We start from the raw sequence: 112,733 nt of genomic DNA on the forward strand, positions 1-112,733 counted from the left end.
TCACGCGAAGCGCCCAGGTGATCACCAGATGTGACATCCGGACCGGAAATCGCTGCTCGGAGGGGGTGTTGCACTATCAAGTGTTGGCCACTACAAGCAAATTGGTGAGGGGACGCGTAAGGGTGATAAAGGAACCGCCCGTCGCCCGGTCGGGGGGTCCGCTGTACCGAAGTGGACACGTGCGCGCTTTCACGAGCGGTCACGGGCCGATGATGTGACCTGCGTCACCTCACAGGAACCTCAAAAGAAGAGGGCTTGGCCATCGGCGTCAAGAGGTGGTAAGCGTCGGGCAATTCGGACGTTTCAATGAAAACCCGTGATCAAGGCCCGGATGACCCATGCCCGATTTGCCCGTTACGGCGTCAATAAGGTGGCCACAGAAGCGGATTCACACGTTCCGAACGTAACTGTGGCGCAACCCACGTTTCTTGAAGGGAACCGTGAAGCCCTGATAGCGGTTGTACCCATGTCCCACACCGCTCACATACCCAGCCACCGGAAGCCCCGCCGCAGCGCCTCGAAGCTCGCGCTCCGCGCCGGAGTTGCCGGTGGCGTCCTCGGCACCATCGCGGTGGCCGGTGCTGCCGGGCCGGCGAATGCCGAGCCGGTGACCGAGACCATCGAGATGCCCACCCTCGGCTCCCTCGCCGACACCGCCGGCCTCGCCAGCGCCGTCGCCGCCTCCGCCGAGGCCTCCCAGCAGGAGGCCCTCGACCAGAGCCTCCAGTCCCAGGAGAACGCGGCGCTGCAGAAGGCCGCCAAGGAGGCCAAGACGGCCCGCGCCGAGGCCGACCGCAAGGCCGCGGCCGAGCGCGCCGAGAAGGCCCGCCTCAAGGCCGAGCAGGAGCGCAAGGAAGCCGCGGAGCGCGCCTCCCGCGACTCCGCCCGCACCCAGCTCTCCAGCACGAGCGCGTCGGACGACGGCGGCTCCAGCGCCTCGGAGAACGACAGCCAGACGCAGGCCCCCTCCGGCTCCGCCGCCGCGATCGTGGCCTTCGCCCGCGCCCAGATCGGCGACGCCTACGTGTCCGGCGGCACCGGCCCCAACTCCTGGGACTGCTCCGGCCTCGTGCAGGCCGCCTACCGCGAGGCCGGCATCGACCTGCCCCGCATCTCGTACGAGCAGTCGAGCATGGGCACCTCCGTCTCGCTGAGCAACCTCCAGCCGGGCGACATCCTCTTCTGGGGCAGCCGCAGCGGCTCGTACCACGTCGCCATCTACGTCGGCGGCGGCAAGTACGTCGGCGCGCAGAACCCCTCCAGCGGCGTCGTCGAGCACACCATGGACTGGGACACGCCCTCGGGCGCCGTGCGGATCCTCTGATCCCACCCCTCACGATGAAGGGCCGTCACTCCTCGGGGGAGTGACGGCCCTTCGTTCGTCCTGATCGGTTCCGCTATTTCCGGAAAGCGTCGATGATCCGGGCGTAACTGTCCCCGCCGTGCCCCGCCGCCACCGCCTCGCGCATCAGCTCCAGGTGCAGCCGCGGCAGCCGGCCGTCGATCCCCCGCTCCTCCCCCGCGTGCAGCAGGTGCCCGATCGACGCGACCTGGACGTCGATGGTGGCGTCGTCACCCGGGTACTCCCCCGCGTCGATCTGGTCCGCGTACGTCGTGAGGAACCAGGACACCGTGCGCAGCCAGCGCACCGACACCGCCGTGAACTCCTTGGCGGGCACCCCGTCCGCGCCCGCGAGGGCCGTCGCGTGCAGCCAGCCGCCGAACACCGACCACATCAGGCCGAGCAGCCCGGCGTCGTAGAGCGAGGCGAGGCCCGCGTCCGCGCCGAGGTCGACCGGGTCGCCGAGGACCTCCAGGGTCGACCGGTGCTCGGCCAGGAGCCCCGGACCGCCCGCGTAGAGGATCATGTTGGCCGGATCGCCGACCCCGGGCGGCGTGGTCATGATGCCGCCGTCGAGGTAGCCGGCTCCGTGCCCGGCGGCCCACTCGGCCTCCGCGCGGGCCTGCTCGGGCGAGCCGGAGGTGAGGTTGACCAGGACCCGGCCGCGCAGCGCGTCGGCGACGGGGTCGAGGAGGGCGCGGACGGCCGGATAGTCGAGGACGCAGACCACGACGAGCTCGCTCGCCTCGACGGCCGCGGCGACGGTGGCCGCGGCGACCGCTCCCCGGGCGACGAGCGGGGCGGCCTTGCCGGGGGTCCGGTTGAAGACGGTGGTGGGATGGCCGGCGTCGAGGAAGGCGCCCGCGAGGGCGGCGCCCATCTGCCCGAGGCCGATGACGGTCACTGGGATGCGCTTCGTGCTCATGGCTCCACGCTCGCAGCGCGCAAACCCCTCCGACAGGGGCGTAACCGCCGCTCGGCGCACGGTTCCTGCCACGGTGTCAGTCCGTCGGCGTACCGTCGAGGACATGAGCGCTGGAGTGGTCGCCGTCGTCCTCGTCCCCGACGAGCACGGAGGTCTTTCGCCGTGGGACCTGTACGAGCTGTCCACCGTCTCCATGGTGTTCGGGGTGCCCTCCACCGACCTGGCCGACCCCTGGTACGAGCTGAGGGTCTGCGGCCCGGCCGCCCCCGCCGCGCACGGCTTCGACGGGATCGCCGGCGCGGACACGGTCATCGTGCCCTCCGTCCCGGACGCGGTGGCCGAGGGCCGCCAGGAGATGCCCGCCGAGCTGGTCGCGGCGCTCCGGAAGGCCGCCGCCGCGGGGGCGCGCATGGTCTCCATGTGCACCGGCGCGTTCGCGCTCGCCGCGGCCGGCGCACTCGACGGCCACCGGGCCGTCGTCCACCGGAACTACGCCCCCGCGCTCGCCGCCCGGCACCCCCGGGTCACCGTCGACGCCTCGGTGCTCTACACCGACGAGGGCCGGGTGCTGACCGGCGCGGGCGCCGCCGCCGGCCTCGACCTCTGCCTCCATCTCGTGCGGAAGGACCTCGGCGCCGCGGTGGCGGGGGAGCTGGCCCGCCGGCTCGTCGTCCCCGCGCACCGCCCCGGCAGCCAGCCCCAGTTCCTGGAGGCTCCGGTGCCGCCGACCGACGGGGACAGCCTGGGCCCGGTGCTCCACTGGGCGCTCGAACACCTCCACGAGCCGCTGTCGGTGGACGAGCTGGCCCGCCGGGCCCTGATGAGCCCGCGCACCTTCCACCGCCGGGTCCGGGAGGCCCACGGCACCACCCCGCTGCAGTGGCTGCTCCGGCAGCGGGTGGCCCGCGCCCAGACCCTCCTGGAGTCGACGGACCTGCCCGTGGAACAGATCGGCGGCCGCACCGGACTCGGTACGGCCGCCAATCTGCGCCGGCACTTCACCCGCGAGGTCGGGGTGACCCCGACCGACTACCGCAGGGCGTTCAGGCCTTCGGGGCCACCTTCGAGAGGCCGTTGATGATGCGGTCCATCGCGTCGCCGCCCGTGGGGTCGGTGAGGTTCGCCAGCATCTTCAGGGTGAACTTCATCAGCAGCGGGTGGCTCAGTCCGCGCTGGGTCGCGATCTTCATGATCTTCGGGTTGCCGATGAGCTTCACGAACGCGCGGCCCAGCGTGTAGTAGCCGCCGTAGGTGTCCTTGAGGACCTGCGGGTAGTTCCGCAGCGCCAGCTCGCGCTGGGCGGGGGTCGCCCGCGCGTGCGCCTGGACGATGACGTCGGCCGCGATCTGCCCCGACTCCATCGCGTAGGCGATGCCCTCGCCGTTGAACGGGTTGACCAGGCCGCCCGCGTCACCGACGAGCAGCAGGCCCTTGGTGTAGTGCGGCTGGCGGTTGAAGGCCATCGGCAGGGCCGCGCCGCGGATCGGCTGCGTCATGTTCTCCGGGGTGTAGCCCCAGTCCTCCGGCATGGACGCGCACCAGGCCTTGAGGACCTCGCGCCAGTCCAGCTCCTTGAACGCGGACGAGGAGTCGAGGATGCCGAGGCCGACGTTCGACGTGCCGTCGCCCATGGGGAAGATCCAGCCGTACCCGGGCAGCAGCCGGTCCTGCGGGCCGCGCCGGTCCCACAGCTCCAGCCAGGACTCCAGGTAGTCGTCGTCGTGGCGGGGGCTCTGGAAGTACGTGCGGACCGCGACGCCCATCGGACGGTCCTCGCGCCGGTGCAGACCCATGGCCACGGAGAGCCGGGTGGAGTTGCCGTCGGCGGCGACGACGAGCGGGGCGTGGAAGGTGACCTCGCGCTTCTCCTCGCCCAGCTTCGCGTGGACACCGGTGATCCGGCCCGTGCGGTCGTCGATGACCGGCGCGCCGACGTTGCAGCGCTCGTACAGCCGGGCGCCGGCCTTCTGCGCCTGGCGGGCCAGCTGCTCGTCGAAGTCGTCGCGCTTGCGGACGAGTCCGTAGTCCGGGTACGAGGCGAGCTCCGGCCAGTCGAGCTCCAGGCGCACGCCGCCGCCGATGATCCGCAGGCCCCTGTTCCGCAGCCAGCCGGCCTCTTCGGAGATGTCGATGCCCATGGAGACCAGCTGCTTGGTGGCGCGCGGGGTGAGGCCGTCGCCGCAGACCTTCTCGCGCGGGAACGAGGTCTTCTCCAGGAGCAGGACGTCGAGCCCCGCCTTGGCCAGGTAGTACGCGGTGGTGGAGCCGGCCGGGCCTGCCCCGACGACGATCACATCTGCGGTGTGCTCGGAGAGGGGCTGCTCGGTCACGGCGGATCTCCCGGAGGGGTCGAGGGAAGGACGGGGGGAAGTCTATGAGCGGGGCGCTCAGGCCTTGAAGCCGCGGTGCAGGGCGACGACGCCGCCCGTCAGGTTCCGGTGGGCCACCCTCGACCAGCCGGCCTTCTGGAGCAGGCCGGCCAGGGTCTCCTGGTCGGGCCAGGACTGGATGGACTCCGCGAGGTACACGTACGCGTCGGGGTTGGAGGACACGGCACGGGCCACCGGCGGCAGCGCGCGCATCAGGTACTCCTCGTACACCGTGCGGAACGGCGCCCAGGTGGGGTGCGAGAACTCGCAGATGACGACCCGGCCGCCGGGCTTCGTCACCCGGTACAGCTCGCGCAGCGCCTGCTCGGTGTCCTGGATGTTCCGCAGCCCGAAGGAGATCGTGACCGCGTCGAACACGTCGTCGCGGAACGGCAGCTTCGTGCCGTCGCCCGCCGTGAACGGCATCCACGGGTGCCGCTTCTTGCCGACCTGGAGCATCCCGAGCGAGAAGTCGCACGGCACGACGTACGCGCCCGCCCGCACGAACGGCTGCGAGGAGGTCGCCGTGCCGGCGGCGAGGTCGAGGATCCTCTGCGCGGGGCGGGCGTCGACCGCCTTCGCGACCTCCTTGCGCCACCGGCGGTCCTGGCCCAGGGACAGGACGTCGTTCGTGAGGTCGTAGTTCTCCGCCACGTCGTCGAACATCGTGGCGACTTCGTGCGGCTGCTTGTCCAGGTGTGCGCGGGTCACGGGCGTTCGGCCTCGCAGGATCGGGAGTGACGGGCGGGCGGGTTCATTGTCTCAGCGTGGGTGCCGGAAACCGCTCAGCGGGCCCGGTGGACGAGGCGACCGCCGAGGACGGTGGCGACACAGGTCGACGCCCCGAGCCGGACGAGCGCCGCCCGGTCCGGCACGTCGAAGACGGCGAAGCGGGCGGGACCGCCCGGCACCAGGGCGGGCAGCAGCACCAGCGGCACCGGGGAGAGGGACGGCGGGCCGGGGAGCCGCTCCGGGCGGCGGCCGACGGCGAGCCCGGCCCGGCGCACCGCGTCCACGGCCGCCCGGCCGCGCAGTTCACCGGCGACGGCGACCGTGCCGTGCGCGAGGAGCCGCTGCACACCGCGGCGCGCGGAGGCGCCGCGGCGGGCCGGGTCGGCCGCGAAGATCTCCCGCGCCCGCTCCCCCGTGATCGGCTCCGTGCCGAACTCCCCGGCCTCGCGCGGATCCGGGTGGTAGGTCGCTTCGAGCAGCTCGGGGCCGTAGGGGTTGAGCAGTCCCGGCGTGAGGATGCCGGGCCACCGCCGCACCCGTGCCTCGGGCCGGGCCGCGGCCAGGTGCTCGTACGGGCCGACGGCCGCGATGAGCGCGCCGTCGACCAGGACGGCGCTCTCGGGCGTCGCCTCGGCGACGTGGAGGGTCAGCACGCGCGTGTCAGCGGGCGTCGAGGAGCTTCAGCTCGGGGTGCGCCGTGCCGCCCTCGATCGCGGTGGACGAGATGTGCGAGGCGACGCGCTCGTCGACCGGGTCGTCCGCCGGGTCGTCGTGGACCACGATGTGCTCGTAGGTCGTGGTGCGCTGGGCCGGGACGCGGTCCGCCGTGCGGATCATGTCGATCATCTCGCGCAGGTTCGAACGGTGCTTCGCGCCGGCCGAGGAGACGACGTTCTCCTCCAGCATGATCGAGCCGAGGTCGTCCGCGCCGTAGTGCAGGGTCAGCTGGCCGATCTCCTTGCCCGTGGTGAGCCACGAGCCCTGGATGTGGGCGACGTTGTCGAGGAAGAGCCGGGCGATGGAGATCATCCGCAGGTACTCGAAGAGCGTGGCCTGCGTGCGGCCCTTGAGGTGGTTGTTCTCGGGCTGGTACGTGTACGGGATGAAGGCCCGGAAGCCGCCCGTCCGGTCCTGCACGTCACGGATCATCCGCAGGTGCTCGATCCGCTCGGCGTTCGTCTCGCCGGTGCCCATCAGCATGGTGGAGGTCGACTCGACGCCCAGCCCGTGGGCGATCTCCATGATCTCCAGCCAGCGCTCGCCGCTCTCCTTGAGCGGGGCGATCGCCTTGCGCGGCCGCTCGGGCAGCAGCTCGGCTCCGGCGCCCGCGAAGGAGTCGAGGCCGGCGGCGTGGATGCGGGTGATCGCCTCTTCGACGGAGACCCCGGAGATGCGGGCCATGTGCTCGACCTCGGAGGCGCCGAGGGAGTGGATGACCAGCTGCGGGAAGTCCTTCTTGATGGCGGCGAAGTGCTGCTCGTAGTACTCGACGCCGAAGTCCGGGTGGTGGCCGCCCTGGAACATGATCTGGGTGCCGCCGAGCTCGACGGTCTCCGCGCAGCGGCGCAGGATGTCGTCGAGGTCCCGGGTCCAGCCCTTCTTCGTGTCCTTCGGAGCGGCGTAGAACGCGCAGAACTTGCACGCCGTCACGCAGACGTTCGTGTAGTTGATGTTCCGCTCGATGATGTACGTCGCGATGTGCTCGGTCCCCGCGTACCGGCGGCGGCGCACCGCGTCGGCGGCGGCGCCCAGCGCGTGCAGGGGTGCCGAGCGGTAGAGGTCGAGCGCCTCCTCGGGGGTGATCCGGCCACCCGCGGCGGCGCGGTCGAGAACAGACTGGAGTTCGGCCTTCTCGGTCACCGGGTGCGTCCCTTTCGGAGGGGTTCTGATCGACCGAACCAGCCTACGCCAGGGGTTCTCGCGGCTGCCGCAGGGTGCCGGATGGCGCCTGGGCGCGTACGGGGAGGGTGTGCGGCGGGCGGGCGGCGGGCGGGGGTCCGGCGAATAGCCGGTGAATTCCGGGTGTGCCGGGGGGCGCGGCGCATTCGGCGGGCCCGGCGGGGGCGCGCCTCCGCATTCAGCGGCCCGGCGGGGGCGCGCCTCCGCATTCCCCGGGGCGGGGTGTGCGCCCGCATTCCCGGCGGCCGCGGGGTGTGCGCCCGCATTCCCCGGGGACGCCGGAAAGGCCCGCCCTGCGCTCGGGGGGCCCACCGGTATTTCTTTCCCGCCCCTTTCCCCGCGGCTCCGCCGCTTATCGCGCCCGGGCGGGCAGGAGTTCCACCGCGACGTCCGCCGGGAACCCGGTCGTGGGGCCGGTGCGGCGCGCGAACTCCCGTACGCCCGCGAGCTGCTCGGGGCCGAAACGGAAGTCGAGCGTGCGGAAGTAGCGCTCCAGGAGTTCGGCGTCGAAGGTCTCCCAGCGGGCGGCCTGCTCGGCGACCTTGGCGACCTCTTCGAGGGACAGGTCGCGGGAGGCCAGGAACGCCTGGTGCACCTCGCGGACGGTCTCCGGTTCGCGCGCCAGGTAGTCCTTGCGGGCCGCCCACACGGCGAAGACGAACGGCAGCCCCGTCCACTCCTTCCACATCAGCCCCAGGTCGTGGACCTGGAGGCCGAGCCGGGGCGCGTCGTGCAGGGAGGCCCGGAGGGCGGCGTCGCCGATGAGGACGGCGGCGTCCGCCTCCTGCATCATCAGGCCGAGGTCCGGCGGGCAGGTGTAGTAGTCGGGCCGGACCCCGTACTGCTCGGCCAGGAGCAGCTGGGCGAGGCGCACCGAGGTGCGGGAGGTGGAGCCGAGGGCCACCCGCGCGCGGTCGAGCTCGTCCAGGGGCCGCTGGGAGACGATCACGCAGGACATGACGGGGCCGTCGCAGCCGACGGCGATGTCGGGGAGCGCGACCAGGTCGTCGGCGTTGCGGAGGTACTCGACGAGGGTGATCGGACCGATGTCGAGGTCGCCCCGGACGAGCCGCTCGCTGAGCTTCTCCGGGGTGTCCTTGGTGAGCTCCAGATCGAGGAGCGTCCCGGTCCTGGCGAGGCCCCAGTAGAGGGGGAGGCAGTTCAGGAACTGGATGTGTCCGACGCGGGGCCGGCTGCGCTGGTCGTCGGTTGCTTTGTCCACATCGCGAGGCTAGACCCGTCTCGCAGTGTGGGCATCGGCGGGGCACGCGCGTCAGCACACGGAACGGAATCAAACATGCGGGTGACGTGATCTTTCCCTCTACCGCCCCGAGCGTCCTGCGTGCTACGCTCAACGCAAGTTGCAGTTTGGTTTCCCTTGCAGTACAGAGCCTGCGGAGCATGTGACCCGCAGGCTTTTGTAGTTTTCAGACTTGTTTGCAGGTTCTGGAGCAGGGCGACCCTTTGGCCCATAGGAGGGCTCATGGCTACCGGAACCGTGAAGTGGTTCAACGCTGAAAAGGGCTTCGGCTTCATCGCCCAGGACGGCGGCGGCCCGGATGTCTTCGTCCACTACTCCGCGATCAACGCGAACGGCTTCCGCTCGCTCGAGGAGAACCAGGTCGTGACCTTCGACGTCACGCAGGGCCCGAAGGGCCCGCAGGCGGAGAACGTCTCCCCGGCCTAAGTTGCCCGGGTCGGCGGATATCGCATGACTTGCTAGAGCAGTACCCAAGGAGCCCCGCTCCGTGCCCCCGGGCACGAGCGGGGCTCCTGCCTTTGTCCCCGGCCCATTGGTCCCCGGCCCTCCGTCCACGGCCCTTCGTCCGTAGCCTGGACGCATGACCGAACGCAAACCGCCCGGTGTCAGCTTCGAGTCGTTCGTCGACAAGCAGATCCGCGAGGCGACGGAACGCGGTGAGTTCCGCGCCCTGCCCGGCTTCGGGAAGCCGCTGCCCGACGACTCGGCCCCGTACGACGCGCTGTGGTGGATCAAGGGGAAGATGCACAGCGAGGGCGCGTCCGTGCTGCCGCCCTCCCTCGCCCTGCGCAAGGAGGCCGAGGACACGGAGGCGGCGATCGGCGAGGCCGTCTCGGAGAGCCAGGTCCGCCGCCTCCTCGGGGAGATCAACACCAAGATCGCCGAGGCCCTCGCCCGTCCGCCCGCCGGTCCCCCGCTGAACTTGCGGCCCTTCGACGTGGAGGCGACGGTGGAGCGGTGGAAGGCGGAGAGGAACCTGTCGTGAACAGTGCCGGTCTGCTGGTCGACGCGTTCGGCCGGATCCGTGAGGTCGTCCACGAGGCCGTGGAGGGCCTCACCGACGAGCAGCTCGCCGCCCGCGTCGATCCCGACGCCAATTCGGTCGCCTGGCTCATCTGGCACCTCACCCGCGTCCAGGACGACCACCTCGCGGACGCCTTCGACACGGACCAGCTGTGGACCTCGGACGGCTGGGCGGACCGCTTCGGGCTGCCCTTCCCGAAGCGCGCCACCGGCTACGGGCAGACCCGTGCGCAGGTCGACGCCGTCCGCGCCCCCGCCGAGCTGCTGCTCGGCTACCACGACGCCGTGCACGCCCGCACCGAGGACCTCGTCCGCGCGCTCACCAACGCCGACCTGGACCGGGTCGTCGACACCGCGTGGGACCCTCCGGTCACCCTCGGCGTCCGGCTCGTGTCGGTGATCGCGGACGACCTCCAGCACGCCGGACAGGCGGCGTACGTCCGGGGCCTGGTGGAGCGCCGGGGCTGAGCGGCCCGAAGATCCCCCGCAGCGGTACAACCCTCGGATTCGATCAAGAGTCTGCATCGAGTACGGCTCTTCACGCGCCGTGCCCGATTCACTGGGGGTTTCCTTGCAGCACCGTATGTCCGGGCGCCGCCTCGCCGCCGCGCTGCTCACCCTGTCCACGGCCGCCGCCGTGACGGGAACGCTCGTCACCGTCCCGGCCGTCGCGGCCACCTCCGGCGCGACCGCCGAGGGCCGGTGCGCCCCGGCCGCCGCGGGCCTGCTGCCCGTCGGGGCCGAGATCGTCTCCACCGGCGCCTTCGGCTTCGTCACCACGTGCACGGACGAGAACGGCACCACGGCACTGGAGTGGCACAAGACCGACGGCACGGTGTCGCCGCTGTCCGGCCCGCACGCCTACGACGCCTACGCCGACAGCATCCTCATGGGCGACGGCAGCCGCTTCACCGCGTACGACCCCGCGAAGGTCACCTACGTCAACCACGACATCAGCGTGGTCGGCCCCGACGCCCAGCTCGTCGGCGCGGCCGGCGCGGTCCTGTACGTGAGCGTGACGAACGCGGCCGGCGACGGCCGGGACCTCTACCAGCTGGAGAACAACGGCGGCATCGTCCGCAAGACGAAGCTGACGAACACCTACCGGGGCGAGCGGGAGACCGCCCACAAGGTCGTCTCGGCGGGCAAGGACGCCGACGGTCGCCCCGTCGTCCTCATCCTCGTCAAGGGCCTGCGCGACCGGCTGAACGACAAGGTGCCGTACGCCTTCCAGGCCGTGGTGCCCGTCGTCACCGGGTCGGCCATCCTCCAGGAGTGGACGGGCGGCACCGGCGACTGGAACCCGGCGGCGACCGGCGCGCTCGCGGGGAAGTACACGGCGTGGATCGAGGGCACGGCCGGCGGTACCGGCCACCTCCGGGTGCGCGCCTCCGGCGGCGTCGACAAGGACATCGCGCTGACCGACGTCCCCGGGCAGCCGGTCCTCGCCGGGATCGTCGGCGACACCGCCCTGTACGCGGCGCAGCGCGACCCGGGCGCGGGCCCGGACGTCCTGACCCCGCTGTACGCGCGGAACATCGCCACGGGCGGAGCCCCGTACAAGGTCCTGGAGAACTACTCCTCCGTCGCGCACGCCCCCGACGGCAGCCTGCTGGTGCGCGGTGCGAGCAGCGCGGCCGACGGCCTCTTCAGGGTCACGCCGGACGGCGCCGGCACGCCGTCCTTCTCGCTCGTCGCGGACACCGGCAAGGTCGTCGCCCTCCAGGTGACCCGCTCGTCGGTGCCGGCCACGGTGAGCCTGGAGAAGCCCGGGGCGACCGTCCCGATGTCCTTCGACCTGTCCCGCCCGGACGCGAAGGCGACCCTGGTCCTCACCCACAGGGCGACCGGCAGGCATGCCGTCGCGACCCTGCCGCGGCCGGAGTCCGGCAACCGCTTCTCCTTCGCCTGGAACGGGATCACGGCGCCGATCAGCGCCCCGAACGGCGCCTACACCTGGCGGCTCACCGCCACCTCGCTCGACGGAGCGCAGACCGTGACCGCCTCGGGCGGCTTCACCGTGACCCGTCTGAACAACCCGCACGACTACAACGACAACGGCTCGACCGACGTCCTCACGCGGGACGCCTCGGGCACGCTGTGGCGGGACGACCTGTTCGACGGGCGCTTCTACGACAAGTACCAGACCGCCCTCCGGACGAAGGTCGGCACGGGCTGGAACGCGTACAAGCAGGTCGAGGCCGTCGGCAGCGTCGGCGGCGCCGCGCACGGCGACGTCGTCGCGGTCGACGGCTCCGGCGTGACCTGGCTCTACCTGGGCAAGGGCGACGGCACCTTCGCGACGCGCCTGAAGGTCGGCACGGGCTGGCAGATCTACAACAAGATCGCCGGAGGCTCGGACCTCGACGGCGACGGCCGCCCCGACCTGGTGGCCACGGACACCGCCGGCTACCTGTGGTTCTACAAGGGCACCGGCAACTACGCGAAGCCGTTCGGGCCCCGGCTCCGGGTCAGCTCCGGCTGGAACGCGTACAACCAGATCACCGCCGTCGGCAACATCGCGAACTCGCCGGTCACCGACCTCGGCGCCGGTGACCTGGTCGCCCGCGACAAGGACGGCGTGCTCTGGCTCTACCGGGGCACCGGCGGCGCCGGCTTCGAGAGCCGCATCAGGATCGGCACCGGATGGAACGCCTTCAGCCAGCTCGTCGGCGCGGGTGACGTCACCGGCGACGGCCGTCCGGACCTGATCGCGTACGGGGCGGGCGGCACCCACGTCTACGGCTCGACGGGCTCCTCCACGGCCCCGTTAGTCCGTCAGCCGACGCAGCTCTTCGTGGGCGAGGGGACCCGGTACAACGCGGTCGTCTGATCGCCCGTACAACCATTCGGCCCCTTGGGGAGTCCTGCGGGCGTGGCGGGAATTCGCCACGCCCGCACTCTGGGGAGGAACACCCTTTTGACCCCCATACGCACCCCCCGCGTCCGGCTCGGAGCGGCCGTGGCGGCCGTCCTGGCCGTCACCGCGGGCGGTCTGACGACGGCCGTCCCCGCCACGGCCGTCACCCCTTCCGCGGTCACCGCCGCCGCCTCGGCCGTGGTGCCGTACCCGAAGGGCGACGCGGACCTCGTCAGCGCCGGGACGACCGGCTTCCTGACCTGGAACTGGACCGACCAGGGCGCCCGCGCCGTCTGGACGCGCTACTCCGACGGCGGCACGAAGGAGCCCTGGTCCCTCGCCGACGCGTGGATCACCGCCTCGCGCGCCTCCGACGTGATCGCCAGGGTCACATCCAACGGCTCGATCACGCTCCGGGACATGGCGACCGACGAGGACGTCCTGTCCGTCCCCGGCACGGGCGCCACGTTCGTCGGCGCCGTCGGCCGGACCGCGTTCGTCGAGGGATCCGGCGGCGTGCACCTCCTCGCCCGGGGCGGGGACGGCCAGGTCGCCGACCGCACCGTCACCGGCCTTCCGGCGTCCCTGACGAAGCCGTCGGTCAGGGCCGCGACACCGGACACCGCCCTCCTCACGTACGTCACCGCCGGAGTACGGCACTGGGCGACCGTGGACCTCGCCACCGCGAAGGCCGTGGACACCGGCACCATCGCCGGCGACCCCGACCAGAAGGCCCCGGTCGCGCTGTCCGGCAAGCACGTCGCCTGGCTGGAGCCCGCGAGCGGCGGCTTCCGGACCGCGGTCGTCACCGAGCGTGGCCCCGGCACCGGCACGCAGCGGATCTCCCTGCCGGGCGCGGTCGACTCGCTCGGCCTGGTCGGCAGCTGGCTGACGTACGGGCAGAAGGGCGGGTACGACGAGCGCAACCCGTCCCCCGACTACGCCGTCACCGCGCGCTACCTGGGCAACGGCATGACCCGGAAGCTCATGGACGACGCGGAGTCCTCGGCCGTCGCGCCCGACGGGTCCCTGCTCGTCCAGGGCGGCACCGTCGCCCACGGCGAGGGCCTGTACCGCATCGCCCTCGGGGCGAACGGCGAACCGGCCGCGACCCAGGTCGCCTCCTCCGGCCTGTCCACCAAGGTCACGCTGCTCAGCCACGCCATCCCCCCGGTCGTCGACCTCGACAAGACCGGCGGCCGGCTCGGCATGGTCTGGCAGCTCAGCCGGTCCGAGGTCGAGATGACCGTCAGGATCCGCAACACCCGCACGGGCGAGACCCTCACGGACGGCGTCTACCCGCTCAACGGCGACTACGACCCGCACCGGGCGGCGTACACCTGGAACGGCCAGCTCAGCTGGAACAGCACCCCCGACATGTGGACCGGGGCGCCCGCCGGCCCGTACACCTGGGAGATCACGGCCAAGCCCCTGAACGGCATCGGGCCGGCGCTGAAGTCCTCCGGCGCGTTCACCGTGACCCGGAAGCCCGGCGCGCACGACTACGACGCCGACGGCTCGCCCGACATCCTCGTCCGGGACACCGCGGGCCGCCTGTGGATCGACGACACGTTCCCCCAGCCCGAGGCCGGCTACGTCAACCAGAACCCCGGGCTCCTCGTCGGCACCGGCTGGGGCGCCTACGACCGGATCGAGGCCGCCGGGAACCTCGCGGGCTCGGCCGTGAGCGACGTCGTGGCCCGGGACAAGGCCGGCGTGCTCTGGCTCTACCAGGGCACCGGCAACGCCAAGGCCCCGCTGGCGACCCGCGTCCGCGTCGGCTCCGGCTGGGGCGCGTACACCCGGCTCACCGGCGGCAGCGACCTCACCGGCGACGGACGGTCCGACCTGGTCGCCACCGACAAGACCGGCGCCCTGTACCTCTACAAGGGCACGGGCTCGGCCACCGCCCCCTTCGCCGCCCGGAAGCGGATCGGCACCGGCTGGGGCGCCTACAACCAGCTGACCGCCACCGGCAACATCGCCGGAGGCACCGCGGGGGACCTCGTCGCCCGCGACACCGCCGGCGTCCTCTGGCTGTACCTCGGCAAGGGCGACGGCACCTTCGCCCCCCGCGTCCGGATCGGCGACGGCTGGCAGGCCTACGACCGCCTCCTCGGCGTCGGCGACATGAACCGCGACGGCCGCCCCGACCTGTACGCCTCCGGCAAGGGCGGCGGCGGCGTGGCGTTCGTCTACAAGGGCACGGGCTCCTGGAGCAAGCCGTTCGCCGCGCGCGACCAGGTCTCCTGGGCCTTCGACATCCCGGACATGAAGTACGACCTGCTCTCCTGACGATCTTCCCCCCGTGGCCGCTACAACCTTCGGCCGGGGTGACGGGTCTCACCGGGCGTGGCGCCTTCTCGGCGCCACGCCCGGACTTTTTGGGGGGAACTCACACGTGAAGCACCACCGTTCGACTTCGACCCGTCACCTCGCCGCGGCCGTCACCGCCGTCCTCGCCGTCACCGCGGGCACGCTGGCCGCGGGACCCGCCGCCCTCGCGGCCCCGGCGGCCGCGCCCACGGCGATCACCGCGCCGAACGCGGCGGCGGCGACGGTCCCGTACCCGGGTGACGCGAAGATCGCGGGCGCCGGGACCACCGGCTTCCTGACCCGCTCCACGGACAGCGCGCAGAAGCTGCTGTGGACCCGGTACGCGGACGGCAGCTCGACCGAGGTGACCTACGCCCAGGGCGGCGGCCTCGACGTCACCGGCACCGACGTCCTCGTCGTCGGCGACTCCCGCTACCCGGCCCAGTTCCGGACGTTCACGCTCCGGGACATGGGCCGCCCGGAGAACGGATCCGTCCACTTCGACCTCGGCTCCGTCTTCCCGGGGGCCGTCGCCACGTACGTGAAGGCCGTCAGCCCCCACTCGGCCCTCGTCCAGGTCACCAAGCCCAGCGCCCGCAAGGAGCTGCACCTCGTCGTCTCCGAGGCCGGCCGCGTCTCGGAGCGCGCGATCACCGGACTCCCCTCCGACACGCTCGACTTCTTCACCTCGGCGCCCGTCCGCGACGACGAGGTGCTCGTCGGCTACGCCAAGGACGGCCTGTCCGCGCCCACCGGCGGCACGTCCACCGCCGACGCCCCCGCCGGCGGCCGTGCCGTCGTCGACCTGCTGTCGGGCGCGGTCAAGGAGACGTACGACTCCGCCCAGTCGGGCTACCTCAGCAGCCCGCTGCACCTCTCCGCGACGCACGTCGGCTGGGAGGAGACCAACGCGGCCGGCGAGCGCGTCCTCGTCACCCACGACCGCGCCACGAAGGCCCAGCAGACCCTCACCCTCGGCCACCCCGAGGAGACCCTCACCGGCGTGGTCGGCGACTGGGCGGTCTACGGCCAGCCGACCGCGCTCACCGACGGCTGGAAGGCGCCCCTGGGCCCCCTGCGGGCGGTGTCCCGCACGGCGGTCGGCGAGCCGGTCGAACTCCTCGCGTACGCCTCCTCCGTGCAGCCCGCCGCCGACGGCACCCTGCTCGCGCGCGGCGGCACCGTGGACAAGGGCGAGGGCCTCTACCGGATCGCCGCCGGTGCCGACGGCACCCCCACGGCCGAGCTGGTCGCCACGACGGGCCAGCCGACGGCGCTCACCTACCTCGGGGACGAGGTGCCGGACATCGTCGACTTCCCCGACCACGAGTGGACCGGTCTGAAGTGGCGGATGAGCCGGGTCAACGCCGACGTCTTCGTGAAGCTGACGGAGCAGAAGACCGGCCGGACCTTCACCCGCATGCTGAAGCTGAGCCGTGAGTCCGGGTACGTCTACGACTCCACCACCTTCCGGCTCCTCTGGAACGGCGTCCTGGAGGACTTCGACGGCACCCAGCCCGGCAAGCCCGCGCCCAACGGCACCTACGGCTGGTCGATCCGCGCCACCCCGCAGAACGGGGTCGGACCGGTCGTCGAGCGCACCGGCGTCTTCCAGCTCGCCCGCTCCCCGAAGGTCCACGACTACAGCGACAACGGCACCCCGGACCTCCTCGCCCGGAACGCCGCCGGCGAGCTGTTCCGCGCCGACACCCTGAAGGGCCGTGCCTCCGGCGGGCCCGTCAAGGTCGGCCCCGGCTGGAACACGTACGCCCAGATCGAGTCCGTGGGCAACGTGGCGGGCAGCGGCAACCCCGACGTCCTCGCCCTCGACAAGACCGGGAAGCTCTTCCTGTACCTGGGCACGGGCAGCGAGACGTACGCGCTCACCGCCCGCAAGGAGATCGGTACGAACTGGGGTGTCTACGACAAGCTGGCCGGCGGCTCCGACCTGGACGGCGACGGCCGCGCGGACCTGGTCGCCACCGACAAGACCGGCGGCCTGTGGTTCTACAAGGGCACGGGCCACCCCACCTCGCCCTTCGCGGCCCGCAAGAAGATCGGCACCGGCTGGGGCATCTACAACCAGCTCACCGCCACCGGCAACATCGCCGGAGCAGCCGCCGGAGACCTCGTCGCCCGCGACAAGGACGGCGTCCTCTGGCTCTACCTCGGCAAGGGCGACGGCACCTTCGCGCCCCGCATCAAGGTCGGCGGCGGCTGGAACCAGTACACCCAGCTCGTCGCCGTCGGCGACGCGACGATGGACGGCCGCAACGACCTGTACGCGTACGGCCCGAACAACACCTCGTACCTCTACGAGGGCAACGACAGCTGGCACTTCCCCTTCCACATGCGCAAGGCCACCGACCTCCTCAACGGCGGCACGGCCTACACCAACGTCTCCTGACGCCCGGGCGACGAAGAAGTGGCCGGACGGTGTGCAACCGTTCGGCCCCCTCGCAAGTCTCATCGAACGGTATGCACGCATGTGCGTGCCGTTCGATGCTTTGAGGAGAAAAACGTGACTTCACGCACGGCACGGCGCCGGCTCTCCACCGCGATCACCGCGGTCCTCGCCGTCACGGCGGGCACCGCCCTCGCCGCCGCCCCCTCGGCGACCGCGGCCCCGGCGCTCGCCCCGGCCGCCGTCGCGGCCCCCGGGGACACGGCGAAGGCGCAGGACGTGGCCGAGCTGCCGGTCCGTACGGAGATCACGAGCGCGGGGCCGGGCGGCTACCTCACCTCCACCGAGCAGTACGACGACGGCACCTACTCCTACGACTACTACTGGCACCGTCCGGACGGCACCTCCACGCTCGTGGTGGCGGCCTGGGGCCGCGGGCCCGCGCTGCCGAACGCCGCCGTGTCCGACATCGTGCCGGTCCCCGACGACTACGACTACCGCGTGATCCGGCTCCGCGACATGTCCGCCCCGGCCGGAACCGCGCCCGTCGTCTTCGACCTGGCCAAGCTGAACAAGCCGGACGCCACGTACCGGTACGTCGGCACGATCGGCTCGACGCTGCTCGTCCAGGTGACGAAGACCGCCGGCAAGGAACTCCACCTCCTCACCAAGTCCGGCGACACGATCACGGACCGCCCCGTCACCGGCCTGCCCGCCTCGATCGACCGCGTCGAGGACGTGCGCGGCACCGCCGACGCCGCGTTCCTCGCCTACCGGACGACCGCGGCCGCCGGGGACAAGACCGGCGTCGTCACCGTCGACCTGGCCACGGCCGCCGCCGGCACCGCCCGGCCCACGAGCATCCCCGGCTGGAACCACCCCTTCGCGATCGACGGCACGCACCTGGCCTGGTGGCAGGACGGCACCACCCTCGTCACCGCCGACCGCGCCGGCGGCGCCCCGAAACCGGTCACCCTCCCCCGGGCCGAGCGCCCGGCCGTCGGCCTCGTCGGCGGCTGGGTCCTCCACGGCACCGCGACCGAGGTCGGCGGCGGAACCGCCGGCGACCCGCAGCTGCCGCTGACCGCACGCCCGCTGGCCGGAGGCGACCCGGTGAAGGTCCTCGACCGCATGTCGAGCCTCACCGCGGGACCGGACGGCAGCCTGCTCGTGCGCGGCGGCACCGTCGAGCACGGCGAGGGCGTCTACCGCGTCACCGTCGGCGCCGACGGCACGCCGGCCGCCGAACTCGTCGCCTCCACCGGCGAGGACACCGCCCTCACCCTGAAGAAGACGAACGTCGGCCCCGTCGTGGACCTCGATCCGCAGAACAACCGGATCACCATGAGCTGGGACCTGTCGCACCCCGGCTACGCGTACGAAGTGCGCCTGGTGCACAAGAAGACCGGCCGGCTCTACCGCTACTCCATGACCATGGACTACGCCCCGAGCTTCTCCTTCCTCTGGCGCGGCAACTTCGCCGTCGGCGACAACGACCCCGGCAAGTCCGCCTTCAACGGCGACTACCGCTGGGAGCTCGACGCCAAGCCGACGAACGGCATCGGCCCGGACCTCCACACGACCGGTGACTTCACCGTCGTCCGCAGCCCGAAGGTCCACGACTTCGGCGACAACGGCTCCCCGGACCTCCTCGTCACCACCACGGACGGCAACCTCTACCAGCTCGACACGGCGTACGACGTGTGGAAGCGCAAGGTCGTCCCGGTCGACTACCCGAACTACGTCAGCGCCGGCTGGAAGGGCTACCAGCTGACCGAGTCCGTCGGGAACGTCGGGGGCACGAGCGCGCCCGACGTCGTCGGCCGCGACGCGAGCGGCGGCCTGTGGCTGCACCCGGGCACGGGCGACGAGCGGAGCCCGCTCGGCCCCCGGGTGAAGATCGGTACGGGCTGGGGCGTCTACGACAAGCTGGCCGGCGGCTCCGACCTGGACGGCGACGGCCGCGCGGACCTGGTCGCCACCGACACGGCGGGCGCGCTCTGGTTCTACAAGGGCACGGGCAACGCGACCTCGCCCTTCGCACCCCGCAAGAAGATCGGCACCGGCTGGGGCATCTACAACCAGCTCACGGCCACCGGCAACATCGCCGGAGCAGCCGCCGGAGACCTCGTCGCCCGCGACAAGGACGGCGTCCTCTGGCTGTACCTCGGCAAGGGCGACGGCACCTTCGCGCCCCGCGTGAAGATCGGCGGCGGCTGGAACCAGTACACCCAGATCGCCGCCGTCGGCGACGCGACGATGGACGGCCGCAACGACCTGTACGTCTTCGGCCCCGACAACACCTCGTACGTCTACGCGGGCACCGGCAGCTGGAGCGCCCCGTTCGCGACGCGCGTCCCCACCGACGCGCTGACGAACACGAGCCTGCGCTTCACCAACGTCCTGTGACCCGCCCGAAGGGAACCATGCGCCCCGCCCCCTCCCGCCTCCGGCGGACCACCACCGCCGTCGCCCTCGTCCTCGCCGTCACGGCGGGGACGGCGGCGACGGCCCCGGCGGCCTGGGCGACGCCCGCCGCGACCGCCGCCGCGACCCAGGCCTCCGACCCGTACCGGCTGTCGGCCGACACGGGCGTCCGCCAGATCGGGTCGTCCGGCTACCTGACGGCACACCAGACCTTCGACTCGGAAGCCAACGCGCACTACGACTACGTCTGGCACCGGTACGCGGACGGATCGGAGACGCCGCTGGGCGAGCAGCACGCCGTCAACTCGATCCCGTCGGACGTCGTCCCGCTCGGGACGTCGGGCACCGGGATCCAGTTGAAGGACATGTCCGCGCCCCCCGGCACACCCGCGGTGGTCATCGACCTCGGCGCCCTCGGCCCCGGCCACGTCTACGCCGCGACGATCGGCTCGACCCTCCTCGTCGACCGCTACGACACCGACCGGACGGTCACGCCCTTCCTCGTCTCCAAGACCGGCGGCTCGCTGTCCAAGCGGGCGGTCACCGGACTGCCCGCCGGACTGACCGACCTCTCCCTGAAGCAGGCGCTCCCGGACGGGAAGACGATCCTCCTCGGCTACGAGTCCCCGGCGGGCAAGGGCCTGGCCGTGGTCGACATGGCCACCGCCGCCGTCAAGGAGACGTACACCCCGGGGGCGAGCACCCGCTCCTTCGGCACCCCCGTCGCCCTCAGCGACCGGTACGTCGCCTGGTTCGAGAGCAACGAGGACATGGTCCTGGTCGTCACCGACCGGGAGACCGGAACCGCCCAGCGGTTCGCGTACCCCAACGAGTGGACCGACGTCGCCCTCGTCGGCGACTGGGTCGTCACCGGGACCGCCCAGGACCTCGACTCCGTGCACACGCGCGAGACCCCGCTCACGGCCCGCCCGCTCAAGGGCGGCGAACCGGTGAAGCTCCTCGACCGGATGGTCCGCGCCTACGGCAGCCACGAGCTGCTCCACGGCCCCGACGGCACGCTGTACGCGCACGGCGGGGTCTCGGGAGGCAGGGTGGGCCTGCACCGGGTCACGCTCGGCGCGGACGGCGCACCCGCCGTCGAACTGGCCTACAGCACGGGCGTGCCGACCGACGTCGCCCTGACGTGGCTGCCCGACCCCGACGTCCGGCTGGACGCGCTGGAGGGAGGCGCCCGGCTGTCCTGGAGGCTCTCGCGCGGGGGCCTCACGTACGACGTCACGCTCACCCACAAGGAGACCGGCCGGCAGAAGACCTTCCACGGCACGGACGGCAACGCGAACCTCTCCGTCTACTGGGACGGCCGCTGGGACGCCACCGCGACCGAGCCGGCGGCCCTGGCGCGGCCCGGCACGTACACCTGGGAACTCAAGGCCCACCCCGAGGACGGCGTCGGCCCCGACCTGCGCGAGACCGGGACCTACGAGGTGACGCGCGTCCACCGGGCGCACGACTACAACTGGAACGGCACGCCCGACGTGTTCGCCCGGGACGCGTCCGGCAAGCTGTGGCGCGCGGACAGCGGCACCACCTACGACCTGGGGTACCGCTTCACCGCGCAGGGAGCCCCCGCGTACGTGGGCTGGGGCTGGGACACGTACGACAGGATCGAGTCCGTCGGCGACGTCGGCGGGACGAACGTCGCGGACCTCGTCACGCGCGACAAGAGCGGCGGCCTCTGGCTCCACCAGGGCACCGGCCTCGCGGAGAAGCCGTTCGCCGACCGGGTGAAGATCGGCACCGGCTGGGGCATCTACCAGCAGCTCGCCGGCGGCTCCGACCTCGACGGCGACGGCCGCCCCGACCTCGTCGCCACCGACAAGGCCGGCGGGCTCTGGTCCTACCGGGGCACGGGCGGCACCGCGCCCGCGTACACGTCCCCCCCGAGGAAGATCGGCACCGGCTGGAACATCTACAACCAGCTCACCGCCACCGGCAACATCGCCGGAGGCCCCGCCGGAGACCTCCTCGCCCGCGACAAGGCCGGAGTCCTCTGGCTCTACCTCGGCCTGGGCAACGGCACCTTCGGCCCCCGCATCAAGGTCGGCAGCGGCTGGAACGCCTACACCGACCTCGTCGCCCTCGGCGACGGCGACCGGGACGGCCACAACGACGTGTACGCGTACGGACCCAACGGCGCCTCGTACTTCTACCGGGGGACGACCCGGTGGCAGGCTCCGTTCGACACGCGCCGGGCGACCTCGCTCCTCCGCACGGGAACGACGTACAACCAGGTCTCCTGAACCGGTAGTTCCGGCCGTACAACCATTCGGGCCCTCCGGGAGTCAGGTACGGGCACGGTGGATGATCCACCGTGCCCGTACCTCCGAGGAGGAGCACGTCTTGAGCCCCGCCCGCACCACCCGGCTGCGTCTCACCGCGGCCGTCGCCGCCGTCCTCGCCGCCACCACGGCCGGACTGACCGCCCCGGCGTCGGCGGCCCCCGCGGCCGCGCCCGTCGCCGCCACCGCCGGACAGCAGGGCGTCCCGACCGTGCCGGTGGGCACGAACGTCGTCTCCAGCGGACCCACGGGCTTCCTGACGTCCCGTCCGGACGGCAACACCCGCGTCTACACCTGGACCCGGCACGCGGACGGCACCCGGACCACGCTGCCCGGACAGCGGTACGGGGCGAGCATCGGCACGGACGTGATCGTCCGGATCGAGGGCACCACCCACACGTACATCGACATGTCCACGGGCACCGAGCTGGTCTCCTTCGACACCGCCACGCTCGGCGGCGGCGGCTACAGCGCGGCCCGCTACATGGGCAGCACGCTCGTCGCCTCGAAGGAGGTGAACGGCGTCCGCGCGTACCACCTGTTCTCCAAGGAGCAGGGGCTCGTCGTCGACCGCGAGGTGACGGGCATACCGGCCGGCGCCCACGCCCTGAGGGCCGACAGCAGCGGCCCGGACACCCTCGTCGTGCACCACAGCACCCTCACCAACGGGGTGTACGACGACGGCGTCTCCCTCGTGGACGTCGCCACGGGCAAGGCCTTCGAGACGTACGGCGCACGGGACACGGACACGCGGACCGTCTCCGCCCTGTCGGCCACCCACCTGGCGTGGATCGAGTGGCCCGGCGGCAAGCCGAGCCTGGCAGTGGCCCGCCGGGACAGCAAGGCGATCACGCGCACCCCGCTCGGCGAGGGCACCGACCTGTCCGTCAAGTTCGTCGGCGACTGGGTCGTCCACGCCCAGCTCGGCGGCGGGGCCGCCTCCACCCCCAACCCGCTGTACGCCCTCACGGCCCGCTCCCTCAACGACCCGCAGCGCACGGTCAAGCTCCTGGACCACGCCGTGAACGTCACCCCGACCACCGACGGGGGTCTCCTCGCGCGCGGCGGCACGATCGAACACGGAGAGGGCGTCTACCGCGTCTCCCGGGGCGAGGACGGCACTCCGGCCGCCACGCTGATCGCGAGCACGGGCGAGACCACCGTCCTCGGGGTCAAGGACCACGAAGCCGCCCCCCTCCCCACCGCCGTCGACTTCGCGCGCGGCGACGACGCCCGGCTGTTCTGGGAGTTCGACAAGGCCGCGGACTACGACGTGACCATGACCCACAACGCGTCCGGGCGCCGCTGGACCGACCACCACGTCCACATGGACCGGCCCGGCCTCTCCGGGGCAGAGTGGACCGGCATGCTCGACGACAGGACCTCCGCCCCCGTCGGCGACTACACGTGGAAGCTGACCGCCGTCCCCGCCAACGGCATCGGCCCGGGGGTCGAGCGCACCGGCACCCTCAAGGTCACCGCCAAGCCCGCCCCGCACGACTTCACGAACAGCGGCACCCCCGACCTGCTCGTCAAGGACAGCGCGGGACGGATCATCGACTACGACGCCCGCCAGACCCTCTACGAGACCGGGCACTGGGGCATCCCCGCGCAGCGCACCACGGTCGTCCTCGGCACGGGCTGGCAGATCTACGACCGCGTCGCGGCCCCCGGCAACCTGGACGCCTCCCCGCACGCCGACGTGATCGCCCGGGACCGGAGCGGCGCCCTGTGGTTCTACTCCGGCACCGGGAACGCGCTCGCCCCGCGCAAGAAGATCGGCACCGGCTGGGGGGTCTACACCCAGCTGACCGGCCCCGGCGACCTGACCGGCGACGGCCGGGCCGACCTCGTCGCCACCGACACGACCGGCGCCCTCTGGCTCTACTCCGGCACCGGCAACGCCAACGCCCCCTTCACGGCCCGGAAGAAGATCGGCACCGGCTGGGGCGTCTACAACCGGATCGCCGGCACCGGCAACTTCGCCGGCGGCGCCGCCGGGGACCTCGTCGCCCGCGACAAGGACGGCGTCCTCTGGCTCTACCTCGGCAAGGGCGACGGCACCTTCGCGCCGCGCATCAAGGTCGGGCGCGGCTGGGACCGCTACTCCGACCTCGTCGGCGTGGGCGACGTCAACCGCGACGGCCGCCCCGACCTCGTCGTCCAGGGCATCGCGGGCGGCACGAACGAGACCCTCGCCTTCTACGAGGGCACGGGCGACTGGCGGGCACCCGTGTCGTCCCGCAGGGGCGTCTACAACCCGGAGGACCTCGGCACGGGTGCCGTGACCCTGTTCTGACCGTTCGACCCCCAGGAAGGCAGCACCTTGCTCCACCCACGTAGGCCCCGGTTCGCACTCGCCGCGGTCGTCACCGTCGTCCTCGCCGTGACGGCGGGGACGGCGGTGGCGGCGCCGGCTGACAGCCGCCCGGTGAGTGCCGCCGCGGCCGCGCAGGACACCGTCGCGCCGTTCCCGGTCGACGGCTACGTGTACAGCTCCGGCCCGACGGGCTTCCTGAGCGCCCAGAGCGGGACCGCGCTCACCTGGCGGTGGACGCGGTACGCGGACGGCGCCACGACCGTGCTCCCCGAGAGCTCGTACGGCAGCGCCCAGCAGACGGACATCGTGACGCACTCCGACGGCGACGGCGTCTTCACGCTGTACGACATGGGCACCGGCGCCGACCCGCTGGAGATCGACATCAACCCCCTCGGCGGCGGCTACGCCATCGCGGGGTTCGCGGGCACGCGCATCGTGGCGAAGAAGGCCAACGCGAGCGGCGGCACCGACCTCCACGTCATCGGCAAGCCGCAGGGCGTCCTGGTCGACGACACGGTGACCGGCCTCCCGGCCGACGCCACCGTCACCTCCGTCTTCGTGAACTCGCCCGACAGCGCCCTGGTCCAGTACTCCGTCACCGTGGACGGGACGAAGCGGAGCCACGTGGCGGTGCTGGACGTCGCCGCCCACGCGGTCGCCGGGACGTACGAGCGGGCGGCGGGGACCACCGGCGGCGCCACCCTGTCGGCCACCCATGTCGCCTGGGTCGAGAAGGGTGCCGACTCCACCTCCCCGGTGAGCGTCGCCGTGGCCCGGCGGGACACCGGCGAGGTCGTCCGTCACGACCTCGGCGTCACGGACCCGGTCGTCGTCCAACTGGTGGGCGACTGGGTGACGTACCGGACGTACAGGAGCACCACCCCCGGCCCTCCGAACCCCCGGTTCGCGCTGTACGCCCGCTCCCTGGCGACCGGTGAGACGGTCAGGCTCCTGGACCACACGATCAACGCCATCGCCGGACCCGACGGAACGCAGATCGCGCGGGGCGGGACGGTCGAGCACGGCGAGGGCCTCTACCGGATAGCCCCCGGCGCCGACGGCGGCCGGCCGGCCGTCACCCTCGTGGCGAGCACCGGCGAGCCCACCGCCGTGGAGTTCCTGGGCCACGCCGTCCCCGGGACGATCGACCTCGACCGGGAGACCGCCCCGGTCCAGCTGAACTGGACGCTGAGCAGGTGGGCGCAGAGGGTCCGCGTCGAGCTGGTGCACACCGCGACGAAGAAGACGTGGAAGCCCAACGTGTACTCGTACGGCGGGGGCGTCTACGGCTTCCCGTGGAACGGCATGTACGCCCAGCACTGGCTCAGCGCCTCCACCCCGTACCGCGACGCGGTCCCCGCCCCCAACGGCGACTACACCTGGCGCATCACCGCCGAATCCCCGAACGGCATCGGCCCGGCCCTGGAGCGGACCGGCGCCTTCACGGTCGTCCGCAAGGCCGTGCCGCACGACTTCAACGACAACGGCAGCCCGGACCTGCTCGCACGCTATTCCTCCGGGCAGCTGGTGCTCTTCAACACGCCCCAGCCCCTCGGGGCGTGGAGCGTCGGCGCCTCCGAGCCCCTGGGCACCGGCTGGAACACGTACGACCGGCTCCTCTCCCCCGGAGACGTCGGCGGCACGCCGGACTCCGACGTGATCGGCCGCGACCGGACCGGCGCGCTCTGGCTCCACCAGGGCACAGGACGCGGCCTCGCCTCCCGTACGAAGATCGGCGTCGGCTGGCAGATCTACGACAAGGTCGCCGCCGGCAGCGACCTCACCGGCGACGGCCGACCCGACCTCGTCGCCACCGACACGACCGGCGCCCTCTGGCTCTACAAGGGCACGGGCGACACCACCGCCCCCTACGCCCCCCGCGTCAGGACCGGAACCGGCTGGGGCGCCTACAACCAGCTCACCGCCACCGGCAACCTCGCCGGAGGCCCCGCAGGAGACCTCGTCGCCCGCGACAAGGACGGCATCCTCTGGCTCTACCTCGGCAAGGGCGACGGCACCTTCGCACCGCGCATCCGCGTCGGCGGGGGCTGGTTCGCGTACGACAACGCGATCGGCATCGGAGACGTGGACCGCGACGGGCGCAACGACCTGATGGCCACCACCACCGGGGCCGGCGAGCCGTACTTCTACAAGGGCACCGGCGACTGGCGCGTCCCCTTCCAGGGCCGCACGCCCGCCTACTCCCACGCCAACCTCCCCGACACGGTGTTCTGACCGGACCGCGTCGGGACGGTCGCCCAGACCGTCTTGCCGACCGACCTGTCCTCCACGCCCCACGCCGTGGCGAGGGCGGCGACGAGCAGCAGCCCGTAGCCGCCCTCGTCCGGCTCCCGGGCCGGCACCGGCCGCCGCTCCCCCCGCGCGTCGGACAGCTCGACCCGCACGTGGTCGCCGCCCCGCCCCATCCGCACCTCGAAGTCCCGCCCCGGCACCCAGCCGTGCCGGACCGCGTTGGTGGCCAGCTCGGCCACGACCAGCTCGACCGCGTCGGCGGCGGGGCCGCTCAGCCCCCACTCATGGAGCTTCTGCACAGCGAGTAACCGCGCCAGGCGCGCGCCCCGGCGCGTCGCCGAGAGCCGGAGCGCGAACTCACCGGTTGGAGTGGCAGTTTCCGATTTCATGCCCCCGAGCCTGACCCCCCGGCCGTACGCTGACCAGCAGCGACGCCACGACGCTGGGTAACTGTACGGGTACGCCAAGAGGGCGGTACGGATGTCGGGGAACGAGGAGGAGCGGCCGGAACGGCCCTCCGAAGTGGACGGCACGGCGCACCTGTTCCGTGCGCTCGGGAAGATCATCAAGGTGCTGCGCAGGAACGCGGGCCTGAGCCAGGCGGAACTGGCCGCCGTCGCCCATTGCAGCGAGGACCTGATCTCCTCGATCGAGCGCGGCGTACGAGTCCCCCAGCCGGACCTGCTGATCCAGCTCGACCCGGTGCTGGGGGCGGGCGGGGTACTGCTCGCGGCAACGGACGACGCGAGGGAGGCGCTGTCGCGGGCGCGGGTGCGGCATCCGGATTGGTTCCGGAGCTTCGCGGACGCGGAGGCGAAGGCGGTGGCGCTGCACTATTACGAGGTGCAGGCCGTGCCGGGCATCCTGCAGACCGAGGCGTATGCGCGGTACCTCTTCGAGAACCGGCGACCGATGCTGGACGAGGCGACGATCGAGAAGCGGGTGGCCGACCGGATCTCCCGACAGGCGATCCTCGACAAGTGGCCTGCGCCGACGATCAGCTTCGTCTTGGAGGCAGCCGTGCTTCTGCGCCCGTTCGGTGGAACGGAGGTCCATCGAGAACAGCTCCGTCGCGTCCTCGACGTGGCCCGGCGACGGACCGTCGACCTCCAGATCATGCCTCAGGACGGATCGGAACACCCCTACCTGGGTGGCGCGTTCACGCTGCTCACTCCGCCGGGACGGCGGGAGGTTGCGTACACCGAGATCTACGGGCACGCCCGGCTGATCACCGCACCGGAACAGGCACGCACCTACGCCGAGCGCTATGGGATCATCCGGGCGCGGGCACTCTCGCCGCAGGAATCCCTGGCCTGGATCGAAAAACTGCTGGGAGAACGATGAAAACCACAGAACTGTCCTGGTTCAAGAGCAGCTACAGCGACTCCGAGGGCGGCAACTGCATCGAAGTCGCCTACGACTGGCGCAAGTCCAGCTACAGCAGCGGCGAAGGCGGCAACTGCGTCGAGGTCGCCGCCCACCCCACCCTCATCCACATCCGCGACTCCAAGAACCCCCACGGCCCCCAGCTCGCCGTCGCCCCGACGGCCTGGGCCGCGTTCGTGGACGTAGCATCCCGGGCGTGACCTCCATGAAGTTCGTTCTCTTCGACGTCGACGGCACCCTCATGGACGCCGTCGAGAACCAGCGGCGCGTCTGGCACGAGTGGGCCGCGCGCCACGGGCTCGACGGGGACGAGGTGTACGCGACGGCGCTGCGGACGCGGCCCGTCGAGACCTTCGCGGCCGTCGTGCCCGACGCCGACCCGGACGCGTGCCTCGCCCTCCTGCACTCCCTGGAGGACGAGGACGTCCGTACGGGCTCGTACGCGGCCTTCGACGGGGCCGCCGCGCTGCTCCACGCCCTCCCCGCCGACCGGTGGGCGCTCGTCACGTCGAACTACGAGCACCGGGTGCGGGGGCGGTTCGAGCGGACCGGGCTGCCGCTGCCGGGGCTCGTCGTCGACGCGGCCTCGGTCGCCGAGGGGAAGCCGAGCCCCGTCCCGTACCTCACCGCCGCCGAGAAGCTGGGCGCGGACCCGGCGGAGTGCCTGGTGATCGAGGACGCCCCGTCCGGCGTGCGGTCGGGGCTCGACGCCGGGATGACGGTCTGGACGGTCAACACCCCGGCCCCGCACCCGGACGCCCACCGCCACTTCCCGACCCTCGCGGAGGCGGCGCCGCACGTCCTGGGCGCCCTCGCCTGAGTCCGTACAACCTCCTGCCTTCCTGGTGGGTCTCCCTCTGTGGGGTGCCGAGCCCGGCACCCCACACCGACCGGAGGGAACACCCGTGCCTCAGATACGGATCGGACTGGCCGCCGCGGTCACCACCGTCCTCGCCCTCACCGCCGGCGCGGTCGCCGTCGTGCCCGCGAGTGCCGCCGGACCGTCCGTGTCCACGGGAACCACGGCCGCCGGCCAGGAGCAGGCCGCACTGGCGTACCCCCAGAAGAGCGACCTCGTCAGCGCCGGGGCGACCGGCTTCCTCACCCAGGGCGAGAAGCTCCTGTGGACCCGCTTCTCCGACGGCTCCACCGTCGAGCTGCCGGGGAAGCCGGTGGGCGACAGCCGGTCCGACATCGTCGGCGTGCTGACCGGGCACAACACCGTGCGGCTGTACGACATGGCCGCCGGCGGCGAGCCCGTCACCCTCGACCTGTCCGACCGCCCCGGCACGTACGTCCCCGCGGCGATCAGCGGCTCCACGGTCGCCTTCGTGGTGAACGGCGAGGTCCGCCTGGTCTCCAAGGAGGGGGACACGCTCACGGAGCGGAAGGTGGGCCGGGACGCCTACGTCAACGCGCGCGTCGCCCACATGCGGTCCGGCGAGCTCGTCGTCAGCCACCTGGCGCCGGCCGGCAACCAGAGTTTCCCCACGATCGACGTCGTGGACACCGCCACGGGCCTCGTCACCGCCTCGTTCGGCACCGGCCCCGTCAGCCTGGCGCATGTCACCGCCTCCGGCTCCACCCTGGCCTGGTGGGACGGGCACTGGCAGGTGCACGACCGGGCCACGGGCACGACCAGGGAGACCGCCGTGCCGGGTGGCGGAGCGGCGCGCGTCGACGTGCTCGGGAACTGGCTGCTCAGCGCGCGGGACCACGGTCTCACGCGGGGAGACTTCACCGACGGGATCCCGCTGATCGCCCGCGCCCTGAACGGCAGCGGCACCACCGTGCGGCTCCTCGACCACCTGGAGTCCTCGGCGGTCGCTCCCGACGGCACCGTCCTGGTCCGCGGCGGTACGCAGGAGCACGGGGAGGGGCTCTACCGCATCGCCGTCGGCGAGAGCGGTGTCCCCACGGCCACGTTCCTCGCGGGCAGCGGCGAGACGACCGAACTCGGAGACCCGGTCTTCCAGGGCCCCACCTCGATCACCCTCAACGGCCGGCACACCTCCCCGAAGTTCAGCTGGCTGCTGAACCGGACCAACATCCGGGTCGACATCACCCTGCGCCACACCGCCACGGGCAAGATGACGCGGCAGCAGGTCTCCGGTCGCGCGAGCTTCTTCTGGGACGGCCTGCTCTACCGGTCCGCCGCCCCCACCGGCGACTACACCTGGGAGGCGACGATCTCCTCCCTCAACGGGATCGGCGCGCCGGTGCGCTCGTCCGGCGCCTTCACCCTCAAGCACCAGCCCGAGCCCCACGACTACACGTCGAACGGCTCGGCGGACGTCATCGCCCGGGACACGTCCGGCCGCCTGTGGATCGAGGACTCGTACTACTTCGGCAAGGTCTACTCCGGCGGACGGACCCTGGTGGGCCCCGGCTGGCAGGTCTACGACCGGATCGAGGCCACGGGGAACGCCGGCGGCTCCGTCGCGCCCGACCTCGTCGCCCGGGACCGCAGCGGGGTGCTCTGGTTCTACCAGGGCGACGGCAAGGCCGGTTTCGCGCCCCGCGTGAAGGTCGGCGGCGGGTGGAACGCGTACGACAAGATCGCGGCGGGCAGCGACCTGAACAACGACGCCAAGCCCGACCTCCTCGCCACGGACAAGTCCGGTGGGCTCTGGCTGTACCCCGGCACCGGGAACGTCAACGCCCCCTTCGGGGAGCCGAAGAAGATCGGCAGCAGCTGGGGCGGCTACAACCTGATCACCGCCGTCGGGAACCTCCTCGGCGACCCCGCCGGCGACCTGGTCGCGCGTGACAAGGACGGCGTCCTCTGGCTGTACCTCGGCAAGGGCGACGGCACGTTCGCCCCGCGCGTGAAGGTCGGTCCTCACTGGGGCGGCTACGCCGACCTCGTTCCCGTCGTCAACGCGGACGGCTGGAACTACTCCCGCGAGGTGCTGGGGGTCGGCCGCGACGGTACCTTCGCGCACCTCGGCGGCAACGTCTGGACCCGGCCGTTCAGCGGGCGTCAGCACACGACGCTGTTCGCGGACGGCATCGCCGGGTACGACGCCTTCGCCTGATCCCTACGGCGGCGGGTGCCCGCCCGTCTCCACGGCGGGCGGGCCGCTTGCTGTCTCCACGGCGGGCAACGGGGCCAGGACCGGAAACGGACGCGGGCACCGGTGCCAGGACCGGAATACGGCTGCGGGCCGGGCGGTTGGACCGGGGCATGCGACGTGAACCCGCGCCGACCGGCGGCCTACACCCCCTGCTGGCCGGGCGGTACAGCCCCTCCCGGTTCGACCCGACGGCGGTCGTCGACGACGACGCGCTGCGCCTGCTGCTCGAAGCGGCGCGGTGGGCGCCCTCGGCAGGGAACTCCCAGCCCTGGGGCTTCTTCACGGGCCGCCCGGGCGAGCCGGAGCACGCGCGGGTGGTCCCGCACCTCGCGCCCAGCTCGGCACGGTGGGCGACGAACGCCGGGCTGCTCGTCGTCACGCTGACGCGCCGCCACGTGGACGACACGGAGCTGCAGTACTCCGAGTTCGCGGACTACGACCTGGGTCAGGCCATCGCCCACATGACCCTCCAGGCGGAGGCGCTGGGTCTGGCGTCCCACCAGTTCCGGGCCTTCGACCTGGAGGGTCTCACCAAGGAACTGAACCCGAATCCGGGGTGGGCGATCGTGTCCATGATCGCGCTGGGGAAGGCGGCCGAAGAGGCGCGGGCCGGGCGGGACCGGCGCACCGTCGAGGAGCTCGTGTCCGACCCATGGGCCCTGTGACGCGGGCTGGTCTCCGTAACGCGTGGTGAGAGGACGGGTCCTCGGCGCGGGCCTGCTTCGCGGGCTTCTGGTGGGACCGCCCTCTTTCCGAGAGTCGCACCTTCCGGCGCCGCGTCAAGGGCGCTCCTGCGTCGCGTCGGCTGCGCCGATTCCGCTTCGCTCCACCCTTGACCCGGCACCTCCAGGCGCGAAAGACCTCTTGGAGGGCGGTCCGGGGGCGGGGTCCCCGCCGAGCCCCGGGCAGTGTCCGGGGCCGGTGCCGCGACAGACGGCCGGTGGGTGGGGGCTGGGTTCATGGCGGGGCTCGGTGGGGCCGTTTCCCTGGGTTGGGGGTGCGCGGTCGTTGAATGGGGCGGCTGGGCAGGGCTTGGCGGGTGACCGCCGTCTGTTGGTCGAGACTCAGGCCCCGCTGGTCCCTGTGAGTGGGTGGGGTGGGGTGGGGTGGGGTGGGGTGGGGTGGGTTTCTCGCGGTAACTCGGCCCGCGTGGGCGATATGACCCTTATGTAGGTCAATCCATGGGCTATTACCGGGAGTAGGGCGGAGAAACCCTCACCCTCCCCCCGAGCGGGAACAGGAACAACCCACCACCGACCCCGGGGAACAACCACCACCGACCCCGGGGAGCAACCCACCACCGCCCCGGGGAACAACCCACCACCGACCCCGGGAAGCAACCCGCAAGGCTGCTCCCCCATCCCCACCCACTCACAGGGACCAGCGGGGCCTGAGTCTCCACCCCCCGACGGGGGTCACCCGCCAAGCATCGCCGGGCCGCCCCATTCAACGTCCGCGCACCCCCAACCCAGGGAAACGGCCCCACCCCCCCCGCCATGAACCCAGCCCCCACCCACCGGCCAGGCGGCCGCGCTCCGGCCCCGGACACTGCCCGAAGCCCCGCGTGGCCCCGCCCCCGGCCGCCCTCCGAGTGCGAAAAGGCGGCCTCCGGCGCCGGGTCAAGGGTGGAGCGCAGCGGAATCGGCGCAGCCGACGCGACGCAGGAGCGCCCTTGACGCGGCGCCGGAGGCCGCCACACTCGGAACGAGGGCGGCCACACCAGAAGCCCGCGGAGCCGGGCCACCCCGACGGGCCATGGAAACCCGCACCCTCCACCGCCGCCGCCCCCACCACCCTCACCACACCATCCGCCCCATCCGCTCCATCCGCCCCAACCACAGCTCCGCAACAACCACTTGACCTCCATTCAGATCGCAAACCCCCTCGGCTACTGTGTCGCCCATGCAGGGGGAACCGGAGGACCACTCCACTTCGGACAGTTTGCGCGGCAGTGGGGCGATGCCGCTCGAAACGGGCGACCCGCGGCAGATCGGGGCGTTCAGGCTCCTCGGTGTGCTCGGGTCAGGCGGCATGGGCCGGGTCTATCTCGGCGCCGTGCCAGGGAAGTTCGCGGCGGTGAAGCGGGTCCTGCCCGTGCTCGCCGAGGACCCCGACTTCCTCAGCCACTTCGGGCACGAGCTCGACAATCTGGCCCGGCTGCCCGCCGGCGCCAACACCAAGCTCCTCGCGAGCGACCGCACGGCGAAGCCGCCGTGGTTCGCGACCGAGTTCATCCCGGGCATCACCCTCAACGACGCCATCCGGCTCAACGCAGGCCCCCTGTCCGGCGACGCCCTGTGGCGACTGCTCCGGGAGGCCGCGGCCGGGCTGCGGGTCGTGCACGGCGCCGACATGGTGCACCGCGACCTCAAGCCGTCCAACGTGATGCTGACCGGCGGCGGTCTCTCGCTCATCGACTTCGGCGTGGCCCGCGCCGCCGACCAGAGCCGGCTGACCAAGACCGGCATGGTCATCGGCACCCCCGCCTACATGGCGCCCGAGCAGGCCGTCGCCGACCGGCAGCTGACGGGTGCCGCCGATGTGTTCGGGCTGGGCAGTCTGCTGCTGTACGCGGCGAACGGGCGGCCTCCGTTCGGGGACGGCTCCGGGCCCGACCTCCTCTACCGCGTCGTCCACGGCGAGCCCGACTTCGGGCGGCTCACGGAGGGCGACCCCGAGCTCGCGGAGCTCGTACGGAAGTGTCTCGCGAAGGATCCGGCGGACCGTCCGACGGCCGAGGAGCTCGTCACCCTCACCGAGGAGCGGGCCGCCGGAGCCGTCTGGCCGGAGGCCGTCGCCGCGCGGATCGCCGAGCGGGCGCTCTTCGCCGCCGGGGCTCCGACCGCCGGGCAGCTGGAGGAGCTGGAGCGGGCCGATCCGACCCGGGACGTGGCGACGGCCTCGCTGACCCCGCAGGCCTCCGCGTCCTCGAAGGAGCCCGCGACCGCCTCCCCCGATCCGCTGGCGGTGACCGGTCAGGGCGTGCAGGGCGCCCCGCGGTGGCGGCGGAACAAGCTCGTCATGTTCGCGGTGCCCGTCGTCGTGGCGACCGGCACCACCCTGACCGTCGCCCTCGGCCCGTACGAGATCGGCCGCCTGGGCGCGGCCCCCGAGGCCTCGCCGTCGGCGGTGGCCTCGCAGCCCGCCTCCGTACCGTCGTCGACGGGGACGGGGACGCCGTCGGCGAAGCCCTCGGTCAAGCCGCCCGTCAAGCCGTCGGGGAAGCCGTCTCCGGGCGCTCCCCCTCCGGCCGGCACGGTTGGTGGCGGCGACGCGGGCGGCACCGGCACCCTGCCGGGCGGTTCCGCCGCGGGTGGTGGCGGCGGTTCGGGCACGGCCTCGGGTGGCGGGAGCACGACGTCCGGCGGGGGGAGCACGACGTCCGGCGGCGGGAGCGCGGCGTCCGGCGGCTCGGGTTCGGGCTCCGGGTCGGGGTCCTCCGGCGGCACCACGACCCGTCCGGCTCCGGAGCCGACGACGAAGGCGCCCGCTCCGCCGCCGCCCACCGGCGGCTCGACGCCCTCGGGGACGTACTCCCTGAAGAACTCGTCCGACGGCACGTGCATGGGCGAGTACAACGCGGGCTATGGCGTCTTCGTCAACACCTACGACTGCGGTTCGGCGCAGGGCGGCAGGCCCGTCTGGTACGGCTGGACGTACAAGGCCGGCGCGAACGGCACCTTCCGGCTGGTCAACCGGCAGAGCGGCCACTGTCTCGATCCGAACGGGACGGTCGGCGGCACCGCGGCCGCCTGCGACGGCTCCAGCGACCAGTCGTGGCGCGTCCAGGCTTCGACCGCCAACGGGCGGACCCTCATGAACGTGGGCACCGGCCAGTGCATCATGGCCGGGCCCCCGTTCATGATGATGGCCGCCTGCGACCCGGGCGACCTCCGTCAGCTCTGGCGGAACGTCTCGCCCGTCTGAGCGGCGCCGAAGACGGGGACGGTCACGTCCCCTTCCGTGCGGAAGGCGACCTCCAGCTCCATCCCGATGCGGAGGTCGCCCTCCGCCACGTCCACGACCTCCGTCATCATGCGCGGCCCCTCGGCGAGGTCGACGACGGCCGCCACGTACGGGACGCGGTCGCCGAACGGCGGGAGGTCGTTCCGGTGGACGACGGACCAGGTGTAGAGGGTGGCGCGGCCGCTCGCCCGCTCCCAGCGGCCGTCCTCGCTCCAGCAGTACGGGCAGAACTCGCGCGGGTAGTGGTGCGCGCGGTCGCAGGCGGCGCAGTGGCGGAGCAGCAGGTGCCCCTCGGCGGCGGCGTCCCAGTAGGGGCGGGTGAAGGCGTCGATGTCCGGCGCGGCTGTCATCAGAAGAGTCCGATCGCGGAGTCGAGGGACCAGGTCTGCCAGGACATGGCGAGGAGGGCGACGAGGGAGATGAGCGCCATCATCGCGTTCTGCCCCTGCTCGGCCCAGTCGTGGATCATCAGGACGAGGTAGAGGAGGTTGAGGAGGAGGCCGCCGACGAGGGCGACGGGGGTGAGGAAGCCGCTGATCAGGCCGAGACCGAGGGCGAGTTCGGCGTAGACGACGACGTACGCCATCAGCTTGGGGCGCGGGGCGACGACGGTGTCGAAGCCGTTCTTCACGACGGGCCATCGGTGTCTGCCTGCGACGTCGGCGGCCCAGGCGATGCCGGTGCCGCGTTCGAACCAGCCCTTCTTGTCCTTGTGGCGCCAGCTCTCCAGCCACCACAGGCCGAGGCCGATGCGGAGGACGGCGAGCCATTCGGCGCCGGTGAGCCAGACGGTCTGCATGCGGGCCCTCGCGATCTCGTCGAGGTGGATCTGACGGTACGTCAGTTCAGCGCAGGAGGCCCTGCGGCGCAAGGGGTCGGCCCGGTCCGCCGGGTGCGAGGGGGCGGTCCGCGTGACCGATTCGCAACCGAAATCCCCGCTCGCCCGAGACCCACTGCGTGTACACGTCATTACGCTCAGCATTCATGGTCACCACGCCTCCTGCACCTCCCGTCCACCCCGTGTACGTCATCGGCGGCGGACCCGGCGGACTCGCCGTCGCCGCCGCCCTGCGCACACGGGGTGTCCGGGCCGTCGTCCTGGAGAAGTCCGACGCCGTCGGCGCCTCCTGGCGCGCGCACTACGACCGGCTGCGGCTGCACACCACCCGGCGGCTCTCCGCCCTCCCCGGGCTCAGGATCCCCCGCTCCTTCGGCCGCTGGGTCGCCCGCGCCGACGTCGTCCGCTATCTGGAGACGTACGCGGAGCGGCACGAACTGGAGATCGTCACCGGGGTCGAGGTCCACCGGATCGAGCGGGACGGCACCGACTGGATCCTGCACGCCACCGGCGGGCGCCGGCTCACCGGGCGCGCGGTGGTGGTCGCCACCGGGTACAACCACACCCCGCACCTGCCCGAGTGGCCCGGGCGCGACTCGTACGAGGGCGAGTTCCGCCACGCGCGCGCGTACCGCGCCCCGGGGCCGTACGAGGGCAAGGACGTGCTCGTCGTCGGCATCGGCAACACCGGCGCCGAGATAGCCGCCGACCTCGCCGGCGGCGGCGCGGCCCGGGTGCGGCTCGCGGTGCGGACCGTCCCGCACATCGTGCGCCGCACGACGCTCGGCTGGCCCGCCCAGCGCTCCGGGATCCTGGTGCGGCGGCTGCCGGTGGCGCTGGTCGACGGGCTGGGCGCGCTGCTCGCCCGGTTCGCCGCGCCGGACCTGACGGCCCACGGGCTCCCCCGGCCCGACAAGGGGCTCGCCACCCGGCAGCGGGAGGGCGCGATCCCCGTGCAGGACGTCGGCCTGGTCGACGCCGTGCGCGCCGGGAAGGTCGAGATCGTCGCGGCGGTGGAGGGTTTCGAGGACGGGGAGGTGGTCCTCGCGGACGGCAGCCGGATCGCGCCGGACGCGGTGATCGCGGCGACCGGCTACCGGCGGGCCCTTGAGCCGCTGCTCGGGCACCTGGGCGTGCTCGACGGGCGCGGGCTGCCGGTGGCGCACGGGGCACGGAGCCCGCGCGAGGCGCCGGGGCTGTACTTCACGGGGTTCACGAACCCGATCAGCGGCATGTTCCGCGAACTGGCGCTGGACGCGGAGCGCATCGCGCGCCGGATCGCACGGAGCACGCCGAAGTCCTCCCGCCGAGACGGATCCGGGCGGTGATCGCGGCGGTCCCGGGCCGGTGATCGCGGCGGTCCCGGGCCGCCGATCGAGACGGGCCCAGGCCGCTTGAGGCAGGCCCGGGCCGGCGATCGAGACGGACCCAGGCCGGCGCTTGAGACGGACCCGGGCCGCCGATCGAGGCGGACCCGGGCCGGCGCTTGAGACGGACCCGGGCCGCCGATCGAGGCGGACCCGGGCCGGCGCTTGAGACGGACCCGGGCCGCCGATCGAGACGGACCCGGGCCGGCGATCGAGGCGGGCTCGGCCCGATCGCCGGGGGGCCGTCGCGCGACTCCTCGGCGCACACCCATTCCTGACTGGGCGTCAGTTCTGTAATCTGACTGATCGTCAGGTGTATGCGAATGGGTGAAGGGCGGGCGACACACACATGCTTGGATCGACACACGGCACCTTCACCACCGATCTCCGCGCCCGCGTGGTCGCCTGCGGAGAGACCCCCAGGGACGCCGTGCACGGCGTCACCGCCGTCGCCGGCGACCTGGACGTCAGCGGGCGGCCGCTGCACCTGCCCGTCCCCGACCTCGACCGGTTCTTCCGGCCCGAGTCCGTCGCGGTGATCGGCGCCTCCGACGCCGAGGGCCGGCCCAACACCGGCATCACCCGGCAGCTGCTCGCCTGGGCCGGGCGCGTCGGCGCCCGGCTCGTGCCCGTCCACCCGACCCGTACCAGCGTCTTCGGCATCGACTGCGTGCCGGGCGTCGGCGCGCTCACCGAACCGGTCGACCTCGCCGTCCTCCTCGTCGCCGACCCGCTGCCCGTGATCGAGGAGCTGGCCGAGACCAAGGTGAAGTTCGCCGTCGCCTTCGCCTCCGGCTTCGCCGAGACCGGGGAGGCCGGCGCCGCCGCGCAGGAACGTCTCGCCGCCGCCGTCCGCCGCTCCGGGCTCCGCCTCCTCGGCCCCAACACCAACCTCAACGCCTTCGAACGCTTCCGCGACGACCTCGAAGGCCCCGCCGTCGCCCTCATCACCCAGTCCGGCCACCAGGGGCGGCCCGTCTTCACCCTCCAGGAGCTCGGCGTCCGCCTCTCCCACTGGGCGCCCACCGGCAACGAGGCCGATCTGGAGACCGCCGACTTCCTCTCGTACTTCGCCGGGCGCCCCGAGGTCGGGGCCATCGCCTGCTACGTCGAGGGGCTCAAGGACGGCCGGTCCTTCCTCCTCGCCGCCGACCGGGCCGCCCGCCAGGGCGTCCCCGTGGTCGCCGTGAAGGTCGGCCGCACCGAGACCGGCGCCCGGACCGCCGCCTCCCACACCGGCAAGCTCACCGGCGCCGACCGGGTCGTCGACGCGGCCATGCGGCAGTACGGCGTCATCCGGGTCGACGGGCTCGACCAGCTCCAGGACACCTCGGCCCTCCTCGCCCGCGCACGCCGGCCGCAGGCGGACGGGGTCGTCGTCTACTCCATCTCCGGCGGCACGGGCGCCCACTTCGCCGACCTCGCCACGGCGGCGGGCCTCTCCCTGCCGGAGCTCCCGCAGGCCAGGCAGGACGAGCTCCACCAGTGGATCCCGGAGTACCTGAACGTCGCCAACCCCGTCGACAACGGCGGTCACCCGGTGGGCGACTGGCGCGGCCGGAAGATCATCGACGCGATCCTCGCGGACCCGTCGGTCGGCGTGCTGATCTGTCCCATCACCGGGCCCTTCCCGCCGATGAGCGACAAGCTCGCCCAGGACCTGGTCGACGCGGCCGAGGCGACGGACAAGCTGGTGTGCGTGGTGTGGGGTTCACCGGTCGGGACCGAGGACGCCTACCGCACGACCCTCCTCGGCTCCTCCCGCGTCGCCACCTTCCGCACCTTCTCCAACTGCATCGGGGCCGTGAAGGCCTATCTCGACCACCACCGCTTCACCGCCGGCTACCGCTCCCCCTTCGACGAGGCCCCGCGCACCCCCTCCCCTTCCCTCCGCAAGGCCCAGGCCCTCCTGCGGCCCGGCCGGCGGCTCAGCGAGCACGCGGCGAAACAGCTGCTGCGGGCGTACGGGATACGGGTGCCGCGCGAGCAGCTCGTCACCAGCGCGGCGGCGGCGGTCCGGGCCGCCGGGCTCGTCGGCTACCCCGTCGTGATGAAGGCCTCGGGCGCGCAGCTCGCCCACAAGACGGAACTGGGCCTGGTGAAGGTCGGGCTGACCTCCGCCAGCCAGGTCAGGGACGCCTACCGGGAGCTCACCGACATCGCCCGCTTCGAGGAGATCGACCTCGACGGCATCCTCGTCTGCCAGATGGTCGGACGCGGGGTCGAGATGGTGGTGGGCGTGACCCACGACGAACTCTTCGGCCCCACGGTCACGGTGGGCCTCGGCGGGGTCCTGGTGGAGGTCCTGAACGACACCGCCGTCCGCGTCCCGCCCTTCGGGGAGCGCGAGGCCCGGTCGATGCTCGAAGAGCTGCGCGGCCGGGCCCTGCTCGACGGCGTGCGGGGCGCCCCGCCCGCCGACGTCGACGCGCTCGTCGAGGTGGTGCTCCGGGTCCAGCGGATGGCGCTCGAACTCGACGGCGACCTCGCCGAACTGGACATCAACCCGCTGATGGTGCTGCCGCGCGGGCAGGGGGCGGTGGCCCTGGACGCGCTCGCGGTCTGCCGATAGGAGCCTGCCGATGACTGACGTCCTCCACACGGTCGAGAACGGCGTCTCGTGGATCACCCTCAACCGCCCCGAGGCGATGAACGCGGTCACCTGGGACCAGCGGGAGCGGATCATGGCCCTGCTCGCGGAGGCGTCCGCCGACCCCGAGGTCCGCTGCGTGGTGGTGACGGCCACCGGGCGCGGCTTCTGCGCGGGCGCGGACCTGCGGGGCGCGCCCGCCGCCGGCGAGCGGGTGGCGGGGGACGTCGCCCGGATGATCCGCGCGGGCGCGCAGCGCTTCGTCTCCGCCGTACTGGACTGCGAGAAGCCGGTGATCGCGGCGGTGAACGGGACGGCGGCCGGGATCGGGGCGCACCTCGCGTTCGCGTGCGACCTGGTGCTCGCGGCGGACTCGGCGCGTTTCATCGAGGTGTTCGTACGGCGGGGGCTGGTCCCCGACGGCGGCGGCGCGTACCTGCTGCCCCGGCTGATCGGTCCGCAGCGGGCGAAGGAGCTGATGTTCTTCGGGGACGCGGTGGGGGCGGCGGAGGCGAAGGAGATGGGCCTCGTGAACCGGGTCGTCCCGGCGGACGAGCTGGCGAAGACGGCCCGCGACTGGGCGGAACGCCTCGCACAGGGTCCGACGCGGGCCCTGGTCCTGACGAAGCAGCTGGTGAACGCGTCGCTGGACGTGGACCGCTCGACCGCCTTCGCGGCGGAGGCGACGGCCCAGGAGATCAACATGACGACGAGGGACGCGCAGGAGGGCGTGGCGAGCTTCGTGGAGCGGCGGGAGGCGCGGTACGAGGGGCGTTAGCCGAGGCCGTTCCGGTGGCCGTCGCTCCCGAGGGCTTCCTATCTGACGCATCGTCAGTTTCAATGGACGGTGTGATGGGACACGCGGAGATGGCGGCCACCGCCGTCCGACACCTGAGAGCGGCCGGGGCACCGACGGCCGTCGAACCACTCCCCCGGCCGGTCCTGCGGGCCGTCCGGGACGACGAGCGGGCGCCCGTCGACCCCGGTGAGTTCCGCCGGGTCCTCGGGCACTTCGCCAGCGGCGTCACGATCGTGACGGCCCTCGACGCGGACGGACCGGCCGGCTTCGCCTGCCAGTCCTTCGCCTCCCTCTCCCTCGACCCGCCCCTGGTCGCCTTCATGGTCGCCCGGACCTCGACCACCTGGCCCCGGATCGCGGCGGCCGGGAGCTTCTGCGTCAACGTGCTCGGCGGCGACCAGGGCCCGCTGTGCCGGGCGTTCGCGGTCAGCGGCGCGGACAAGTTCGCGGGCGTCGCGTGGACGCCGGCGCCGGTCACGGGCTCGCCCCGACTGGCCGGGGTGCCCGCGTGGATCGACTGCGCGATCGCCGCGGTCCACACGGGGGGCGACCACCTGATCGTGGTGGGGCGGGTGGAGGGCCTGGACGCGGAGCCGGAGAGCGAGCCGCTGCTCTTCCACCGCGGCCGCTTCGGCGGCTTCGCGCCGTAGCGCCGAGGCGGGACCGGGCCCCACGCGGCGGCGTCAGTGGCCCGTCAGGGTCAGGGTCGCGGCGCCCGTCAGGAACGCCGTCAGGACCGCCGCCGTCCCCCACAGCAGCAGCGAGACGAAGTGGCCCCGCCGCGCGCGTCTCGCGAGGAGCACCGCCACCGCCAGTGCCGTGCCGCCCACCAGCCACCCCCACCCGCCGGCGAGCGGCGCGAGGAGGCCGCCCGCGAGGACCGCCAGGAGCAGCTGCCACCAGACGGGACGGCCAGCGGACCGGCGTCCCAGGTCCTCGCCGAGCAGCACCACGGGCACGACGAGCACGGCGGAGACCGCGAGCGCCACGAGCACCAGGGCCACCACCAGGAACGGCAGCGCCAGCACGTACGTCGCCGGCCCGGCGGTGTCCTCCCCGGGGTCCGGCTCCTGGCTCAGACCGATCGTCATCAGCGCCGCCAGGGCCACCCCGGCCTCCAGGCACAGCGCCAGCGTCGAGACCCGCAGCATCCGGGCGATGCCCCGCCCGTCGTCAGGACCGCTCATCGGCGATCACCCCCCGGGGGCCATCATGCTCCCGCCGGGGACGGCAGCTCCGCCCGGGGGCGGGTGATGACCAGGGACATCAGGGCCGCCGCCGCGCACAGCGCGCCCGCCGCGTACCAGACCACGTCGTACGTGCCGAAGACGTCCCGCGCCACCCCGCCCGCGAAGGCGACCGCCGCCGCGCCGACCTGGTGGGAGGCGAGGACCCAGCCGAAGACGATCGCCGAGTCCTCGCCGTAGTGCTCGCGGCACAGCGCGATCGTCGGCGGCACGGTGGCGACCCAGTCGAGGCCGTAGAAGACGATGAAGAAGAGCATCGGGGGATGGACCGAGGGCGCGAGCAGCAGGGGGAGGAACAGGAGCGAGATCCCGCGCAGGGCGTAGTAGACCGCGAGCAGGCGGCGCGGGGAGAAGCGGTCCGTGAACCAGCCCGAGGCGATCGTGCCGACGACGTCGAAGACGCCGATGACCGCGAGGAGTCCGGCCGCCGCGGTGACCGGCATCCCGTGGTCGTGGGACGCCGGCACGAAGTGCGTTTTGACCAGGCCGTTCGTCGAGGCGCCGCAGATGGCGAAGGAGCCGGCGAGGAGCCAGAACGGGCCGGTGCGGGCGGCCTTGAGGAGGACCGTGACCGCGCGGCGGGCCGCGCCCGTGACGGGGGCGGGCTTTTCGGCGTACGCGCCGCCGTACGGGGCGAGCCGGACGTCCGCGGGGTGGTCGCGGAGCAGCAGCCAGACGAAGGGGACGACGGCGAGGGCCGCCAGGGACACCGTCACCGCCGCGGGGCGCCAGCCGTGGCGCTCCACCAGCCAGGACAGCAGGGGGAGGAAGATCAGCTGGCCGGAGGCGCCGGCGGCGGTCAGGATGCCCGTGACCAGGCCGCGGCGGGCGACGAACCAGCGGTTCGTGACCGTCGCCGCGAAGGCGAGGGCCATGGAGCCGCTGCCGAGGCCGACGAGGACGCCCCAGTAGAGGACGAGTTGCCAGGCGGCCGTCATCCAGACGGTGAGCAGGGAGCCGAGCGCGATGACGCTGAGGGCGACGGCCACCACCCGCCGGATGCCGAAGCGGTCCATGAGCGCCGCCGCGAACGGCGCGGTGAGGCCGTAGAGGGCGAGGTTCACGGAGACGGCGAAGCCGATCGTCCCGCGCGACCAGTGGAACTCCTCGTGCAGCGGCTCGATGAGCAGGCCCGGCAGGGAGGCGAAGGCCGCGGCGCCGATGATCGTGACGAAGGTGACCGCCGCGACGAACCAGGCGCGGTGGACGCGGGGGGCGCGGGGCTGTCCGGCGGGTGTACGGGGAACCGTCTCGGTTGTCTGGGCCATGCCATCGAGCATTCCGGCCGGGCGGTCCCCCTCGCCATTGGCCCGAACGACAGGTTTCCAAAGGATCGGGACAGGGGTCCCTACAGACGGGGCAGCGTTCTGACCGGTCTCACCGCGAGCAGCGCCGCCACCACGAGCAGCGCGATCCCCGCGCCCGTGAGCAGCACCGTCTCCGTGCCGACCGCCGCCGCCACCGGCCCCGACAGGGTCCGGCCGACGCCCATCATGAGGAGCGAGCCGGCCACGTCGTACGCGTGCATCCGGTTCAGGGCCTCCTGCGGCACGTGCGTCTGGACGGAGGTGGACCACATCACCAGCCAGAACGCGAAGGCCGCGCCGCCGATGAACTGGCCCGCGCCGAGCACCGCGACGGGAGCCCCGAGGCCCAGCAGGACGAGGTTGACCGGGAGGCCGGTGAGCGCGACCGCGCCCGCCGCGAGGGGGCGGCGCGGGCGGAGCCGTATCGCGAGGAGGCCTCCGACGGCGCTGCCGGCGCCGTTGACGGCCATGAGCACGCCGTACGCGGCCGAGCCGTGGTCCTCGGTGACCAGGCTCGCCGTGAGCGGCACCATGGGCCCGGCGACGGTCAGTCCGTACACCGTCCAGATGGAGATGACCCCCCAGAGCCAGCTCCGGGACCGGAACTCCCGCCATCCTCCGACGAGTTCGGCGGCCAGGGAGTCACGCCGGGCGGTGTCGGAGGGGATCGGGGCGAGACGGATCAGCAGGAAGCAGACGGCACTGACGGCGAAGGTGACGCCGTTGACCGCGAAGGCCGCGCCCGCGTTCCACACGGCTACGAGCAGGCCGGCGGCGGCGGGTCCCGCCATGGTCATGAGGGCCTCGACGACCCGCAGGACGGCGTTGGCGCGCTGCACGTCGGGGGCGATGCGGGGGATGGTGGAGGCGACGCCCGGCTGGAACAGGGCGGCGCCGACGCCGCTGAGCACGGACAGCGCGTACACGGCCCAGAGCGGTGGGCTGCCGAGCGTGAAGGAGACGGCGAGGACCGCGGCTCCGGGCAGCCGGAGGAGGTCCGCGAGGATCATCATCCGGCGGGCGGTGAACCGGTCGGCGAGGACGCCTCCGAAGAGCACGAAGCACGCGAAGGCGGCGGTCCAGCCGCCGAGCGCGTAGCCGACGGTGGAGCCGGGGTGGCCGGCGCCGAGGAGTCCGGCGGCGAAGGCGACCGGGACCATGCCCTCGCCGAAGACGGCGACGCCCCGGGCGACGAAGAAGAGCCGGAAGTTACGGTTCCACAGCGCGGGCGGCACGACGGGGGCGGGAATCCGCGCGTCGGCCTCAGACTTGTACGTGTTGTCCGTCACGGACATGTAGAGCTACCACCAGGTGGTCTGGACCACCACCGATTTACGAAGGGGGCGCCGCCCGTGCCGTCGCCGCATCGCGTCGTCGTCCTCGCCCTGCCCGGCATCCTCCCCTTCGAGCTGGGCATCCCGCACCGCATCTTCGGCCGCGCGAAGGACCCCGAGGGGCTCCCGCTGTACGAGATCGTGACCTGCGCCCCGGTGGCGGGTCCGGTGCGGACGGACGCCGACTTCTCGATCCACGTCGAGCACGGCCCGGAGGCGCTGGCCACCGCAGACACGGTCGTCGTGCCCGCCTCGTACGAGCTGGGGCCGGTCTACGAGGAGGGCAGGCTCCCCGAGGAGCTGGCGGCGGCGCTGGCGCGGATCCGGCCCGGCACCCGTCTGGTGTCCATCTGCACCGGCGGGTACGTCCTGGCGGCCGCCGGCTTCCTCGACGGGCGCCCGGCGACCACCCACTGGGCGTCCGCCGAGCACTTCCAGCGGCTCTTCCCGAGCGTGCGGGTGGACGCGGACGTCCTCTTCATCGACGACGGCGACGTCCTCACCTCGGCCGGTGTGGCCGCGGGGATCGACCTGTGCCTGCACATGGTGCGCCGCGACCACGGCACGGCCGTCGCCAACGAGGTCGCCCGCAGGACCGTCGTGCCACCGCACCGGGACGGTGGCCAGGCCCAGTACATCGAGCGGCCCCTGCCGGAGGCGGGCACCCACACCACGACGGCGGCGCGCGCGTGGGCGCTCGCCCACCTCCACGAGCCGATCCAGCTGCGGGACCTGGCGGAGCGGGAGGCGATGAGCGTCCGGACGTTCACCCGCCGCTTCCGCGACGAGGTCGGCATCAGCCCCGGCCAGTGGCTCACGCAGCAGCGCGTCGAGCGGGCCCGGCACCTGCTGGAGTCCACGGGCCTGCCCGTGGACCGGGTCGCCCAGGACGCGGGCTTCGGCACGGCCCAGTCGCTGCGCGTGCACCTGATGAGCGCGATCGGCGTGACCCCGACGTCGTACCGCCGCACGTTCCGCACGGCGACGGGGGCGGGCACCGACTGAACGGGCCCGCCCCCGTACCGCTCGCACGGGCCCGCCCGGTACCGCTCGCACGGGCCCGCACCACTGGAACGGGCCCGCCCCCGTACCGCTCGCACGGACCCGCCCCCGTACCGCCGGCGCGGCCCCGCCCCCGCTCGGACGTCCGCGCCGGTCAGAAGGTCAGCACCCCCCGCGCCACCTTCCCCCGCTCCGCGTCCTCGGCCGCCCGTGCGAAGTCCTCCACGGGGTACGTGCGGGTCACCAGCTCGTCGAGGAGCAGGGCTCCGGTGCGGTACAGCTCCGCGTAGAGCGCGATGTCCTTCTGCGGCCGCGAGGAGCCGTACCGGCAGCCCAGGATCGACTTGTCCAGGAACATCGCCGCCGGCAGGAAGCTCGCCTCCGCCTTCGGCGCGGTCATCCCGAGCAGGACCGCCTGGCCGTGCCGGTCGAGGAGGTCGATGGCGGTGCGGACGAGGCCCGTGTGACCGACGCACTCGAAGACGTGGTCGGCACCGGTGGGCAGGATGTCCCGGACGCCGTCGGAGGAGGCGAGGAAGTGCGTCGCCCCGAACCGCCGGGCCACCTCCTCCTTCTCCGGGTTGGTGTCCACGGCGACGATCGTGAGCGCGCCCGCGATCCGGGCGCCCTGGAGGACGTTGAGGCCGATGCCGCCGGTGCCGATGACGACGACGGTGTCGCCGCGCCCGACCCTCGCGCGGTTCAGTACGGCTCCGACGCCGGTGAGGACGCCGCAGCCCATGAGGGCGGCGGAGGTCAGCGGGATGTCCCGCGGGATCTTCACCGCCTGGACGGCCTTGACGACGGTCCGCTCCGCGAAGGAGGAGTTCGACGCGAACTGGAAGAGCGGCTGCCCGTCGCGCGAGAACGGCCGCCCCGGCATCCCGATCGCCTTCCGGCACATGGTGGGCCGGCCGCGGTCGCAGTCGGCGCAGGCGCCGCAGTTCGCGAGCGTGGACAGGGCGACGTGGTCGCCGGGGACGACGTGGGTGACGCCGGGGCCCACGGCCTCGACGACGCCGGCGCCCTCGTGACCGAGGACGACGGGCGGCGGGAAGGGGATGGTCCCGTCGATGACGGACAGGTCGCTGTGGCAGAGCCCGGCGGCGGCGATCGCCACGAGCACCTCCCCGGGGCCCGGGTCCCGGACCTCCAGGTCGTCGACGACCTGGGCCTGCTTCCCGTCGAAGACGACGCCTCTCATGACCCGCTCCCCCTGCCCGTGTTGGGCCGCTCGCCGGAAGCCGCGGCCCTCGCCATCTCCTCCAGCATCGCCAGCATGGGCATCGGGTCCGTCCCGACCGTCCCCGGCAGGAAGTCCGCGATGCGCTCGGGGGTCCACGCCCCGCCCTCCGCGTATCCGGCGCGCAGCTCCCTCGGCTGCGCCCAGACCGCGATCTTGGGTCCGGCGATGGTGTACACCTGGCCGGTGATCTTCTCCGCGCGGGCCCGCTCGCTGAGCAGGTAGACGACGAGCGCCGCCACGTCCTCCGGTTCGCCGATCTCCTTGAGCTCCATGGGGACGTTGGCGGACATCCGGGTGCGCGCCACGGGCGCGACGGCGTTCGCGGTGACCCCGTACTTGTGGAGGCCGAGGGCCGCGCTGCGTACGAGCGAGATGATCCCGCCCTTCGCCGCGGAGTAGTTGGCCTGGGCGACGGAGCCCTGGTGGTTGCCGCTGGTGAAGCCGATGAGCGTGCCGGTGCCCTGTTTGCGCATGACGGCGGACGCGGCCCGGAAGACGGTGAAGGTGCCCTTGAGGTGGGTGGCGACGACGGGGTCCCACTCCTCCTCGGACATGTTGAAGAGCATCCGCTCGCGCAGGATGCCGGCGACGCACACGACGCCGTCGATGCGTCCGTACTCGGCGAGGGCGACGTCGACGATCCGCTGTCCGCCCGCCATGGTGGAGATGTCGTCGGCGACGGCCACCGCGGCTCCGCCCGCCGCCTCGATCTCCTTCACCACAGAGGCGGCGACCTCGGAGGTCGGCTCGCCCCCCTCGATGGACACCCCGTAGTCGTTGACGACGACCTTCGCGCCCTGCGCCGCGCACGCGAGGGCGACGGCGCGGCCGATGCCGCGCCCCGCTCCCGTCACGGCGACGACCTTGCCAGCCAAGAAGTTCCCCACGCCCGGCCCCTTCCCGCAGTTTCTGACGGTCCGTTAGATTCGTTCGTCGTCAGGATTCTACGGTCCGTCAGATACCGGAAAACAAGACCCCGGAGGCCCCGATGTCTCTTCCCGCCGCCTTCCACGAGATCGCCAAGCGCGTCAACAACTGGGGCCGCTGGGGCCAGGACGACGAGATCGGCACGCTCAACCTCGTCACCGACGAGGTCGTGCGGGAGGCCGTCGCCACCGTCCGCACCGGCCTGCGCGTCCCGCTCGCCCTCGACCTCAAGCAGGACGGCGTGCAGACCGGCATGATCCCCGGCCGGGTCAACCCGCTGCACGTCATGGTCCAGGTCAACCAGGAGATCTTCGGCCCCGGCACGGTCGCCACCAGCGACGACGCCGTGACCCTGGGCCTCCAGGCGGGCACCCACTGGGACGCCCTCACGCACGTCTCCCACTCGGGCCGCATCTACAACGGCCGGCCGGCCTCCTCGATCACCGCGCACGGCCGCTCCGCGTTCAGCGGCATCCACACGGCCCGCCACCTCGTCAGCCGCGGGGTCCTCCTGGACGTCGCCGCCGCGAAGGGCGTCGACCGGCTGCCGGGCGACCACGCGGTGACCCCCGAGGACCTCGACGAGGCGGCCGAGTTCGGCGGTGTGACGGTACGGGCCGGGGACGTCGTCCTCGTACGGACCGGGCAGATCCAGGCCTACCTCGCGGGGGACAGGCACGGGTACGCGTTCCCGTCACCCGGGCTCTCCGTGCGCACGCCCGAGTGGTTCCACGCCCACGACGTCGCGGCCGTCGCCAACGACACGCTCACCTTCGAGATCTTCCCGCCCGAGATCGAGGACCTCTGGCTGCCCGTGCACGCCCTCGACCTGGTGGAGATGGGCATGCTCCAGGGGCAGAACTGGAATCTGGAGGCTCTGTCCACAGCCTGTGCACAAGAAGGGCGCTACGCCTTCCTGCTCTCCGCGATGCCCGAGCCCTTCGTCGGCGGCACGGGCACACCGGTGGCCCCGGTGGCCGTCCTGTAGGACGGCGAAGGGAGGACGGCGAAGGGAGGACCCCACGGGCGGCGGCGCGCTCGCGCGCGCCCCGAGCACGGCACGAACCGCCGCCACCCGGCCGCGACCCGCACACGCCGAGGGCCACGGCCCTCGGCTCCCCTCGCCACGAATCGCTCACCCCAGGGTGGGCAAAACGGAACGAATCGTCAACAGTGCACCCGGCCGGGCGACAGCGCCGACGACACGGGGGCGCCGGGCGTCCTCGGCGCGACCCGGTCCACCTCGCACCAGATGCTCTTGCCGGCGCCCTCCGGCTGCCAGCCCCACCGGTCCGCCAGGCCGTCGACCAGCTCCAGGCCGCGCCCGTTGGTGTCGTCGCCCTCCGCGTGCCGGGGCCGGGGCGGCCGGTCGCTCGTGTCGGCGACCTCGACCCGCACTCCCCCGCCCCCCGCGGCGAACAGCATCCGCAGCACGGCCGGGCAGCCCGTGTGCACCACGGCGTTGGTCACGAGCTCGGAGATGAGCAGCACCAGCGTGTCGGCGAGCGGCTCGTCATCCCCTATGCCCGATCCGGCGAGCCGCGACCGGGCCCACTTCCGGGCTCGTCCCACCTCTGCCGGGTCCGGCCCGACCTCCAACTGAACCTGAAGCACCTGCACCGCTCACACCATCCGAACCGGCGGACACACCTTTACGGAACGTGATTCCCTTGTGGGACAGCATGGTTGACGTACAGTCACCGCAACAAGCGCTTCGGGCATATTCCAGCGCGAAGGAGTACGCATGGTCCATACTGTGCGACGCACGCTGCGGGTAGTCGAACGCCGGGCGCGAGCGGCGGGCATTCCGGGCCACGGGGCCGCCCCAGGGGCGACACCGGGACGATCCGGGCCGTCGAGCACTCGCATCCCACGGAGCGTACCGGAGGCGGAGGCCGACTCCGGGCCGTGACGGCCCCGCCGAAGGACACAACCCGATATCAACATTCCGTGACGTGCGGGGCGCTCAGCGCTACAGCCCGGCGGCCACGGTCTCCTCGGCCCGGGCGGCGGGCAGCCGCAGCTCGGCGCGCACCCAGGCCCGCTTCAGATGCAGGTGCACGTCGGCCTCCCAGGTGAAGCCCATCCCGCCGTGCACCTGGAGGCAGTCCCGCGCGCCCAGCACCGCGGCCTCGTCGGCGAGCAGCTTGGCCCCGGCGATCTCGACGGGATCGCCGGTGACGGCGGCGGCCCACACGGCCGCCCGCGCGAGTTCGACCCGCACGAGCATTCCGGCACACAGGTGCTTGACCGCCTGGAACCCCCCGATCACCTGCCCGAACTGGGTGCGCGTCCGGGCGTGGGAGACGGCGGCCTCGGTGCTGGCCGCGGCGCTGCCGACCTGCTCGGCGGCGGTGAGGAGAGCGGCCTCGGCGGCGGTGCGGAGGGCGGCACCGGCCGCTCCCGCCGCGCCCTCCGTGCCCGGCACCCGGTGGAGCGGCGTGAGCGGATCGACCGACCGCACCGGTACGGCTCCGGTGGCATCGCCCAGGACCACGTCGGCCTCGTCCAGCCAGGGGACGAGGCCCTCCTCCACGGAGGTCACGACGACGGTCCCGTCGGCCGCGCCGGGCACGGTCCCGGCGGCCAGGTGCGTGGCCACCAGCGGTCCCGGCAGCAGCACCCGCCCCGCCTCCTCGAAGACGAGGGCGGCCTCCGGGAGCCCGAGACCGACGCCCCCCTCGTCCTCCGGGAGCCGCAGTGCGAAGAACCCGGCCGCGCCGAGCTCACGCCACAGGTCCCGGTCCAGGGACGGCGCGTCGACGGCCGCCCGCAGGGCCTGCCGGCCGAAGAGGCCCGCGAGCAGCTCCCGTACCCCTCGTCGCAGGGCTCGCTGGTCCTCGGTGAGTCGGAAGTCCATGGGGGGTCACCGGCCCTTCGGCAGGCCGAGGATGCGCTCGGCGACGATGTTGCGCTGGATCTGGGAGGTGCCGGCCGCGATCGTGTACGAGAGCGAGGACAGCCGGTCGAGGGTCACGTCGCGGCCCAGGTCGAGCGCGTCGGGGCCCAGGACGGCGGCGGCCGCGTCGTACAGCTCCTGGCGGGCGTGCGAGTAGTGCAGTTTGAAGACGGAGCCGCCGGCGCCGGGGACCCCGCCGGTGGCCTGGGCCTCGCTGACGTTGGCCTGGGTGAGGCGCCACAGCGCCTGGAACTCGGCGGAGAGCCTGCCGAGCCGGCGCCGCAGGACGGGGTCGTCCCAGGTGCCGTTCTTCCGGGCGGTGCGGGCGAGTTCGCCGAGGAGGCGGCGGCAGGCGACGACCTCGCCGACGAAGGCGGTGCCGCGTTCGAAGGAGAGCGTGACCATGGTGACCCGCCAGCCGTCGTTCTCCTCCCCCACCCGGTTGGCGACCGGCACCCGGACCTCGTCGAGGAAGACCTCGGCGAACTCGGTCGACCCGGCGAGGGTGCGCAGCGGCCGGATCGTGATGCCGGGGGCGTCCATGGGCAGGGCGAGCCAGGTGATGCCCTGGTGTCTGGACGGTGCCTCGGGGTCCGTGCGGACGAGCAGTTCGCACCAGTCGGCGACCTCGGCGTGCGAGGTCCAGATCTTCTGGCCGGTGACGACGTACGCGTCCCCGTCGCGGACGGCCCGGGTGCGGAGGGAGGCGAGGTCGGATCCGGCGTCGGGCTCGCTGAAGCCCTGGCACCAGACCTCGTCGCCGCGCAGGATCGGCGGCAGCCACCGGGCGCGCTGGGCGGGCGTGCCCTCGGCGGCGATGGTGGGTCCGGCGTGGAGGAGGCCGACGAAGTTGGCGCCGACGTAGGGCGCGCCGGCGAGTTCGGTCTCCTCCAGGAAGATCAGCCGCTGGGTCGGGGAGGCGTCCCCGTGGGTGTCGGCGTATCCGGCGTCGTACAGGCGGCGCTGCCAGCCGCAGTCGTAGGCGCGGCGGGCGGGCCAGTCGAGGGGGTCGGGCCGCTCGGGGAGTCCCGGCAGGGTGGCGGCGAGCCATTCCCGCAGGCGGGCGCGGTACTCCTCCTCCTCGTCGGTGCAGGAGAGGTCCATCAGACGATCCCCAGGTCGAGCATGCGGATGGCGTTGCCGCGCATGAGCTTGTAGACCGTCTCGTCGTCGAGGCCCTGGACGTGGTCGAGGGCGACCTCCTTGGTGTGCGGGAAGGTGGAGTCGACGTGGGGGTAGTCGGTCTCGAAGGTGGCGTTGTCGCGGCCGACGACGTCGAGCGAGGCGATGCCGTGCTTGTCGCGGAAGAAGCAGCAGTAGATCTGCCGGTAGTAGTAGGTGGACGGGGGTTCGGGGACGAGGTCGCGGACCCCGCCCCAGGCGCGGTGCTCCTCCCAGACGTCGTCGGCGCGTTCGAGGGCGTACGGGATCCAGCCCATCTGGCCCTCGCTGTAGGCGAGCTTGAGGCGGGGGAACTTCACGAGGACGCCGCTGAAGAGGAAGTCCATCATCGAGGCCATGGCGTTGTTGAAGCTGAGGGAGGCCTGGACGGCGGGCGGGGCGTCGGGGGAGGCGGCGGGCATCTGGGAGCTGGACCCGATGTGCATGTTGACGACCGTGCCGGTCTCCTGGCAGACGGCGAAGAACGGGTCCCAGTAGCCGGAGTGGATGGACGGGAGTCCCAGGTGGGTGGGGATCTCGGAGAAGGTGACGGCCTTGACGCCGCGGGCGGCGTTGCGGCGGATCTCGGCGACGGCGAGGCCGATGTCCCAGAGGGGGATGATGCACAGCGGGATCAGCCGGCCGCCGCTGTCCCCGCACCATTCCTCGACCATCCAGTCGTTGTAGGCGCGGACGCAGGCGAGGGCGACCTCCTTGTCGTGGGCCTCGGCGAAGGTCTGGCCGCAGAAGCGGGGGAAGGTGGGGAAGCAGAGGGAGGCCTCGACGTGGTTGAGGTCCATGTCGGCGAGGCGGGCCTTGGGGTCCCAGCAGCCGCGCCGCATCTCCTCGCGGGTGATGCCCTCCAGGGTCATGTCGTCGCGGTCGAAGCCGACGGCGGCGATGTTGCGCTTGTACGGGAACTTGAGGTCCTCGTAGATCCACCAGTCGGTGGGCGGGCCTTCGGGGTCCATCGTGATCTGGTACTTGCCGGCGACGTAGGCGAGCTCGCCGATGCCGGCCGTGAGGGGCCGGGGCCCGCGGTCGCGGTACTTCTTCGGGAGCCAGGTCTCGAAGAGGTGGGCGGGCTCGATCACGTGGTCGTCGACGCTGATGATGCGGGGCAGTTCCGTCATGGAGCCCTCTCCCGTTTCTGATGACCCGTCAGATCTGACGGGATCAGGCTAGCCCCCCACCCCTGGACCGACAAGCGCCGGACCTCTACGCTCACCGCACCATCTGACGGAACGTCAGCCATGAGGAGTACGGGATGAACGAGACCGCACACGCCCTGGGCGAGTCCCGCACGCTCTGGGAGCTCGTCGAACGCCGCGCCGCCCTCACCCCCGACCGGCCCGTCCTCCTGCAGGGCGACCGCGTCCTCACCTTCGAGGGCCTGCGCGAGCGCGCCGAGCGCTGCGCCGCCGGCCTGTACGCGATGGGCGTGCGCCCCGGCACCGTCGTCGCCTGGCAGCTGCCCACCCGCGTCGAGACCGCCGTGCTCACCTTCGCGCTCGCCCGCATCGGCGCCGTCCAGTCCCCGGTGATCCCCTTCTACCGGGACAAGGAGGTCGGATTCGCGCTCCGCGAGTCCGGGGCCGAGTTCTTCGCCGTCCCCGGAACTTGGCGTGGATTCGACCATGCGGAGATGGCGCGGAGGCTCGGCGCACGCGGGATCTTCGAGGCGTACGAGGACCTTCCGGACGGCGATCCGGCCGTCCTGCCGCCACCGCCCGCCTCCGGCACCGACGTCCGCTGGATCTACTGGACCTCCGGCACCACCTCCGACCCCAAGGGCGTCCTGCACACCGACCGCTCGCTCCTCGCCGGCGGCTCCTGCCTCGCCCACGCCCTCCACCTGACGGCCGAGGACATCGGCTCGATGGCCTTCCCGTACGCGCACATCGCCGGGCCCGACTACACGGTGATGCTGCTGCTCTACGGCTTCCCGGCCGTGATGTTCGAGCAGTTCGCCCTGCCCGAGGCCCTCGACGAGTACAACCGGCACGGCGTGACCGTCGCCGGCGGCTCCACCGCCTTCTACGCGATGTTCCTCGCCGAGCAGCGCAAACAGCCCGGGAAGCCCGTCATCCCCACCCTCCGGCTGCTCGCGGGCGGCGGCGCGCCGAAGCCGCCCGAGATCTACCACGCCGTACGGAAGGAGCTGGGCTGCCAGCTCACCCACGGGTACGGCATGACCGAGGTCCCCATGATCACGATGGGCGCACCCGACGACACCGCCGAGAACCTCGCCTCCACCGAGGGCCGGCCGCCCGCCGGCATGGAGATCCGCATCACCGGCGACGGCGAGGTCCGGCTGCGCGGCGAGGCCGTCTGCCGGGGCTACCTCGACCCGGCGCAGACGGCCGCCGCCTTCGACGAGGACGGTTTCCTCATCACCGGCGACGTCGGCCGGCTCACCCCGAGCGGCCACCTCGTCCTCACGGGCCGCATCAAGGACATCATCATCCGCAAGGGAGAGAACATCTCGGCCAAGGAGATCGAGGACCTCCTGCACCGGCACCCGGACGTGGGCGACGCCGCCGTCATAGGCCTCCCCGACGCCGAGCGCGGCGAACGCGTCTGCGCCGTCGTCGAACAGCCCCCGGGCGCCGCGCCGCTCGCACTGCCGCAGCTCACGGCCTTCCTGCGGGAGGCCGGGCTCTCCGTCCACAAGCTGCCCGAACAGCTGGAGGTGGTGGACGCGCTCCCCCGCAACGAGACCCTGCGCAAGGTGCTGAAGTACCGGCTCAGGGAGCGGTTCGGCACGCCCCGCTGAGGGCCTCCGGCAGGTCCTCGTACACGTCGAAGAGGCGGCGGACACCGAGCGCGGACAGCACCCGGTCGACGTGCCCGCCCCGGTCGTACCCGGCCCGGTCGTCCCGCACCGCGGGAAGGATCAGGCGCAGCCGGCCGCCGCAGGAGCGCAGCAGGCGACGGGAGGCGATCAGCACGCCGACGCCGCTGGAGTCGCAGAACCGCACGGCGGACAGGTCGATCACCAGGTCGTGCCGGCCGCCCGCGACCGCGTCGTGGACACGGCGGCGTATCCCGGGAGAGGTGACCAGGTCCAACTCCCCCTGGACACGGAGAACCGTCCAGGGGCCGTGCTCGTCCTCGTCGACCTCGATCGTCGTCACGGTCGCCGCCTGCCCCACCGGGAGGCGGCGAAACCCCCGCCGCGAAGGATGACGCTTTCCTTACCATCCGTACCTGCGTCAAGGGCGCACTTGCGGCAAACAGGAGTGCGTTGTCGGAGCGGCGCATTACTTTGGAGGAGAACCGGGACGGAGGGCCTCATGGCGATGGACACACCACCGCGCTGGGACCGCAGGATGCAGCAGCGGCTGGCACGCGGGGAAGCCGCGGCCCTCGGCGAGTTCTACGACCGGTTCGCCGCCCTCGTGCACAGCCTCGCCCACCGGGTCCTCGACGACGACGCGGCGGCCGACCAGGTCACCCGCGAGGTCTTCGGCTACGTCTGGGAGAACCCCGACGCGTACGACCCGAAGCAGGGCAACATGCGCTCGTGGGTCGCCAAGCTGACCCAGCGGCAGGCCGTGCACCGGCTGCGGGAGGCCGAGGCCCTGGCGTACGCGGAGACGGGTGTCGGCTCCGCCGAGGAGCTGGAGCAGAAGGTGCACCGGGCCACGGTCGCCGCCCGTGCCGACTACATCGTCACGTCCATGCCCGCCTCGCTGCGGGCCGCGCTCGAACTGGCGTACTTCCAGCGGCGCGACTACCGCCAGACCGCCGCCGACCTGGGCGTCACCGAGGACGAGGCCCGCCGGCGGCTCCGGCTCGGACTGCAACTGCTCTCCTCCGCGAACACCCGGCCGCTCGAAGGGTCCTCGCCGCCGGGCTACGGACGGGCGCTGTGACCGGGGCGAGCGAGGACGGCGACCACGTCGCGCGCGCCCCGTGGATACCGGGACCGCGTCGGTCGGCCGACGACCACGCGGACCTGACGGCACCGCTGCCGGAGGAGGCGGAGGAGCCGGACGTGGACGAGGAGGAGCCCGAGGTACCGGTCCTCACGCACAACGTGCTCAAGTCCCTGCTCGGGGCCTGGGCGCTTTCGGCGTGCTCGGCCGGGGAGACCAGGGCCGTCGAGAACCACCTCACCGAGTGCGCGCCCTGCGCCGACGAGGCCCTCCGGCTCCGCGACGCCGTCGCGCTCCTCCACGAGGACCGCGACCTGGACCTCGACCCGCTGCTCCGCTCCCGGGTCCTGGAGAACTGCCTGGGCCGCCGGCCCGCCCGCATCCCCGTCCCCGACTGGGTCACGCCGTACGACGCGGAGACCGCCCGGCTCGACGCGCTCCTGAGGGACATCGGCGAGTCCGAGTGGCACGCGCCGGTGCGCCTCAAGTGGTACGAGGAGGACCGCGTGGTGCGCCGCAAGGCCACCGTCGCGGCGGTCATCGGCCACCTCATGGCGGTGGACGGCCTGGTGTCGGCGGCGCTCGGCCTGGACGACCCCCTGGGAGCCGGGGTCCCGGAGCTGTCCCCGACGGAGCGCACGGAGGCGTTCTGGTCGGCCCTCGACCGGCCGCCGAACCGCGCCCTGCGGGGTCCGTGGCGGGACCAGTCGCACACGCTGATCCGGACGGCCGCCTTCGCGGGGCGCGGGGTGGCCGACCTGACGGTCACCTACAAGGACTTCTCCCTGCCGCTCCGCGACTCGCTCCTGGAGCGGGCCTTCGAGTGCTGGCGGCACGCGGACGACATCGCGACCGCCGTGGCCTACCCGTACGCGCCGCCCAGCGGGCCGCACCTGCACGGAATGATCGACCTCGCGGCCCGGCAGCTGCCTGCGGCCCTCGCGAACCGTCGCCGCACGGGCCTGGCCGGCCCCGCGAAGGAGCTCGTCACGGCGGGCGCGGCGGGCCGCTCGCTCCACCTGGAGGTGGAGGGCTCGGGCGGCGGCCACTGGTACATCGCCCTGGACTCCCCGGCGGCGCTCGGCTCCCCGGACCGGGCGGTCGCCCAGGTCGCGATGGACGGGGTGGAGTTCTGCCAGCTGGTGGCGGGGCACATCACGCCGGAGGAAGCGGCGGCGGGCCAGGACGGCGACCGCGAGGCGATCCGCGACGTCCTGTCGGCGGCGGCGTCGTTGAGCCGCCTGTAGCAGGGCCCGCCGACAGCCGCGCCCGCGGTGGCGGCGCCCGCCTTAGCCACGCCCGCCGGTAGCCGTGCCCGCGGTGGCCGCGCCCGCCTTAGCCGCGCCCGCGGCCCCGCGCGGGCGCCGCCCGTGAGGGGTTACGCGAAGACGACCGTGCGGCGGCCGTTCAGGAGGATGCGGCGTTCCGCGTGCCACTTCACCGCCCGCGCCAGCGCCTGGCACTCCACGTCCCGCCCCGTCGCCACCAGCTGGTCGGGCGTCACCTCGTGGCCGACGCGCTCGACCTCCTGCTCGATGATCGGGCCCTCGTCGAGGTCGGCCGTCACGTAGTGCGCGGTCGCGCCGATGAGCTTCACACCGCGCGCGTGCGCCTGGTGGTAGGGCTTGGCGCCCTTGAAGCTGGGGAGGAAGGAGTGGTGGATGTTGATGATCCGGCCGGAGAGCTGCTTGCACAGGTCGTCGGAGAGGACCTGCATGTAGCGGGCGAGGACGACGAGCTCGACGTTCTCCGTGCGGACGAGGTCGAGGAGCTCGGCCTCCGCCTCGGGCTTGTTCTCCTTGGTGACCGGGATGTGCCGGAAGGGGATCCCGTAGGAGCCGACCAGTTCCTCGAACTCCGTGTGGTTGGAGACGACCGCGACGATCTCGACCGGCAGGGCCCCGATGCGCGAGCGGAACAGCAGGTCGTTCAGGCAGTGGCCGAACTTCGAGACCATGAGGACGACCCGCATGGGCTGGTCGGCCCGGTTGATCTGCCAGTCCATCGCGTAGGCGTCGCCGACGGCGGCGAAGCTCGCCCGGAGCTTTTCGACCGTCACCGGGGTCTCGGCCGAGAAGTGGACCCGCATGAAGAAGAGACCGGTGTCACGGTCTCCGAACTGCTGGCTGTCCTCGATGTTGCAGCCGGTGATGAAGAGGTAGCTCGACACGGCGTGCACGATGCCCTGCTTGTCCGGGCACGAGAGGGTGAGGACGTACTGGTCGGTCATCCCGTCAGCCTGCCACAGACGCCCGCCCGGGCGGGCCGCCGTCCGTCAGGCGGAACGGCTCAGGACCGGGTCATGATACGAAGCACGTCGAGGGAGCACGGGGGCGTGTCGGGGTCCTCGCCGTCGGCCCGCGCCATCCGTACGTGTGCCTCGCGGGCGGCGCGCACGGCCTCGGGCCAGCCGAGGTGCCGGAGGTAGGCGGAGACCTGGGCGTCCGGGCCCACCTGGTGCATGATGCGCAGCACCCGGAGGACGGCGACGTCGACGAGGGCGGCCTCGCCGGAGTCCCGGAAGATCGCGCCGACGTACTTCTCGGCGGACCAGTTGTCGAGCCAGGTGTCCTCGACGAGGCGGTAGACGGCGTCGGTGACGTCGCCGTACCCCTCCTGGCCGGCCAGCCAGGTCGTCTCGTGGAATCCGGGGTCGGAGAGCATGTGCAGCGCCGAGCGCACGTTGCTGCGCCAGCGCCACCACGGCATGTCGTTGAGCGGCATGCCGCCCATGGTGGAGGAGCGACGGCCGCGACGGGAAGAGTTCACCGAACCGGAGACGGGATTGGAGACGGGATTGGAGACTGGACTGGACACGTTTCGATCGTACGTTCCGGGTCCGACAAGCGGACTCGCCCCCTCCCCTTCCGGTCGGTGGCCCCCGTAATTCACCTTCACGTCACCCCCCGTTGAACCGTGCTCACTCCCGCGTTACCCATGAGGCGGAAATGTGCATGCCCATGACCGGTAGGCGACTGACCTCACTCCTCGCGTACGTCACGACCGCGGCGGCGGCAGCGTCGCTGCTCACCGGCTGTGGCGTGCTCCCTGGGGCCACGGGGGGCTCCAGGGAGCCCGTCACGGTGATGACCTGGGCCCCCGACCAGACCCGCGCGACCAATATGCCGGGAATGCCCGCCATGGCGCAGACCTACGCCCGCTGGGTCAACTCCCAGGGCGGCATCGACGGACACGAGCTGCGCGTCCTGACCTGCAACGAACAGAACAGCCCGTCCGGCGCCGCCGCCTGCGCCCGCCGGGCGGTGCGCGAGAACGCGGTGGCCGTCGTCGGCTCGTACAGCCAGAACGGCCGCGCCTTCATGGCCCCGCTGGAGGCCGCCGGCATCCCGTACATCGGCGGGTACGGCATCGCCGAGGACGAGTTCACCAGCCCGCTCTCGTACCCCGTCAACGGAGGCGTCGCCTCCCTCGTCGCCGGGCACGGCATGCAGCTCGCGGACTCCTGCGAGAGGGTCTCGCTCGTCCGCCCCGACACCACCGCCGGCGACAAGCTCCCCGAGCTCCTCAACTCCGGCCTCCGCAAGGCGAGCCACCACAGCGCCATCGACATCCCGGCCCAGGAGGACGCCGCCGAGTACACCCGGCAGGCCGGCAGCGCCCGCGACCGGGCCGGCGAGGAGAAGGGCTGTGTGACCGCCGTCCTCGGCGAACGCACCCAGACCTTCTTCGACTCCTTCCGCCGCCTCCCCGAGGACGAGAAGAGCGACGGCGTCCGGATCTCCTCGGTCCTCGGCAGCGTCGACCAGCCCGTCATCGACCGCACCGGCGGCCCCCACAGCCCCTTCGAGGGCGCGTTCGTCACCGGCTGGTACCCGGCGGAGGGCGACAAGAGCTGGGCGCCGATGCGCAAGGTCATCCAGGAGCACGCCTTCGTCGACAACCGGGTCGACCCGGCCGACACCGGCGTCCAGACCACCTGGATCGCCTACACGGTCCTCAGGGAGGTCATCGAGGGCCTCGACAAGGACAGCGTCACGGCCGGGGAGATCAGCCACGCCCTCGACCGCGGCGAGCGGATCGACACCGGCGGCCTCACGCCCAGCCTGCGCTGGAAGTACGAGGACATGCTCGGCGCCCCCGGCTTCGCCCGGATCGTCAACCACGAGGTGACGTTCCAGGTGGTGCGCCAGGGACGCCTCGTGGCGCAGAAGCCCGGTTTCGTCGACGTCGGCGAAACCGTCCTCAGCGCCCCCTGACCGCGCTCAGAGCTGCGTGTAGGTCCGCTTCTCCAGACCGAACTTGTCGGCGGTCGGGTTCCACAGCCTGGCCGCCTCGCGCTTGGCCGTGGTGGCCTCGCCGCTCTTCGCGTCGCCCGCGGTCCGGTGGTTGGTCGAGCGGGCCTTGCCGCCCTTGCAGGCCTTCTTGGCCTTCATCTGGTCGGCCCAGGCCGCGTAGTGGTCGTCGGCGGAGGCCGAGGCCTGCCAGGCCTTGGTGAGCGCCGCCGTCAGCGCCGCGCTGTCCGGGATCTTGTCGACGGACAGCGCCTGGAGCTTGGTGATCAGGCCCCGGCGCTGCTCGGCGGCGCCCCGCAGATCGCCCGCCGCCTGGTCGAGGTCCTTGCACTGGTTGATGGACGCGACGGAGCTGATCACCGTCTCGCGGCTACTGCTGCTCGTCGCGAGGAGCTTGCTCAGCTCCTGCGCCTGCGGCTCCGCCGGGTCGGCCGGCTTCTCCGTGGGCTGCTCGGCCGAGGCGGAGGGCGCGGCCGAGCTCGCCGCGACGTTCTGCCCGGGGGTCTTGGGGTCCTTCTCCTCGTCCCCACCGCTGAGCAGCGCCCCGGCGCCGAGGCCGACGACCGCGCAGCCGACGACGACGGCGGCGATCAGCGCGACCGGCGACTTGCGGCGCGGCGCGGGCTCCTCGTCGTCGTAGTAGGCGTCCTGGAAGCCGAACTGCTGCTGCGGCGGCTGCGGCGGCTGGTGGTGCTGCTGCTGCTGGTACGGGGCCGGGCCCGGCTGCTGGTAGCCCTGCGGCGCGTGCGGCTGCTGGGGCGCCCGCGGCGCCTCCGTACGGAAGAGGTTGTCGAACTCGGCGGGCGGCTGCCGCTCACCGGGCGCCTGCGCCGGCACGGGCGCGATGTACTGCGTCGCGTCCGAGGCACCGGCCGGACCGGGCCCCTGCGCGGCGAGCGGGCCCGTGCCGAGGAACTGGGTGTCGGAGCCCCCGCCCTGCTGCGGCGGCACCGGGGCCATGTGCTGGGTGGCCTGCATGTCGCCGGCGCCCGGAGCACCGGGGCCCGGGTAGCCGTAGCCGGGCTGCGGGGCGGCGGCGCCGGGACCCGGGTAGCCGTACCCCGGCTGCGGGGCGGCCTGCGGCGGCATCCCCTGCACCGGCGGCATCCCGCCCGGGACCGGCGCTATGTGCTGGGTCGCCTGCATGTCCCCGGCGGCCGGGGCGCCGGGGCCCGGGTAGCCGTAGCCGGGCTGCGGCGGGCCCTGCTGCGGCGGTACCGGCGGCAGGTACTGGGTGGACTGCATGTCGGCGGCGCCCTGCGGCGCCTCCGGCGGCAGCGGCTGCGCGGGCGGCAGGGGCTGCCCGCCCGGCTGCCCGCCGGCGGGACCCCAGGCGCCGCCCCACGGCTGACCGCCGCCATGCTCCGGACCCTGTCCGTTCTGCGTCACCGGGACTCCCACTGATGGACCAACCTACGGAATCGTCGGCTCACGCTACCGGGTGCCGACTGGGCTCCGCACACACGTGTGAGACCGGTTACACGAGCGGTGTACGAAACGCCCCCGGACGTCCAGCCGCGCCCGCGGACGGCTACGCCGCGTACAGCTCCATCCGCGCCCCGAACTCCCGCACCACCGCCTCCCCCGCGTACGGCTCCAGGCGCTCCCTCAGGTCCTCCAGGTACTCCGCGCCCCGCGACGACCGCAGCGTGCCCAGGAGTTCGAGCGCCTGCGTGCCCGTCCGGCAGGCCTGCTCCACCTCCCGCTGCTGCACCCGCGCCGAGGCGAGCAGCGCGAGGCCGATCGCCCGCCGCCGCGCCCGCGACTCCGGGTGCCCGGCGATCGACTCCTCCGCCGCCCGCGCCGCCGCCTCCGCCTGCCCCAGGTCCCGGTGGCAGTGCGCCAGTTCGTCCGCGAGGTACGCCCGGTCGAAGTGGGCGATCCACACCGGGTCGTCACCCGCCTCGGGATCGGCCCGCTCCAGGGCCCGCACGGCACGGCCCGCCGCCGACTCGAAGGCCCGCACGTCGCCCATCAGGGCGTGCCCGCGCGCCTCCGCCGCCAGGAACATCGCCTCCGCGCGCGGCGGCACCTTCCCCCGCGCGCCCTCCTGCGCCGCCCGCGCGAGCTGGGCGATCTCCCGCGGGTTGCCGAGCTGCGCGGCGAGGTGGCTCATCGAGGCGGCCAGCACGTAGCCGCCGTACCCCCGGTCGCCCGCCGCCTGCGCGAGCCTGAGCGCCTGGATGTAGTACCGCTGCGCGAGGCCCGGTTCACCGGTGTCCACCGCCATGTACCCGGCGAGCTCGGTCAGCCGGGCGACGGCCGCGAAGAGCTGCCGGCCGATCGCCTCCCGGTAGGAGCCGGACAGCATGCCCGACACCACGCTGTTGAGGTAGTGCACGACCACCGGCCGCACGTGGCCGCTGCCGAAGCGCCGGTCGAGGTCGACGAGCGCCGCCGTCATCTCCCGTACGGCGGCCACGTCCGCGACCCCGACCCGGGCCCCCGCCATCCGGGCCACGTGCGCGTCGGGGCCCGTGATCAGCCAGTCCCTGCTGGGCTCGACGAGCGCGGAGGCCGCGACCGTCGAGCCGTTCAGGAAGTCCCGCCGCCCCACGTCGCTGCGCCACAGCTCGCAGACCTGCTCGATCGCCCCGGGCACGGTCGGCGCGAACTGGAGCCCCACCCCGGCGGCGAGGTTGCGGCCGTTGGCCATGCCGACCTCGTCGATCGTGACCGTGCGGCCCAGCTTGCGGCCCAGCGCCTCCGCGATGATCCCGGGCGCCCGGCCGCGCGGCTGCTGCCCGCGCAGCCAGCGCGCCACCGACGTCTTGTCGTAGCGCAGGTCGAGGCCGCGCTCCGCGCCGACCATGTTGACCCTGCGGGCGAGGCCGGCGTTGGAGCAGCCGGCCTCCTGGATGAGCGCCTGGAGCCGTTCGTTGAGCTGACGCGGAACGAGTGGCCTGGCTGCCATGAGTACCCCCTGAGGCCGTGCGGTGATCACGAGAGAACTGATCAATGCCCGGCGAATATGCGGTCAATGCAGATGTGAACACGCGAAACCGGACACGTCGGCCACGCGGCTGGATCCACCCCGCCGCCCACGCCCCCCCACCTCTGCGTACCCACCCCCGCTCCCCGGCCCTCCGCGCGCCCCCGCCCGTGCACCCATGCGCCCCGCGTGCAGGATCGATGCGTCAACACGGCCTTCACCGCGCCCGTAACCCCAGGTGACGGGGGAAGTTGTGCTCACCGTGGAAGAGACCATGGGAGTCACGGAAGCCGCACAGATCCCCAAGCAGCGGGGCGAGCAGCTGCTGGACAGCGCCGTGCGGTACGCGGAAGAGCGGCACTGGGACGTGTTTCCCGGGACCTGGCTGGAAGCCGTCGAGGGCAGGGAGCGCTGCTCCTGCGGCGCGGACGCGTGCGCCGTGCCCGGCGCGCACGCCGTCAGGCCCGACTGGTCGACCCAGGCCACCGGGAGCGGGGTCGGGGCGCGGCGGATGTGGTCGAAGACGCCGAAGGCCTCCATCCTGCTGCCGACCGGCCGCACCTTCGACGCGATCGAGGTGTCCGAGTCGGCCGGCTTCCTGGCGCTCGCCCGCATGGAGCGGATGCAGCTGACGCTCGGCCCCGTGACCTGCACCCCGGACCGCCGGATGTACTTCTTCGTGCTGCCCGGCGCCGCCGCCAAGGTTCCGGACCTCGTCCGCAAGCTCGGCTGGACCCCGGCCTCCATCGACCTCGTCACGCGCGGCGAGGGCCACTACGTGGCGGCCCCGCCCACCCGGATCGGCGGCTTCGGCGCGGTGCAGTGGGCGCGGCGACCCACGCCGGCGAACCGCTGGCTGCCCGACGCGGAGGAACTGATCAGCGCCCTCGCCTACGCCTGTGGCCGGGAAGCGGCGGAGGCCCGGAGCCGCACGCAGTGACAGAGGGGCCCGGTCGGGCCCGCCCTTAGGGTGTCCCCGTAAGCACGGGGACGACCTAGGGGTTGACGGAGCATGCCTGACCAGGCATTTGACGGAGCGTTCGACAAGGCGGGCGCCGCACCGGCGGACGGTGCGGTGCCCGCCGTCCGCGTCGAGGGGCTGTGGAAGCGTTTCGGCCAGCAGATCGCGGTGAACGGGATCGATCTCGTCCTGCCCGCGGGCCGGTTCATCGGACTCGTCGGGCCCAACGGCGCCGGCAAGACCACCACGCTCTCCATGATCACCGGACTGCTGCGGCCCGACCACGGGCGGATCCTGGTCGCCGGGCACGACGTGTGGGCCGACCCGGAGTCGGTCGCGCAGGTCAAGGCCCGCATCGGCATCCTGCCGGAGGGCCTGCGGCTCTTCGAGCGCCTCTCGGGCCGTGAGCTCCTCGCCTACAGCGGCCGGCTGCGGGGGCTGCCCGGCGCCGAGGTCGACAAGCGGGCGGCGCAGCTCCTCGACGTGCTCGACCTGACCGGCTCGCAGAACAAGCTGGTCGTCGACTACTCGACGGGCATGCGGAAGAAGATCGGCCTCGCCGCCGCGCTCCTCCACAACCCCGAGGTCCTCTTCCTCGACGAGCCCTTCGAGGGCGTCGACCCGGTCTCCGCGCAGACCATCCGCCGCGTCCTGGAGCGGTACACCTCCTCCGGCGCGACCGTCGTCTTCTCCAGCCACGTCATGGAGCTCGTCGAGTCGCTGTGCGACTGGGTCGCCGTCATGGCGGGCGGCCAGATCCGGGCGCAGGGCCCGCTGGCCGAGGTGCGCGGCTCGGCGCCCTCGCTCCAGGCGGCGTTCCTGGAGCTGGTCGGCGCGAACGGCCGCGAGACGGCCGGGGACTCGCTGGACTGGCTGGGCGGCGGTTCGGACGCGGGCGCCACGGGGACGGGCGGCTCGGCCTCGGGCACGGGCGGTACGCAGCGATGAGCACCGCCCCGACCACCACCGCCACCGCGCCCGTACCGTCGCTCACGTCCGTCTTCGTACGGCTCAAGCTGTCCCTGCTGAGGAACGGGCTGCGGCAGTCCGGCGGGCGGACCGCCGCGTACATCGTGTCGATCGTCTTCGGCGCGCTCTTCGCCGGCGGCATAGTGCTGGCCTTCGCCCTGCTGCGCGGCCACGGCGACGCCGACACCGTCGCGATCCTCCTCGTCGGGGCCCTGTCGCTGGCCTGGACGTTCATGCCGCTGTTCATCCCCAGCGGCGACGAGACCCTCGACCCCTCGCGGCTCGTGATGCTGCCGCTGCAGCCCCGGCCGCTGGTCCGGGCGCTGCTCGTCGCCTCACTCGTGGGCGTCGGCCCGGTCCTCACCCTCGTCCTGGTCGTGGGCGCGGTCCTCGCCGTCGCGCACGGCGCGGCCGCCACCGGCCTCGCCGTCCTCGCCGTCCCGCTCACGGCCGTGACGTGCGTGGCGCTGTCCCGGGCCGTGGCCGCCGCCAACATCCGGCTCCTCACCTCCCGCAAGGGCCGGGACCTGGCCCTGCTGAGCGGTCTCGTCATCGCGGTCGGCATCCAGTTCGTGAACTTCGCCGCCCAGCGCCTCGGACAGGCCGGCGGCCTGGAGTCCCTCGAACCGGCCACGGCCGTCGTCGGCTGGCTGCCGCCGGCCGCCGCGATCGGCGCCGTCGACGCCGCGAGCCGGGGCGACTACGCGGTCGCCGGGGCCCGGCTGCTGCTCACGGCGGCGGCCCTCGTGGCGCTCCTGTACTGGTGGCAGCGGAGCCTGGTGCGGCTGATGGTCGAGCCGGACGGCTCCACGATCGGCGCGGCCTCGGACGCGGCCGCCAAGGACAAGGCCACCGGTTCGGGGCTGCTCGCCCGGATCCTGCCGGCCGGACGCACCGGCGCGATCATGGAGCGCAGCCTGCGGTACATCTGGCGTGACCCGAAGACCAAGGCCGCGTGGGTGACCTCGCTCGCCATCGGTCTGATCGTGCCCCTGTTCAACGCCTTCCAGGGCGCCGGCTCGATCTACTTCGCCTGCTTCGCCTCGGGCATGCTCGGCATGCTGATGTACAACCAGTTCGGGCAGGACAGCTCGGCGTTCTGGATGGTCGCCCAGACCATCTCGACGGCGGCCGACGCGTACACCGAACTCCGGGCGCGGGCCCTGACCCTGCTGATGGTCACCCTGCCGTTCACGGCGCTCGTGACCGGCGTGACGGCAGCCGTCCTCGGCGCCTGGGACCAGTTCCCCGAGGCCCTCGGCCTGGCCCTCGGCCTGCTCGGCGCGATGGTCGGGACGGGCGCGGTGACCTCGGCGGCCTTCCCGTACTCGATCCCCCAGGACAGCGGCTACAAGAACGTGGCGCCGGGACAGGGCGGCCTGGCCTGGATGTCGATCATGGGCGGCATGCTCATCGCGGGCGTGCTGTGCGCCCCGCTGATCGCCGCGACGGTCTACCTCCACGTCTCCGACCGGCAGTCCCTGCTGTGGCTGCTGCTCCCGGCGGGCCTGCTCTACGGCGCGCTGCTCGTGCTCGCGGGCCTCAAGGCCGCGGCCCCGCGCACGGCGAAGCGCCTGCCGGAGATCCTGGCGGCGGTCAGCAAGGGCTGACCGCCGGGAGCCCCGGGGCACGACGGCCCCGGGGCTTCGGCATGCCCCGGGACGTCCTCGCCTCCCGGCGGCTCACCGCCTCGCGTGGGTCAGCACCCGGGCGAGTGCCGCCCGGCCCGCCGGGCCCCAGGTGGGCTTTCCGCCGGGCAGGCCGCGGTCGCCCGCACGGCCGATGGCGATGAGGCCGGCCGCGCGGAGCAGGGCCCAGCCGCGGGCGCGGCGGACGGTGGCGTCGTCGACGTGCGCGCCGCCGTGCCCGTACGCCGCGAGGAACGGCCCGGCCGCCCCCTCCGGCAGCAGCAGCCAGGCCGCCGAGAGGTCCGTCGCCGGGTCGCCCGCACACAGTTCGCCGAAGTCGAGGATCCCGGCGAGGGTGCCGTCCGCGACGACGACGTTCGCCGGGTGCAGGTCCCCGTGCAGCCACACCGGCGGGCCCTGTGGGCCGGGGGCCGCCACGGCGTCCTCCCACACCCGCCGCACGGCCCCCGGGTCGGCGTGCGCGGCCAGCAGCGCGAGGCCGTCCCCGAACCCGGGGGCGAAGCCCTCCAGGGGCACGCCCCGGTCCGCGTTGGCGGGGGCGTCCGCGGGGGCCTCGCGGTGCAGGGCCCGCAGGAAGCCCGCCAGCGCCCCGGCCGCGTGGGTGCCGCGCGTGACGGGCGCCGCGTCGCCCGGCTCGCCCGGGACCCAGTGGGCGACCGTCCACGTCCCGGCGAACCGCTCGGACGGCTCCCCGGCGCGTACGGGGACGGGCACGGGCAGCGGGAGCAGCGGCGCCAGGTCCGGCAGCCAGCGGAGCTCCTTGCGCAGCAGCCCCGGGGCCCGATCGGTACGGGGCATCCGTACGGCCAACTCGTCGCCGAGCCGGAACAGCTGGTTGTCCCAGCCGCCCGGCACCGCCCGGAGCGGGAGATCCGCCAGATCGGGGTGCTGGTCGCGGAGCAGCGCCCGTACCAAAGCCTCGTCGTGGTCCACCGCGTCCCCCATGATGTCCGTCCTCCGATCGGCCTGGCCGGCCGGCCAGGAGAGCGTACGCAGGGAGAAACGAAATCCCGTTGCTCCGGTGAGCGACGGGCCCGATCCTCGGCGCATGGACAATGCGCCGCTCCCCGCAGGCCCGGACACCCGCGTCGACCTCGCCGACGGGCTCACGCTCCGGGCGTTCGACGCCGAGGCGGACCTGACGGAGTTCTTCCGGGTCATCGAGGAATCGGTGGACCACCTGCGCCCCTGGATGCCGTGGATCGCCGATCACAGCTTCGAGGAGACCGCCGCCTTCCTGGCCGGGCGGGCGGAGCTGTGGGCGAGCGGTGCGCAGTACAGCTACGCGGTGGTGCTCGACGGGGCCGTCGTCGGCTCCTGCGGGCTGCACCGGCTCGACGACACCCCGGACGGCGTCATCGAGATCGGCTACTGGCTGCACCCGGCCGTCACCGGCCGGGGCCTCGCCACGCGTGCCGCCCGCGCCCTGGTCGAGCAGGGGTTCCGGCTGCCCGGTGTCACGGCCGTCGAGATCGTCCACGACGTCGCGAACCACGCCAGCGCCGCCGTCCCCGCCCGCCTCGGCTTCACCGCCCACCTCCGCCGCCCCCACGAGCCCACCGCCCCGGCGGAGACGGGCGAGGACCAGGTGTGGCGCCTGGAGCGGGACTGAGCCGAGGGGTCTCACCGGCGGCCGGGACCCGACGGTCAACCTCTCGGGCCGTTACCGAGTCTGAGAGGGAGACAGGCACCGGGGGAAGGAAGAGCGCCGTGGACGAGGTAGTGGTGAAGGCGATCGGGTGGGTCGCCCGTGGGGTGGGGTACGCCCTGGAGTTCATCGACCTGCGCATGGCCTACGAGGACGTACGCCGCGAGGGGCGGCGGGGCCGCAGGCGCCGGGCGGCCTGACGGCCGGGACGCAGGGGCCCGGGGCCCGTGCGCGACGCTCCTGTCAGGATGCCGAGATGATCAACGACTTGCCCATACCCGCAGTGGTCCCCGCGGGCCGGATGGCCCGGGCGGAGCAGCCGGTGCTCGGTCTTCCCGGCGGCCTGGAGCTGCGGCCCTGGCGCCTCTCCGACGCGGACGTCCTCGTGACCGCCGGTCAGGATCCCGGGATTCGCCACTGGAACCGCCTCCTGGTCGACACGCCGGACGACGCCCGTCGCCGGATCGAGCGCATGCACGAGCGGTGGACGGCCGAGCTCAGCGCCATCTGGGCCATCGCACGGCCGGACGGCGAGGCCCTCGGGCTGATCGGGTGGGGCGACATCGACCTGAGCGGCGGCAGCGCCGAGATCGTCTACTGGATCCTCCCCTCCGCGCGCGGCGCCGGCGTGACGGTCGAGGCCACCCGGCGCGTCAGCGCCTGGGCCCTGAACGACCTCGGCCTGCACCGCCTGCGCCTGTGCCACTCCGTGGCGAACCCGGCGTCCTGCCGCGTGGCGGTCAAGGCCGGGTTCTCCCTCGAAGGCACCATGCGCAGCGCCCTGCTCCATGCGGACGGGTGGCACGACGAGCACCTCCACGCCCTCGTCCAGGGGGACCTCTGACCGCCCGCGTTCACCCGGTGGGAGCGGCGGACTCCGCCAGCACCTCGTCGACGCGGGTACGCCACGAGGGGCGGGCCGCGGGCTCCCCGAGCTGGACCCCGGCGGCCCGGCGGGCCTGTTCCATGCGGCAGTTGCCGCAGTGCGTCTCCACGCCGAGCGGCCGGAAGACGTGCTCCTCACCGGGCCCCTCGCAGGTGACCAGGGCGGGCCGGGCCGTCCCGGCAGGGTGCTCCTCGGGCCGCTGCGGCAACAGCGGGGCCGGGAGCTTCTCCGTCAGCCGGTGCCGCAGGAACCCGACCGCCGAACGGACACCGCCCCGCGGCAGGTACGTCGTCAGGGCGTACCGCAGGTCCGCCGCCGACACCCCCCGCCGTAGCCACTCCGCCGCCGCCTCGGCCAGGCCCCTCGCCTCCCCGGCGCCGAGGCGCAGGTCCCGGTTCTGATGCCCCAGCGAGTTCAACACGCCCTCAGCCACGGCGACTTCGGGAGCGAGCTCGCCCGCTTCCGGCTCCGGCGCCGAATTCGGCGCCGGCTCTTCGGTGGGTGGGTGGGGAATGGTCTTCTCCCGGTCTTCTTCTACCGAAGAAGAAGGTCCGGCCCGCCGGGGTCCCCGAAAACCGCCCGTCGGTCCCTCGTCATCCGGAGTCTCGGCCGGAACCCCGTCCCGGGCCGCGTTGGCCTCGTCACGCGTAAGGGTGACGTTCGAGAGGAGTTGCGTGGTGATCCAGTACCCGCGCCGGCTCTGGAACTTCCACTCGTGCAGGAACCCGCATGCCACCAGACACTCCTTCGCCCGGTGGTACGCACGGGGCCGCATGCCCAGGTCGGTGGCGTGCTCCCCGAGCGGCTTGCCACTCGCGGTCTCGGGGAGGCCCTGGACGTAGATGAGGAGGAGCTTCGCGTCGCTGTTCAGACGCGGATGGCGCACGACACCGTTCGAAACCTTGGTGAAGGAGTGAACGGGAGCGATAACATGCCTAAGCATTTCTGGTGGACCTCTGACTTCCACTGGAGTGAAGGTCCCCGGGTCGATGGTGTTGGCGCACCACCGGGGACCGCTCCGTTTTCACGGAGCGTGATGATGTGCTTACCGTAGCGCACACTTCACCGTGCGATGCAACAACTCCGGCTCTACGAACGGGTCTTCGATTGTCGGACGGGATCGCCAGTCGAGCGGCCAGGTCATCCCGTACAGCGCCGGAATCCCGACGAACGCCTCGCCCCTTCCGCTCCGGCTCAACGCCCGCGCCGGAGCCGGCCACGCGTGTGCGGCGGCGGTCTGCGGCGGCAGCAGGAAGTAGTGGTTCCGCTCCCCCGTCGCCATCCTGACGATCGGACCGGCCTGGAAGTCCGTGAACTCCATCAGCCGGTACGCCACGTCCTCCCCGAGGAACCCCCCGATCCGCACGGCGTCGAAGTGCACCCCGGCGTGACGAAGGGCGTGACCGGACGCGGGTACCCAAGAGGGCGCGTCACCAAACGAGTTGCGCTGATTCATGCGATCAGCCTGGCGGCGCGTGGTGTGCTGTGACCAGGGACGCAGTCCGGTTGTGCAGGACTGTGCACTCGGGAGGTCGGGTGTGAACAACGAGAAGAAGACCCCGGGGGCCGCGAAGGCCTTCGGCGCGCTGCTGAGGTTCCACCGGGAGCGGGCAGGCATCTCACAGGAGGCCCTGGGGCGGGAGACCGCGTATTCCAAGTCCCAGGTGGCCATGATCGAGCGTGGGCAGAGGCGCCCGAGGGGCAGATTCGTCGAGCTGGCGGACGAGATGCTGAGTGCACAAGGTGCACTTCTGAAGGTGGCGGAAGAGGTGACGGCGAGTGGCGTCGCGGCCTGGTTCGAGGACTACCTGGAGGAGGAGGCGAAGGCGGCCGGCATCCACAAGTACGAAGTACAGCTGATCCCCGGTCTGCTCCAGACACCGGAGTACGCCCGGGCCGTCTTCCATTGCGCGGTCCCAGCCCTGGACGACGAGGACATAGAGGCCGGTGTGGCCGCCCGCATCAAGCGACAGGCGTTGTTCCGGCGCAAGCCGTCACCTCTGGTGACCTTCGTCGTGGAGCCGGCGGCGCTCACCAAGCCGATCGGTGGACCCGAGGTGCTTCGGGAGAACCTGCTGTACATCCGTGAGTGCGCCGAGCTGCGGAACGTCACCATCCAGGTCATGCCGGACGACCTGTGGGTTCACGCAGGCCTCAGCGGCTCGTTCACGCTGCTGGAGACCGAGGGGCGCCGCAGCCAACTGGTCTATGTCGAAGGACAGGGCAGCAGGTACTTTCTCAGCGAACAACCGGACGTAGGGGACTGCTTCGCCCGCTACAGCGCGCTGCGGGCACAGGCCCGCAGCCCGGCGGACTCCGCACGACTCATCGAACAGGTGGCACGAAAGCTATGAGCACCGACCTCAACTGGTTCAAGAGCAGCTACAGCAGCGACCAACAGGGCGACTGCGTCGAGGTCGCCTCCTGCCCCCACACCGTCCACGTCCGCGACTCCAAGGACACCGCCCTCCCCTCCTTCCAGGTCTCCCCCGATGCCTGGGGCGCGTTCGTCTCGGCCGTCTGACGAGCGGAGGCTCAGAGCGCGCCGTTCAGGCCCCACCAGTTGCCGTCCGCCGTCTCGCCCGCCGACAGGGGCGCGGCCGTGCGCGGGACGGTGTCCGCCCCGCGCACGGGTTCGATTCACGTCGTGCGTCAGAACGCGTTCAGGTCCATCCAGTTCTCCTGCTCCGGGGCGCCCGGGTACAGCGCGCCCGTGCCCTTGCCGGAGTACAGGACGAGGCAGCCCACGCCCCGGCAGCCTTCGCCGATGTACGTGCTGTTGGAGAGGGCCGCGAGGTCGTTGCGGCCGTCGGCGTTGAGGTCGCCGAGGGGGAGGAACGAGGCCATGACGTTCCAGCCGCCGGAGCCGATCAGGGCGCGCGGACCGACGCCGCCGGCGGCGGTGCCCGGGTAGAACCAGAGCCTGCCGTTGGCGGCCTCGCGGGCGATCAGGTCCGGGCGGTTGTCGCCGTTCATGTCGCCGGCGCCGACCAGCGCGTTCATGGCGTTCCAGCCGCCGCTGCCGAGGAGCTTGCGGGCGCCGACGCCGGTGCTGGTTCCGGGGTACAGCCACAGCCTGCCCGTGGACTTCTCGACGGCGAGGAGGTCCGAGCGGGCGTCGCCGGTCAGGTTGCCGAAGGCGGTGATCTGGTTCATGGCGTTCCAGCCGCCGGAGCCGATCAGCCTGCGGGTGCCGAGGGCGCCCGTGCCCGTACCGGGATACAGCCACAGCCTGCCCGTGGCCTTCTCGCGGGCGATGACGTCCTCGCGGCCGTCGCCGGAGAAGTCCCCGTGGCGGGTGAGGGCGTTCATGGCGCCCCAGCCGCCGGTGCCGACCAGGCGCCCGGTGGCGTCCCCGGGCAGGAACCAGAGGCGGCCGGCCTCGTCGCGGACGATGACGTCCGCCTTGCGGTCGGCGTTCAGGTCGCCGAAGCCCGCCGCCTTGGGCGCGGTGTACGAGGTCCACGCGGGGTAGGGCGGCAGGACGCACTCGCGCTCGGTCGGGACGAACTTCACCGAGCTGACGCTGCTCCACGAGTAGCCCCACTCGGTGCCCGCCGGGTCCGGGCCCCAGATGGAGGTGCCGCCGTCGACGTCGTAGTTCGGCGCGTCGTACAGGCAGGCGTACTTGTTCGTGTGGTTGACGACCGAGCGGAACCGGTTGTCCCAGGTCCCGAGCGTCGCCCGGTTCACGTTCGTCCTGTACATCGTGCCGGTGCCGTCGTCGGACGTCCAGGCGCAGAAGTAGCCGGACGGGCAGTCGCGGATCGCGGCCTGCGCCGGCGCCGCGCCCGCGCCGAAGAGGCCGAGCGAGGTGAGCCCCAGCGTCGTGGCCACCGTGACCACGCGCCGCAGCAAGGAAGTGCGCATCGAGTTTTCCCTCCCACCGGCGCGGAGACCTGCTGCTCGACGCGCCGTGGGAGGGACCGTACCGTGCCGGGTCCGCAGGCGGACCGTCAGGGGGTGAGTACCCCGTTCAGAAAGGGCTCCACGGCCTCGCTCCAGGCGTCCGGATGGGTGTAGTGGAGGAGGTGGCCCGCGTCGGGGACCTCCGCGTACGCCCCGTGGGGCAGGACCCTGACCATCTCCTGGGCCTCGGCGCGGCCCAGCTCGCCGTCGAGGCCGCGGACGACCAGGGTGGGGCAGCGCACCTGGGCGAGCGAGTCCCAGTGGGCGTCGTGGACCCAGGTCTCGCGCGAGGTGAGCATCTGGTGCGGGTCGAAGACCGGGTGCCAGCCGTCGGGGCGCTGGGTCATCACCTCGGCGAAGAAGGCGCCCCGCGCCGGGTTCGGCGTCTCCACCCAGGGGTCCTCGTCGCCGAACCAGCGGTGCACGGCCTCCAGCGAAGGGAACGGCGCGGGCCAGCCGCGGAACCAGTCCTGCCAGGCGCGCTGCGAGGCCGCGCCGAGCGCCGAGGCCCGCATGTCGCAGATGACGAGGGCGCGGACGAGGTCGGGGCGCTCGGCGGCCAGCTGCCAGGCGGTCAGGGCGCCCATGGAGTGGCCGACGAGGGTGACGGGACCGAGACCGAGCTGCTCGACGACGGCGGCGGCGTCCGCCACGTACGCCTCGCGGGTGAAGGGTCCGGCGGCGGGCTTCTCGCTCGCCCCGTGGCCGCGCTGGTCGAGCGCGACGATCCGGTGGCCGCCGGTGAGGCGGCGGACGGCGGGGGCCCAGTGGCCCGCGTGGCCCATCAGCCCGTGGAGGAGTAACACCCCCGCTGCGGGCGCGTGGGCCGCGGGGGCCGGTGCCTGGGGGGCCTGCGGAGCCCGTACGGGTCGGGGGACGGGCCGGCCGCCGGGGCGGCCCGGGGTGTCCGGGCCGGGCTGCGGGACGATCCCGTGGCCCTCGGGCCCGGGCGGGCGCTCCCAGGCGCCGCGCGCGCCGGGTCCGGTGGTGTGGACCGGTGCCGTGTGGGCCGGGCCCAGGTGGGCCGGGGCCGTGTGCTCCCAGGCCGCCAGCCGGACGCCGTCGGCCCCGGTGACGTCGAGTCGTCGCGCCATGGATCCGGCACCCCCTCTCTTCCGTCGAACCTCGCCAGACTATCGAACTCGCATTCGAAAATGCGCTCCTGCCACACAACACCCCTCGTTCGAGTGACACGGCTCAAGGATTGACGCGCGCTGCCGAGGGGAGATCTTGAGCGGGAGGCGGACCGCTCGGGGAAAAACGGTCCGACGGGGGTGACCTTGAGAGCTCGGGGCTCCAGGTCAGCACAGGGGAGGACAGGCCCCGGCGCCGGAAGGCGCCGGGGCCCTCTGCCGTCCGCAGCACTCATGGCCCCACCCCCTCCACGCCCGGCTGCCACCAGCGTGGCACGGCGAGGGCGCGGGCGTGGCGATTCCGGCGTAAAACGGGGCGCGCGAGCACGCGAAAGAGGGGGCGCCCCTGCGGGCGCCCCCTCCTTCACCTGACCGACCGCGTCCGCGTCAGCGCTTCGCGACGAACACGTGCGCCGCGACCTCCGCGTCCAGCTCCGCCGCCTCGCCGCTGCTGCCCACCAGGACACCACCCGCCGACTCCGACACCGACACCACCGAGCCGGGCTGCACGCCCGCCCTCCGCAGCGTGTACATCAGCTGGGCGTCCGTCTGGATCGGCTCGCCGATCCGCCGCACGATCACCGTCTTGCCGCCGCTCGCGTCCAGGTCGGCGAGCGACACCATCGAGTCGTCGAGGAAGGCCTCGGCCTCCGCCTTCTCGCCCAGCTCCTCCAGGCCCGGAATCGGGTTCCCGTACGGCGACTCCGTCGGGTGACGCAGCAGCTCCAGGACCCGCCGCTCCACGGCCTCGCTCATCACGTGCTCCCAGCGGCACGCCTCCGCGTGGACCTGCTCCCACTCCAGGCCGATCACGTCGACCAGCAGGCACTCGGCCAGGCGGTGCTTGCGCATGACCCGGGTGGCCAGGCGGCGTCCCTCGTCCGTGAGCTCCAGGTGGCGGTCGCTCGCCACGGCCACCAGGCCGTCGCGCTCCATCCGGGCCACCGTCTGGCTCACCGTGGGACCGCTCTGGTCGAGCCGCTCGGCGATCCGGGCACGCATGGGGACCACACCTTCTTCCTCCAGCTCGAGGATGGTGCGGAGATACATCTCCGTTGTGTCGATCAGTCCGGACATACGTGCCCCTCGATGAGTCGTGCGCTGGCCCTGCCCCAATTCTGACGCATCGGACCGACAACCGGGCCGCGCCGGGGTGAGGCGGTATTGACAGAGCAATGGTCCAGACCGCACCGTGATCGGCGACCCGCGACGAGAGCCACCACCGGAGCACGACGAGAAGGAGCCGCCGCGATGGGCGAGAGCAAGCTGGCCGGACAGTTCTTCGACGCCGCCATCGGCCTGCTCAAGGAGGTGCGCGACGGGGACTCCGCCGAGATCGCCGCCGCCGGAACCGCGATCGCCGAAGCCGTCGCACACGGCAACCGGCTCTTCGCCTTCGGCGCCGGACACTCCTCCCTCGCCGCCCAGGACGTCGTCTACCGGGCCGGCGGCCTCGCCCTGATGAACCTCCTCGCCGTCCCCGGCGTCGTCGGCGTCGACGTCATGCCGGCCACCCTCGGGTCCGCCCTGGAGCGGGTCGACGGCCTCGCCGGGGCCGTCCTCGACTCGTCCCCCGCCAAGGCCGGCGACGTCCTGATCATCATCTCCCTCTCCGGACGCAACGCCCTGCCCGTGGAGATGGCCATGAACGCCCGCGCGCTCGGCCTCACCGTCATCGGCGTCACCTCGCTGGCGTACGCCACCGAGACGAAGTCACGGCACGTCTCGGGGACGTACCTCAAGGACCACTGCGACATCGTCCTCGACTCGAAGATCGCCATCGGCGACGCGGAACTCACCCACGACGGCATCGAGGCGCCCTTCGCACCCGCCTCCACCGTCGTCACCAGCGCCCTCATGCAGGCCACGATGGCCGCCGCCGCCGAGGAACTCGTACGCCTCGGCATCGAGCCGCCGCTGCTCCGCTCGGGCAACGTCGACGGCGGGCACGAGTGGAACGGCCGTGTCATGAGCGAGTACGGGGACCGGATCTTCTACCGGCGCTAGCGCCGGGCCTGGACGCCGGTCGCCCTCCCGCGCGGCGGAGCCATCAACTGACTGGCTCCGATGCAGGCCAGACCGGCCAGAATCAGGGCGTTCTGGCCGAAGAACCGGGCCTCCCAGGAGGGGTCCGGCACCACGCCGAAGTACACCAGGCCCGGCAGGAACACCCCCAGGCCCGTCAGCACGGCCCCCACACCGAGCAGCCGGGGACGCGTCACGTGGTGGCGCTGCCAGGGCGGCACCCACCCCGTACGGAACGTCACGACGCCCAGCGTGATCGCCGCCACGCCCAGGAGCATGCCCGCCCCCACCACCCAACCCCACACGATGCCCCCCACGATGCTCGAACCCGGGCCCATCGTCCCGCCGCCCGGAGGGGCCGTCCATGCCGGAACCCGGCAGCGTTCGGCCCCCTTCCCTGCCGGTCAGCCGAGGCCCATCACCTGCGTGACACGCGAGAACCCGTCCGCGCCGTGCCCCCGGTCCACCGCCCGGCGCGCCAGCGCCTCCGCCGCCCGCATCACGCTCGCGTCGATCCCGTGCGCCTCGGACGCGTGCACCACGTGGCCCATCGTCGACACGGCCGAGGTCAGCGGATTGCCCTCGCCCGAGTACGAACCGCCGTCCACGTCCTCGGCCCACTCCTGGAACAGCGGCGGCAGGATCGCCCCGATGCCCTGGGCGAACGGCGCCAGCTCCCGCGCCGAGATCCCCTCCGCGCGCGCCACCGCGAGGGCGTGCACGTACCCCGCCATCGACGTCCAGAAGATGTCGAGCAGCGCCACGTCGTACGCCGCCGCCCTGCCGACGTCCTCGCCGAGGTGCGTGTGGGTGCCGCCCAGCGCGTCCAGCACCCGCCGGTGCTCGCCGTACAGCGGCTCCGGGCCGCTGTGCAGGAACACCCCGGCGGGCGTCCCGATCGTCGGCGTCGGGGTCATGATCGCGCCGTCCAGATAGCCGACGCCGTGCTCCGCCGCCCAGCGGCCGGTGTCCCGGGCCCGCTCCGGAGTGTCGGCGCTCAGGTTCACCACCGTCCGGCCCTTCAGCGCGTCCGCCACGGCCGGCTGCCGCAGGACCGAGTCCGTGGCGTCGTAGTTGACCAGGCAGATCACCGTCAGCGGGCTCGCGGCGGCCGCCTCCTCGGCGCTCGCGGCCAGGACGGCGCCCCGCGCGACGAGATCACCCTCCTTGCCCGGGGTGCGGTTCCACACCGTGGTCCGCACCCCGGCGTCCAGGAACGCGCCGGCCAGCGCCCGGCCCATCGGCCCGAGCCCGAGGACGGTGACCGAAAACTGCTCGTCGGAAGAGGACATGAAGGAACTCCCTTGTAGACACGTGAGACACAGAGACGACGGAAGAAGGAGAGGGACGCGCATGACACGCCTCCGGGCCCAGGACACGGACGTCTGCGGCGTCACGGCCGCGATCGCCGTGATCGACGGCAAGTGGAAGACGTCACTGCTGTGGCTGCTGGAATCCGGACCGCACCGGCCCGGTGAACTGCGCCGCAGGATCCCCGAGATCAGCGAGAAGGTGCTGACCTCGGCACTGCGGGAGATGGAGGACGACGGCCTCGTACACCGCGAGGTGCACGACGTCCTGCCCCCGAAGACCGTCTACTCACTGACGGAGCACGGCCTCGAACTCTCCGCACTGCTCGGCCCCTTGTCGGACTGGGGCCATCGCCGGATCGACCGGCTGACGGAGGCGCGGGCCGCCTCCTGAGGCCCTGCCGTTCCCCTCTCGCCCGGGCCACCACCAGGTTCTCCCGGGCGCCGGACCCCGACAAGTACCCACAAAAAAGTGGGTGTACGGAGGGCTAGGGGGCGTGCCGGGCGCCGCGGGTGCTGTGCGGGACTTCCGAAACACTCCCTAGGGGGTGCGGGAGTCGGCCAGGTCCAGGGACGTCGCCACCCGGGACGCCACCGCCTCCGCGAACACCACGTCCTCGCGCTCGAAGGGCTTGCGGCAGGCCGCCCGCAGGAACGTCAGGACGCCCAGGGTCCGGCCCCGGGAGCGCAGCACCACGCACAGGGCGTGCGCCGCGTCCCCCGGCCACTGGTGGGCCTCCGCCCACACCTCCGCCGTCCGGCCCGCGCTCGCCCGCACCGTGCCCACCCGGTCCCAGGCCTGGAGCGCCGGGTGCCGCGGCCCGTACCGCAGCGGAATGCCCCCGCCCACGACGGGCGACGACGGGCCGGGGGCGGCGCCCGCCGGGGTGGCCAGGGCGCGGGTGAGACGCCGCTCCCCCGCCGGGCGGTCCACCAGGGCGTGGTCGGCGAACCCGGCCAGCGCGAAGTCCAGCAGGACCGTCGCCGCCTCCACCGGGTCCTCGCACTCGGCGGCCGCCGCGCCCGCCCGGTGCAGCTGGCTCCACCGGAACCTGAGCCGGTCCGCCTCGCGCGCCGCGAGCCGCTCCTCGGTGACGTCCTGGAACAGCCAGGCCACGCCCAGCGGCACCGGCTCCTCCGCCATCGGCGACGACAGCAGCAGGAAGCCGCTGCGCCAGCACCGGCGGCGCTCCTCCGGGGCCGTCCCGAGCGTCACCCACACCTCGGCCGGCGCGGGCGGCGTGCCCTCCGCCAGGACGTGCTGGAGGGCGGCCTCCAGCTCCTCGGCCCCGTGCACGACGACATCGCCGAGGGGCCGCCCGAGCAGGGCCGTACGCCCCGTACCGAAGGCGCGGGCCGCGTGGGCGTTCACCATGGCGGGGCGGAGGTCGGCGTCGACGAGGACGACTCCCCAGGAGGCGTCGTCGAACAGGGCCTCGCTGAGCGCCACCGAACGCTCCAGGTCCAGCTGGACGTGGACCTCGCTGAACGCGCAGTACACCCCCGCCGGGGCGCCGTCCGCGCCCCGCACACCCGCGGCCTGGCTCCGCACGAGGACCCGCCCGCCGTCCTTGCGGAGCAGAACGAACTCGTGGACCTGCCGCCCGGGGCCCTTCATGGCGCCCATGAGCCGCCCCAGGGTCTCCTCGGCGTCGGCACTCCGCGCCGCCCACCCCTCGAACCCGCGCCGCCCGACCGCCTCCCCGGCGGACCAGCCGAGGATCCGCTCGGCCTCCCGGTTCCAGTGCGTGACCGTCCCGTCGGCGTCGAACGCGCAGAGCGCGGCGTCCATCCCGTCGAGCAGCGCGGCCAACAGATCGGCCCCCGCCCCCGGGACGGACACGGCGTCGCTCGTGGCCCCCGTGAATGCACTCATCCAGGCACCCCCCATGCTGTGACCATTCAACTGGAACGTGACACAGAGCACACCCCTGTTCCGCGAACTTTCAGCGCTTCGAATAAATGGGTTGAGGCGCGCGCGGACGGTTCCTAGGGTGTGGGTACACGCGAAAGGAGGTGATCCGGAAAAATGGTTTCTTTTCGGACTCGTGAGGTGACTGCGGGCTAAGGCCTGCCAGTCGCACTCTGTGCACCTCGGCAGGCCTTCTGCCGAACACCAACGCAGTCACCCGACCCGTGAGTCGCCGGCAGTCCGGCCGGCAGGCTCCGTCCGAACCTAGGCGGACGGTGCCAAGACTCACGGGTCGCCTGCGTTCCCGGGACCCCTCAGGGGGCCAGGCGTTCCACGTGCCAGGTGTCGTTCTCCCCGCGGGTGTAGCGCAGGCGGTCGTGGAGGCGGTTCTCGTGGCCCTGCCAGAATTCGACCGCCTCGGGGACGACCCGGATGCCGCCCCACTCCGGGGGGACCGGGACCTGTTCGGGTTCCGGGTAGCGGGCGGCGAGTTCGTCGTAGCGGGCCAGGAGCTCCGCGCGGGAGGCGATGACGCGGGACTGGGGGCTCGCCCAGGCGCCGAGCTGGGAGCCGTGCGGGCGGGTGCGGAAGTAGGCGACCGTCTCCTCGCGGCCGACGCGGACCGCGCGGCCGGTGACGATCACCTGGCGGGCCAGCGGGTGCCAGGGGAAGAGCAGTGAGGCGTACGGGTTGGCCGTCAGCTCCTCGCCCTTGCGGGACGCGTAGTTGGTGAAGAAGACGAAGCCGGCCTCGTCGTAGTGCTTCAGGAGCACCGTCCGGGACGAGGGGCGGCCCTCGGGGGTCGCGGTCGAGACGACCATCGCGTTCGGTTCGTGGATCGCCGGGTTCGCGGCGGTCTCCTTGAACCAGCGGGCGAACTGGCCGATCGGTTCGGGCGCGAGGTCGGCCGCGGACAGCTCCGTGGTCCGGTACTGCTCACGCATGTCGGCGGGATCCAGGGCGTCGGTCACAGGGTCATCCTGCCGCAGCACCGCAGTCTGCCCGGCACCGCGGGGCGCTAACCCTCTCTCGCCAAATCGGCGCAGTGTGCCGGATGTCACGCTTCCCCGCATCATCGGAACCGTACAGACTCGTGGGCTGGATGACTGTTGATTCCCCACCATCGACCGACACGGTTGATCGATCATCGATAGAGGAGCCGCCTGATGTCCGACTTCGTACCCGGGCTCGAGGGAGTCGTCGCGTTCGAGACGGAGATCGCCGAACCCGACAAGGAGGGCGGCGCCCTCCGCTATCGCGGGGTCGACATCGAGGACCTCGTCGGTCACGTCTCCTTCGGGAACGTCTGGGGCCTGCTCGTCGACGGCGCGTTCAACCCCGGCCTTCCGGCGGCCGAGCCCTTCCCGATCCCCGTGCACTCCGGTGACATCCGTGTCGACGTGCAGTCCGCCCTCGCGATGCTCGCGCCCGTGTGGGGCCTCAAACCACTCCTCGACATCTCCGCCGAGCAGGCCCGCGACGACCTCGCCCGCGCGGCCGTCATGGCGCTCTCGTACGTCGCCCAGTCCGCGCGCGGCCAGGGCCTCCCGATGGTTCCGCAGAGCGAGATCGACAAGGCCGAGTCGGTCGTCGAGCGCTTCATGATCCGCTGGCGCGGCGAGCCCGACCCCAAGCACGTCAAGGCCGTCGACGCCTACTGGACCTCCGCCGCCGAGCACGGCATGAACGCCTCCACGTTCACCGCGCGCGTCATCGCCTCCACCGGCGCCGACGTGGCCGCCTCCCTGTCCGGCGCCGTCGGCGCCATGTCCGGCCCGCTGCACGGCGGCGCGCCCTCCCGCGTCCTCGGCATGATCGAGGAGATCGAGCGCACCGGCGACGCCACCGCGTACGTGCGTCAGGCCCTCGACAAGGGCGAGCGCCTCATGGGCTTCGGCCACCGCGTCTACCGCGCCGAGGACCCCCGCGCGCGCGTGCTCCGCCGTACGGCCAAGGAGCTGGCCGCGCCGCGCTTCGAGGTCGCCGAGGCGCTGGAGAAGGCCGCCCTGGAGGAGCTGCACAACCGGCGCCCGGACCGGGTGCTCGCGACGAACGTCGAGTTCTGGGCGGCGATCGTCCTGGACTTCGCCGAGGTCCCGGCGCACATGTTCACGTCGATGTTCACGTGCGCGCGTACGGCCGGCTGGTCCGCGCACATCCTGGAGCAGAAGCGCACGGGCCGCCTGGTCCGCCCCTCGGCGCGCTACACGGGTCCCGGTCAGCGGGACCCGCGCGAGATCGAGGGCTACGAGGACATCGCCGGCCGGTAGGGGCCGCGCGCGAAGAGCCGGTGGCGCCTGGCGGGCCCGCACAGCCCCGCCAGGCGCCACCGGCGCGTCCGGGCCCAGGACGGGTGACGGGCCCAGGACGGGCCCCGTCCGGCCCTAGACCAGCTGCGCCTGCTGGTCCTGGGCGAGGAGCAGGTCGGCGTGGTGGCGGGCCGTCGTCAGGGGGTGGGCGCGGAGCTTGCCCTTCAGCTCGTTGCGGCCGTACTCCGCGAACAGCGGGTTCGTCGGGTCGGCCGTGACGCCGGGCGCGCGGTCCGCGAAGGGGAACTCCAGGGGCGCGATCCGGGCGTCCAGGCGCGGGTTGTAGAAGAACGGCACGGAGAATCGTTCCGTCGCCCCGGGCGGCGAGACCACGCGGTGGTTCGTCGCGATCAGGTAGCCGTTGGTGGCGACTTCGAGCAGTTCGCCCAGGTTCACGACGAAGGCGCCCGGCAGCGGCGGCACGTCGTGGAAGTTCCCGTCCTCGCGCTGCACCTGGAGCCCGCCGACCTGGTCCTGGAGCAGCAGGGTGAGGAAGCCGTAGTCCTTGTGCGCGCCGACGCCCTGGTCGTCGCCCTCGCCGCTGCTGCCCGGGTAGCGCACCAGCTTGAGGTGCGGGTGGGCGCGCGGGCCGAAGATGTCGTCGTAGAAGCCGGCGGGCGCGCCGATGGAGGTGAGCAGCTCGTGGAGGAGGCGCTCGGCGACGCCGCTGAGGCGCTCGATCCAGTGCAGGGCGGCCGTGCGGAGCTCGGGGAGGCCGGCGGGCCACTGGTTGGGGCCTTCGAGCCACCAGTACGGGGCTTCCCAGGGGGCCGGCTCGCGGGCGGGGCGTTCGGCGCCGATGTCGAGCTGGTCGCGCCAGTCGCGGGCTCCCGCGGTGCGCTCGTCGCCGATGCGCGTGTAGCCGCGGAAGTGCGGCGAGTTGATGTTGTCGAGGGCGAGCCGGTCGGCCTCGGGCAGGGCGAAGAAGGCGTGCATGGCCGAGGTCAGTGCCTGGGTCTCGGCCGCGCTGATGCCGTGCCCGATGAGCTGGAAGAAGCCCACGTCGTGGGCGGCCGAGTGGAGCTGGGCGTGGAGCAGCTTCCGGGCCTGGGGGTCCCGGTCGGCCGCCGAGAGGTCGACGATCGGGAGCTGCGAGGGGTACGAGCTGTTCGTCATGAATGCATCCGCGGGGTGTACGGGTGCCCGGGGCGGCCGCCGAGGGTGGGGCGGGGGCCACGGGTGCCGGTCGGCTGGGGCTCGGACGAGGGACCCGCAGGGGTGTGGAGTGGTACCCCGGAAGGTCAGGCGGAGCGGCGACAGCCCATGCTCGTGACGCGGACGTAGTCCACGTGGCGACGGCGTACGAGCAGGGGCATGGAGTCAGCGTACTGCCGCGGGGAGCGGGCGACTGTGGTGCGCGTCACGTCCTTGCCGGGATGGCTCAAAGTCTGTTCAAAGTGGCGCGCGTACGCGAAGATCGCCGCCACGCGTGTCGAGTGCACGCCAAGCTTCCCGTTGCCGCGCCCCACCGCAGGAGGATGTCCATGACCCGCCGCACCCCTCGTGGCACGGTCGCCGCGGCCGCCGTCGCCGTCGGCACCGTCACCGCGGCACTGCTCCCCACCTCGGGAGCCTGGGCCGCCGCGGCCCCGCAGGCCCGCGTCTTCATGGTGAACCCGGTGCAGTCCTCGGGCGACCAGACCCTCGCCGACCACAAGGACGCGGCGGGCGACGTCCCCGCCTCCGCGTACGCCTCCGTCGCCCTGCGCAACCTCGACGCGAGCGGCGCGCTGTCCGGGAAGTGGGTGGCCGTCCGCTCCGAGACCGGCAAGCCGGCGAGGGCCGCCGACGCCGCTTCGTTCGACCGCTCCGACGACGGCTTCGAGCAGGTCATGGCGTACTTCTGGGTCAACGAGGCGCAGGAGTACCTCCAGGGCCTGGGCTTCGGCGGCGAGCTGCGCGGGGCGAACGACCGCGTGCAGCCGGTCCGGCTCAACCAGTGGGGCGCCGACAACTCCTTCTTCACCGACAAGAAGGACGAGATCCGCTTCGGCAAGGGCGGGGTGGACGACGCCGAGGACGCCGAGGTGATCGTCCACGAGTACGGTCACGCGGTGCACGAGGCCCAGGTGCCGGGCTTCGGCAGCTCTCCGGAGGCCGGCGCGATCGGCGAGGCCTTCGGCGACTACCTGGCCGTGGAGGTCGGCACGAACGCCGTCACGAAGTACGGCTGGCCGATGAAGGCGGACGTGGCCTGCGTCGGCGACTGGGACTCGACGGGGTACAGCGCGGCCCCGCACTGCCTGCGCCGGATCGACGGCACCAAGACCTACGCGGACCGGGAGGGCGAGGTGCACGCGGACGGCGAGATCTGGTCCCGGGCCCTCTTCGACATCCGGAACGGGCTGGGCGCCCGCACCGCCGACCGGATCATCGTGAACGCGCAGTTCGGCTTCGCCGCCGACACCACCTTCTCGGACGCGGCCCTGAAGACGGTCGCGACGGCGCAGAAGATGTACGGGACGCAGGCCGCGGCGACCGTGCGGGACGCCTTCCGGGCGCGCGCGATCCCGGGCGTGTAGCCGTCCCCGGAACCCCCAGGCCCTAGACCCCCAGCGCCTCGTTCACCAGCCGCGCCCACTGGGACACCACGCGTTCCCGGCGGGCGCGGTCGTCCGTGAGGAGGGTGGCCAGGCCGAGGCCGCGGGCCATGTCCAGGAGGCCCTGGACGGTCTCGCGGACGCCGGGGCGGGACTCGTCGGCGCCCAGGACCTCGACGGCGATGCGGTGGGACTCGCGCCCGACGCGGGCCTCCAGCTCGGTGACCCGCTCGCGGAGCTGCTCCTCGCCCGAGGCGGCGACCCACAGGTGGAGGGCGGCCCGGAAGAGGGGCCCGGTGTAGAGGCCGACGAGGGCGGCGACGGCCTGTTCCCGGTCGTCCGTGCGGACGGCCCTGAGGGCCTGGGAGCGTTCCTCCGCGACGTACTCGACGGCGGCGGTGAACAGGTCCTCGCGGGTGGGGAAGTGGTGCTGGGCGGCGCCCCGGGAGACGCCGGCCCGTTCCGCGACGGCGGAGACCGTGGAGCCCGCCCAGCCGTGCTCGGCCAGGCAGGAGACGGCGGCCTCCAGGAGCCGCTGCCGGGTGGCGCGGCTCCGGTCCTGCTTGGGGTTCCGGTCGGGCTTGGGCGCGGTCAGAGCCGCCATGCGGGGTCCCGTCGTTCGAGGAAGGCCGTCATCCCCTCGCGCGCCTCGGCGGAGGCGAAGAGCGTGGCCGACCTCTGCACCAGGTCCTCCGCGTCGCGTTCGAAGGTCTCCAGGACTCTAGCGGTGACCAGTCGTTTCGCCTCCCGCAGGCCCTGCGGGGAGGCGGCGCGGAGGGAGTCGAGGATGCCGGGGAGCTCCTCGTCGCCGGCGGTGACGAGACCCATGGCGATCGCCTCGGGGACGCCGAAGCGCTCACCCGTCAGGTAGTGCCGGGCGGCGGCGCGCGGCGCCAGGCGGGGCAGGAGGGTGAGCGAGACGACGGCGGGCGCGACCCCGATCCGTACCTCGGTGAGGGCGAAGTCGGCGCCCTCACCGGCGAGGACGATGTCGGCGGCGCCGAGCAGCCCGAGGCCTCCCGCCCGGGTGTGGGCGCCCGCGGTGACGTGGGCGACGACCGGTTTCGGCAGCTCGACGATCTGCCGGAGCAGGTCGACGAAGGCGTACGGGCTGGGCGGGGCCTTCAGGTCGGCGCCCGCGCTGAACGTGGAGCCGGTGTGGGTGAGGACGACCGCCCGGACGGCGGGGTCCTTGCCGCAGGCGGTGAGCGCGTCGGCGAGTTCGGTGACGAGCGGCGCGGAGAGCGCGTTGCGGGTGTCCGGGGAGTTCAGGGCGAGGGTGGTGATGCCCCGCTCCTCGGTGGCGTCGACAAGGGTCATGCGCGGTCCCTCAGTTCCCTTCGGAGGATCTTCCCGGACGCTGCCCGGGGGACGGTGTCGATGAACTCCACGCTGCGGACCTTCTTGTACGGGGAGACGCGCGCGGCGACGTGCGCGACGACCTCCTCGGCGGTGAGGCCGGGTGCGGTGGGCTGGCGGACCACGAAGGCCTTGGGGATCTCGGTGCCGTCGGTGCCGGTGACGCCGATGACGGCGGCGTCGGCGATGCCCTCGTGGGTGAGGAGCAGCGCTTCGAGTTCGGCGGGGGCGACCTGGAAGCCCTTGTACTTGATGAGTTCCTTGACGCGGTCGACGACGAAGAGCCAGCCGTCCTCGTCGACGCGGCCGATGTCGCCGGTGTGCACCCAGCCGTCGCCGTCGATCATGGCGGCGGTGGCGTCGGGCCGGCCGAGGTAGCCCTTCATGACCTGCGGTCCCCGGATGGCGATCTCGCCCTTCTCGCCCGGTGCGGCGTCCTTCTCGGGGTCGTCGAGGGAGAGGATCCGCATCTCGGTGGAGGGCAGCAGCTTCCCGACGGTGCCGGGCGGGGGCGCGGGGGCGTCGAGCGGGACGACGTGGGTGCCGGGCGACAGCTCCGTCATGCCGTACGCCTGGCTGACGGGCGGCAGTCCGAGGCGGGCCGAGCAGGCCTCGGCGAGGGCGGCGTCGAGGGGGGCGGCGGCGCTGACGACGTACCGGAGGGAGGACAGGTCGTAGTCGGCGACGGCCGGGTGCTTGGCGAGGGCGAGGACGATCGGCGGGGCGACGTACAGGCCGTTGATGCGGTGCTTCTGGATGGCGCCGAGGAAGGTGTCGAGTTCGAAGCGGGGCAGGACGACGACGGTGGCGCCGGAGCGGAGGGGGGCGTTCATGAGGGCGGTGAGCCCGTAGATGTGGAAGAAGGGGAGGACGGCGAGGATCCGGTCGCCCGGCCCCATGGGGATGACGGGCGTCAGCTGGGCGAGGTTGGTGGCGATGGAGGTGTGGGTGAGCATGACGCCCTTGGGGACGCCGGTGGTGCCGGAGGAGTACGGGAGGGCGGCGACGTCCCGGTCGGGGTCGAGGTCGACCTCGGGCACGGGCCCGGTGGAGCCGAGGAAGTCCTGGAGGGACCGGACGCCCTCCGCCGCGTCCGCCCGGTCGCAGACGAGGATCTCCTCGATCCCGCCGGCGAGTTCGGCCGCCGCGCGGGCCGAGGCGAGCAGCGGGGACACCGTCACGATCCACCGCGCCGAGGAGTCGCGGAGCTGCTTGGCGAACTCCTCGGGCGTGGCGAGCGGGTGCACGGTGGTGACGGAGGCACCCGCGCGCGTGGCGGCGTAGAAGGCGATGGGGAACAGGACCGTGTTGGGGCTGTGCAGCGCGAGCACGTCCCCCTTCCGCACGCCGGCCTCGGCCAGCCCGGCGGCGACCCGCCGGTGGAAGCCGTCGACCTGCCCGTACGTGAGGCTGAGCTCCCCGGCGCCGTCGATCAGCGCGGGCGTGTCACCCCACTCGGCGGCTCGTCCGAGCACGGCGTCGTGGATGGGGAGGGAGACGGTGGGAACGGGCTCGTACGCGCTGTGGAACACCATGCGTTGCCCCCTGGGGAGGTGGAAGGTGATCGCCAGGATCGCCGCTGCGGGCGGAACTTGGGGAGACCCTGTCAGTACCCCGAAAAACAATCAAGCATGCTTGCATGGTTCTGGGGACGGAGCGACCCTTCCGGGCGGGCACGGCCCGACGGCCTGCGAGGGCGCTCACGCGTCCGGCGCGCGGCCGTCGCCCGTGGCGCGCCGGTCCAAGGCCTGCTGGCCGCGCGCCAGCCGGCGGACCGGCCAGTGGAGGACCGCCAGGCAGAGCAGCCAGCCGCCCGCGTGCACCGCCCAGACACCGGCCATGGTCGGGCCGCCCCAGGCCTGGTGGTAGTCGGTGTCCAGGTACCACAGGGGGTAGCCGAGGTTCCGTACGGAGTTGAACAGCGCGTACCCGACGAGGAGGAAGGCCGCCGCGTCCAGCGGCAGGCCGAGCACCGCCCGGCCGAGCACCCGGCCTCCGGTCCACTCGCCGCCCGCGAGCCGGGCCTGCACGCGGGCGGCCCGGCCCGGCTGCCCGGTCAGGACCAGTGCGACGGCCGCAAGACCGACCGGCAGCGCCAGGAACGCGCGGGCGGCGGTCCGGACGGCTCGGCGGACCGGGGGCATGGGAGACATCGGCGGGCTCCTCGACTCGTTCGGCGGATGCCCGCACCCTCACGCCCTGCCGGCGCCCCGGTCGTCACACCCCGGAGCCAACTCCCCCGTCATACCCGGGTACCACCCGGCGCGCTCAGTACGACTTGGGCAGACCCAGGGTCTGGTGGGAGACGTAGTTCAGGATCATCTCGCGGCTGACCGGGGCGATGCGGGCCACCCGGGCCGCCGTGACCAGGCGGGCCAGGCCGAACTCCTTCGTGAGGCCGTTGCCGCCGAGGGTGTGGACCGAGGTGTCGACCGCCCTCACACAGGCCTCCGCCGCCGCGTACTTCGCCATGTTCGCGGCCTCGCCCGCACCCATGTCGTCGCCCGCGTCGTAGAGGTGCGCGGCCTTCGCCATCATCAGGCGGGCCAGTTCGAGCTCGATGTGCGCCTGCGCGAGCGGGTGGGCGATGGCCTGGTGGGCGCCGATCGGGGCCTTCCAGACCTGGCGTTCCTTCGCGTACTTCACCGCCTGCGCGAGGGCGTACCGGCCCATGCCGATGGCGAAGGCCGCCGTCATGATCCGCTCCGGGTTCAGGCCGGCGAAGAGCTGCAGGAGGCCCGCGTCCTCGTCGCCCACCAGGGCCTCGAACGGCAGATGGACGTCGTCGAGCGTCAGCTCGAACTGCTTCTCGTTCGCGTCCAGTTCCATCTCGATGTGGCGGCGCCCGAAGCCGGGGGCGTCCCGGGGGACGATGAAGAGGCAGGGCTTCAGGCTGCCCGTGCGGGCGTCCGACGTCCGCCCGACGATCAGGGTCGCGTCGGCGATGTCCACGCCCGAGACGAACACCTTCCGGCCGCTGAGGACCCAGCCCTCCTCGGTGCGGGTCGCCGTCGTCGTGATGCGGTGCGAGTTCGATCCCGCGTCCGGCTCCGTGATCCCGAACGCCATCGTCCTCGACCCGTCCGCGAGCCCCGGCAGCCACGCCCGCTTCTGCTCCTCGGTACCGAAGCGGGCGATGACCGTGCCGCAGATCGCGGGCGAGACGACCATCATGAGCAGCGGTGCGCCGGCCGCGCCCGCCTCCTCCAGGACGACCGACAGCTCGGCCATGCCGCCGCCCCCGCCCCCGTACTCCTCGGGCAGGTTCACGCCCAGGTAGCCGAGCTTGCCGGCCTCCGCCCAGAGCGCGGCCCGGTCGAAGCCGGGGCCGTGGCGGTGGCCGAGCGCGGAGACGGCGGATCGGAGGGCGGTGAGCTCTTCGGTCTCGATGAGGGTGCTCATGCGGGGTCTTCCTCCTGTGCTTCGGTCAGGACGACGGCTAGCAGGGCGCCGGGCTCGACCTGGCGGCCGGGCGTGGCGTGGAGCGCGGTGAGCGTGCCGGAGGCGGGGGCGGTGACGCGGTGCTCCATCTTCATGGCCTCCAGCCAGAGGAGCGGCTGTCCGGCGGTGACCCGGTCGCCGACGGCGAGGCCGTCCGCGACCCGGACGACGGTGCCGGGCATCGGGGCGAGCAGGGAGCCGGGGACCGACTGGTCGCGCGGGTCCGTGAAGCGGGGCGGGACGGCGAGGCGGTGGCCGCCCGCGTGGACCGTGTCCCCGTAGGCGGTGACGTCGTAGTGCCGTACGACCCCGTCCACGTCCAGGCTCACGCGGCCGGGCGCCGCCGCCACGACCCGTACGCCCTCCGGGGACGTGACCTCGTGGCCGCCGTCCCGCGCCGGCCGGTAGCGGACCTCGTGGCCGCCGTACGTCCTCGTCTCGTCCTGTGAGCGGACGTTGCGCCAGCCGCCGCCGAAGCGGCCGGTGCCGGCCGAGGCGCGGGCGATCGCCGCCGCCACCGCCGCGTACTCCTCGCCGGGCGGCGGGGCCGTCAGCGCGGGCAGGTTCCGGTCGTAGAAGCCCGTGTCCAGGGCCTCCGCCGACGCGTACTCCGGGTGCCGCACCGACGCCAGCAGCAGGTTCCGGTTGGTGACGGGGCCGTGCACGACCGTCCGCTCCAGGGCGTGGGCGAGCTTGCGGAGGGCCGCCTCCCGGGTGGCGGCGTGGACGATCACCTTCGCGAGCATCGGGTCGTAGTGGACGCCGATCGTGTCCCCGGAGGCGTAGCCCGTGTCGGCGCGCACGCCGTCCGGGGTCTCGAAGCGGTGCAGGACGCCGGTCTGCGGGGCCCAGCCCCGGGCGGGGTCCTCGGCATAGAGCCGGGCCTCGACGGCGTGCCCGCGCGGGGCCGGGGGCTCGGGGGGCAGCGGCTGCCCCTCGGCGACGGCCAGCTGGAGGGCGACGAGGTCGACGCCGTACACCTCCTCGGTCACCGGGTGCTCCACCTGGAGGCGGGTGTTCATCTCCAGGAAGTGCGCCCGCCCGTCGGCGACGAGGAACTCGACCGTGCCCGCGCCGACGTAGCCGACGGCCTTCGCCGCGCGGACGGCCGTGTCGAGGAGGCTCGCTTCGAGCGCGGCCGGCAGGCCGGGCGCCGGGGCCTCCTCGATCACCTTCTGGTGCCGGCGCTGGAGGGAGCAGTCCCGGGTGCCGAGCGCCCAGACCGTGCCGTGGGCGTCGCAGAGGAGCTGCACCTCGACGTGCCGGCCGTTCTCCACGTACGGCTCGACGAACACCTCGCCGTCTCCGAAGGCGCTCGCCGCCTCCGCCGACGCCGCCTTCAACTCCTCGTACAGGTCGCCCGGTTCCCGCACGATCCGCATGCCCCGGCCGCCGCCGCCCGCCGCCGCCTTCACCAGGACGGGCAGGTCGGCGCCGGTGACGTCCTCCGGGCGGAGCGGCGCGATCCCGAGGAGTTCCTTCGCGCGGGTCTTCGACGCCATCGCCTCGATGGCGGCGGGCGGCGGCCCGATCCAGGTCAGGCCGGCGTCGGTCACGGCCCGCGCGAAGTCGGCGTTCTCGGAGAGGAAGCCGTAGCCGGGGTGGACGGCGTCGGCGCCCGCCGCGAGCGCGGCCGCCACCACCAGGTCGCCGCGCAGGTACGTCTCCGAAGGCGCGGCCCCCGGCAGCCGTACCGCCGCGTCGGCCTCCCGGACGTGCAGCGCGCCGGCGTCCGCGTCGGAGTACACGGCGACGGTGGAGATGCCCAGGTCACGGCAGGTGCGGAAGACCCGGCAGGCGATCTCGCCCCGGTTCGCGACCAGTACGGTCGAAATCATCAGTGCCTCACATTCGGAAGACGCCGAAGCCGCCGCGCGCGCCCTCGACCGGTGCCGTGTGGATCGCGGAGAGGCACAGCCCGAGGACCGTGCGGGTGTCGCGGGGGTCGATGACCCCGTCGTCGTAGAGCCGGCCGGACAGGAACATCGGCAGCGACTCGGACTCGATCTGCGCCTCGACGAACGCCCGCATGCCGGCGTCCTGCTCCTCGTCGTACGGCTGCCCCTTCGCCTCCGCCGACGCGCGCGCCACGATGGAGAGCACTCCGGCGAGCTGCTGGGGGCCCATGACGGCGGACTTCGCGCTCGGCCAGGCGAAGAGGAAGCGCGGGTCGTAGGCCCGGCCGCACATGCCGTAGTGCCCGGCGCCGTACGACGCCCCCATGAGGACGGACAGGTGGGGGACCTTCGAGTTCGACACCGCGTTGATCATCATGGCGCCGTGCTTGATGATGCCGCCCTGCTCGTACTCCTTGCCGACCATGTAGCCGGTGGTGTTGTGGAGGAAGACCAGCGGGATGTCGCGCTGGTTGGCGAGCTGGATGAACTGGGCGGCCTTCTGCGACTCGGCGGAGAACAGCACGCCCTGCGCGTTGGCGAGGATGCCGACCGGGTAGCCGTGGAGCCGCGCCCAGCCCGTGGTCAGCGAGGTCCCGTACAGCGGCTTGAACTCGTCGAAGTCCGAGCCGTCGACGATCCGGGCGATCACCTCGCGCGGGTCGAAGGGGGTCTTGAGGTCGCCCGGGACGATCCCGAGCAGCTCCTCCGGGTCGTACTTCGGGGGCTCCGCGCCCACCGGGTCGGGGTGCGCCTTGCGGTGGTTGAGGCGGGCGACGATCCGCCGGGCCTGGCGGATCGCGTCGGCCTCGTCGACGGCGTAGTGGTCGGCGAGACCGGAGGTCCTGGCGTGCATCTCGGCGCCGCCGAGGGACTCGTCGTCGCTCTCCTCGCCCGTCGCCATCTTCACCAGCGGCGGCCCGCCGAGGAAGACCTTCGACCGCTCCTCGATCATCACGGCGTGGTCGGACATGCCGGGGACGTACGCGCCGCCCGCCGTCGAGTTCCCGAAGACGACCGCGAGGGTGGGGATGCCGGCGGCGGAGAGCCGGGTGAGGTCCCGGAAGAGCGCCCCGCCGGGGATGAAGATCTCCTTCTGCGAGGGCAGGTCGGCGCCGCCGGACTCGACGAGCGAGATCACGGGCAGCCGGTTGGCGTACGCGATCTCGTTGGCCCGCAGGGCCTTCTTCAGCGTCCACGGGTTGGAGGCGCCGCCGCGCACCGTCGGGTCGTTCGCGGTGATCAGGCACTCCACGCCCTCGACGACCCCGACGCCGGTGACGAGCGAGGCGCCCACGGTGTAGTCGCTGCCCCAGGCGGCGAGCGGGGAGAGTTCGAGGAAGGGGCTGTCCGGGTCGAGGAGCAGCTCGATGCGCTCGCGGGCGAGGAGCTTGCCGCGCGCCCGGTGCCGGGCGGTGTACTTCTCGCCGCCGCCGGCGAGGGCCTTCGCGTGCTCGGCGTCGAGGGCGGCGAGCTTGTCCAGCATGGCCGAGCGGTGCGCGGTGTAGTCGGGTCCGCCGGTGTCGAGGGCGGAGGCGAGGACGGTCACTGCTGTTCCTCCAGTCGGTCCACCAGGAGTTCCTCCGGTACGTCCACGTGGCGGGAGCGGAGCCATTCGCCGAGCGCCTTGGCCTGCGGGTCGAAGCGGGCCTGCGAGGCGACGCCCTCGCCGAGGATCCCGGCGATCGTGAAGTTCACCGCGCGGAGGTTGGGGAGGAGGTGCCGGGTGACGGTCAAGTCGGCGGTCTCGGGCAGGAGTTCCCTGACCTTCTCCACCGTGAGGGTGTGGGCCAGCCACCGCCACTCCTCCTCGGTCCGCACCCACACGCCCACGTTCGCGTCGCCGCCCTTGTCGCCGCTGCGGGCCCCGGCGATCCGCCCGAGGGGCGCCCTCCGGGTGGGTCCTTCGGGAAGCGGCGGCGGCAGGTCCGGGTCGGGTACGGGTTCCAGGGCGAGCGTCCTCGGCGGTACGGGGAGCGGCCGGCGGGTCCCGTCGGGGAGGACCGCCGTGTGCGGGACCTCGCCGGCGGGCGCGTACGCCGCCTCGAAGACCCCGTAGGGGGCGCCCTTGCCGGGCGGGGCGGTGACGTGGAAGCCGGGGTAGCTCGCGAGGGCCAGTTCGATGGCGGCGCCGGTGACGGCCCGGCCGACCTTCTCCGGGTCGCGGTCGCGGACGACGAGCCGGAGCAGGGCGCTCGCGGTCTCCTCCGTGGCGGCGTCGGGGCGGTCGGTGCGGGCGAGCTCCCAGCGGACCTCGGCGGGCGCCGCCCCGGCGAACGCGTCGGTGATCTGCTCCTTGAGGAGGTCCGCCTTCGCCTCGACGTCGAGGCCGGTGAGCACGAACACGACCTCGTTGCGGAAGCCGCCGAGCCTGCTGAGGCCGACCTTGAGGGTGGGGGGCGGGGCCTCTCCCCGGACGCCCTCGATCCGGACCCGGTCGGGGCCCTCCCGGGTGAGCCGTACGGTGTCGAGGCGGGCGGTCACGTCGGGTCCGGCGTAGCGGGCGCCGGCCGTCTCGTAGAGGAGCTGCGCGGTGACCGTGCCGGTGTCGACGAGGCCGCCGGTGCCGGGGTGCTTGGTGATGACCGCGCTGCCGTCGGCGTGGAGTTCGGCGAGGGGGAAGCCGGGGCGGCGCACGTCGTGGCCGCGGAAGAAGGCGTAGTTGCCGCCGGTGGCCTGCGTGCCGCACTCCAGGACGTGCCCGGCGACGACCGCGCCCGCCAGCTCGTCGTACGCCTCGGGGCCCCAGCCGAAGTGCCATTGAGCGGGGCCGGTGACCAGCGCGGCATCGGTGACCCGGCCGGTGACGACGACGTCGGCGCCGGCGGCGAGACAGGCGGCGATGCCGGCGCCGCCGAGGTAGGCGTTGGCGGCCAGGGCGCCGTCCCCGGCGGGCAGCCGGTCGCCCTCGACGTGGGCGACGCGGGTCGGCAGGCCGAGCTTCGCCGCGAGGGTGCGCAGGGCGTCGGCGAGCCCGGCGGGGTGGAGGCCACCGGCGTTGGTGACGATCCGGACCCCGCGCTCGTGGGCGAGGCCGAGGCCCTCCTCCATCTGCCGCAGGAAGGTCTTCGCGTACCCGGCGGCCGGGTCCCTCAGCTGGTCGCGGCCGAGGATGAGCATGGTCAGCTCGGCCAGGTAGTCGCCGGTGAGGACGTCGAGTTCACCGCCCGTGAGCATCTCGCGGACCGCGTCGAAACGGTCGCCGTAGAAGCCGGAGGCGTTGCCGACGCGGAGGACGCCCTTCACGCGTCCCCCTGGGCGACGCGGCCGCCGCCCGCCGGGCCCGCGAAGGCCTGGGCGATGCCGAGCCAGCGCTCGGCGTCCTCGCCCTCGGCGACCAGGGCGGTGTCGTCGCGGTGCACGCGCTGGGTGACGAGCAGGCAGAAGTCGAGGGCCGGGCCGGTGACGCGCTGGGCGGCGCCCTCGGGGCCGTACGTCCACAGCTCCCCGTCCGGGGACCGGAGTTCGACGCGGAACGGCTCCTCGGGCGCCGGGATCCCCCGCACCAGGAAGGCGTAGTCGCGGGCCCGGTGGCCGATCCAGGCGACGTGCCGGAGCCGGGCGGTGGGCGTACGGACGGCCCCCAGGGCGTCGGCGACGTCCTGGGCGTGCGCCCACGTCTCCATCAGCCGGGCGGTGGCCATGGCCTGGGCGCTCATCGGCGGCCCGTACCAGGGGAACCTGACGCCCGGCGGGACCGCGCGGAGGGCCTCCTGGAGCCGCTCGCGGCCACGGCGCCAGTCGGCGAGGAGGGCGGCGGGCGGCAGCTTCGCGCCCTCTTCGGCGCCCTCGTCGACGAAGCGGTCGGGGGCCGCGAGGGCCTTCTCCGTCTCGGCGGCGAAGGCCTCGGCGTCGGTGGCGGCGAGGAGCGCCGCCCGGTCGGTCCAGGCGAGGTGGGCGATCTGGTGGGCGACCGTCCAGCCGGGGGCGGGGGTGGGGACGGCCCACTGTTCGTCGGTCAACTCCGCGACGAGACGGTCGAGTTCTTCGCTCTCGGCACGCAGGTCGTCGAGGACGACGACGGGGTCGGACACGGTGCGCTCCCCTCGGGGGACGGGCGGTCACGGGCCTTCGCGGAGGAGCATGCCAGCGGGAACAGAAACAATCAAGCATGCTTGCTTTGTTCGATGAGGGGCTGCGGGGGGCTGCGCGGGGGGGGCCTGCGCGGGGGGCTTGCGGGGGGGGGCTGCGCGGGGGGGCCTGCGCGGGGGGCCTGCGCCGGGGGCTGCACGGACGGGCCCTGTGGGGTGTCTTGCCGATCAGGCCGGGCTCGCGGCGCGATCCGGCCTGATCGCCAGGACGAGCTCTAGGCCTTCTTCTTCCTCCGGACCAGGGAGGCCAGGGCGGTGACGCCGACGACCAGGGCGAGGGAGGGCAGGGGGAGGAGGGTGCCGGGGGCGTCGTCGATCAGGTCGACGCCGTTCCCGACGGCCGTGATCCAGGCGACCGTCCCCACCAGCACCATCGGCCCGACGCGCCGCTCCCCGGTGATCAGCATCCCGATCCACAGGACCAGCGGCATGACCAGGAACGTGTTGATGAGCGCGGTGGTGAACGCCTGGTCGGCGGAGTACCCGGGCCCGGCCCCGAGCGCGGAGGCCGCCTGTCCCGCGAAGGACAGATAGAGCGTGTCGGACAGGATCAGATGCGCCAGGGCCACCCCGATCACGGAGACGAGCAGCGCCTTGAGGACGCGGGGGACGCGGGGTGCGGGCGGGTGTGGGGACGGTGCCATGTGGGCTGACTATACGCGCGGTGTATACACCGCGCGTATAGACCCCCTCGCCGGATGATCGCCCCCCGTCAGGCCCCCGCGGCCGGGTCCGGCGGGAAGACCGTCGCCGCGTAGGCCGCAGCCGCCGGGGCGGGCTGGAGGGCCGCGTGGGCCGCGATCGCGTGGATGTCGCGCCAGGCGCGCTCCAGACCGCCGCCCGCCTGGAGACCGCGCGCCCCGGCCGTCCGCATCAGGCGCTCCACCGCACCGGTGAGCAGGTCGACGGCGACGGCCGCGTCCCGCTGGTTCAGGGCGGCCGCGACGGCCGCGGGGGCCGGCCGGGCGGCACCGGAGGGGCCACCGGATCCGACGGCGTCCGCGCGGGCCGCTGCCGCCTCCAGGAGCAGCCGGGCCGCCTCGATCTCGGCCGCGCAGCGGGCCAGGGTCTGCTGGACCGTCGGGTCCTCGGTCAGCGGCCGCCCGTCGGGGAGGCGGCGCGGGCCGATGAGCCGGGTCCAGGCCTCCAGTGCCCCCCGGGCGACACCGAGCGCGGGCGCGGCGAAGAGGAGCGCCGCGACCAGCTGGTACGGCACCCGGTGGCAGGGTGCGGCGTCGGCGTCGGTGACACCGGCCACCAGCGCCTCGCGGACGAACGTGCGGTGCTCGGGCACGAACACCCCGTCGACCGTGACGCTGTGGCTGCCGGTGGCCCGGAGCCCGACGGCGTCCCAGGTCTCCCGCATCCCGACCCGCTCGCGCGGCACCGCCAGGACCCGGTAGGCGGGGGCGCCGCCCCCGGAGTGGTCCAGGGAGGCGAGGAGGACCCAGTCGGCGTGCTCGACCCCGCTGGCGAAGGCCCACTCCCCCGACAGGTGCCAGCCGCCGGGCGCCCGGACGAGCCGGCCGGCCGGGGGCACGACCGCCGCGGCGACGCGCACGTCGGGCGACTCGCCCCACAGGTCGCGCCGACCCTCGGCCGGCAGGTGTGCGGCGAGGCGGCCGTGGGAGGCGAGCAGCACCCCGCACCAGGCGGTGGAGGCGCAGGCCGCGCCGATCCCGGCGACCGTGTCGAGCAGGTCGGTGAAGCGTCCGGCCGTGCCGCCCCAGCGGCGGGGCACGAAGTGCCGGGCGAGCCCTGCGGCGGTCATCGCCCGGACGACCTCGGGGTGGAGGCGGCCGGTCCGCTCCGCCTCCTCGGCGTACCGCGCGGCGGCGGCCCGCAGGTGACCGGCGGCGAGGACGGCGGGGGCGTCGACGACTGTCATGAGAGGTACTCCTTGCGTGGAGGTTCAGTGGTGGTACTGATCCGAGGCTGTTGCGAGTAGAAAAAGATTCGGTCCGGAAGGTATTTTCTGAGAGCCCGTCATGGCAGGCATGGCGGGCCGACACGGCGAAGGAAGGCGGACGTTCGGTGAGGCAACAGGACAGGGCCCGCATGACCTATGACCTGGTGCTGGGCGCGGCAGCCGCCGAGTTCACCCTGCACGGATTCGCGGGGACGAACCTGGCCGACATCACGGCCCGCACCGGACTGACCAAGGGGGCGCTCTACGGGCACTTCTCCTCGAAGGCCGATCTCGCCGGGGAGCTGACCCGCACCTTCGAAGCGGCCTGGGCCGACGCCCTCTCCACCGCCGCCGGCGAGGCGGAGGGGAACGCCGCGGCACTACCCGCCCTGCGGAGACTGCTCCTCGACCTCGCCCGCCGGGTGTACGAGGACGAGCCCTTCACCGCCGGACTGCGCCTGGTGATGGACGCCGCCCGCGCCGAGGGGACCGTGCCCGCCCCCCTCGGCGAACTCTGCGACGTCGTGGCCCTCCTGGTCCGCAAGGGCCAGACGGAGGGATCCGTCCGCACCGGCCACCCCGCCAGCCTGCTGGCCCGGCTCGTCGTCGCCCTCCTCGTCGGCGCCCCCGCCCTGGTGGCGGCGAAGGACGCGACGGGTCCCGCGGAGCTGGTGAGCGAGGTGTGGGACGTCCTGGAGCCCGCGTTGTCGGGAGCCCGCGACGACTGAAGGACAGAAGCCGGGACGGGCCGCGCACGGTCCTCGCACACGTGGGGGTTCGCGCGAGGGGGTCTCGCACGCGTGGGGGCTCGCGCGAGGGGAGGCGGCCTGACGGAGTTCGGAGACCGGGAGTTCGGGGACCTGGAGTTCGGGGACCTGGAGTTCGGGAACCTGGAGTTCGGGGACCGGGACCTCAGGAGCGCTCGGGAGTCGGGGGGTTCAGAGCGCGGAGTCCGGGAGTTCGGGGATGAGGAGCGCCGAGACCTCCGGCGTCGCGAGACGTTCCCGCGGCACGGCGGCTGCCCGGGCCCTCGGAGCCACCGTGGCGGCGGGGCTCTGCCACGGCAGGGTCCTCCGTGACGATCACGCGCGGGGCTTCCGTGACGGGCCGCGGCGGCGGAAGGGTCCGCGCCCCGGTCCGGAGCCTCAGGCCGCTCGTGGCACCGGAGCGGGTGCGGGCCGCGCGGCCACCGGGGAGGCGGGGGAAGCGGGTGGGGTCACCGGCGCCGGGCCCGGCAGCCAGGCCCAGGACGCCGTCTCCGACGGCGGGGCGGAGACCGGTCCGTCGCCCACCAGGACGGGATGACCGACGGAGCGCAGCAGCGGCAGATCGCTCTCGTCGTCGGCGTACGCGAAACACTCCTCGGCGGCGAGGCCGAAGGTCTTCATGATCCGGCCGGCCGCCTCGCCCTTGGCCTCGCCGATCATCGGCGGGCCGGACAGCTCGCCGGTGAGCACGCCCTCCGAGGTCACCTCGGGCACGGTGCACACCACGAGATCGGCGCCGACCTCCCGGGCCAGCGGGTCGAGGCAGGCGGAGAAGGCGCCGGAGACGAGGACGACCAGGTCGCCGGCGTCCCGGTGGCGGCGCAGCGCCTCGTACACGGGGGTGTGGAGCAGTCCGCCGGCACGGGCCTTCTCGTACCAGTCCCGGCCGCAGCTCTCCAGGTCGTCGAGGTGGCTGCCGGCGAGGAAGCGGAAGAAGGAACGGTTCACCTCTTCGCGGGGCACGCCCTCGCGGATCTGTCGCTGGAGCGATCCCCGCGCCGCGGCGAGCCGGCGGGCGGCGACTTCCCCGCGCCCCCAGTAGCGGGCGAGGACGCAGGCCATGCTCTTGCAGGTGATCAGGGTCTCGTCCACGTCGAAGAACGCGGCCCGGGCGGGAGCGATGCTCATGCTCTGCCCCCTCTGCCACCGAGCCGGGCGTCGCCGAGGCGGGCGTCCGTGAGCCGGGGCGGCATCCGCCGGTCCCTCGTCCCGCGGCCGTCCGGCGCGAGGGAGACGGGGGCGGGTTCGGCGATCTCGTACTGCGCCGTGTCGACCAGTTCGAGGATCCGCTCCGCCAGCGGACGCAGCCGCGCCCCGGCCGGCGTGAGCTCCACGGAACGGTTGCCGCGCCGCTGGAAGAGCGAGGCGCCCATGTCCTCCTCCAGGCCCTTGATCTGCGCGGTCACCGCGGGCTGGGAGTAGTGCAGGTTGTGGGCCGCGCGGGTGAAGCTGAGTTCCCGGGCCACTTCGCGGAAGGCCCGTAAGTGCTGGAGTTCCATCCTTCTGCCTTTCTACGCTCGTCCGTTCTTCTCTTGTCCGTGCCGACGTGCCGACGTGCCGAGACGCCGAGGCGCCGGTGCACCGTCGCACTGCTGAGCTGTCGCGCTGTCGCGCCGTCAGGCGCCCCGTGCCACGGCCGTGGCGAGGATCCGCGCGCCCTGGCTCGCGGAGAGGCGCACCCGGCCGTCCCCCGTCCGCGCGGCCTCCACCGTCACGTCATCGGCCAGTTCGCCGAAGCCGGCGAAGTCGGCGTCCAGCGAGGTCAGCGCCGTACCTCCGGCCGCTCGCCGGGCCGCCTGCCGGAAGGCCTCCAGGAGCAGCATCCCGGGCACGTGGTCCGAGGGGTGCTCGAAGTAACCGGGGTGGGCGGGGTCGACGTGCAGCCGCCACTCCCAGGTGCCGTCCGGCCGGGGCCGTGCCTCCGCGGCGGGCACGGGCCGCAGGACGCCCCGGTCGTCGGAGGCGCCGGCCCCCGCCCCGTACAGCGGGGTCTCCCGGCCCGTCGGCGGGAGCGTCCCGGCCACCCGGCCGCGCTGCCGGAGCCGTCCGTACCGGATGCCGTCGATCACGACGACCCCGGCGGAGGCGCGGGCGCACTCCCGGCCGCCGACCTCGATCACCATGTCGAAGCGGGCGTCGAAGCGGCGCGGGTTCCGTGCCCCGGCGGGCGTCACGACCTTCACGTCGAGGACCACCGCGAGCGGGCCGCAGCCGACGCGGAGGGCGGCGGGGTCGCTGATGCGCAGCGACAGGGCCTTGAAGATGAAGTGGTGGCCGATCGGCACGTCGTGGTAGCGGTGGCTCAGGAAGATGCCGGCCTGCCGGACGGTCTCGACGAGCAGCATGAAGTCGCACTGCCCGGTCTCCTCGGGGCGGTACAGCGCGTGGTTCCGGGGCAGTTGGGCGCCGACCAGGAAGCGGTCGGTCCCGGCGACGGCGGCGTCGGTGAGGAAGACCTCCGTCACCGAGGCGCGGTGCACGAACCGGCGGGAGATCGTGCGGTCGAAGCTCAGACCTTCCTTGGCCTCCCGGATCAGGGACTCCAGGGACTCGACGGGCGTGAGCGGCTCGACGGGTAACACGGTCTGCAGCACACCGATGGACATCCTTATCCCCCTCAAGGTGAAGCATCGTGGCGACGAGGGACCTCGGCGGCCCCTCGGCAGCAAGAAATATACCTTCGGGAATGTATATTGCAAGGCGTAGGCACGAGAGAGGCGGACAGGCATGGCGACACCCCGAAGCGAACCCGGGCGGCGAAGTTCCGGCCCGAAGCGACGGAGCTCCGAACCCGGGCCGGCGGGCACCGAAACCACACCCCGGAGCGCCGAAGCGAAGCCCCGGAGCGAGCCGAAGCAGGAGCGCGCCCGGCGCACGAAGGTGCACATCCTCCAGTCGGCCGCCGAGCTGTTCGCCGAGCGCGGCTACGCCACCGTGACCCTCCAGGACGTGGCGGAACGCGCGGAGATGACCAAGGGAGCGGTGTACTTCCACTACACGAACAAGGAGGCCCTGGCCGTCGCCGTCGTGCAGGAGCACTACGCGCGCTGGCCCGGGATCCTCCAGGGCGCCGAGGGCACGCACGAGGGGCCCTTCGACACGCTCACCGCCGTTCTCGACACGGTCACCAGGGCGTTCGCGCGGGACATCGTCGTCCAGGCCGGGGCGCGGCTCCAGATCGAGCGGGCGCTCATCGACGCCGAGCTCCCCGAGCCGTACGTCGGCTGGGAGGACTACCTGACCCGGCTGATCACCGAGGCCCGGGACGCGGGACAACTGCGGGCCGGAGTGGAACCGCGCGCGGCGGCCCGCGTGCTGGTCTCCGCGTTCTTCGGCATGCAGCACATCTCAGACGTGCTCAGCCGGCGCAGGGACCTCGACGAGCGGTACGAGGAGCTGCGGACGGTGCTCCTCGAAGGACTGCGCGGCTGATCGGCCGCGTGCCCGCCGTGAGCGACCGGGAAACGGCGTGGCCCCCCACGGGTGTGGGAGGCCACGCCGTACGCGTGCGGCGGCTCGGGGCCGGTCAGGAGCGGCTGCCCGAGGAGACGGTCGCGGGAGCGGAAGCGGAGCCCGTACCGGAAGCGGTACCGGAACCGGCGGCCGCGACCGGGGCGGGAGCCGGAGCCACGGCCTGGGCCGCGGCGGCCCGGGCGGCGACCCGGCGCAGGTACAGGTTGTTGAGGACGAGGGCCGCCGCCGTGAGCGAGGCACCGACGATCTGCATGCCGGCCGGGACGACACCGGTCAGCGCGGAGATCACGAAGGCCGTGATCGGCACCACGTCCATGAAGAGGACGCCGTTGAGCGGGCCGAGGTAGCGGTTGCCGAAGTTCCAGCCGAGGACGCCGACGAAGCCGGCGATGACGCTCATGTAGGCGAGCTGCGGGAGGATCGAGCCCACCGCGCCGGCCGTCGGGACCGGGACGCCGCCGGCGGCCAGGATGATCGCCGTGATCACGGCGGCGGAGGCGAGGCCGAGGACCGTGGTGATCGCCGTGTACTTGATCGGGGACCAGGTCGGGAAGTAGCTCGCACCCGACGTGTAGACGACCCAGCACAGCGCGGCGAAGAGGAGCAGCGCGTCGGCGCCGGCCGTCTTCGGGGAGGCGATCAGCGAGCCGATGTCACCGTCGGAGACGACCAGGATGGTGCCGACGAAGGACATCGCGATGAAGACGAGCGAGAACTTCGGCGGAACGACCTTCTTCAGCACCCAGTTCACCAGGAAGCCCATCATGGGCATCGTCGCCATCATGATCGAGGCGTTGAGGGCGCCCCGCTCGCCGATGAGGTCCTGGCCGAAGAAGACCAGGAACTGGAAGCCCGCGAAGCCGGCCGTGCCGAACAGCCAGGCCAGACCGATGCGTTCGCCCTTGAGCCGCAGGCCCGCGCGGCCCTCGCGGAGCCGGAGGAAGACCAGGAACATCGCACCGGCGATGGTGTAGCGCATCACGGTGAAGGTGAAGGGGTCGATGTGCTTCAGGGTGGAGTCCATGAGCGGGAACATCGCGCCCCAGGACACCGTGGCCAGGAGGCAGAGGAGAACGCCTCGCGTGTACGTGTTCTGACTGTTCATGAGTCTTCCTGTCGGGCCGGAGCCGGCTGGGAGGAGAGGGACGTGCGGGACGGAAGGGGGGCCGGGCCCGCGGAGGGGGTGCGGGCCCGGCCGCGGAGGGGAGGACGGGCGGGTCAGACCCCGGCCGGCTCCGGCTCGCGGGACTCCGCGGGCCGGACGTCGAGCAGCGGCAGGACCGACTCCAGGAGCTGGGCGGCCCGGACCTTTCCGGTCGGGCTGTACGGGATGGACTCGACCGGCACCACGTACGCCGGGAGGCAGGGCACCCGGCGGGCGCAGGCGGCGCTGACCGCCCGGTAGCCGCTCTCCTGGCGCTCCGGCGCGACCGGCGTGAAGGGCACGACGAGCACCTCGCCCGCACCGGGGAGGCTCGTCCGCAGCACGGCGGTCTCCCGGACGCAGGGCAGGTCCATCAGATCGGCTTCGAGGCCGAAGATGTTGACGTCGAGCGGCTTGCCCGCCTCCGCCTTGGCCACGCCGTCGTTCCGGCCGGTGAGTTCGAGCCGGCCCGCCTCGTCGACGAGCCCGCTGTCGCCGGTGAGCAGGAACCGCTGCGTACGGCCGCCGTAGTCCAGCGTCATGAAGTCGGGCTCGCTCGTCGCGTAACTGTCCATCAGCTGGTAGCTGGCGATGGCGACCCGGCCCCGGCTGCCCTTCGGCAGCGGCTTGTTGTCGGCGTCGAGGACCACGACCGTGTTGCCGGGCATGGGGCGGCCCGAGCGGCAGGGCGCCACGTGCAGCTCCTCGGGTCCGATCATGACGTTCACGCCGGTCTCGGTCGTCCCGTAGTAGAGGTGCAGCACCGGACCGAGCCGGTCCCAGGCGTTGTTGATGACCCATCGGTTGAGATGCCGGCCGCCGGAGAGCACGAAGTGCAGGCGGGAGGTCTTGTGCAGGTGCTCCGAGTCCGGGTGGGCGACGACCCGGGCCAGGACGGGCGGCACCATCAGGGTGGTGGAGACGCCCTCTTCCTGGATGATGCGGATGAGCTCCCCGGCGTCGTCGTGCGGGCCGAGGACGACGGTGCCGCCCAGGGTCAGGAAGATCCGCGCCCAGCCGGGCCCGGAGGCGTGGTACAGCGGCACGGTGACGAGGTGGACGTCCTCCTCGTCGAAGGCGTACTGGTCGACGAGGTCGGCGAAGCGGCGGGCCTCGAAGGAGGTGCGCCGGACGACCATCTTGGGGACGCCACTGGTGCCGGAGGTGAAGGAGAAGGCCTCGAACGGCTGCTCCACCGGCTGCGGTTCACCGGGCGCCGACACGAGGAGGTCGGTGAAGCTCACGGAGACGGTCTGCCCGTCGGGGAGGCCCACGGGCTCGCTGTCGATGAATATGTCGAGTATGTCCCGGCCGCCGGGCCAGCCGCACTCCTCGATGAGGCCGCGGTGGGCCTTCGAGGTGAGGACGACGGTCGGCTCCAGCTGGTCGAGCGCGGCGCGGGTGGCGACGGGCCCCGCGGTGTAGTCGAGCCCGACGCAGGGGATGCCGAGGGAGCTGACGGCGGCCATGGAGACCACCAGCTCCCAGCTGTTCTCGGCGAGGAAGACCGCGCGGGCGGGCCGGGTCTCGGGCAGCAGGTCCTGGATGGCGCAGGCCACCCGGCTGACCTTGTCGGCGAGGCTCGCCCAGGTCATGCGGGTCTCGCCGTCGACGACGGCGACGCGCTGGGGCCAGCGGGCGGCGTGCTTGCGGATGTCCGCGATCTTGATCATGGAGCTCTCCTCGGGGTGGTCGGGCCTCGGGATCGGGGTGGGGATCAGCCGGTGACGACGGCGGCCGCGGCGGCCGTGACGGTGGCGGCGGTGGTACCGGCGGCGGAGACGGCGGCGGCGGCACCGGCGAGCTGCTCGGCGGTGCGGCCGGGGGCGGTACGGGCCGGGGTCGCACGCGAGGGGGGCGTACGGCCCTCGCCGGTCAGGGGGGCGGCGGTCAGGGCGTCGGCGGTCAGACGGTCGGCGGTCAGGGCGTCGGCCGTCAGAGGGGCAACGGTCAGGGCGTCGGCCGTCAGGGCGTCGGCCGTCAGGGCGTCGGCCGTCAGGGCGTCGGCCGTCAGGGCGTCGGCCGTCAGAGGGGTGACGGTCAGGTGGTCGGCCGTGGCCGGGACGGAGCCGGTGGCGGCGGCCTGGACGGCCAGCTCGCGGGCGGAGACGGTCGGGTTCCGCAGGGTGTAGATCTCGCAGCCGCTGGAGCGCAGCGTGTCGATCTGACTGAGCGTCCGCTCGCAGAGCTTCTCGCCGGGCACCGTGATCGGGATGCCGGGCGGGTAGGCGATGATGAAGTGCTCGGAGGTGCCCGTGGCCAGGGCCGCGGAGGCGCTCCGGTAGGTGCGCTGGATGGTGCGCAGGGCGTCGAGCAGCCGCAGCAGGGTCGCCTCGTCCACACCGATGTGGATGTGGAAGAGGACGGCGTCGCCGCTCTCCCGGGCCACGTACAGCGCGTACTCGTCGAAGAGCATCCGCCGGAAGTCGGCCGCCGTGATGCCGAGGGCGCTGATGTCGACGAGGACCCGGGTGGGGTCGTCGCTGACGAGCTGCGCGGCGTCGGTGAGGTGGCCGTCGGGTCCGAGCGGGCGGTACGCGGAGAGCCGCGGGTCGGTGGCGAGCTCGACGCGCAGGGTGCGGGCGAGGTTCAGGGAGCGGCCGAGGAGCGCCTCGCCCTCGGTCTCGGCCTGGAGCCGGGCGAGGTCGAGGCTGGCGAGCACGGGCCAGCTGGGCGAGGTGGTGTGGTGCTGGAAGAGGGCCTGGGCGGTGCGCTCCTGGGCCTCGCCGTCGCCGATGAGGTGGAGGTACGAGCCCTGGCGGAGCGCGGACATCGACTTGTGCGCGGAGTGGGTGACGGCCACGTTCATGGCGAGGCGGGGGTCGGCGGCGCGCAGCGTCTCGACGGCGTGCAGCGCGGTGAGCGGGCGCAGCCGGGGGTGGAAGCGGTGCGCGGCGCCCCAGGCCTCGTCGACCAGGACGGAGACGCCGGGGTGGACGGCGGCGAGTTCGGCGAGGACGGTCGGCAGGTCGTACCGGACGCCGTCGTAGGAGACGGCGGAGAGGACGACGGTGTCGAAGGGCCGGCCCTCGGCGGCGGCGGCGCGGAACATCTGCAGGAGCCGGGGCAGGTCCGCGTACGTCCGGGGGCAGCCGTCGCAGCAGCGCTGCATGGGCGCGTACGCGACCTGGACGCCGAGCGAGTTGAGGGCGAAGTGCACCGACTGGTGGCACGAGCGGTCGGCGAGGACGCGGGAGCCGGGCTGGGTCAGCGCGGTCAGGGCGACCCGGTTGGCGGTGCTGGTGCCGGCCGAGAGGAAGAAGGTGGCGTCGGCGCCGAAGCTGCGGGCCGCGAGGCGCTGGGCGTCGCGGAGGGGGCCCCGGGGACGGAAGAAGGAATCGAGCATCGTGCCGCTGTAGGACACGTCGGCCGCGAGCTGCGCGGCGCCGAAGAGCGCCTCGTAGGTCTCCCGCATGTGGGAGTCGCGGATAGACCGGCCGTGCGAGAGCGGCAGCGCGTGGAACGTGGCGATGTCACGTCGGGCGACTGCGAGCACGGCGTCAGCGAGGGGGGTCCTGCCGTCCGGGTAGGCCCCGGGACGAGCCGGCAGTGTCGCCGGCTCCGGAGTGGAGCTGGTGGATGCGGTCATGCACCCATGAAATAAAAACCTTCGCGAAGGTATCAACTATCATCAGCGACGCTGATGGACGGCCGCCAGGACCCCCCGGCCGACCAGCGAGGATGACACCTCGTAGCGACCGGGGTTCCCGTGCGAGCGCGCGGGCCGGGGCGAGCCTCAGGCCACGCTGGTGAACCTGGCACCCTCGCCCGCGTACAGCGACGTCGTCAGACGGGTGAAGGGCGCCGCGGGGGCGCCCGTCGTCGGACACGGAAATTCCGTGTCCGACTCAGACGTGCGACCGGTGCGAAGGGTTGTACGGAGAGGGGCCCCTAGTGCGGTGGCCGGGAAGGTTTGCCGGGTCGCGGCGTCCGGTGCGGTGCATCGCAAGGCGAAGGGCCTCGGCTCGTACTGGACGTACTCGCGAGGGCCGACAACGCGGCGAGGTGCCGTGCCGGGCGTCGCGACCCGGTGAACCTTTCCGGTCACAGCACTAGGCGGCGGCCCGGCGGGGGCGGGGCACGAGTTCGCCGCCGCAGTTGGGGCAGACGTCGGCCATGGCGTCGGCGCAGGGCACGCAGAAGGTGCACTCGTACGTACAGATCCGCGCGGGTCCGTCGACCGTCAGGGCCGCCGTCTCGCAGCGCTCGCACCGGTCTCGCATCTCCAGGGCCATGGTCGGCTCCCCCTCCTCGTACGGCTGAGAACCCCTCCATGATCCACAGCGCCCGCAGGCCGCCTCAACAGCCCGACGGCCACGGATCGACAGGATCGGGTCAGTGCCTGACCAGGCAGAACGGATGCCCCGCCGGGTCCGCGTAGATACGCCAGCCCCGCGTGCCCGCCCCGTCGTCGAGCAGCTTCGCGCCCCGCGCGAGGACCTCCGCGTGCGCCGCGTCCGGATCGGCGACGCCGAAGTCCAGGTGGAACTGCTGCGGGCGCTCCGGACCCGGCCAGGTCGGCGGTCGGTGATCGGCGACGCCCTGGAAGCAGAGCACGAGCCCGCCCGGGGTGTGCAGGGTCGACCAGGCGTCGCCCAGCGCCCAGCGCGGGTCGGGCCGGTCGACGTCCCCGCCGAGGACCGCCCGGTAGAACCCGGCGAGCTCCCGGGGCGCGGAGCAGTCGAGGACGACGCACTGCAGTTCGGCGATCATGAGCGGATCGTACGCGTCCGGCGGCCCTGGGAGGCGTCCTGCCGGCGGGCCCTGCGCGCCTGCGTGCGGACCGCGCCCATGCTCGCGCCTATCACCAGGGCGATCGCGAGGGCGTCCGTGGTGGAGAGGGCCTGGTCGAGGACGAGGAAGCCGGCCGTCGCCGCGATGGCCGGCTCCAGGCTCATCAGGACGGCGAAGGTGGGCGCGGGCAGGCGGCGCAGGGCGAGGAGTTCCAGGGTGTACGGGAGGACCGAGGACATCAGCGCGACGGCGAGGCCCAGACCGATCGTCGACGGTACGAGGAGCTTGTCGCCCGCCTCCGCGATGCCGAGCGGCAGGCTGAGGACGGCGCCGAAGGCCATCGCGAGCGCCAGTCCGTCGGCCTGCGGGAAGCGGCGGCCGGTGCGGGCGCTGAAGACGATGTACGCCGCCCACATGGCGCCCGCCGCCAGCGCGAAGCCCGCGCCGAGCGGGTCGAGCCGGTCGAAGCCGCCCCCGCCGAGGAGGACGACGCCGCCGAGGGCCAGACCGGCCCAGAGGAGGTTGACGAGCCTGCGGGAGGCGACGACGGAGAGGACCAGGGGGCCGAGGACCTCCAGGGTCACGGCGGCGCCCAGCGGGATCCGGTCGGCGGCCTGGTAGAAGAGGATGTTCATGCCGGCCATCGCGGTGCCGAAGGCGACGACCGTCCCCCAGTCGGCCCGGCCGTAGCCCCGGACCTTCGGCCGGCAGACGATCAGCAGGACGGCGGCCGCGAGCACGAGCCGCAGGGTGACGACCCCGAGCGCGCCCGCGCGGGGCATCAGGAGGACGGCCACGGCGGAGCCGAACTGCACGGAAAGGCCGCCGGCGACGACGAGCGCGACGGGCCCGAGACGGCGACCGCGCGCGGAGGCCCCGGGCGCGGTGGCCCCCGCCGCGGAGGCCTCGGGAGCGGTGGCTCCGGGCACGGCGGCCTGAGGCCCGACGGCCTGAGGCGCGGTGGCCGAAGGCCCGGTGGCCTGAGGCCCGGCGGCCGGCGGCGCGGTGGCCCGGGGCGCGGGCATCGGGGCCATCTCCTCGACCGGACTGTCCACCGACGGCTCCTTCACACACGAAAGTTCATTCAATTGGACCCTTGGTCCAGAATAATGCACCCCCGTCCGGGCGGCAGCCCGGTTCCCCTCCCACGCTACGAGCCCCCGCGCGGCACCGGAAATGCCGATTGCGCTGCGGTTATGCTCCGGGCGCATGAGCATCGAGCTGCGCCACCTCCGCTGCTTCCTCGCCATCGCCGAGGAGGCCAGCCTCACCAGGGCCGCCGCCCGGCTCCACCTCACCCAGCCCGCCGTCTCCCGCACCCTCGCCGCCCTGGAGCAGCACCTCGGCGCGCGGCTCGTGGACCGCTCGACCCACCACCTCGCCCTCACCGCCGAGGGCCGTGCCTTCCAGGAACGGGCGGCCGCCGCCCTCGCCGCCTTCGACGCCGCCGTCGACCCGGCCCGGCTGCGCCACCGCCCGCTGCGCCTCGGGCACGCCTGGTCGGCCTTCGGCCCGTACACCACTCCCCTGCTGCGGCGCTGGCAGCGCGCCCACCCCGAGACCCCCCTCGAACTCCTCCGCGTCGACGACCGCACCGCCGGGCTCGCGCGCGGCGAGGTCGACGCGGCGCTGCTCAGGGGCCAGGTGGACGCGCCCGGCCTGGTCACGGCGGAGCTGGCCACGGAACCCCGGGTCGCGGCCCTGCCCGCCGACCATCCGCTCGCGGACCGCCCCCGGCTCGCCCTCGACGAGCTCGCCGGCGGGACGGCCGTCCTCAACACGGTCTCCGGCACGACCACCCTCGCGCTCTGGCCTCCCGGCGCCCGCCCGGCGGCCACCCTGACGGTCGCCAACACCGACGACTGGCTCACGGCCATCGCCGCCGGGCGCGGCTTCGGCGTCTCCTCCGCCTCCACGGCCGCCCTCCACCCCCATCCCGGCGTCGTCTACCGCCCGCTCCCCGACGCACCCCCGCTCCCCCTCGTCCTGGCCTGGCGCGACGCCTTCCCGCACCCGGCGACTCAGGCGCTGGTCGCGATGGCCCGGGAGATCGTGAGCGAGGCGGAGTAGGCGCGGCCGCGCCGTCCGGCCGCGCTGCAGCCCCTCCGCGCTACAGCCCCTCCTCCAGCGCCTCCGCCAGGAGTTCCGCCAGGTGCCGGCCCCGGAGGTCCGTCAGGTCCGCGATCTGGGTCCGGCACGAGAAGCCGTCCGCCAGGACCGCCGCGTGCCCGGCCGCCCGCAGGGACGGCAGCAGCTGGTCCTCCGCGCAGGCGACCGAGACCTCGTAGTGGCCCGGCTCGAAGCCGAAGTTGCCCGCCAGGCCGCAGCAGCCGCCCGCGAGGTCGCCGGTCAGGCCCGCGCGCTCCCGCAGGCGCCGGTCCGCCGCGTCGCCGAGGACGGCGTGCTGGTGGCAGTGGGTCTGGCCGGTGACGGGGCGGTCGAGGCGCGGCGGGGTCCAGTCGGGGGCCAGCGTCTCCAGGGCCTCCGCGAAGGTGCGGACGGATCCGGCCAGGCGCGCCGCGCGGGGATCGTCCGGCAGCAGTTCGGGCAGGTCGGTGCGGAGGGTGGCCGCGCAGGACGGTTCGAGCACCACCACGGGGCCCTTCGCGTCCCCGACCACGTCGAGCGTCCGCCGCATCACCTTCCGGGCCGCCCCGAGCTGCCCCGTCGACACGTAGGTGAGCCCGCAGCAGACCCGGCCCGGCGGCAGCTCCACCCCGAGCCCGGCGTCCTCCAGGACCCGGACGGCGGCCTCGCCCACCTCGGGCGCCAGGTGGTTCGTGAAGGTGTCCGGCCACAGGGTGAGCTCCGGCGGGCGGTTCGAGGCGCGATCGGCGAACCAGGACACGAAGGAGCGTTCCGCCACCCTCGGCATCGTCCGCTCCGGCGTCACCCCCGCGAGCCGCGCCGCGAACGGCAGCGCCATCGCCGTGTTGAGCCCGCGTCCGAAGTGCGCCAGCCACCCGGGGAGCCGGCCCATCGTCCAGTGCGAGCGGGGCCGCGCGAAGGGCCGCCGCGCGTAGTGCCGGTCCAGGAACTCCGCCTTGTACGCCGCCATGTCGACGCCCACGGGGCAGTCGCTGCGGCAGCCCTTGCAGGACAGGCACAGGTCGAGCGCCTCCCGGACCTCCTCCGAGCGCCAGCCGTCGGTGATCACCTCGCCGAGCGCCATCTCGTGCAGGAGCCGCGCCCGGCCCCGGGTGGAGTGCTTCTCCTCCCCGGTCGCGCGGTACGAGGGACACATCACGCCCGGCCCCGGACTCGGGCCCGCCACCCGGCACTTCGCCACGCCGACGCACCGCGCGGCGGCCCGCCCCGGGCCGACCACCGGGAGCCCCTCGAAGCGGAGGCCGGAGTCCAGCGGTTCCGGCCGCACCAGCATCCCCGGGTTCAGGCCCCCGTCCGGGTCCCACACGTCCTTGACCGCGCCGAAGAGGCCGACCAGCTCCGTCCCGTACATCCTCGGCAGCAGCTCGGCCCGCGCCTTCCCGTCGCCGTGCTCCCCGGAGAGCGAGCCGCCGTGGGCGACCACGAGGTCGGCGACCGCCTCGGAGAAGCGGCGGAAGTCCCGTACGCCCTTCGCCGTCCACAGGTCGAAGTCGATGCGGACGTGGACGCAGCCGTCCCCGAAGTGCCCGTACGGGACTCCCCTGAGGCCGAAGTCGGCCAGCAGCGCGCGGAACGCCCTGAGGTACGCGCCCAGGCGGGCCGGGGGCACCGCGCAGTCCTCCCACCCCGGCCACGCGTCGCCGCCGCCCGGCATCCGGGTTGCCGTCCCCGCCGCGTCCTCCCTGATCCGCCACAGCGCCCGCCGGGCGGCCGGCTCCCGCACCACGGCCGCGTCCAGCGCGTCCGCCGCCCGGACCAGCTCGGCGGCGGCCGGGGCGCCGTCCACCTCGCAGAACAGCCACGCCCCGCCGCGGGGCAGCCCGGAGGCGCCCCGGACGAGGTCGGCCGCCATGCCCTCGACGGTCAGCGGACGATGGACGAGCAGTCCCGCCGCCGCGTCCGCCGCCGCGCTCTCGTCGGCGTACCCGAGGACCACGAGGACCGGTTCGGCGGGCAGCGGGACGAGGGCCACGGTCGCCTCGGTCACGACCCCGAGCGTGCCCTCGCTGCCGCAGAAGGAGCGGGCGACGTCCACGCCCCGCTCGGGGAGCAGCGCGTCGAGGGCGTAGCCGGAGATCCGGCGCGGGAGCCCGTGCGGGTATCCGGTCCGCAGGAGGGCGAGGTGGCGGTCGACGAGGTCGAGGAGTCCGGCGGGAGCGCCCTGCCCGCCCCGCCCCAGCGTCAATGTCTCGCCCCGGTAGGTCACCACTTCGAGCGAGCGCACGTTGTCCGCCGTGGTCCCCCAGGCGACCGAGTGCGCCCCGCACGCGTTGTTGCCGATCATGCCGCCGAGGGTGCAGCGGCTGTGCGTGGACGGGTCGGGCCCGAAGGTCAGCCCGTGGGGGCGGGCCGCCGCCCGCAGCCGGTCGAGGACGAGCCCCGGCCGGACCACCGCCGTCCGCTCCTCCGGGTCCAGCGAGACGATCCCGCCCATGTGGCGTGTGAGGTCGAGCACGACGCCGGTGCCGGTCGCCTGGCCTCCGATGGAGGTCCCGGCGCCGCGCGCGACGACCGGGACGGTGCCGTGCGCCCGGCAGACCTCCAGGGCGGCGGCGAGGTCGGCGGCGTCGCGCGGCGCGACCGTACCGGCGGGCACGCGGCGGTAGTTGGAGGCGTCCATGGTCGCCAGGGCCCTGGCGGTGACGGAGAAGTCGACCTCTCCGGCGACGGCCGCGCGCAGGTCGGAGGCGAGTCCGGACGCGTGTTCCTGGTGTCTTCCCACAAGCCCAGGATGTCTCAGTCCTCGTCTCATCGGGCGGACATCCGGCGACCGGCCCCTTGCCGACCCGATACTCTCCGCCTCGTGGCTGAGATCCGGATTCCCGCTGACATCAAGCCCGCCGACGGCCGTTTCGGCGCGGGCCCCTCCAAGGTGCGTACGGAGGCGCTGGACGCCCTGGCCGCCACCGGCACCTCCCTCCTCGGCACGTCCCACCGCCAGGCTCCGGTCAAGAACCTGGTCGGCGAGGTACGTGCCGGCATCTCCGACCTGTTCTCGCTGCCCGAGGGCTACGAGGTGATCCTGGGCAACGGCGGCTCCACCGCCTTCTGGGACGTCGCGACCCACGGTCTGATCGAGAACAAGTCGCAGCACCTGACCTTCGGCGAGTTCTCCTCCAAGTTCGCGAAGGCCGCCAAGCTGGCTCCCTGGCTTGCCGAGCCGACCGTGATCTCCTCCGACCCGGGCACCCACCCGGAGCCGGTGGCCGAGGCGGGCGTCGACGTCTACGCGTACACCCACAACGAGACCTCCACCGGTGTCGCCGCCCCGGTCAAGCGGGTCGCGGGCGCCGACGAGGGCGCGCTCGTCCTCGTGGACGCGACCTCCGGCGCGGGCGGCCTCCCGGTCGACATCACCGAGACGGACGTCTACTACTTCGCCCCGCAGAAGTCCTTCGCCGCCGAGGGCGGCCTGTGGCTCGCGGCCTTCTCCCCGGCCGCCCTGGAGCGGGCGCAGCGGATCCACGCGTCCGGCCGGCACGTCCCGGAGTTCTTCTCCCTGCCGACGGCGATCGACAACTCGCTGAAGAACCAGACGTACAACACCCCGGCGCTGTCGACCCTCTTCCTGCTGAACGAGCAGCTGAAGTGGATCAACGGCCAGGGCGGTCTGGACTGGGCCGTGGCCCGGACGAAGGAGTCCTCGGACGCGCTGTACGGCTGGGCCGAGGAGTCCAAGTACGCCTCGCCGTTCGTGACGGACGCGGCGAAGCGCTCGCAGGTCATCGGCACGATCGACTTCGCGGACGAGGTCGACGCGGCGGCGGTCGCGAAGGTGCTGCGCGCCAACGGGATCGTGGACACGGAGCCGTACCGCAAGCTGGGCCGCAACCAGCTGCGGATCGCGATGTTCCCGGCGATCGACCCGGCGGACGTGCGGGCCCTGACGGCCTGCGTCGACTACGTCATCGAGAAG

Annotated in this window: 99 protein-coding genes (1 of these 99 running past the window's edge); 44 read left to right on the top strand and 55 right to left on the bottom strand. The window is 73.2% G+C overall.

The window, feature by feature from the left end:
* The first annotated feature begins 466 nt into the window (after nucleotides 1-466).
* Complete coding sequence (locus tag ABTY59_RS03135) at nucleotides 467-1,324, top strand: C40 family peptidase (protein WP_352017130.1); 858 nt, start codon at nucleotides 467-469, stop codon at nucleotides 1,322-1,324.
* 73 nt (nucleotides 1,325-1,397) lie between these two features.
* On the opposite strand, the gene ABTY59_RS03140 is transcribed toward ABTY59_RS03135, so the two are convergent.
* The gene (locus tag ABTY59_RS03140; RefSeq protein ID WP_352017131.1) at nucleotides 1,398-2,267 is read right to left on the bottom strand and encodes an NAD(P)-dependent oxidoreductase; all 870 of its coding nucleotides are present in this window, start codon (nucleotides 2,265-2,267) and stop codon (nucleotides 1,398-1,400) included.
* Nucleotides 2,268-2,370: 103 nt separating this feature from the next.
* On the opposite strand from ABTY59_RS03140, the gene ABTY59_RS03145 reads away from it, so the two are divergent.
* Nucleotides 2,371-3,345, top strand: coding sequence for a GlxA family transcriptional regulator (locus ABTY59_RS03145; protein WP_352017132.1), 975 nt, complete (start codon nucleotides 2,371-2,373; stop codon nucleotides 3,343-3,345).
* Here the strand turns inward: ABTY59_RS03145 and ABTY59_RS03150 are convergent.
* The 5 genes from ABTY59_RS03150 to ABTY59_RS03170 all read right to left on the bottom strand — a co-directional run bounded on the left by ABTY59_RS03150 (nucleotide 3,311) and on the right by ABTY59_RS03170 (nucleotide 8,489).
* On the bottom strand, nucleotides 3,311-4,597 hold the full coding sequence (locus tag ABTY59_RS03150) for a geranylgeranyl reductase family protein (RefSeq protein WP_352017133.1): 1,287 nt from the start codon (nucleotides 4,595-4,597) through the stop codon (nucleotides 3,311-3,313). The two genes, ABTY59_RS03145 and ABTY59_RS03150, sit on opposite strands and share 35 nt — an antisense overlap.
* 57 nt (nucleotides 4,598-4,654) lie before the next feature.
* On the bottom strand, nucleotides 4,655-5,347 hold the full coding sequence (locus ABTY59_RS03155) for a demethylmenaquinone methyltransferase (RefSeq protein WP_352017134.1): 693 nt from the start codon (nucleotides 5,345-5,347) through the stop codon (nucleotides 4,655-4,657).
* A gap of 74 nt (nucleotides 5,348-5,421) precedes the next feature.
* On the bottom strand, nucleotides 5,422-6,021 hold the full coding sequence (locus ABTY59_RS03160) for a hypothetical protein (RefSeq protein ID WP_352017135.1): 600 nt from the start codon (nucleotides 6,019-6,021) through the stop codon (nucleotides 5,422-5,424).
* Between the two features lie 7 nt (nucleotides 6,022-6,028).
* A complete protein-coding gene (gene mqnC, locus ABTY59_RS03165; RefSeq protein WP_352017136.1) occupies nucleotides 6,029-7,228 on the bottom strand; it encodes a cyclic dehypoxanthinyl futalosine synthase in 1,200 nt (399 codons plus the stop codon).
* A gap of 391 nt (nucleotides 7,229-7,619) precedes the next feature.
* Complete coding sequence (locus ABTY59_RS03170) at nucleotides 7,620-8,489, bottom strand: menaquinone biosynthetic enzyme MqnA/MqnD family protein (protein WP_352017137.1); 870 nt, start codon at nucleotides 8,487-8,489, stop codon at nucleotides 7,620-7,622.
* Nucleotides 8,490-8,750: 261 nt separating this feature from the next.
* Between ABTY59_RS03170 and ABTY59_RS03175 the strand changes: the two genes are divergently transcribed.
* From ABTY59_RS03175 to ABTY59_RS03220, 10 genes are all read left to right on the top strand, one after another.
* A complete protein-coding gene (locus ABTY59_RS03175; protein WP_041130679.1) occupies nucleotides 8,751-8,954 on the top strand; it encodes a cold-shock protein in 204 nt (67 codons plus the stop codon).
* A gap of 154 nt (nucleotides 8,955-9,108) precedes the next feature.
* Nucleotides 9,109-9,513, top strand: coding sequence for a DnaJ family domain-containing protein (locus tag ABTY59_RS03180; RefSeq protein WP_352017138.1), 405 nt, complete (start codon nucleotides 9,109-9,111; stop codon nucleotides 9,511-9,513).
* On the top strand, nucleotides 9,510-10,019 hold the full coding sequence (locus ABTY59_RS03185) for a mycothiol transferase (RefSeq protein WP_352017139.1): 510 nt from the start codon (nucleotides 9,510-9,512) through the stop codon (nucleotides 10,017-10,019). The genes ABTY59_RS03180 and ABTY59_RS03185 overlap by 4 nt, the downstream gene beginning before the upstream one ends.
* A 103-nt stretch (nucleotides 10,020-10,122) precedes the next feature.
* Entirely contained in the window at nucleotides 10,123-12,384 is a 2,262-nt protein-coding gene (locus ABTY59_RS03190; RefSeq protein WP_352017140.1) for an FG-GAP repeat domain-containing protein, read from the top strand.
* Nucleotides 12,385-12,471: 87 nt separating this feature from the next.
* Nucleotides 12,472-14,706 (top strand): FG-GAP repeat domain-containing protein, encoded by a 2,235-nt coding sequence (locus ABTY59_RS03195; RefSeq protein ID WP_352017141.1) that lies wholly within the window; start codon nucleotides 12,472-12,474, stop codon nucleotides 14,704-14,706.
* A gap of 106 nt (nucleotides 14,707-14,812) precedes the next feature.
* Nucleotides 14,813-17,134, top strand: a complete 2,322-nt coding sequence (locus ABTY59_RS03200) for an FG-GAP repeat domain-containing protein (protein ID WP_352017142.1) — start codon at nucleotides 14,813-14,815, stop codon at nucleotides 17,132-17,134.
* A gap of 114 nt (nucleotides 17,135-17,248) precedes the next feature.
* Nucleotides 17,249-19,540, top strand: coding sequence for an FG-GAP repeat domain-containing protein (locus tag ABTY59_RS03205; protein WP_352017143.1), 2,292 nt, complete (start codon nucleotides 17,249-17,251; stop codon nucleotides 19,538-19,540).
* A 17-nt stretch (nucleotides 19,541-19,557) separates the two neighbouring features.
* Entirely contained in the window at nucleotides 19,558-21,819 is a 2,262-nt protein-coding gene (locus tag ABTY59_RS03210) for a hypothetical protein (RefSeq protein ID WP_352017144.1), read from the top strand.
* 100 nt (nucleotides 21,820-21,919) lie between these two features.
* Nucleotides 21,920-24,157, top strand: a complete 2,238-nt coding sequence (locus ABTY59_RS03215; protein WP_352017145.1) for an FG-GAP repeat domain-containing protein — start codon at nucleotides 21,920-21,922, stop codon at nucleotides 24,155-24,157.
* 27 nt (nucleotides 24,158-24,184) lie between these two features.
* On the top strand, nucleotides 24,185-26,413 hold the full coding sequence (locus ABTY59_RS03220; protein WP_352017146.1) for an FG-GAP repeat domain-containing protein: 2,229 nt from the start codon (nucleotides 24,185-24,187) through the stop codon (nucleotides 26,411-26,413).
* On the opposite strand, the gene ABTY59_RS03225 is transcribed toward ABTY59_RS03220, so the two are convergent.
* On the bottom strand, nucleotides 26,377-26,820 hold the full coding sequence (locus ABTY59_RS03225) for an ATP-binding protein (protein ID WP_352017147.1): 444 nt from the start codon (nucleotides 26,818-26,820) through the stop codon (nucleotides 26,377-26,379). The genes ABTY59_RS03220 and ABTY59_RS03225 overlap by 37 nt on opposite strands.
* A gap of 91 nt (nucleotides 26,821-26,911) precedes the next feature.
* Here ABTY59_RS03225 and ABTY59_RS03230 point away from each other — a divergent pair, with 91 nt between their 5' ends.
* The 6 genes from ABTY59_RS03230 to ABTY59_RS03255 all read left to right on the top strand — a co-directional run bounded on the left by ABTY59_RS03230 (nucleotide 26,912) and on the right by ABTY59_RS03255 (nucleotide 34,821).
* Nucleotides 26,912-27,775, top strand: a complete 864-nt coding sequence (locus ABTY59_RS03230) for a helix-turn-helix domain-containing protein (protein ID WP_352017148.1) — start codon at nucleotides 26,912-26,914, stop codon at nucleotides 27,773-27,775.
* Nucleotides 27,772-28,017, top strand: a complete 246-nt coding sequence (locus ABTY59_RS03235) for a DUF397 domain-containing protein (protein WP_352017149.1) — start codon at nucleotides 27,772-27,774, stop codon at nucleotides 28,015-28,017. Before ABTY59_RS03230 ends, ABTY59_RS03235 begins: the two co-directional genes overlap by 4 nt.
* Nucleotides 28,018-28,022: 5 nt before the next feature.
* A complete protein-coding gene (locus tag ABTY59_RS03240) occupies nucleotides 28,023-28,637 on the top strand; it encodes an HAD family hydrolase (protein ID WP_352017306.1) in 615 nt (204 codons plus the stop codon).
* 85 nt (nucleotides 28,638-28,722) lie between these two features.
* Nucleotides 28,723-30,855, top strand: a complete 2,133-nt coding sequence (locus ABTY59_RS03245) for an FG-GAP repeat domain-containing protein (RefSeq protein WP_352017150.1) — start codon at nucleotides 28,723-28,725, stop codon at nucleotides 30,853-30,855.
* 149 nt (nucleotides 30,856-31,004) lie between these two features.
* Entirely contained in the window at nucleotides 31,005-31,559 is a 555-nt protein-coding gene (locus tag ABTY59_RS03250; RefSeq protein WP_352017151.1) for a nitroreductase family protein, read from the top strand.
* 1,294 nt (nucleotides 31,560-32,853) lie between these two features.
* Entirely contained in the window at nucleotides 32,854-34,821 is a 1,968-nt protein-coding gene (locus ABTY59_RS03255) for a serine/threonine-protein kinase (RefSeq protein ID WP_352017152.1), read from the top strand.
* Here the strand turns inward: ABTY59_RS03255 and ABTY59_RS03260 are convergent.
* Together ABTY59_RS03260 and ABTY59_RS03265 are read right to left on the bottom strand one after the other, a co-directional pair.
* Nucleotides 34,791-35,210, bottom strand: coding sequence for a Zn-ribbon domain-containing OB-fold protein (locus ABTY59_RS03260; protein ID WP_352017153.1), 420 nt, complete (start codon nucleotides 35,208-35,210; stop codon nucleotides 34,791-34,793). The genes ABTY59_RS03255 and ABTY59_RS03260 overlap by 31 nt on opposite strands.
* The gene (locus tag ABTY59_RS03265) at nucleotides 35,210-35,659 is read right to left on the bottom strand and encodes a DoxX family protein (protein ID WP_352017307.1); all 450 of its coding nucleotides are present in this window, start codon (nucleotides 35,657-35,659) and stop codon (nucleotides 35,210-35,212) included. The genes ABTY59_RS03260 and ABTY59_RS03265 overlap by 1 nt, the downstream gene beginning before the upstream one ends.
* Before the next feature lie 185 nt (nucleotides 35,660-35,844).
* On the opposite strand from ABTY59_RS03265, the gene ABTY59_RS03270 reads away from it, so the two are divergent.
* The 4 genes from ABTY59_RS03270 to ABTY59_RS03285 all read left to right on the top strand — a co-directional run bounded on the left by ABTY59_RS03270 (nucleotide 35,845) and on the right by ABTY59_RS03285 (nucleotide 41,104).
* Nucleotides 35,845-37,026: a flavin-containing monooxygenase gene (locus ABTY59_RS03270; RefSeq protein ID WP_352017154.1), complete on the top strand. Its 1,182-nt coding sequence runs from the start codon at nucleotides 35,845-35,847 to the stop codon at nucleotides 37,024-37,026.
* A gap of 388 nt (nucleotides 37,027-37,414) precedes the next feature.
* Nucleotides 37,415-39,637 carry an acetate--CoA ligase family protein gene (locus tag ABTY59_RS03275; RefSeq protein WP_352017155.1) on the top strand — a complete coding sequence of 741 codons (2,223 nt, stop codon included), beginning with the start codon at nucleotides 37,415-37,417 and terminating at the stop codon, nucleotides 39,635-39,637.
* A gap of 10 nt (nucleotides 39,638-39,647) precedes the next feature.
* Nucleotides 39,648-40,433, top strand: a complete 786-nt coding sequence (locus ABTY59_RS03280) for an enoyl-CoA hydratase/isomerase family protein (protein WP_352017156.1) — start codon at nucleotides 39,648-39,650, stop codon at nucleotides 40,431-40,433.
* Between the two features lie 89 nt (nucleotides 40,434-40,522).
* Complete coding sequence (locus ABTY59_RS03285) at nucleotides 40,523-41,104, top strand: flavin reductase family protein (protein ID WP_352017308.1); 582 nt, start codon at nucleotides 40,523-40,525, stop codon at nucleotides 41,102-41,104.
* 33 nt (nucleotides 41,105-41,137) lie between these two features.
* On the opposite strand, the gene ABTY59_RS03290 is transcribed toward ABTY59_RS03285, so the two are convergent.
* The 3 genes from ABTY59_RS03290 to ABTY59_RS03300 all read right to left on the bottom strand — a co-directional run bounded on the left by ABTY59_RS03290 (nucleotide 41,138) and on the right by ABTY59_RS03300 (nucleotide 44,303).
* Nucleotides 41,138-41,641, bottom strand: coding sequence for a hypothetical protein (locus ABTY59_RS03290; RefSeq protein ID WP_352017157.1), 504 nt, complete (start codon nucleotides 41,639-41,641; stop codon nucleotides 41,138-41,140).
* 23 nt (nucleotides 41,642-41,664) lie between these two features.
* The gene (locus ABTY59_RS03295; protein ID WP_352017158.1) at nucleotides 41,665-42,969 is read right to left on the bottom strand and encodes an MFS transporter; all 1,305 of its coding nucleotides are present in this window, start codon (nucleotides 42,967-42,969) and stop codon (nucleotides 41,665-41,667) included.
* Nucleotides 42,970-43,049: 80 nt separating this feature from the next.
* A complete protein-coding gene (locus ABTY59_RS03300) occupies nucleotides 43,050-44,303 on the bottom strand; it encodes an MFS transporter (protein ID WP_352017159.1) in 1,254 nt (417 codons plus the stop codon).
* 57 nt (nucleotides 44,304-44,360) lie between these two features.
* On the opposite strand from ABTY59_RS03300, the gene ABTY59_RS03305 reads away from it, so the two are divergent.
* Nucleotides 44,361-45,347 carry a GlxA family transcriptional regulator gene (locus tag ABTY59_RS03305; protein ID WP_352017160.1) on the top strand — a complete coding sequence of 329 codons (987 nt, stop codon included), beginning with the start codon at nucleotides 44,361-44,363 and terminating at the stop codon, nucleotides 45,345-45,347.
* A gap of 151 nt (nucleotides 45,348-45,498) precedes the next feature.
* Here the strand turns inward: ABTY59_RS03305 and ABTY59_RS03310 are convergent, their stop codons facing one another.
* Both ABTY59_RS03310 and ABTY59_RS03315 read right to left on the bottom strand, forming a co-directional pair.
* Complete coding sequence (locus ABTY59_RS03310; RefSeq protein WP_352017161.1) at nucleotides 45,499-46,548, bottom strand: Zn-dependent alcohol dehydrogenase; 1,050 nt, start codon at nucleotides 46,546-46,548, stop codon at nucleotides 45,499-45,501.
* Nucleotides 46,545-47,477: an SDR family oxidoreductase gene (locus ABTY59_RS03315; protein ID WP_352017162.1), complete on the bottom strand. Its 933-nt coding sequence runs from the start codon at nucleotides 47,475-47,477 to the stop codon at nucleotides 46,545-46,547. The genes ABTY59_RS03310 and ABTY59_RS03315 overlap by 4 nt, the downstream gene beginning before the upstream one ends.
* 101 nt (nucleotides 47,478-47,578) lie before the next feature.
* On the opposite strand from ABTY59_RS03315, the gene ABTY59_RS03320 reads away from it, so the two are divergent.
* On the top strand, nucleotides 47,579-48,505 hold the full coding sequence (locus ABTY59_RS03320; RefSeq protein ID WP_352017163.1) for a cyclase family protein: 927 nt from the start codon (nucleotides 47,579-47,581) through the stop codon (nucleotides 48,503-48,505).
* Between the two features lie 179 nt (nucleotides 48,506-48,684).
* Here ABTY59_RS03320 and ABTY59_RS03325 read toward each other — a convergent pair whose 3' ends face one another.
* The 4 genes from ABTY59_RS03325 to ABTY59_RS03340 form a co-directional block, all read right to left on the bottom strand.
* Nucleotides 48,685-49,137, bottom strand: a complete 453-nt coding sequence (locus tag ABTY59_RS03325; protein ID WP_352017164.1) for an ATP-binding protein — start codon at nucleotides 49,135-49,137, stop codon at nucleotides 48,685-48,687.
* A 352-nt stretch (nucleotides 49,138-49,489) separates the two neighbouring features.
* The gene (locus ABTY59_RS03330) at nucleotides 49,490-50,377 is read right to left on the bottom strand and encodes an acyl-CoA dehydrogenase family protein (protein WP_352017165.1); all 888 of its coding nucleotides are present in this window, start codon (nucleotides 50,375-50,377) and stop codon (nucleotides 49,490-49,492) included.
* Nucleotides 50,378-50,383: 6 nt separating this feature from the next.
* A complete protein-coding gene (locus tag ABTY59_RS03335; protein WP_352017166.1) occupies nucleotides 50,384-51,520 on the bottom strand; it encodes an acyl-CoA dehydrogenase family protein in 1,137 nt (378 codons plus the stop codon).
* Complete coding sequence (locus ABTY59_RS03340) at nucleotides 51,520-52,710, bottom strand: amidohydrolase family protein (protein ID WP_352017167.1); 1,191 nt, start codon at nucleotides 52,708-52,710, stop codon at nucleotides 51,520-51,522. Before ABTY59_RS03340 ends, ABTY59_RS03335 begins: the two co-directional genes overlap by 1 nt.
* 134 nt (nucleotides 52,711-52,844) lie before the next feature.
* On the opposite strand from ABTY59_RS03340, the gene ABTY59_RS03345 reads away from it, so the two are divergent.
* Nucleotides 52,845-54,353 carry a class I adenylate-forming enzyme family protein gene (locus ABTY59_RS03345; RefSeq protein WP_352017168.1) on the top strand — a complete coding sequence of 503 codons (1,509 nt, stop codon included), beginning with the start codon at nucleotides 52,845-52,847 and terminating at the stop codon, nucleotides 54,351-54,353.
* On the opposite strand, the gene ABTY59_RS03350 is transcribed toward ABTY59_RS03345, so the two are convergent.
* A complete protein-coding gene (locus ABTY59_RS03350) occupies nucleotides 54,325-54,714 on the bottom strand; it encodes an STAS domain-containing protein (RefSeq protein ID WP_352017169.1) in 390 nt (129 codons plus the stop codon). The two genes, ABTY59_RS03345 and ABTY59_RS03350, sit on opposite strands and share 29 nt — an antisense overlap.
* Nucleotides 54,715-54,873: 159 nt before the next feature.
* On the opposite strand from ABTY59_RS03350, the gene ABTY59_RS03355 reads away from it, so the two are divergent.
* Together ABTY59_RS03355 and ABTY59_RS03360 are read left to right on the top strand one after the other, a co-directional pair.
* On the top strand, nucleotides 54,874-55,455 hold the full coding sequence (locus ABTY59_RS03355) for a sigma-70 family RNA polymerase sigma factor (RefSeq protein ID WP_352017170.1): 582 nt from the start codon (nucleotides 54,874-54,876) through the stop codon (nucleotides 55,453-55,455).
* Nucleotides 55,452-56,705: a zf-HC2 domain-containing protein gene (locus ABTY59_RS03360; protein WP_352017171.1), complete on the top strand. Its 1,254-nt coding sequence runs from the start codon at nucleotides 55,452-55,454 to the stop codon at nucleotides 56,703-56,705. The genes ABTY59_RS03355 and ABTY59_RS03360 overlap by 4 nt, the downstream gene beginning before the upstream one ends.
* A gap of 131 nt (nucleotides 56,706-56,836) precedes the next feature.
* On the opposite strand, the gene purU is transcribed toward ABTY59_RS03360, so the two are convergent.
* Nucleotides 56,837-57,688: a formyltetrahydrofolate deformylase gene (purU, locus tag ABTY59_RS03365; protein ID WP_352017172.1), complete on the bottom strand. Its 852-nt coding sequence runs from the start codon at nucleotides 57,686-57,688 to the stop codon at nucleotides 56,837-56,839.
* Nucleotides 57,689-57,747: 59 nt separating this feature from the next.
* On the bottom strand, nucleotides 57,748-58,191 hold the full coding sequence (locus tag ABTY59_RS03370) for an SCO4402 family protein (RefSeq protein WP_352017309.1): 444 nt from the start codon (nucleotides 58,189-58,191) through the stop codon (nucleotides 57,748-57,750).
* Nucleotides 58,192-58,418: 227 nt separating this feature from the next.
* Between ABTY59_RS03370 and ABTY59_RS03375 the strand changes: the two genes are divergently transcribed.
* Nucleotides 58,419-59,675 carry an ABC transporter substrate-binding protein gene (locus ABTY59_RS03375; protein ID WP_352017173.1) on the top strand — a complete coding sequence of 419 codons (1,257 nt, stop codon included), beginning with the start codon at nucleotides 58,419-58,421 and terminating at the stop codon, nucleotides 59,673-59,675.
* A gap of 6 nt (nucleotides 59,676-59,681) precedes the next feature.
* Here ABTY59_RS03375 and ABTY59_RS03380 read toward each other — a convergent pair whose 3' ends face one another.
* Nucleotides 59,682-61,100: a hypothetical protein gene (locus tag ABTY59_RS03380; RefSeq protein ID WP_352017174.1), complete on the bottom strand. Its 1,419-nt coding sequence runs from the start codon at nucleotides 61,098-61,100 to the stop codon at nucleotides 59,682-59,684.
* A gap of 142 nt (nucleotides 61,101-61,242) precedes the next feature.
* Entirely contained in the window at nucleotides 61,243-62,625 is a 1,383-nt protein-coding gene (locus tag ABTY59_RS03385) for an NsdA family TPR-like regulatory protein (RefSeq protein ID WP_352017175.1), read from the bottom strand.
* Nucleotides 62,626-62,896: 271 nt separating this feature from the next.
* On the opposite strand from ABTY59_RS03385, the gene ABTY59_RS03390 reads away from it, so the two are divergent.
* The 3 genes from ABTY59_RS03390 (at nucleotide 62,897) to ABTY59_RS03400 (ending at nucleotide 66,183) form a co-directional block, all read left to right on the top strand.
* Nucleotides 62,897-63,583: a bifunctional DNA primase/polymerase gene (locus ABTY59_RS03390; protein WP_352017176.1), complete on the top strand. Its 687-nt coding sequence runs from the start codon at nucleotides 62,897-62,899 to the stop codon at nucleotides 63,581-63,583.
* Nucleotides 63,584-63,655: 72 nt separating this feature from the next.
* The gene (locus tag ABTY59_RS03395; protein ID WP_352017177.1) at nucleotides 63,656-64,552 is read left to right on the top strand and encodes an ABC transporter ATP-binding protein; all 897 of its coding nucleotides are present in this window, start codon (nucleotides 63,656-63,658) and stop codon (nucleotides 64,550-64,552) included.
* Nucleotides 64,549-66,183 (top strand): transporter, encoded by a 1,635-nt coding sequence (locus tag ABTY59_RS03400; RefSeq protein WP_352017178.1) that lies wholly within the window; start codon nucleotides 64,549-64,551, stop codon nucleotides 66,181-66,183. Before ABTY59_RS03395 ends, ABTY59_RS03400 begins: the two co-directional genes overlap by 4 nt.
* Nucleotides 66,184-66,255: 72 nt before the next feature.
* On the opposite strand, the gene ABTY59_RS03405 is transcribed toward ABTY59_RS03400, so the two are convergent.
* Nucleotides 66,256-67,167, bottom strand: coding sequence for a phosphotransferase (locus tag ABTY59_RS03405; RefSeq protein WP_352017179.1), 912 nt, complete (start codon nucleotides 67,165-67,167; stop codon nucleotides 66,256-66,258).
* Between the two features lie 103 nt (nucleotides 67,168-67,270).
* Here ABTY59_RS03405 and ABTY59_RS03410 point away from each other — a divergent pair, with 103 nt between their 5' ends.
* The 3 genes from ABTY59_RS03410 to ABTY59_RS03420 all read left to right on the top strand — a co-directional run bounded on the left by ABTY59_RS03410 (nucleotide 67,271) and on the right by ABTY59_RS03420 (nucleotide 68,714).
* The gene (locus ABTY59_RS03410) at nucleotides 67,271-67,834 is read left to right on the top strand and encodes a GNAT family N-acetyltransferase (RefSeq protein WP_352017180.1); all 564 of its coding nucleotides are present in this window, start codon (nucleotides 67,271-67,273) and stop codon (nucleotides 67,832-67,834) included.
* Nucleotides 67,835-67,932: 98 nt separating this feature from the next.
* Nucleotides 67,933-68,070: a hypothetical protein gene (locus ABTY59_RS03415; protein WP_352017181.1), complete on the top strand. Its 138-nt coding sequence runs from the start codon at nucleotides 67,933-67,935 to the stop codon at nucleotides 68,068-68,070.
* Between the two features lie 56 nt (nucleotides 68,071-68,126).
* Nucleotides 68,127-68,714, top strand: coding sequence for a GNAT family N-acetyltransferase (locus tag ABTY59_RS03420; RefSeq protein ID WP_403535292.1), 588 nt, complete (start codon nucleotides 68,127-68,129; stop codon nucleotides 68,712-68,714).
* A 10-nt stretch (nucleotides 68,715-68,724) separates the two neighbouring features.
* On the opposite strand, the gene ABTY59_RS03425 is transcribed toward ABTY59_RS03420, so the two are convergent.
* A complete protein-coding gene (locus ABTY59_RS03425) occupies nucleotides 68,725-69,642 on the bottom strand; it encodes a hypothetical protein (RefSeq protein ID WP_352017182.1) in 918 nt (305 codons plus the stop codon).
* 159 nt (nucleotides 69,643-69,801) lie between these two features.
* Entirely contained in the window at nucleotides 69,802-70,212 is a 411-nt protein-coding gene (locus ABTY59_RS03430) for a hypothetical protein (RefSeq protein WP_352017183.1), read from the bottom strand.
* A gap of 82 nt (nucleotides 70,213-70,294) precedes the next feature.
* On the opposite strand from ABTY59_RS03430, the gene ABTY59_RS03435 reads away from it, so the two are divergent.
* Nucleotides 70,295-71,110, top strand: a complete 816-nt coding sequence (locus ABTY59_RS03435) for a helix-turn-helix domain-containing protein (protein WP_352017184.1) — start codon at nucleotides 70,295-70,297, stop codon at nucleotides 71,108-71,110.
* Nucleotides 71,107-71,280: a DUF397 domain-containing protein gene (locus ABTY59_RS03440; RefSeq protein WP_352017185.1), complete on the top strand. Its 174-nt coding sequence runs from the start codon at nucleotides 71,107-71,109 to the stop codon at nucleotides 71,278-71,280. Before ABTY59_RS03435 ends, ABTY59_RS03440 begins: the two co-directional genes overlap by 4 nt.
* A 128-nt stretch (nucleotides 71,281-71,408) precedes the next feature.
* Here ABTY59_RS03440 and ABTY59_RS03445 read toward each other — a convergent pair whose 3' ends face one another.
* The 3 genes from ABTY59_RS03445 to ABTY59_RS03455 form a co-directional block, all read right to left on the bottom strand.
* Nucleotides 71,409-72,626: a peptidase inhibitor family I36 protein gene (locus ABTY59_RS03445; RefSeq protein ID WP_352017186.1), complete on the bottom strand. Its 1,218-nt coding sequence runs from the start codon at nucleotides 72,624-72,626 to the stop codon at nucleotides 71,409-71,411.
* 86 nt (nucleotides 72,627-72,712) lie between these two features.
* Nucleotides 72,713-73,759 (bottom strand): alpha/beta fold hydrolase, encoded by a 1,047-nt coding sequence (locus ABTY59_RS03450; protein WP_352017187.1) that lies wholly within the window; start codon nucleotides 73,757-73,759, stop codon nucleotides 72,713-72,715.
* A 426-nt stretch (nucleotides 73,760-74,185) separates the two neighbouring features.
* A complete protein-coding gene (locus ABTY59_RS03455) occupies nucleotides 74,186-74,875 on the bottom strand; it encodes an iron-dependent transcriptional repressor DtxR (RefSeq protein ID WP_352017188.1) in 690 nt (229 codons plus the stop codon).
* A 174-nt stretch (nucleotides 74,876-75,049) separates the two neighbouring features.
* Here ABTY59_RS03455 and ABTY59_RS03460 point away from each other — a divergent pair, with 174 nt between their 5' ends.
* Nucleotides 75,050-75,805, top strand: a complete 756-nt coding sequence (locus ABTY59_RS03460) for an SIS domain-containing protein (RefSeq protein WP_352017189.1) — start codon at nucleotides 75,050-75,052, stop codon at nucleotides 75,803-75,805.
* On the opposite strand, the gene ABTY59_RS03465 is transcribed toward ABTY59_RS03460, so the two are convergent.
* The gene (locus ABTY59_RS03465) at nucleotides 75,802-76,089 is read right to left on the bottom strand and encodes a hypothetical protein (protein WP_352017190.1); all 288 of its coding nucleotides are present in this window, start codon (nucleotides 76,087-76,089) and stop codon (nucleotides 75,802-75,804) included. The genes ABTY59_RS03460 and ABTY59_RS03465 overlap by 4 nt on opposite strands.
* A gap of 138 nt (nucleotides 76,090-76,227) precedes the next feature.
* A complete protein-coding gene (locus ABTY59_RS03470) occupies nucleotides 76,228-77,115 on the bottom strand; it encodes an NAD(P)-dependent oxidoreductase (protein WP_352017191.1) in 888 nt (295 codons plus the stop codon).
* A gap of 61 nt (nucleotides 77,116-77,176) precedes the next feature.
* Here ABTY59_RS03470 and ABTY59_RS03475 point away from each other — a divergent pair, with 61 nt between their 5' ends.
* Nucleotides 77,177-77,527: a winged helix-turn-helix transcriptional regulator gene (locus ABTY59_RS03475; RefSeq protein WP_352017192.1), complete on the top strand. Its 351-nt coding sequence runs from the start codon at nucleotides 77,177-77,179 to the stop codon at nucleotides 77,525-77,527.
* Nucleotides 77,528-77,674: 147 nt separating this feature from the next.
* Here ABTY59_RS03475 and ABTY59_RS03480 read toward each other — a convergent pair whose 3' ends face one another.
* Together ABTY59_RS03480 and pdxH are read right to left on the bottom strand one after the other, a co-directional pair.
* Complete coding sequence (locus tag ABTY59_RS03480) at nucleotides 77,675-79,009, bottom strand: PAS domain-containing protein (protein WP_352017193.1); 1,335 nt, start codon at nucleotides 79,007-79,009, stop codon at nucleotides 77,675-77,677.
* Nucleotides 79,010-79,359: 350 nt separating this feature from the next.
* Nucleotides 79,360-79,989, bottom strand: coding sequence for a pyridoxamine 5'-phosphate oxidase (gene pdxH, locus ABTY59_RS03485; protein WP_352017311.1), 630 nt, complete (start codon nucleotides 79,987-79,989; stop codon nucleotides 79,360-79,362).
* Between the two features lie 222 nt (nucleotides 79,990-80,211).
* Here pdxH and ABTY59_RS03490 point away from each other — a divergent pair, with 222 nt between their 5' ends.
* The gene (locus tag ABTY59_RS03490) at nucleotides 80,212-81,315 is read left to right on the top strand and encodes a citrate synthase 2 (RefSeq protein WP_352017194.1); all 1,104 of its coding nucleotides are present in this window, start codon (nucleotides 80,212-80,214) and stop codon (nucleotides 81,313-81,315) included.
* A gap of 114 nt (nucleotides 81,316-81,429) precedes the next feature.
* Here ABTY59_RS03490 and ABTY59_RS03495 read toward each other — a convergent pair whose 3' ends face one another.
* A complete protein-coding gene (locus ABTY59_RS03495; RefSeq protein WP_352017195.1) occupies nucleotides 81,430-82,470 on the bottom strand; it encodes an isopenicillin N synthase family dioxygenase in 1,041 nt (346 codons plus the stop codon).
* Between the two features lie 368 nt (nucleotides 82,471-82,838).
* Here ABTY59_RS03495 and ABTY59_RS03500 point away from each other — a divergent pair, with 368 nt between their 5' ends.
* The gene (locus tag ABTY59_RS03500) at nucleotides 82,839-83,876 is read left to right on the top strand and encodes a M4 family metallopeptidase (RefSeq protein WP_352017196.1); all 1,038 of its coding nucleotides are present in this window, start codon (nucleotides 82,839-82,841) and stop codon (nucleotides 83,874-83,876) included.
* Nucleotides 83,877-83,898: 22 nt separating this feature from the next.
* Here ABTY59_RS03500 and ABTY59_RS03505 read toward each other — a convergent pair whose 3' ends face one another.
* The 11 genes from ABTY59_RS03505 to ABTY59_RS03555 form a co-directional block, all read right to left on the bottom strand.
* Nucleotides 83,899-84,498 carry a TetR/AcrR family transcriptional regulator gene (locus ABTY59_RS03505; RefSeq protein WP_352017197.1) on the bottom strand — a complete coding sequence of 200 codons (600 nt, stop codon included), beginning with the start codon at nucleotides 84,496-84,498 and terminating at the stop codon, nucleotides 83,899-83,901.
* Entirely contained in the window at nucleotides 84,486-85,214 is a 729-nt protein-coding gene (locus ABTY59_RS03510) for an enoyl-CoA hydratase family protein (RefSeq protein ID WP_352017198.1), read from the bottom strand. Before ABTY59_RS03510 ends, ABTY59_RS03505 begins: the two co-directional genes overlap by 13 nt.
* Nucleotides 85,211-86,788 (bottom strand): AMP-binding protein, encoded by a 1,578-nt coding sequence (locus tag ABTY59_RS03515; protein WP_352017199.1) that lies wholly within the window; start codon nucleotides 86,786-86,788, stop codon nucleotides 85,211-85,213. Before ABTY59_RS03515 ends, ABTY59_RS03510 begins: the two co-directional genes overlap by 4 nt.
* Nucleotides 86,789-86,953: 165 nt before the next feature.
* Nucleotides 86,954-87,406 carry a hypothetical protein gene (locus ABTY59_RS03520; protein WP_352017200.1) on the bottom strand — a complete coding sequence of 151 codons (453 nt, stop codon included), beginning with the start codon at nucleotides 87,404-87,406 and terminating at the stop codon, nucleotides 86,954-86,956.
* Between the two features lie 115 nt (nucleotides 87,407-87,521).
* Complete coding sequence (locus ABTY59_RS03525; RefSeq protein ID WP_352017201.1) at nucleotides 87,522-88,655, bottom strand: acyl-CoA dehydrogenase family protein; 1,134 nt, start codon at nucleotides 88,653-88,655, stop codon at nucleotides 87,522-87,524.
* On the bottom strand, nucleotides 88,652-90,532 hold the full coding sequence (locus ABTY59_RS03530) for an acetyl/propionyl/methylcrotonyl-CoA carboxylase subunit alpha (protein ID WP_352017202.1): 1,881 nt from the start codon (nucleotides 90,530-90,532) through the stop codon (nucleotides 88,652-88,654). The genes ABTY59_RS03525 and ABTY59_RS03530 overlap by 4 nt, the downstream gene beginning before the upstream one ends.
* 7 nt (nucleotides 90,533-90,539) lie before the next feature.
* On the bottom strand, nucleotides 90,540-92,138 hold the full coding sequence (locus ABTY59_RS03535; protein ID WP_352017203.1) for an acyl-CoA carboxylase subunit beta: 1,599 nt from the start codon (nucleotides 92,136-92,138) through the stop codon (nucleotides 90,540-90,542).
* Nucleotides 92,135-93,835, bottom strand: a complete 1,701-nt coding sequence (locus ABTY59_RS03540) for an acyclic terpene utilization AtuA family protein (protein ID WP_352017204.1) — start codon at nucleotides 93,833-93,835, stop codon at nucleotides 92,135-92,137. Before ABTY59_RS03540 ends, ABTY59_RS03535 begins: the two co-directional genes overlap by 4 nt.
* A complete protein-coding gene (locus ABTY59_RS03545; protein ID WP_352017205.1) occupies nucleotides 93,832-94,623 on the bottom strand; it encodes a TIGR03084 family metal-binding protein in 792 nt (263 codons plus the stop codon). Before ABTY59_RS03545 ends, ABTY59_RS03540 begins: the two co-directional genes overlap by 4 nt.
* A gap of 272 nt (nucleotides 94,624-94,895) precedes the next feature.
* Complete coding sequence (locus tag ABTY59_RS03550; RefSeq protein WP_352017206.1) at nucleotides 94,896-95,324, bottom strand: hypothetical protein; 429 nt, start codon at nucleotides 95,322-95,324, stop codon at nucleotides 94,896-94,898.
* 68 nt (nucleotides 95,325-95,392) lie between these two features.
* Nucleotides 95,393-96,568 (bottom strand): acyl-CoA dehydrogenase family protein, encoded by a 1,176-nt coding sequence (locus ABTY59_RS03555; RefSeq protein WP_352017207.1) that lies wholly within the window; start codon nucleotides 96,566-96,568, stop codon nucleotides 95,393-95,395.
* A gap of 170 nt (nucleotides 96,569-96,738) precedes the next feature.
* Here ABTY59_RS03555 and ABTY59_RS03560 point away from each other — a divergent pair, with 170 nt between their 5' ends.
* Nucleotides 96,739-97,317 carry a TetR family transcriptional regulator gene (locus ABTY59_RS03560; protein ID WP_352017208.1) on the top strand — a complete coding sequence of 193 codons (579 nt, stop codon included), beginning with the start codon at nucleotides 96,739-96,741 and terminating at the stop codon, nucleotides 97,315-97,317.
* Between the two features lie 417 nt (nucleotides 97,318-97,734).
* Here the strand turns inward: ABTY59_RS03560 and ABTY59_RS03565 are convergent, their stop codons facing one another.
* The 3 genes from ABTY59_RS03565 to ABTY59_RS03575 form a co-directional block, all read right to left on the bottom strand.
* On the bottom strand, nucleotides 97,735-98,484 hold the full coding sequence (locus ABTY59_RS03565) for an HAD family hydrolase (RefSeq protein ID WP_352017209.1): 750 nt from the start codon (nucleotides 98,482-98,484) through the stop codon (nucleotides 97,735-97,737).
* Entirely contained in the window at nucleotides 98,481-98,855 is a 375-nt protein-coding gene (locus ABTY59_RS03570; protein WP_352017210.1) for a LysR family transcriptional regulator, read from the bottom strand. Before ABTY59_RS03570 ends, ABTY59_RS03565 begins: the two co-directional genes overlap by 4 nt.
* A gap of 117 nt (nucleotides 98,856-98,972) precedes the next feature.
* Nucleotides 98,973-99,950, bottom strand: coding sequence for a ScbA/BarX family gamma-butyrolactone biosynthesis protein (locus tag ABTY59_RS03575; protein ID WP_352017211.1), 978 nt, complete (start codon nucleotides 99,948-99,950; stop codon nucleotides 98,973-98,975).
* Between the two features lie 133 nt (nucleotides 99,951-100,083).
* On the opposite strand from ABTY59_RS03575, the gene ABTY59_RS03580 reads away from it, so the two are divergent.
* A complete protein-coding gene (locus ABTY59_RS03580) occupies nucleotides 100,084-100,788 on the top strand; it encodes a ScbR family autoregulator-binding transcription factor (RefSeq protein ID WP_352017212.1) in 705 nt (234 codons plus the stop codon).
* Nucleotides 100,789-100,882: 94 nt separating this feature from the next.
* On the opposite strand, the gene ABTY59_RS03585 is transcribed toward ABTY59_RS03580, so the two are convergent.
* From ABTY59_RS03585 to ABTY59_RS03610, 6 genes are all read right to left on the bottom strand, one after another.
* Nucleotides 100,883-101,935, bottom strand: coding sequence for a DMT family transporter (locus tag ABTY59_RS03585; protein ID WP_352017213.1), 1,053 nt, complete (start codon nucleotides 101,933-101,935; stop codon nucleotides 100,883-100,885).
* Nucleotides 101,936-102,048: 113 nt separating this feature from the next.
* Nucleotides 102,049-103,647 (bottom strand): class I adenylate-forming enzyme family protein, encoded by a 1,599-nt coding sequence (locus ABTY59_RS03590; protein WP_352017214.1) that lies wholly within the window; start codon nucleotides 103,645-103,647, stop codon nucleotides 102,049-102,051.
* A gap of 44 nt (nucleotides 103,648-103,691) precedes the next feature.
* Entirely contained in the window at nucleotides 103,692-105,563 is a 1,872-nt protein-coding gene (locus ABTY59_RS03595) for an aminotransferase class I/II-fold pyridoxal phosphate-dependent enzyme (protein WP_352017215.1), read from the bottom strand.
* A gap of 463 nt (nucleotides 105,564-106,026) precedes the next feature.
* Complete coding sequence (locus tag ABTY59_RS03600; protein WP_352017216.1) at nucleotides 106,027-106,209, bottom strand: DUF1272 domain-containing protein; 183 nt, start codon at nucleotides 106,207-106,209, stop codon at nucleotides 106,027-106,029.
* A 100-nt stretch (nucleotides 106,210-106,309) separates the two neighbouring features.
* Nucleotides 106,310-106,687, bottom strand: a complete 378-nt coding sequence (locus ABTY59_RS03605) for a VOC family protein (RefSeq protein WP_352017217.1) — start codon at nucleotides 106,685-106,687, stop codon at nucleotides 106,310-106,312.
* Nucleotides 106,684-107,733 (bottom strand): EamA family transporter, encoded by a 1,050-nt coding sequence (locus ABTY59_RS03610; RefSeq protein WP_352017312.1) that lies wholly within the window; start codon nucleotides 107,731-107,733, stop codon nucleotides 106,684-106,686. Before ABTY59_RS03610 ends, ABTY59_RS03605 begins: the two co-directional genes overlap by 4 nt.
* A gap of 184 nt (nucleotides 107,734-107,917) precedes the next feature.
* On the opposite strand from ABTY59_RS03610, the gene ABTY59_RS03615 reads away from it, so the two are divergent.
* The gene (locus ABTY59_RS03615) at nucleotides 107,918-108,778 is read left to right on the top strand and encodes a LysR family transcriptional regulator (RefSeq protein WP_352017218.1); all 861 of its coding nucleotides are present in this window, start codon (nucleotides 107,918-107,920) and stop codon (nucleotides 108,776-108,778) included.
* 40 nt (nucleotides 108,779-108,818) lie between these two features.
* On the opposite strand, the gene ABTY59_RS03620 is transcribed toward ABTY59_RS03615, so the two are convergent.
* Complete coding sequence (locus tag ABTY59_RS03620; RefSeq protein WP_352017219.1) at nucleotides 108,819-111,569, bottom strand: FAD-binding and (Fe-S)-binding domain-containing protein; 2,751 nt, start codon at nucleotides 111,567-111,569, stop codon at nucleotides 108,819-108,821.
* Between the two features lie 51 nt (nucleotides 111,570-111,620).
* Here ABTY59_RS03620 and serC point away from each other — a divergent pair, with 51 nt between their 5' ends.
* Nucleotides 111,621-112,733: the 5' portion of a phosphoserine transaminase gene (gene serC / locus ABTY59_RS03625; protein WP_352017220.1), read on the top strand. It continues 6 nt past the right edge of the window; 1,113 of the gene's 1,119 nt are visible here — the first part of the coding sequence; the start codon lies at nucleotides 111,621-111,623; its stop codon lies off the right edge, out of view.

The sequence above is a fragment of the Streptomyces sp. NPDC096079 genome (assembly GCF_040303145.1).
Classification (GTDB): domain Bacteria; phylum Actinomycetota; class Actinomycetes; order Streptomycetales; family Streptomycetaceae; genus Streptomyces.

What these genes read in the sequence shown, in the direction of transcription:
- ABTY59_RS03135 (WP_352017130.1), top strand. Translation starts at nt 467, where the DNA reads ATGTCCCACACCGCTCACATACCCAGCCACCGGAAGCCCCGCCGCAGC.
- ABTY59_RS03140 (WP_352017131.1), bottom strand. Translation starts at nt 2,267, where the DNA reads ATGAGCACGAAGCGCATCCCAGTGACCGTCATCGGCCTCGGGCAGATG.
- ABTY59_RS03145 (WP_352017132.1), top strand. Translation starts at nt 2,371, where the DNA reads ATGAGCGCTGGAGTGGTCGCCGTCGTCCTCGTCCCCGACGAGCACGGA.
- ABTY59_RS03175 (WP_041130679.1), top strand. Translation starts at nt 8,751, where the DNA reads ATGGCTACCGGAACCGTGAAGTGGTTCAACGCTGAAAAGGGCTTCGGC.
- ABTY59_RS03180 (WP_352017138.1), top strand. Translation starts at nt 9,109, where the DNA reads ATGACCGAACGCAAACCGCCCGGTGTCAGCTTCGAGTCGTTCGTCGAC.
- ABTY59_RS03210 (WP_352017144.1), top strand. Translation starts at nt 19,558, where the DNA reads ATGCGCCCCGCCCCCTCCCGCCTCCGGCGGACCACCACCGCCGTCGCC.
- ABTY59_RS03225 (WP_352017147.1), bottom strand. Translation starts at nt 26,820, where the DNA reads ATGAAATCGGAAACTGCCACTCCAACCGGTGAGTTCGCGCTCCGGCTC.
- ABTY59_RS03230 (WP_352017148.1), top strand. Translation starts at nt 26,912, where the DNA reads ATGTCGGGGAACGAGGAGGAGCGGCCGGAACGGCCCTCCGAAGTGGAC.
- ABTY59_RS03235 (WP_352017149.1), top strand. Translation starts at nt 27,772, where the DNA reads ATGAAAACCACAGAACTGTCCTGGTTCAAGAGCAGCTACAGCGACTCC.
- ABTY59_RS03240 (WP_352017306.1), top strand. Translation starts at nt 28,023, where the DNA reads ATGAAGTTCGTTCTCTTCGACGTCGACGGCACCCTCATGGACGCCGTC.
- ABTY59_RS03250 (WP_352017151.1), top strand. Translation starts at nt 31,005, where the DNA reads ATGCGACGTGAACCCGCGCCGACCGGCGGCCTACACCCCCTGCTGGCC.
- ABTY59_RS03255 (WP_352017152.1), top strand. Translation starts at nt 32,854, where the DNA reads ATGCCGCTCGAAACGGGCGACCCGCGGCAGATCGGGGCGTTCAGGCTC.
- ABTY59_RS03260 (WP_352017153.1), bottom strand. Translation starts at nt 35,210, where the DNA reads ATGACAGCCGCGCCGGACATCGACGCCTTCACCCGCCCCTACTGGGAC.
- ABTY59_RS03265 (WP_352017307.1), bottom strand. Translation starts at nt 35,659, where the DNA reads ATGCAGACCGTCTGGCTCACCGGCGCCGAATGGCTCGCCGTCCTCCGC.
- ABTY59_RS03270 (WP_352017154.1), top strand. Translation starts at nt 35,845, where the DNA reads ATGGTCACCACGCCTCCTGCACCTCCCGTCCACCCCGTGTACGTCATC.
- ABTY59_RS03275 (WP_352017155.1), top strand. Translation starts at nt 37,415, where the DNA reads ATGCTTGGATCGACACACGGCACCTTCACCACCGATCTCCGCGCCCGC.
- ABTY59_RS03280 (WP_352017156.1), top strand. Translation starts at nt 39,648, where the DNA reads ATGACTGACGTCCTCCACACGGTCGAGAACGGCGTCTCGTGGATCACC.
- ABTY59_RS03285 (WP_352017308.1), top strand. Translation starts at nt 40,523, where the DNA reads ATGGCGGCCACCGCCGTCCGACACCTGAGAGCGGCCGGGGCACCGACG.
- ABTY59_RS03290 (WP_352017157.1), bottom strand. Translation starts at nt 41,641, where the DNA reads ATGAGCGGTCCTGACGACGGGCGGGGCATCGCCCGGATGCTGCGGGTC.
- ABTY59_RS03295 (WP_352017158.1), bottom strand. Translation starts at nt 42,969, where the DNA reads ATGGCCCAGACAACCGAGACGGTTCCCCGTACACCCGCCGGACAGCCC.
- ABTY59_RS03300 (WP_352017159.1), bottom strand. Translation starts at nt 44,303, where the DNA reads ATGTCCGTGACGGACAACACGTACAAGTCTGAGGCCGACGCGCGGATT.
- ABTY59_RS03310 (WP_352017161.1), bottom strand. Translation starts at nt 46,548, where the DNA reads ATGAGAGGCGTCGTCTTCGACGGGAAGCAGGCCCAGGTCGTCGACGAC.
- ABTY59_RS03320 (WP_352017163.1), top strand. Translation starts at nt 47,579, where the DNA reads ATGTCTCTTCCCGCCGCCTTCCACGAGATCGCCAAGCGCGTCAACAAC.
- ABTY59_RS03330 (WP_352017165.1), bottom strand. Translation starts at nt 50,377, where the DNA reads ATGGACTTCCGACTCACCGAGGACCAGCGAGCCCTGCGACGAGGGGTA.
- ABTY59_RS03335 (WP_352017166.1), bottom strand. Translation starts at nt 51,520, where the DNA reads ATGGACCTCTCCTGCACCGACGAGGAGGAGGAGTACCGCGCCCGCCTG.
- ABTY59_RS03340 (WP_352017167.1), bottom strand. Translation starts at nt 52,710, where the DNA reads ATGACGGAACTGCCCCGCATCATCAGCGTCGACGACCACGTGATCGAG.
- ABTY59_RS03345 (WP_352017168.1), top strand. Translation starts at nt 52,845, where the DNA reads ATGAACGAGACCGCACACGCCCTGGGCGAGTCCCGCACGCTCTGGGAG.
- ABTY59_RS03355 (WP_352017170.1), top strand. Translation starts at nt 54,874, where the DNA reads ATGGCGATGGACACACCACCGCGCTGGGACCGCAGGATGCAGCAGCGG.
- purU (WP_352017172.1), bottom strand. Translation starts at nt 57,688, where the DNA reads ATGACCGACCAGTACGTCCTCACCCTCTCGTGCCCGGACAAGCAGGGC.
- ABTY59_RS03370 (WP_352017309.1), bottom strand. Translation starts at nt 58,191, where the DNA reads ATGGGCGGCATGCCGCTCAACGACATGCCGTGGTGGCGCTGGCGCAGC.
- ABTY59_RS03375 (WP_352017173.1), top strand. Translation starts at nt 58,419, where the DNA reads ATGACCGGTAGGCGACTGACCTCACTCCTCGCGTACGTCACGACCGCG.
- ABTY59_RS03385 (WP_352017175.1), bottom strand. Translation starts at nt 62,625, where the DNA reads ATGGCAGCCAGGCCACTCGTTCCGCGTCAGCTCAACGAACGGCTCCAG.
- ABTY59_RS03395 (WP_352017177.1), top strand. Translation starts at nt 63,656, where the DNA reads ATGCCTGACCAGGCATTTGACGGAGCGTTCGACAAGGCGGGCGCCGCA.
- ABTY59_RS03400 (WP_352017178.1), top strand. Translation starts at nt 64,549, where the DNA reads ATGAGCACCGCCCCGACCACCACCGCCACCGCGCCCGTACCGTCGCTC.
- ABTY59_RS03405 (WP_352017179.1), bottom strand. Translation starts at nt 67,167, where the DNA reads ATGGGGGACGCGGTGGACCACGACGAGGCTTTGGTACGGGCGCTGCTC.
- ABTY59_RS03410 (WP_352017180.1), top strand. Translation starts at nt 67,271, where the DNA reads ATGGACAATGCGCCGCTCCCCGCAGGCCCGGACACCCGCGTCGACCTC.
- ABTY59_RS03420 (WP_403535292.1), top strand. Translation starts at nt 68,127, where the DNA reads ATGATCAACGACTTGCCCATACCCGCAGTGGTCCCCGCGGGCCGGATG.
- ABTY59_RS03430 (WP_352017183.1), bottom strand. Translation starts at nt 70,212, where the DNA reads ATGAATCAGCGCAACTCGTTTGGTGACGCGCCCTCTTGGGTACCCGCG.
- ABTY59_RS03440 (WP_352017185.1), top strand. Translation starts at nt 71,107, where the DNA reads ATGAGCACCGACCTCAACTGGTTCAAGAGCAGCTACAGCAGCGACCAA.
- ABTY59_RS03445 (WP_352017186.1), bottom strand. Translation starts at nt 72,626, where the DNA reads ATGCGCACTTCCTTGCTGCGGCGCGTGGTCACGGTGGCCACGACGCTG.
- ABTY59_RS03450 (WP_352017187.1), bottom strand. Translation starts at nt 73,759, where the DNA reads ATGGCGCGACGACTCGACGTCACCGGGGCCGACGGCGTCCGGCTGGCG.
- ABTY59_RS03455 (WP_352017188.1), bottom strand. Translation starts at nt 74,875, where the DNA reads ATGTCCGGACTGATCGACACAACGGAGATGTATCTCCGCACCATCCTC.
- ABTY59_RS03460 (WP_352017189.1), top strand. Translation starts at nt 75,050, where the DNA reads ATGGGCGAGAGCAAGCTGGCCGGACAGTTCTTCGACGCCGCCATCGGC.
- ABTY59_RS03470 (WP_352017191.1), bottom strand. Translation starts at nt 77,115, where the DNA reads ATGTCCTCTTCCGACGAGCAGTTTTCGGTCACCGTCCTCGGGCTCGGG.
- ABTY59_RS03475 (WP_352017192.1), top strand. Translation starts at nt 77,177, where the DNA reads ATGACACGCCTCCGGGCCCAGGACACGGACGTCTGCGGCGTCACGGCC.
- ABTY59_RS03480 (WP_352017193.1), bottom strand. Translation starts at nt 79,009, where the DNA reads ATGAGTGCATTCACGGGGGCCACGAGCGACGCCGTGTCCGTCCCGGGG.
- pdxH (WP_352017311.1), bottom strand. Translation starts at nt 79,989, where the DNA reads ATGCGTGAGCAGTACCGGACCACGGAGCTGTCCGCGGCCGACCTCGCG.
- ABTY59_RS03490 (WP_352017194.1), top strand. Translation starts at nt 80,212, where the DNA reads ATGTCCGACTTCGTACCCGGGCTCGAGGGAGTCGTCGCGTTCGAGACG.
- ABTY59_RS03495 (WP_352017195.1), bottom strand. Translation starts at nt 82,470, where the DNA reads ATGACGAACAGCTCGTACCCCTCGCAGCTCCCGATCGTCGACCTCTCG.
- ABTY59_RS03500 (WP_352017196.1), top strand. Translation starts at nt 82,839, where the DNA reads ATGACCCGCCGCACCCCTCGTGGCACGGTCGCCGCGGCCGCCGTCGCC.
- ABTY59_RS03505 (WP_352017197.1), bottom strand. Translation starts at nt 84,498, where the DNA reads ATGGCGGCTCTGACCGCGCCCAAGCCCGACCGGAACCCCAAGCAGGAC.
- ABTY59_RS03510 (WP_352017198.1), bottom strand. Translation starts at nt 85,214, where the DNA reads ATGACCCTTGTCGACGCCACCGAGGAGCGGGGCATCACCACCCTCGCC.
- ABTY59_RS03515 (WP_352017199.1), bottom strand. Translation starts at nt 86,788, where the DNA reads ATGGTGTTCCACAGCGCGTACGAGCCCGTTCCCACCGTCTCCCTCCCC.
- ABTY59_RS03520 (WP_352017200.1), bottom strand. Translation starts at nt 87,406, where the DNA reads ATGTCTCCCATGCCCCCGGTCCGCCGAGCCGTCCGGACCGCCGCCCGC.
- ABTY59_RS03525 (WP_352017201.1), bottom strand. Translation starts at nt 88,655, where the DNA reads ATGAGCACCCTCATCGAGACCGAAGAGCTCACCGCCCTCCGATCCGCC.
- ABTY59_RS03530 (WP_352017202.1), bottom strand. Translation starts at nt 90,532, where the DNA reads ATGATTTCGACCGTACTGGTCGCGAACCGGGGCGAGATCGCCTGCCGG.
- ABTY59_RS03550 (WP_352017206.1), bottom strand. Translation starts at nt 95,324, where the DNA reads ATGGCACCGTCCCCACACCCGCCCGCACCCCGCGTCCCCCGCGTCCTC.
- ABTY59_RS03555 (WP_352017207.1), bottom strand. Translation starts at nt 96,568, where the DNA reads ATGACAGTCGTCGACGCCCCCGCCGTCCTCGCCGCCGGTCACCTGCGG.
- ABTY59_RS03560 (WP_352017208.1), top strand. Translation starts at nt 96,739, where the DNA reads ATGACCTATGACCTGGTGCTGGGCGCGGCAGCCGCCGAGTTCACCCTG.
- ABTY59_RS03565 (WP_352017209.1), bottom strand. Translation starts at nt 98,484, where the DNA reads ATGAGCATCGCTCCCGCCCGGGCCGCGTTCTTCGACGTGGACGAGACC.
- ABTY59_RS03570 (WP_352017210.1), bottom strand. Translation starts at nt 98,855, where the DNA reads ATGGAACTCCAGCACTTACGGGCCTTCCGCGAAGTGGCCCGGGAACTC.
- ABTY59_RS03580 (WP_352017212.1), top strand. Translation starts at nt 100,084, where the DNA reads ATGGCGACACCCCGAAGCGAACCCGGGCGGCGAAGTTCCGGCCCGAAG.
- ABTY59_RS03585 (WP_352017213.1), bottom strand. Translation starts at nt 101,935, where the DNA reads ATGAACAGTCAGAACACGTACACGCGAGGCGTTCTCCTCTGCCTCCTG.
- ABTY59_RS03590 (WP_352017214.1), bottom strand. Translation starts at nt 103,647, where the DNA reads ATGATCAAGATCGCGGACATCCGCAAGCACGCCGCCCGCTGGCCCCAG.
- ABTY59_RS03595 (WP_352017215.1), bottom strand. Translation starts at nt 105,563, where the DNA reads ATGACCGCATCCACCAGCTCCACTCCGGAGCCGGCGACACTGCCGGCT.
- ABTY59_RS03600 (WP_352017216.1), bottom strand. Translation starts at nt 106,209, where the DNA reads ATGGCCCTGGAGATGCGAGACCGGTGCGAGCGCTGCGAGACGGCGGCC.
- ABTY59_RS03605 (WP_352017217.1), bottom strand. Translation starts at nt 106,687, where the DNA reads ATGATCGCCGAACTGCAGTGCGTCGTCCTCGACTGCTCCGCGCCCCGG.
- ABTY59_RS03610 (WP_352017312.1), bottom strand. Translation starts at nt 107,733, where the DNA reads ATGCCCGCGCCCCGGGCCACCGCGCCGCCGGCCGCCGGGCCTCAGGCC.
- ABTY59_RS03615 (WP_352017218.1), top strand. Translation starts at nt 107,918, where the DNA reads ATGAGCATCGAGCTGCGCCACCTCCGCTGCTTCCTCGCCATCGCCGAG.
- ABTY59_RS03620 (WP_352017219.1), bottom strand. Translation starts at nt 111,569, where the DNA reads ATGAGACGAGGACTGAGACATCCTGGGCTTGTGGGAAGACACCAGGAA.